At 47.9% G+C, this 115,343-nt stretch carries 109 protein-coding genes, 2 pseudogenes and 1 riboswitch (1 of these 112 cut by a window edge); of the genes and pseudogenes, 79 read left to right on the top strand and 32 right to left on the bottom strand.

The annotated features are described in order from the left end of the window. The 25 genes and pseudogenes from FE296_RS23240 to FE296_RS23135 all read left to right on the top strand — a co-directional run. A protein-coding gene (locus tag FE296_RS23240; RefSeq protein ID WP_150366491.1) for a hypothetical protein crosses the window boundary here: on the top strand, nucleotides 1-107 show its 3' portion. The gene continues 2,248 nt to the left of window position 1, outside the view; only the last 107 of its 2,355 coding nucleotides appear in the window; its start codon lies beyond the left edge, outside the window; it ends in the stop codon at nucleotides 105-107. Continuing rightward, nucleotides 104-376, top strand: a complete 273-nt coding sequence (locus tag FE296_RS23235; RefSeq protein ID WP_150366490.1) for a hypothetical protein — start codon at nucleotides 104-106, stop codon at nucleotides 374-376. Before FE296_RS23240 ends, FE296_RS23235 begins: the two co-directional genes overlap by 4 nt. Then, complete coding sequence (locus FE296_RS32950) at nucleotides 376-519, top strand: hypothetical protein (RefSeq protein ID WP_190945474.1); 144 nt, start codon at nucleotides 376-378, stop codon at nucleotides 517-519. Before FE296_RS23235 ends, FE296_RS32950 begins: the two co-directional genes overlap by 1 nt. Before the next feature lies 1 nt (nucleotide 520). Then, nucleotides 521-1,177, top strand: a complete 657-nt coding sequence (locus tag FE296_RS23230; protein ID WP_150366489.1) for a phage adaptor protein — start codon at nucleotides 521-523, stop codon at nucleotides 1,175-1,177. Nucleotides 1,178-1,181: 4 nt separating this feature from the next. Further along, entirely contained in the window at nucleotides 1,182-2,597 is a 1,416-nt protein-coding gene (locus tag FE296_RS23225; RefSeq protein WP_150366488.1) for a hypothetical protein, read from the top strand. An 11-nt stretch (nucleotides 2,598-2,608) separates the two neighbouring features. Next, on the top strand, nucleotides 2,609-2,794 hold the full coding sequence (locus FE296_RS23220; protein WP_150366487.1) for a hypothetical protein: 186 nt from the start codon (nucleotides 2,609-2,611) through the stop codon (nucleotides 2,792-2,794). A gap of 1 nt (nucleotide 2,795) precedes the next feature. Next, complete coding sequence (locus FE296_RS23215) at nucleotides 2,796-3,716, top strand: hypothetical protein (protein ID WP_150366486.1); 921 nt, start codon at nucleotides 2,796-2,798, stop codon at nucleotides 3,714-3,716. A gap of 47 nt (nucleotides 3,717-3,763) precedes the next feature. After that, a complete protein-coding gene (locus tag FE296_RS23210; protein WP_150366485.1) occupies nucleotides 3,764-4,342 on the top strand; it encodes a hypothetical protein in 579 nt (192 codons plus the stop codon). A 257-nt stretch (nucleotides 4,343-4,599) separates the two neighbouring features. Beyond that, nucleotides 4,600-6,366, top strand: coding sequence for a hypothetical protein (locus tag FE296_RS23205; RefSeq protein WP_150366484.1), 1,767 nt, complete (start codon nucleotides 4,600-4,602; stop codon nucleotides 6,364-6,366). Nucleotides 6,367-6,425: 59 nt separating this feature from the next. Next, nucleotides 6,426-6,761, top strand: a complete 336-nt coding sequence (locus tag FE296_RS23200) for an aggregation-promoting factor C-terminal-like domain-containing protein (RefSeq protein ID WP_190945472.1) — start codon at nucleotides 6,426-6,428, stop codon at nucleotides 6,759-6,761. A gap of 12 nt (nucleotides 6,762-6,773) precedes the next feature. Beyond that, complete coding sequence (locus FE296_RS23195) at nucleotides 6,774-10,847, top strand: LPD38 domain-containing protein (protein ID WP_150366482.1); 4,074 nt, start codon at nucleotides 6,774-6,776, stop codon at nucleotides 10,845-10,847. 111 nt (nucleotides 10,848-10,958) lie between these two features. Beyond that, nucleotides 10,959-11,228: a hypothetical protein gene (locus tag FE296_RS32945; RefSeq protein WP_190945470.1), complete on the top strand. Its 270-nt coding sequence runs from the start codon at nucleotides 10,959-10,961 to the stop codon at nucleotides 11,226-11,228. A gap of 214 nt (nucleotides 11,229-11,442) precedes the next feature. Further along, nucleotides 11,443-12,321, top strand: a complete 879-nt coding sequence (locus FE296_RS23190) for an N-acetylmuramoyl-L-alanine amidase (RefSeq protein ID WP_190945468.1) — start codon at nucleotides 11,443-11,445, stop codon at nucleotides 12,319-12,321. 13 nt (nucleotides 12,322-12,334) lie between these two features. After that, nucleotides 12,335-12,709, top strand: coding sequence for a phage holin (locus tag FE296_RS23185; RefSeq protein WP_150366480.1), 375 nt, complete (start codon nucleotides 12,335-12,337; stop codon nucleotides 12,707-12,709). A gap of 70 nt (nucleotides 12,710-12,779) precedes the next feature. Continuing rightward, nucleotides 12,780-13,094, top strand: coding sequence for a hypothetical protein (locus FE296_RS23180; RefSeq protein WP_150366479.1), 315 nt, complete (start codon nucleotides 12,780-12,782; stop codon nucleotides 13,092-13,094). A 28-nt stretch (nucleotides 13,095-13,122) separates the two neighbouring features. After that, nucleotides 13,123-13,296 carry a hypothetical protein gene (locus FE296_RS32940; RefSeq protein ID WP_190945466.1) on the top strand — a complete coding sequence of 58 codons (174 nt, stop codon included), beginning with the start codon at nucleotides 13,123-13,125 and terminating at the stop codon, nucleotides 13,294-13,296. Nucleotides 13,297-13,355: 59 nt separating this feature from the next. Then, a pseudogene (locus FE296_RS23175) lies at nucleotides 13,356-13,760 on the top strand (CpaF family protein); the annotation flags it as partial. 40 nt (nucleotides 13,761-13,800) lie between these two features. Then, nucleotides 13,801-14,544, top strand: a complete 744-nt coding sequence (locus FE296_RS23170) for a type II secretion system F family protein (RefSeq protein WP_091016179.1) — start codon at nucleotides 13,801-13,803, stop codon at nucleotides 14,542-14,544. 12 nt (nucleotides 14,545-14,556) lie between these two features. Then, a complete protein-coding gene (locus tag FE296_RS23165) occupies nucleotides 14,557-15,426 on the top strand; it encodes a type II secretion system F family protein (protein ID WP_150366478.1) in 870 nt (289 codons plus the stop codon). Nucleotides 15,427-15,437: 11 nt separating this feature from the next. Further along, nucleotides 15,438-15,626: a Flp1 family type IVb pilin gene (locus tag FE296_RS23160; protein ID WP_150366477.1), complete on the top strand. Its 189-nt coding sequence runs from the start codon at nucleotides 15,438-15,440 to the stop codon at nucleotides 15,624-15,626. Further along, nucleotides 15,610-16,284, top strand: a complete 675-nt coding sequence (locus FE296_RS23155) for a TadE/TadG family type IV pilus assembly protein (protein ID WP_150366476.1) — start codon at nucleotides 15,610-15,612, stop codon at nucleotides 16,282-16,284. Before FE296_RS23160 ends, FE296_RS23155 begins: the two co-directional genes overlap by 17 nt. Before the next feature lie 76 nt (nucleotides 16,285-16,360). Further along, nucleotides 16,361-18,493, top strand: a complete 2,133-nt coding sequence (locus FE296_RS23150; RefSeq protein ID WP_223869009.1) for a hypothetical protein — start codon at nucleotides 16,361-16,363, stop codon at nucleotides 18,491-18,493. 29 nt (nucleotides 18,494-18,522) lie between these two features. Beyond that, on the top strand, nucleotides 18,523-19,554 hold the full coding sequence (locus FE296_RS23145; protein ID WP_150366474.1) for a pilus assembly protein: 1,032 nt from the start codon (nucleotides 18,523-18,525) through the stop codon (nucleotides 19,552-19,554). Nucleotides 19,555-19,565: 11 nt separating this feature from the next. Beyond that, nucleotides 19,566-20,081, top strand: a complete 516-nt coding sequence (locus FE296_RS23140; RefSeq protein ID WP_124113440.1) for an A24 family peptidase — start codon at nucleotides 19,566-19,568, stop codon at nucleotides 20,079-20,081. 338 nt (nucleotides 20,082-20,419) lie between these two features. Further along, nucleotides 20,420-22,192 carry a DUF6382 domain-containing protein gene (locus FE296_RS23135; RefSeq protein ID WP_150366473.1) on the top strand — a complete coding sequence of 591 codons (1,773 nt, stop codon included), beginning with the start codon at nucleotides 20,420-20,422 and terminating at the stop codon, nucleotides 22,190-22,192. Nucleotides 22,193-22,204: 12 nt separating this feature from the next. On the opposite strand, the gene FE296_RS23130 is transcribed toward FE296_RS23135, so the two are convergent. Further along, complete coding sequence (locus FE296_RS23130) at nucleotides 22,205-23,116, bottom strand: TIGR01777 family oxidoreductase (RefSeq protein WP_150366472.1); 912 nt, start codon at nucleotides 23,114-23,116, stop codon at nucleotides 22,205-22,207. Between the two features lie 156 nt (nucleotides 23,117-23,272). Beyond that, nucleotides 23,273-23,740, bottom strand: a complete 468-nt coding sequence (locus FE296_RS23125) for a DUF2621 domain-containing protein (RefSeq protein WP_176872741.1) — start codon at nucleotides 23,738-23,740, stop codon at nucleotides 23,273-23,275. 170 nt (nucleotides 23,741-23,910) lie between these two features. Here FE296_RS23125 and FE296_RS23120 point away from each other — a divergent pair, with 170 nt between their 5' ends. Beyond that, the gene (locus FE296_RS23120) at nucleotides 23,911-25,017 is read left to right on the top strand and encodes a deoxyribonuclease IV (RefSeq protein ID WP_124113443.1); all 1,107 of its coding nucleotides are present in this window, start codon (nucleotides 23,911-23,913) and stop codon (nucleotides 25,015-25,017) included. A 42-nt stretch (nucleotides 25,018-25,059) separates the two neighbouring features. After that, complete coding sequence (gene purU, locus FE296_RS23115) at nucleotides 25,060-25,953, top strand: formyltetrahydrofolate deformylase (protein WP_017689986.1); 894 nt, start codon at nucleotides 25,060-25,062, stop codon at nucleotides 25,951-25,953. Between the two features lie 74 nt (nucleotides 25,954-26,027). On the opposite strand, the gene FE296_RS23110 is transcribed toward purU, so the two are convergent. Beyond that, on the bottom strand, nucleotides 26,028-26,507 hold the full coding sequence (locus tag FE296_RS23110; protein ID WP_150366471.1) for a hypothetical protein: 480 nt from the start codon (nucleotides 26,505-26,507) through the stop codon (nucleotides 26,028-26,030). A 434-nt stretch (nucleotides 26,508-26,941) separates the two neighbouring features. Here FE296_RS23110 and tkt point away from each other — a divergent pair, with 434 nt between their 5' ends. The 5 genes from tkt to FE296_RS23085 all read left to right on the top strand — a co-directional run bounded on the left by tkt (nucleotide 26,942) and on the right by FE296_RS23085 (nucleotide 32,413). Further along, nucleotides 26,942-28,984 (top strand): transketolase, encoded by a 2,043-nt coding sequence (gene tkt / locus FE296_RS23105; RefSeq protein WP_036610788.1) that lies wholly within the window; start codon nucleotides 26,942-26,944, stop codon nucleotides 28,982-28,984. A gap of 149 nt (nucleotides 28,985-29,133) precedes the next feature. Then, entirely contained in the window at nucleotides 29,134-29,451 is a 318-nt protein-coding gene (ppnP, locus tag FE296_RS23100) for a pyrimidine/purine nucleoside phosphorylase (protein WP_017689983.1), read from the top strand. Between the two features lie 189 nt (nucleotides 29,452-29,640). Continuing rightward, nucleotides 29,641-30,996 (top strand): glucose-6-phosphate isomerase, encoded by a 1,356-nt coding sequence (locus FE296_RS23095; protein ID WP_150366470.1) that lies wholly within the window; start codon nucleotides 29,641-29,643, stop codon nucleotides 30,994-30,996. A 176-nt stretch (nucleotides 30,997-31,172) separates the two neighbouring features. Beyond that, nucleotides 31,173-31,805 (top strand): YigZ family protein, encoded by a 633-nt coding sequence (locus FE296_RS23090; protein WP_036610785.1) that lies wholly within the window; start codon nucleotides 31,173-31,175, stop codon nucleotides 31,803-31,805. Nucleotides 31,806-31,810: 5 nt separating this feature from the next. Next, nucleotides 31,811-32,413 carry a TetR/AcrR family transcriptional regulator gene (locus FE296_RS23085; RefSeq protein ID WP_124113445.1) on the top strand — a complete coding sequence of 201 codons (603 nt, stop codon included), beginning with the start codon at nucleotides 31,811-31,813 and terminating at the stop codon, nucleotides 32,411-32,413. 189 nt (nucleotides 32,414-32,602) lie between these two features. On the opposite strand, the gene FE296_RS23080 is transcribed toward FE296_RS23085, so the two are convergent. Beyond that, nucleotides 32,603-33,004 carry a secondary thiamine-phosphate synthase enzyme YjbQ gene (locus tag FE296_RS23080; protein ID WP_150366469.1) on the bottom strand — a complete coding sequence of 134 codons (402 nt, stop codon included), beginning with the start codon at nucleotides 33,002-33,004 and terminating at the stop codon, nucleotides 32,603-32,605. A 455-nt stretch (nucleotides 33,005-33,459) separates the two neighbouring features. Here FE296_RS23080 and cysT point away from each other — a divergent pair, with 455 nt between their 5' ends. From cysT to FE296_RS23025, 11 genes are all read left to right on the top strand, one after another. After that, nucleotides 33,460-34,275 carry a sulfate ABC transporter permease subunit CysT gene (cysT, locus tag FE296_RS23075; RefSeq protein ID WP_017689978.1) on the top strand — a complete coding sequence of 272 codons (816 nt, stop codon included), beginning with the start codon at nucleotides 33,460-33,462 and terminating at the stop codon, nucleotides 34,273-34,275. Beyond that, nucleotides 34,272-35,069: a sulfate ABC transporter permease subunit gene (locus FE296_RS23070; RefSeq protein WP_150366468.1), complete on the top strand. Its 798-nt coding sequence runs from the start codon at nucleotides 34,272-34,274 to the stop codon at nucleotides 35,067-35,069. Before cysT ends, FE296_RS23070 begins: the two co-directional genes overlap by 4 nt. 1 nt (nucleotide 35,070) lies before the next feature. Then, a complete protein-coding gene (locus tag FE296_RS23065; RefSeq protein ID WP_036610770.1) occupies nucleotides 35,071-36,135 on the top strand; it encodes a sulfate/molybdate ABC transporter ATP-binding protein in 1,065 nt (354 codons plus the stop codon). Between the two features lie 25 nt (nucleotides 36,136-36,160). Further along, nucleotides 36,161-37,225 carry a sulfate ABC transporter substrate-binding protein gene (locus tag FE296_RS23060; RefSeq protein ID WP_150366467.1) on the top strand — a complete coding sequence of 355 codons (1,065 nt, stop codon included), beginning with the start codon at nucleotides 36,161-36,163 and terminating at the stop codon, nucleotides 37,223-37,225. A gap of 162 nt (nucleotides 37,226-37,387) precedes the next feature. Next, nucleotides 37,388-37,834 carry a hypothetical protein gene (locus FE296_RS23055; protein WP_150366466.1) on the top strand — a complete coding sequence of 149 codons (447 nt, stop codon included), beginning with the start codon at nucleotides 37,388-37,390 and terminating at the stop codon, nucleotides 37,832-37,834. A 277-nt stretch (nucleotides 37,835-38,111) separates the two neighbouring features. Then, nucleotides 38,112-38,918: an MBL fold metallo-hydrolase gene (locus FE296_RS23050; protein ID WP_150366465.1), complete on the top strand. Its 807-nt coding sequence runs from the start codon at nucleotides 38,112-38,114 to the stop codon at nucleotides 38,916-38,918. Between the two features lie 119 nt (nucleotides 38,919-39,037). After that, complete coding sequence (locus FE296_RS23045) at nucleotides 39,038-39,910, top strand: RNA polymerase sigma factor (RefSeq protein WP_124113452.1); 873 nt, start codon at nucleotides 39,038-39,040, stop codon at nucleotides 39,908-39,910. A gap of 18 nt (nucleotides 39,911-39,928) precedes the next feature. Next, nucleotides 39,929-40,510: an ATP-dependent Clp endopeptidase proteolytic subunit ClpP gene (gene clpP / locus FE296_RS23040; RefSeq protein ID WP_017689971.1), complete on the top strand. Its 582-nt coding sequence runs from the start codon at nucleotides 39,929-39,931 to the stop codon at nucleotides 40,508-40,510. A gap of 242 nt (nucleotides 40,511-40,752) precedes the next feature. Next, the gene (locus tag FE296_RS23035; protein ID WP_036610760.1) at nucleotides 40,753-41,127 is read left to right on the top strand and encodes a GntR family transcriptional regulator; all 375 of its coding nucleotides are present in this window, start codon (nucleotides 40,753-40,755) and stop codon (nucleotides 41,125-41,127) included. Nucleotides 41,128-41,132: 5 nt separating this feature from the next. Next, the gene (locus FE296_RS23030) at nucleotides 41,133-41,999 is read left to right on the top strand and encodes an ABC transporter ATP-binding protein (protein ID WP_150366464.1); all 867 of its coding nucleotides are present in this window, start codon (nucleotides 41,133-41,135) and stop codon (nucleotides 41,997-41,999) included. Further along, complete coding sequence (locus FE296_RS23025; protein ID WP_150366463.1) at nucleotides 41,992-42,618, top strand: ABC-2 transporter permease; 627 nt, start codon at nucleotides 41,992-41,994, stop codon at nucleotides 42,616-42,618. Before FE296_RS23030 ends, FE296_RS23025 begins: the two co-directional genes overlap by 8 nt. 139 nt (nucleotides 42,619-42,757) lie before the next feature. On the opposite strand, the gene FE296_RS23020 is transcribed toward FE296_RS23025, so the two are convergent. Then, nucleotides 42,758-44,179 (bottom strand): aminotransferase-like domain-containing protein, encoded by a 1,422-nt coding sequence (locus tag FE296_RS23020; RefSeq protein ID WP_223869008.1) that lies wholly within the window; start codon nucleotides 44,177-44,179, stop codon nucleotides 42,758-42,760. Between the two features lie 120 nt (nucleotides 44,180-44,299). Between FE296_RS23020 and FE296_RS23015 the strand changes: the two genes are divergently transcribed. Beyond that, nucleotides 44,300-45,238, top strand: a complete 939-nt coding sequence (locus tag FE296_RS23015; protein ID WP_150366462.1) for a DMT family transporter — start codon at nucleotides 44,300-44,302, stop codon at nucleotides 45,236-45,238. Between the two features lie 64 nt (nucleotides 45,239-45,302). Here FE296_RS23015 and FE296_RS23010 read toward each other — a convergent pair whose 3' ends face one another. Beyond that, nucleotides 45,303-45,872, bottom strand: a complete 570-nt coding sequence (locus FE296_RS23010; RefSeq protein WP_150366461.1) for a TetR/AcrR family transcriptional regulator — start codon at nucleotides 45,870-45,872, stop codon at nucleotides 45,303-45,305. A gap of 156 nt (nucleotides 45,873-46,028) precedes the next feature. On the opposite strand from FE296_RS23010, the gene FE296_RS23005 reads away from it, so the two are divergent. Further along, nucleotides 46,029-47,555 (top strand): NAD(P)/FAD-dependent oxidoreductase, encoded by a 1,527-nt coding sequence (locus tag FE296_RS23005; RefSeq protein ID WP_150366460.1) that lies wholly within the window; start codon nucleotides 46,029-46,031, stop codon nucleotides 47,553-47,555. Nucleotides 47,556-47,730: 175 nt separating this feature from the next. On the opposite strand, the gene FE296_RS23000 is transcribed toward FE296_RS23005, so the two are convergent. Both FE296_RS23000 and lplA read right to left on the bottom strand, forming a co-directional pair. Beyond that, nucleotides 47,731-48,534 (bottom strand): Cof-type HAD-IIB family hydrolase, encoded by an 804-nt coding sequence (locus FE296_RS23000; protein WP_062833159.1) that lies wholly within the window; start codon nucleotides 48,532-48,534, stop codon nucleotides 47,731-47,733. Nucleotides 48,535-48,775: 241 nt separating this feature from the next. Further along, on the bottom strand, nucleotides 48,776-49,780 hold the full coding sequence (gene lplA / locus FE296_RS22995) for a lipoate--protein ligase (RefSeq protein ID WP_091015244.1): 1,005 nt from the start codon (nucleotides 49,778-49,780) through the stop codon (nucleotides 48,776-48,778). Between the two features lie 189 nt (nucleotides 49,781-49,969). Here lplA and cobD point away from each other — a divergent pair, with 189 nt between their 5' ends. From cobD to FE296_RS22940, 11 genes are all read left to right on the top strand, one after another. Beyond that, complete coding sequence (gene cobD / locus FE296_RS22990; protein WP_150366459.1) at nucleotides 49,970-51,160, top strand: threonine-phosphate decarboxylase CobD; 1,191 nt, start codon at nucleotides 49,970-49,972, stop codon at nucleotides 51,158-51,160. Next, nucleotides 51,157-51,993, top strand: a complete 837-nt coding sequence (locus tag FE296_RS22985) for an adenosylcobinamide amidohydrolase (RefSeq protein ID WP_150366458.1) — start codon at nucleotides 51,157-51,159, stop codon at nucleotides 51,991-51,993. The genes cobD and FE296_RS22985 overlap by 4 nt, the downstream gene beginning before the upstream one ends. Before the next feature lie 37 nt (nucleotides 51,994-52,030). Further along, nucleotides 52,031-53,011, top strand: a complete 981-nt coding sequence (cbiB, locus tag FE296_RS22980) for an adenosylcobinamide-phosphate synthase CbiB (RefSeq protein ID WP_150366664.1) — start codon at nucleotides 52,031-52,033, stop codon at nucleotides 53,009-53,011. Beyond that, a complete protein-coding gene (locus tag FE296_RS22975; RefSeq protein ID WP_124113459.1) occupies nucleotides 53,002-53,688 on the top strand; it encodes a histidine phosphatase family protein in 687 nt (228 codons plus the stop codon). Before cbiB ends, FE296_RS22975 begins: the two co-directional genes overlap by 10 nt. 147 nt (nucleotides 53,689-53,835) lie before the next feature. Further along, nucleotides 53,836-53,985, top strand: a riboswitch (cobalamin riboswitch). A 444-nt stretch (nucleotides 53,986-54,429) separates the two neighbouring features. Next, nucleotides 54,430-55,428, top strand: a complete 999-nt coding sequence (locus FE296_RS22970; RefSeq protein WP_150366457.1) for an ABC transporter substrate-binding protein — start codon at nucleotides 54,430-54,432, stop codon at nucleotides 55,426-55,428. After that, complete coding sequence (locus tag FE296_RS22965; protein ID WP_150366456.1) at nucleotides 55,425-56,471, top strand: FecCD family ABC transporter permease; 1,047 nt, start codon at nucleotides 55,425-55,427, stop codon at nucleotides 56,469-56,471. Before FE296_RS22970 ends, FE296_RS22965 begins: the two co-directional genes overlap by 4 nt. Beyond that, a complete protein-coding gene (locus FE296_RS22960) occupies nucleotides 56,468-57,340 on the top strand; it encodes an ABC transporter ATP-binding protein (protein ID WP_223869007.1) in 873 nt (290 codons plus the stop codon). The genes FE296_RS22965 and FE296_RS22960 overlap by 4 nt, the downstream gene beginning before the upstream one ends. A gap of 45 nt (nucleotides 57,341-57,385) precedes the next feature. Next, nucleotides 57,386-58,507 (top strand): nicotinate-nucleotide--dimethylbenzimidazole phosphoribosyltransferase, encoded by a 1,122-nt coding sequence (gene cobT, locus FE296_RS22955; protein WP_150366455.1) that lies wholly within the window; start codon nucleotides 57,386-57,388, stop codon nucleotides 58,505-58,507. Next, complete coding sequence (gene cobU, locus FE296_RS22950; RefSeq protein ID WP_076251579.1) at nucleotides 58,504-59,064, top strand: bifunctional adenosylcobinamide kinase/adenosylcobinamide-phosphate guanylyltransferase; 561 nt, start codon at nucleotides 58,504-58,506, stop codon at nucleotides 59,062-59,064. Before cobT ends, cobU begins: the two co-directional genes overlap by 4 nt. Continuing rightward, on the top strand, nucleotides 59,061-59,951 hold the full coding sequence (gene cobS / locus FE296_RS22945; RefSeq protein WP_124113461.1) for an adenosylcobinamide-GDP ribazoletransferase: 891 nt from the start codon (nucleotides 59,061-59,063) through the stop codon (nucleotides 59,949-59,951). Before cobU ends, cobS begins: the two co-directional genes overlap by 4 nt. A gap of 131 nt (nucleotides 59,952-60,082) precedes the next feature. Next, the gene (locus FE296_RS22940) at nucleotides 60,083-61,627 is read left to right on the top strand and encodes a cobyric acid synthase (RefSeq protein WP_150366662.1); all 1,545 of its coding nucleotides are present in this window, start codon (nucleotides 60,083-60,085) and stop codon (nucleotides 61,625-61,627) included. 126 nt (nucleotides 61,628-61,753) lie between these two features. On the opposite strand, the gene FE296_RS22935 is transcribed toward FE296_RS22940, so the two are convergent. Continuing rightward, nucleotides 61,754-63,454 (bottom strand): methyl-accepting chemotaxis protein, encoded by a 1,701-nt coding sequence (locus tag FE296_RS22935; protein WP_150366454.1) that lies wholly within the window; start codon nucleotides 63,452-63,454, stop codon nucleotides 61,754-61,756. A gap of 353 nt (nucleotides 63,455-63,807) precedes the next feature. Here FE296_RS22935 and FE296_RS22930 point away from each other — a divergent pair, with 353 nt between their 5' ends. From FE296_RS22930 to FE296_RS22920, 3 genes are all read left to right on the top strand, one after another. After that, on the top strand, nucleotides 63,808-65,205 hold the full coding sequence (locus FE296_RS22930) for an L-cystine transporter (RefSeq protein ID WP_124113463.1): 1,398 nt from the start codon (nucleotides 63,808-63,810) through the stop codon (nucleotides 65,203-65,205). A 258-nt stretch (nucleotides 65,206-65,463) separates the two neighbouring features. Next, nucleotides 65,464-66,147 (top strand): queuosine precursor transporter, encoded by a 684-nt coding sequence (locus FE296_RS22925; protein WP_100527911.1) that lies wholly within the window; start codon nucleotides 65,464-65,466, stop codon nucleotides 66,145-66,147. 203 nt (nucleotides 66,148-66,350) lie between these two features. Further along, nucleotides 66,351-66,701, top strand: a complete 351-nt coding sequence (locus tag FE296_RS22920) for a hypothetical protein (RefSeq protein WP_150366453.1) — start codon at nucleotides 66,351-66,353, stop codon at nucleotides 66,699-66,701. A gap of 295 nt (nucleotides 66,702-66,996) precedes the next feature. On the opposite strand, the gene FE296_RS22915 is transcribed toward FE296_RS22920, so the two are convergent. Next, on the bottom strand, nucleotides 66,997-68,085 hold the full coding sequence (locus FE296_RS22915; RefSeq protein ID WP_150366452.1) for a M24 family metallopeptidase: 1,089 nt from the start codon (nucleotides 68,083-68,085) through the stop codon (nucleotides 66,997-66,999). Between the two features lie 263 nt (nucleotides 68,086-68,348). Here FE296_RS22915 and FE296_RS22910 point away from each other — a divergent pair, with 263 nt between their 5' ends. Further along, nucleotides 68,349-69,560: a PQQ-dependent sugar dehydrogenase gene (locus tag FE296_RS22910; protein WP_124113466.1), complete on the top strand. Its 1,212-nt coding sequence runs from the start codon at nucleotides 68,349-68,351 to the stop codon at nucleotides 69,558-69,560. A 590-nt stretch (nucleotides 69,561-70,150) separates the two neighbouring features. On the opposite strand, the gene FE296_RS22905 is transcribed toward FE296_RS22910, so the two are convergent. Continuing rightward, nucleotides 70,151-70,882, bottom strand: coding sequence for an MBL fold metallo-hydrolase (locus FE296_RS22905; protein WP_150366661.1), 732 nt, complete (start codon nucleotides 70,880-70,882; stop codon nucleotides 70,151-70,153). 56 nt (nucleotides 70,883-70,938) lie between these two features. Then, the gene (locus FE296_RS22900; RefSeq protein WP_124113468.1) at nucleotides 70,939-71,481 is read right to left on the bottom strand and encodes a hypothetical protein; all 543 of its coding nucleotides are present in this window, start codon (nucleotides 71,479-71,481) and stop codon (nucleotides 70,939-70,941) included. Nucleotides 71,482-71,585: 104 nt separating this feature from the next. Here FE296_RS22900 and FE296_RS22895 point away from each other — a divergent pair, with 104 nt between their 5' ends. Beyond that, nucleotides 71,586-72,449 carry an SDR family oxidoreductase gene (locus FE296_RS22895; protein ID WP_124113469.1) on the top strand — a complete coding sequence of 288 codons (864 nt, stop codon included), beginning with the start codon at nucleotides 71,586-71,588 and terminating at the stop codon, nucleotides 72,447-72,449. A 12-nt stretch (nucleotides 72,450-72,461) separates the two neighbouring features. On the opposite strand, the gene thrS is transcribed toward FE296_RS22895, so the two are convergent. The 3 genes from thrS to FE296_RS22880 form a co-directional block, all read right to left on the bottom strand. After that, complete coding sequence (gene thrS / locus FE296_RS22890) at nucleotides 72,462-74,462, bottom strand: threonine--tRNA ligase (protein ID WP_223869006.1); 2,001 nt, start codon at nucleotides 74,460-74,462, stop codon at nucleotides 72,462-72,464. A gap of 472 nt (nucleotides 74,463-74,934) precedes the next feature. Next, complete coding sequence (locus FE296_RS22885) at nucleotides 74,935-76,695, bottom strand: sensor histidine kinase (protein WP_124113470.1); 1,761 nt, start codon at nucleotides 76,693-76,695, stop codon at nucleotides 74,935-74,937. Further along, a complete protein-coding gene (locus FE296_RS22880; protein ID WP_091015214.1) occupies nucleotides 76,692-77,453 on the bottom strand; it encodes a response regulator transcription factor in 762 nt (253 codons plus the stop codon). The genes FE296_RS22885 and FE296_RS22880 overlap by 4 nt, the downstream gene beginning before the upstream one ends. Before the next feature lie 291 nt (nucleotides 77,454-77,744). Here FE296_RS22880 and FE296_RS22875 point away from each other — a divergent pair, with 291 nt between their 5' ends. Both FE296_RS22875 and FE296_RS22870 read left to right on the top strand, forming a co-directional pair. Then, nucleotides 77,745-78,773: a M23 family metallopeptidase gene (locus tag FE296_RS22875; RefSeq protein ID WP_223869005.1), complete on the top strand. Its 1,029-nt coding sequence runs from the start codon at nucleotides 77,745-77,747 to the stop codon at nucleotides 78,771-78,773. Between the two features lie 96 nt (nucleotides 78,774-78,869). Next, nucleotides 78,870-79,373, top strand: coding sequence for a GNAT family N-acetyltransferase (locus tag FE296_RS22870; protein WP_124113471.1), 504 nt, complete (start codon nucleotides 78,870-78,872; stop codon nucleotides 79,371-79,373). A gap of 114 nt (nucleotides 79,374-79,487) precedes the next feature. On the opposite strand, the gene FE296_RS22865 is transcribed toward FE296_RS22870, so the two are convergent. Continuing rightward, nucleotides 79,488-79,979: a DinB family protein gene (locus FE296_RS22865; protein ID WP_150366451.1), complete on the bottom strand. Its 492-nt coding sequence runs from the start codon at nucleotides 79,977-79,979 to the stop codon at nucleotides 79,488-79,490. Nucleotides 79,980-80,264: 285 nt separating this feature from the next. On the opposite strand from FE296_RS22865, the gene FE296_RS22860 reads away from it, so the two are divergent. From FE296_RS22860 to FE296_RS22840, 5 genes are all read left to right on the top strand, one after another. Beyond that, a complete protein-coding gene (locus FE296_RS22860) occupies nucleotides 80,265-80,684 on the top strand; it encodes a hypothetical protein (protein ID WP_036610699.1) in 420 nt (139 codons plus the stop codon). Beyond that, the gene (locus FE296_RS22855) at nucleotides 80,681-81,970 is read left to right on the top strand and encodes an ammonium transporter (protein WP_150366450.1); all 1,290 of its coding nucleotides are present in this window, start codon (nucleotides 80,681-80,683) and stop codon (nucleotides 81,968-81,970) included. The genes FE296_RS22860 and FE296_RS22855 overlap by 4 nt, the downstream gene beginning before the upstream one ends. A gap of 149 nt (nucleotides 81,971-82,119) precedes the next feature. Next, nucleotides 82,120-83,061, top strand: coding sequence for a DUF1963 domain-containing protein (locus FE296_RS22850; protein WP_150366449.1), 942 nt, complete (start codon nucleotides 82,120-82,122; stop codon nucleotides 83,059-83,061). A 412-nt stretch (nucleotides 83,062-83,473) separates the two neighbouring features. Further along, nucleotides 83,474-83,932, top strand: a complete 459-nt coding sequence (locus tag FE296_RS22845; protein ID WP_105597758.1) for a DinB family protein — start codon at nucleotides 83,474-83,476, stop codon at nucleotides 83,930-83,932. 275 nt (nucleotides 83,933-84,207) lie between these two features. Beyond that, on the top strand, nucleotides 84,208-84,759 hold the full coding sequence (locus FE296_RS22840; protein ID WP_124113476.1) for a DUF2569 family protein: 552 nt from the start codon (nucleotides 84,208-84,210) through the stop codon (nucleotides 84,757-84,759). Nucleotides 84,760-84,861: 102 nt separating this feature from the next. Here the strand turns inward: FE296_RS22840 and FE296_RS22835 are convergent, their stop codons facing one another. The 13 genes from FE296_RS22835 to FE296_RS22775 all read right to left on the bottom strand — a co-directional run bounded on the left by FE296_RS22835 (nucleotide 84,862) and on the right by FE296_RS22775 (nucleotide 96,021). After that, nucleotides 84,862-85,320, bottom strand: a complete 459-nt coding sequence (locus tag FE296_RS22835; RefSeq protein ID WP_124113477.1) for a threonine/serine exporter family protein — start codon at nucleotides 85,318-85,320, stop codon at nucleotides 84,862-84,864. Between the two features lie 18 nt (nucleotides 85,321-85,338). Then, the gene (locus tag FE296_RS22830; RefSeq protein WP_036669533.1) at nucleotides 85,339-86,100 is read right to left on the bottom strand and encodes a threonine/serine exporter family protein; all 762 of its coding nucleotides are present in this window, start codon (nucleotides 86,098-86,100) and stop codon (nucleotides 85,339-85,341) included. Nucleotides 86,101-86,345: 245 nt separating this feature from the next. Beyond that, the gene (locus FE296_RS22825; protein WP_091015194.1) at nucleotides 86,346-86,651 is read right to left on the bottom strand and encodes a hypothetical protein; all 306 of its coding nucleotides are present in this window, start codon (nucleotides 86,649-86,651) and stop codon (nucleotides 86,346-86,348) included. 64 nt (nucleotides 86,652-86,715) lie between these two features. Further along, the gene (locus FE296_RS22820) at nucleotides 86,716-87,759 is read right to left on the bottom strand and encodes a S66 family peptidase (protein WP_150366448.1); all 1,044 of its coding nucleotides are present in this window, start codon (nucleotides 87,757-87,759) and stop codon (nucleotides 86,716-86,718) included. 96 nt (nucleotides 87,760-87,855) lie between these two features. Continuing rightward, entirely contained in the window at nucleotides 87,856-89,190 is a 1,335-nt protein-coding gene (locus FE296_RS22815; RefSeq protein ID WP_150366447.1) for a DUF4179 domain-containing protein, read from the bottom strand. Further along, nucleotides 89,187-89,702 carry a sigma-70 family RNA polymerase sigma factor gene (locus FE296_RS22810; RefSeq protein ID WP_150366446.1) on the bottom strand — a complete coding sequence of 172 codons (516 nt, stop codon included), beginning with the start codon at nucleotides 89,700-89,702 and terminating at the stop codon, nucleotides 89,187-89,189. The genes FE296_RS22815 and FE296_RS22810 overlap by 4 nt, the downstream gene beginning before the upstream one ends. A 225-nt stretch (nucleotides 89,703-89,927) precedes the next feature. After that, complete coding sequence (locus tag FE296_RS22805) at nucleotides 89,928-90,449, bottom strand: ankyrin repeat domain-containing protein (protein WP_150366445.1); 522 nt, start codon at nucleotides 90,447-90,449, stop codon at nucleotides 89,928-89,930. A gap of 69 nt (nucleotides 90,450-90,518) precedes the next feature. Then, on the bottom strand, nucleotides 90,519-91,388 hold the full coding sequence (locus FE296_RS22800) for a helix-turn-helix transcriptional regulator (protein ID WP_223869004.1): 870 nt from the start codon (nucleotides 91,386-91,388) through the stop codon (nucleotides 90,519-90,521). Between the two features lie 18 nt (nucleotides 91,389-91,406). Then, nucleotides 91,407-92,507: a GNAT family N-acetyltransferase gene (locus FE296_RS33960; RefSeq protein ID WP_317889425.1), complete on the bottom strand. Its 1,101-nt coding sequence runs from the start codon at nucleotides 92,505-92,507 to the stop codon at nucleotides 91,407-91,409. 150 nt (nucleotides 92,508-92,657) lie between these two features. Beyond that, nucleotides 92,658-93,068 (bottom strand): flagellar basal body rod protein FlgB, encoded by a 411-nt coding sequence (flgB, locus tag FE296_RS22790; protein ID WP_105597765.1) that lies wholly within the window; start codon nucleotides 93,066-93,068, stop codon nucleotides 92,658-92,660. A 184-nt stretch (nucleotides 93,069-93,252) separates the two neighbouring features. Beyond that, a complete protein-coding gene (speD, locus tag FE296_RS22785; RefSeq protein ID WP_124113481.1) occupies nucleotides 93,253-94,068 on the bottom strand; it encodes an adenosylmethionine decarboxylase in 816 nt (271 codons plus the stop codon). A 166-nt stretch (nucleotides 94,069-94,234) separates the two neighbouring features. Next, complete coding sequence (locus tag FE296_RS22780) at nucleotides 94,235-94,813, bottom strand: SLOG family protein (protein WP_026081201.1); 579 nt, start codon at nucleotides 94,811-94,813, stop codon at nucleotides 94,235-94,237. 59 nt (nucleotides 94,814-94,872) lie between these two features. Next, nucleotides 94,873-96,021, bottom strand: a complete 1,149-nt coding sequence (locus FE296_RS22775; RefSeq protein ID WP_150366444.1) for an RluA family pseudouridine synthase — start codon at nucleotides 96,019-96,021, stop codon at nucleotides 94,873-94,875. A gap of 190 nt (nucleotides 96,022-96,211) precedes the next feature. On the opposite strand from FE296_RS22775, the gene FE296_RS22770 reads away from it, so the two are divergent. Next, nucleotides 96,212-96,619 carry a hypothetical protein gene (locus tag FE296_RS22770; protein ID WP_036610660.1) on the top strand — a complete coding sequence of 136 codons (408 nt, stop codon included), beginning with the start codon at nucleotides 96,212-96,214 and terminating at the stop codon, nucleotides 96,617-96,619. Nucleotides 96,620-96,845: 226 nt separating this feature from the next. Here FE296_RS22770 and FE296_RS22765 read toward each other — a convergent pair whose 3' ends face one another. Further along, entirely contained in the window at nucleotides 96,846-97,556 is a 711-nt protein-coding gene (locus FE296_RS22765) for a GT-D fold domain-containing glycosyltransferase (protein WP_150366443.1), read from the bottom strand. A gap of 319 nt (nucleotides 97,557-97,875) precedes the next feature. Between FE296_RS22765 and FE296_RS22760 the strand changes: the two genes are divergently transcribed. The 5 genes from FE296_RS22760 (at nucleotide 97,876) to FE296_RS22740 (ending at nucleotide 103,514) form a co-directional block, all read left to right on the top strand. Continuing rightward, nucleotides 97,876-98,565, top strand: a complete 690-nt coding sequence (locus tag FE296_RS22760) for a glycosyltransferase (protein WP_150366442.1) — start codon at nucleotides 97,876-97,878, stop codon at nucleotides 98,563-98,565. 18 nt (nucleotides 98,566-98,583) lie between these two features. Further along, entirely contained in the window at nucleotides 98,584-99,573 is a 990-nt protein-coding gene (locus FE296_RS22755; protein ID WP_150366441.1) for an SDR family NAD(P)-dependent oxidoreductase, read from the top strand. Nucleotides 99,574-99,639: 66 nt separating this feature from the next. After that, nucleotides 99,640-101,160 carry a nucleotide sugar dehydrogenase gene (locus FE296_RS22750; protein WP_223869022.1) on the top strand — a complete coding sequence of 507 codons (1,521 nt, stop codon included), beginning with the start codon at nucleotides 99,640-99,642 and terminating at the stop codon, nucleotides 101,158-101,160. Further along, nucleotides 101,147-101,893 (top strand): class I SAM-dependent methyltransferase, encoded by a 747-nt coding sequence (locus FE296_RS22745; RefSeq protein ID WP_150366440.1) that lies wholly within the window; start codon nucleotides 101,147-101,149, stop codon nucleotides 101,891-101,893. The genes FE296_RS22750 and FE296_RS22745 overlap by 14 nt, the downstream gene beginning before the upstream one ends. A 490-nt stretch (nucleotides 101,894-102,383) precedes the next feature. Next, nucleotides 102,384-103,514, top strand: a complete 1,131-nt coding sequence (locus tag FE296_RS22740; RefSeq protein WP_150366439.1) for a glycosyltransferase family 2 protein — start codon at nucleotides 102,384-102,386, stop codon at nucleotides 103,512-103,514. A gap of 545 nt (nucleotides 103,515-104,059) precedes the next feature. Here FE296_RS22740 and FE296_RS22735 read toward each other — a convergent pair. Together FE296_RS22735 and FE296_RS22730 are read right to left on the bottom strand one after the other, a co-directional pair. Beyond that, complete coding sequence (locus FE296_RS22735) at nucleotides 104,060-104,584, bottom strand: DUF5412 family protein (protein ID WP_150366438.1); 525 nt, start codon at nucleotides 104,582-104,584, stop codon at nucleotides 104,060-104,062. A gap of 24 nt (nucleotides 104,585-104,608) precedes the next feature. After that, nucleotides 104,609-105,502, bottom strand: coding sequence for an AraC family transcriptional regulator (locus tag FE296_RS22730; RefSeq protein ID WP_150366437.1), 894 nt, complete (start codon nucleotides 105,500-105,502; stop codon nucleotides 104,609-104,611). 114 nt (nucleotides 105,503-105,616) lie between these two features. Between FE296_RS22730 and FE296_RS22725 the strand changes: the two genes are divergently transcribed. The 5 genes and pseudogenes from FE296_RS22725 (at nucleotide 105,617) to FE296_RS22705 (ending at nucleotide 115,149) form a co-directional block, all read left to right on the top strand. Then, complete coding sequence (locus FE296_RS22725; protein WP_190945464.1) at nucleotides 105,617-107,437, top strand: ABC transporter ATP-binding protein; 1,821 nt, start codon at nucleotides 105,617-105,619, stop codon at nucleotides 107,435-107,437. Further along, the gene (locus FE296_RS22720; RefSeq protein WP_150366435.1) at nucleotides 107,430-109,394 is read left to right on the top strand and encodes an ABC transporter ATP-binding protein; all 1,965 of its coding nucleotides are present in this window, start codon (nucleotides 107,430-107,432) and stop codon (nucleotides 109,392-109,394) included. The genes FE296_RS22725 and FE296_RS22720 overlap by 8 nt, the downstream gene beginning before the upstream one ends. Nucleotides 109,395-109,490: 96 nt before the next feature. Further along, nucleotides 109,491-110,357: pseudogene (locus FE296_RS22715) on the top strand (Rpn family recombination-promoting nuclease/putative transposase). A 343-nt stretch (nucleotides 110,358-110,700) separates the two neighbouring features. Continuing rightward, a complete protein-coding gene (gene recQ / locus FE296_RS22710) occupies nucleotides 110,701-112,581 on the top strand; it encodes a DNA helicase RecQ (protein ID WP_150366434.1) in 1,881 nt (626 codons plus the stop codon). Nucleotides 112,582-113,106: 525 nt separating this feature from the next. Beyond that, a complete protein-coding gene (locus tag FE296_RS22705; RefSeq protein WP_150366433.1) occupies nucleotides 113,107-115,149 on the top strand; it encodes a B12-binding domain-containing radical SAM protein in 2,043 nt (680 codons plus the stop codon). Nucleotides 115,150-115,343: the final 194 nt, after the last annotated feature.

Here is a 115,343-nt window from a genome sequence, read left to right as displayed (position 1 = left end):
GTAATATGTCCGATATAGAAGGAGCGATTGGCGCAGGATACGCACTGGAATCTGGATCGACAAACGAAACTAAAAAAATAGCTTTAATATGGAGGGATACACCATGAAATTTTACTTTCAACTCGACGGAGATATCATCCGTGACGCTATAACATACCCACACGAAGGATACACCGAAGTCGAATTGGACATGACCCACCTGCCTGCTGGCATAAACGCAGGCTATTATCGCTGGAATGGGACAGCCTTCGAGATCGATGAATCATTAAAGCCAAAAGATCCTACCGATGTGACACAAGCTATCGAGGATTTGCAGAGGAACCAACAACTCATGCAACAAGCCATTGACGATCTTGTCATGGGAGGTGCGCTATAATGGGAGCGTATATGGGGCAACGGATCATTGACAAGGCGTATACTTACGACTATGTGTTATCCCGCCGTCCAGACCTGAAACCCGGCATTGATGCTTACCTGACTGCTGAGGGATATGGGAACTTGATTACAGGCGGTGAGTAATATGATCGCATCAGATTTACTCGCAGACATCAATCTGCGTTACCGGAACACTTTTACAGAAGCACAAAAGCTGGTTTGGATGAACGATGAGCAAAACGATATCTTCCAGTCGTTTAAGATCGAACGCGACCCGGTACCTGTCCCATTGGTAACTGGGTCCAAGTTGTACCTGCGTCCACCAGAGATCAAGTACATCGAACAAGTGAGAGCAGCGACCATGCAACTCAACTCATCAGGCAATGATCCAGCATTTGTGGACTTGCCTTTTCGGCGTAATATGAATGATGTGGGTGCGAACTTCGCGCCGTTCTATACCTTCTTGGGACCGGACAAAATGTACATCAATCTACCCAATACAGACATGACGGATTGCATCGCCTACTTCTTTATCGACGGTTACGCCGATCCAATTGTTGATGGAAACACGGTGCTATCGCTGCCAGATAAGTACATGGAGATCATGAAGTACGGTGTGCTGCGGCGAATTGCGGAGGCGAGGAAAGACATTGTCATGGTCAACAACTACACAGGATCGCGTGATGAGATCATCGACAACATGCTTTGGTCAGAGGTGACGAACGAACCGGAGTGGGTTGTGCCGACATCAACACAGAAATTCCGAAGTCATAGCAACGGATACATTATCAACGGGTGGTGACAAGATGGCAAACTGGAGACAATACCCGCGTGGCATCGACACCCGTGGAGACAACCGTGCGGAGGTTAAACTGGCTAACGGTATATTCACGGGCCAGAACAGCTTTGACATTAAAGATGAATTCTCGGTCAACGAGTATGGTTGGGATACAGACGAGTTCTTCCCAGCTAAGTCTACGGCTAAGGCTCCCGTTACATACGGAGCGGCCGGCAGCGGACGAACAAACCTGCTGACAGGATACGGTAACACACAGTTGGTTCGGGCAGTGGGTACAGCATTGCAATACAACAGCTCTGGAACATGGCAAAATATCAGCGGCACATTTGCAAACACCGATTGGGGAGCGGCCAACTTTGATATCAACGGGCCTGTTCTGATCATGACGAATGGAACTGACACAGTCCGGTACTGGAACGGTTCAACACTCAGCACATTGTCAGCCGCACCTAAAGGAAAAGTAATCGCGGCCGACAACTTGCGGGTATTCATCTCCAACGTGCCTACAGATGAGTCGCAAGACCAGATCCATTATTGTAAGTTTCAAGACGCAACAGACTGGACAGCTGCAGAGAACAGTGGAATCGTGCAATATTATACTGCCAACGGCGGTGCAGTTACTGCGATGACCACGTTTGGTGGTGCTATATGGGTATTCAAAAAGGACGCCTTCGCCCTCATTTATCACACTGGGGATGCACGGGCGTTTTATCGTTTAGTCCCATCCAGTGACAATATAGGGTGCGTTAACCCGAAAACACTGGTGGATATGGGCTCTTTTCTGGCTTGGCTTGGACAGGATGATGTATATATCGGAGCGGCTGGCTCTGCTAATCGGATTGGTGAACCAGTGCGCACGTTCATCAGTCGGATTAATCAGGCTCAGCTTGCGAAATGCAGTGCTTTTACAGACGGGCTCCGGTATTACCTCAACTTGGTCATAGATAGCGCCACAGAGCCTAATATTCGATTGGTGTACGACACTCGGTTTAAGATATGGCAAGTGGCAAGTTTGAACGAACAATATGTATTTGGTACTCGCTTCAACACTGGTGTCTATGCTGGGAATGCAACAGGTACCACATACAGGTTGAACGCTGCAACAACAACCAGTGCATGGATGGTGGAGACGAAGGACTTCGACAAAGCTGAGGCGGAGAAAGAGTACAACGAGATCCACGCTCAGATGTACGCACCGACTGGCACCACGCTCAAGGTCGAGGTATCTACGGACCAAGGAAACACCTGGATACAGATCGGTGACCCGATTGTGGGTTCATCATCAGCACAGAACCAGAACATGATTGTACCTCTGGACATTGTGCCACTTTGCAACTGGATTCGTTTCCGCTTTTCGGGTACTGGACCGTTTCGGTTGTACGGATTCGAACGATACTTCAAAATCATGCCTGTGATGCATTAGGGAGGATATATATGAATGAGGAACAGAAACAACAAATGGTGAAACAACGCTTGCAACAGTATGAACAGCAAATATTTAGCTTAGAGATGGACAAGGTTGCCCTGGTAGCAGTCGAAGACACTGAGGGAGTAAAGAACATCGACATTCGAATTGAAGCCGTGAGAAAGGCACATAGCGCAGTAGCAGGGATGGTGTAACATGCCAATCCCTGATCTGAGTGGTGTCCCTCCGTGGGCTTCGTTTGATGATCATCAAAGTAAATTGAATGACATCGTTGCCAAGTACAACAACCTACTGGTTAACCTGGATTCACTCAATGTAGTTAGTCTAACGGCTGATCATATTGATGCCGGAACCATTGATGCCAACGTGGTAACCATCCGTTCTGATCTTAACGCTGGTGCTTTTGTAGAAATAAACGGTAATGGGATGCGGATAAACAACGGATCAAGAGATACATTCACCGCCGACATCAACGGTATGGTTACCATGACCGGGGCGACCATTCGCAACAACCTGGGCACAGGGTTCATCCAACTCAGTGACCAAGGTATGGCGATCAACAACGGATCGTACAATACGTTTACAGCGAACACTGCCGGATACGTAACGATGACGGGAGCATTGATTCAGAGCCAGACTGGGTATCCATACGTGATAATGGACCCGGGCAGTACATTGTTTGGTGCATACTCGGCTGCTAATAACTACTTGACTGTTCAGGCCTTGGGAGGGACTTCACAATCTCCGCAGGTATTAATAGCAGCGCCTAATGCGAATATGCAAATGTTTGTCTCGGGATTATCTGCATTCTTAGGAACAACAGGAGCGAATTTAAATTTAACTTCAAACCTAGATGTCATTATTCAGGGTAGAAATATTAAACTTACTCCTGACAACGGTAATTACGATGTTATTGTTCCTTTTGATCAATTCAAGGATGACGCTTCAGGAAGGACGCTGTATCAAGAATTACTTGGAAAAGCTACAAGCGGGAGTCAGACGGGACTTGGAGGGGCTGCAAATGGCGGTATCGCACCGGGAACTGTTTTACAGAAAGCAGACGGAGGAACAGTTACCTGGGTGGGTATATCCGCTCATACACATACCCAAAACTAGCAGGATATGCTATGATTGTGGCAAAATCTGACACAGGGGTGTGTGCAATGAAAAAACAGGTTAAAAATATCGGTTTGGTGCTCAGTGGCGTAGTGCTCGGGGTGACAATTTCGTTCTCAGGAGAGATCAGCGCAGCTACATCAAAGTTACTTGGTGGTAAAGTAGGCAAGGTCATGACAGTGACGTTAGATAATAAAAGCATCGGTGAAGCGCCAGTGATCGGAGGTACAAGTTATGTACCTGTCCGGACGGCTGCTAATTCACTGGGTCTGGAGGTTAAGGTGGACGGTAACGAAATTGAGTTAACAACTCCAGAAGAAAAATCTGATTCTGAGGTTACTTCTCCGGTGGCGGAGGAACCCACGGCTGTAGATGATGCGAAAATTAAAGAATTAGAAATAAAAATTGATAGAGTAAAAAGAAAGATAGCATCAAGCAAAACAGCGCTCGGTAACAGAGGTGTTGAATTGGAGGCAGCAAAAGATGTTGTGTCTGCTGGTTCAACAGGATTCGTAAGTGTCGTAGAAAGCTTGCAAAAAAGCTACGATGAGTCGGTAAAATACATTGCTGATCAGGAAAAAGAACTCGCTGATCTCGAAGCTCAATTGGCTGCGTTAGTGAAATAATATGAAAAGAATGATTGTAGTATTTTTGTTATCTGTTGCCTTACTTGTTATATTCGGATTATTAATATATCCAACTCCATATAAATACACGGAGTATATACTAGACAACGGTATTAAATTCCCTGTAAAGATCAACAGATTTACTGGAGAAACTTTAATTTATTCCGGAATGACCGGAGAATGGCTTCAAAAGTTACAAAAACAAACAAAAGGGACTCCATTCGGGGTCCTTTTTCTATTGCAAAGGAGGGAGTCCCATGGCATCACCATCTGGATACGGCAGCAACGTCCGACAAAGCTTGGTCAGCAACGGCGTGAGCAACAACGACATCGGATATAACAAAACAAACGGGTATGTCACAGTGAAGGGTCAGGACTTTTTGAAGCCATCTAAGGTCCTTGACGGTGTATCGTATGATACGCTGAGCAACTTCAACAATGCGTGGAACTCATATAACAAGTCGCAGACTCAGCCATCTACATCGGGTTACAGCACTACAGGAACCACGAGTACACCGAGTTATGTACCGCAGGGCATGACAAGCACTCGTGATGCACTTAACTCTTACGGAATCGACAACAGCCGCATCGGTTACAACAACGGCGCTACCACGGTGGATGGTCGATACTTTGGCACACCGTCAGTCAACTTGGGCGGCACCACATATTACGATCAGACAGGCTTCAACAATGCTTTGGGTAACTACCAAATCGGTGATATGAAGCAACAGATACTGGGCAACACACAGCTACCTGAGAATGCGTACACCGCTCAAATTGATGCCTTGATGAAGCAATTGAATCAGAGTGCTAACACTCAAAATGTTGATGCGTATGGGACTCCTGAATATGCGGCGTACCAAGCGCAGGCAGACCGCAGGGCGCAGGCTGGCACAAGAGCTGCGCAAGAAGCGCTTGGATCAGCAGGGTTCGGACGTTCTACCGCGCTGGGTGAGAGGGCGCAGGGCATTCAGAACGAACAGACTGAGTACTTGGATACGCAGGTTATCCCGATGATTCTGCAAAACGAGCGTGCCAAGCAACAGCAGGTATACGACAACCTTGCTAATTTGCTGAATCCACTTATGCAACAACAAGGATACACGGACCAACGTAGTCAACAGAACCTGCAGAACCAGTACAATGCACTGGGTATGCTCACATCTGAGCAACAACGAGGACTTGATAACAATAGAGCAGACGCATCCTTGACGGGAACATACTTAACACCAGAACAACAAAGTATGGTTAACTCCCTACTGAGTTTGAAACAGCAAGCTGAGACGAAGGGTATCACCAAAGATCAGCGCAACATATTGAGCAAGCAAGCTGACCAAATCAGATCACGCATGCAGGCGTCAGGAATTGATCCAACGCAATACGGGGCAAACGTTAACTTCAACACGGCATCTCAGAACACGCCGGGGCGTACTCTCCAAGGACAGCAGCTGGATATGCAGAAGCAGGATCAGCAGTTTAATCAAGGCATGCAGACTAGACAGCAAGACTTTACGGAGAAACAAACAGGCATCGACAATGACTTCCGTTCTGAGCAATTTGCATACGCCAAAGCTCGTGATGCAGTGGCAGATAGCCAATGGAGCCAGCAATTCAACCAAAACGCAACGCAATTCGGACTCAATTACGCACTTCAACAGTTGCAACAGCAGGACGATCAAGCGTACCGGAATGCGATGCTCAGCATTAACCAGGATGAAAACTCTCGTGCATGGCTTGGTCTTGGGAATACACCAGCAGCAGAGTACAACGGTATGAACGCTAATCAAGTGCTGAGTGCATTGCAGTCACAATACATCGACCCAACCACTGAGAAGTACGCTCCGCCTAAAGACGCAGCAACCCGAGAACAGATCTATCAGCAAGTCGCTGGATATGGTCTGCCTCAAGGTCAGGATGATCAGGTCATGCTCTCCATGGGACTGACCACGAAAGAGATTCAGGAATTCGACAAGAAGTATATTCAACCATCAACCGGAACAGGAGCAGCTTCAGCGGGAAAGTAGCCAGCCCCACATCCATTGGGACTGGTGGGGCCCTTTCCTACAATAATTATTACAAAGCAGTGAAGGACGCAAAGGCCAACCCGAATAACTACGCTACAGCAAGTGCTGCGGTTAGTAACGCCATTAAAACATTGGGATACCCAGATAGCTGGTTACAGCCCGCCCTTGAGTTGGTAGCTAGGGAATCCAGTTTTAACTCGAATGCGAAGAATCCTAAATCTACCGCAGCCGGGTTATTTCAGTTTCTGGACAGTACCAGAAAGAATTATGGCGGTAGCTCAGTAAACTGGAGTGATCCAAATCAGCAAGCGTTACAGGGGTTGAAATATGTAAAAGATCGCTACGGCGACCCGGTTAAAGCACTGCAATTCTGGGACAAAAACAAATGGTATTAAGGAGGTAGGCGCATGGCGACGAGGCTTGAACAGTTTTCTGAGGATCAACGCAAGAAGGCAATGCAAATACGTGAATCAGCAATGAACGGAACGCTTAACTTACAACAGCCAAGCGCTCCAATTAACCCGCGAACACAGGCGGTTCAGAATTATTTCGCCAGTCAGAAGTCCATGAACGATCTGAAATCAGCCTTGCCGCCTGCGCTTACTCAACCCGGTTCAGACATTTACATGAATTCGACGCTGGGTAGATCACTTGCAGGTAATCCGCAGGCAATTAATACGTACCAGCAAGCAACGGGCGTAAATCCATCGCCTATCCCACCACAACCGAGTCAGTATGAGATTAATAAACAAAAGATAGCTGATAGCGCGGCTAAAAGTTCCTTTGCGAATTTCGTATCTCCATTCTCCAATCTGATGAATGATATCACCTACGGTAACCCTGTGGGTGGTTTCGTCACTCGGGCAGTCGGTACAGGCGGTGGTATGTTGCTCGGTACGCCTTCGATGGCGCCGGGGTCAACTGGCAACGCTACAGCGGACAGAGTGGCAGACATTACTGGTATTGCTGGTGGTATCCTTAGCGCTGGATTTAACCCCGCTGGCGGCGGCAACCTGATCACGGCACCTTGGAAAGCGGCCAACGGATTGATGGCTACCAGAGCAGGAAACAGCCTGACAAACTTGGTCGGTGGTGGTATCGGCAAGGTGTTGCCTCGCATTAGTCCGAATACAGCTAACCGAGTGGCAGAAACGGCCCTGCGCGGAGCTGCTACAGGCGCTATAAGCAACACAAGCATGGGTCTGATCCAAGGCCAGCACAGCAATAGCGATGTGCTGAGAAACGCCGCTCTAGGCGCTGGATTGGGTGCTGGCGGTGACTTGCTTATTGCAGGAGCTGGCGCAGGTATCCGGTCATTACTCTCGAAATCCAAAGGAGCACGACTCCCAGAAACAACGGGGCAACCGCTAAGCGAATCAGCTCCTCCAACACAGCGGTTAGATATCAACGAACCGCCAGTGAGTGTTGCTCAGAGAACGCCTGATACGTTACCAGCTCAGATGGATGTACCCACTCCAGCAGCACGACAAGCATCCGTTGTGCCTGACACAGTGACACCACAGCAACAAACGATCAAACAAGTGGATACAGCAACGAATATTAGCCCAACAGTTAACCCAAGAACAGAAGCGGTACGCAAGTTCCAAGCAACTCAGCAGGCGCCGGCAGCACCGGACGACTTCCTTAAATCCCGTCCCGGCCGCGAAACTTCTGCTCCAATCTCACCGGAACCAACGCCAACATTAAATCGTGTAGAGCAGGAAGCGGCGCAAGTGGTGGACACTGTACAGAAATCCCGTGTACGCGACCGTGTTTATGACCTGCTGGATTCAGCTGAACAGGCAGCCCGTGAACGTATCGCCAAGCGCAGGGGCAACATCAACTCCAACCCGTTGCCTGAATGGGGAGACTACGCCATTATCGGCGCGGCTAAGATGGGTAAAGGCACCATCAAGTTCAGCGACTGGACAGAGGAAATGGTCAAGGATCTGGGCGAACAGTTCCGTCCGAGTGCCGAGAAGGTATATCAGCAAGCCAAAGAAGAATTGCGGAGACAAGAAAGACTTGCTACCAAAGAGGGTCAGGCTGCTAAGGCGTTTAACGAGAGTGGCGCAGGTAATGCAGAGACATTCAGCGGTAAAGTAAGCAGAGGTAGCCGCAAGAAAAAGACCACATCGTTTGAAAAGAAATGGGAACGGGTGCGTACTCAGTTCGTTGATGAGACAGCACCACTCGAAGGACTTGAGAAGCGCGTAACAGGCAAGGTGGATAGCGCAGAGAACAGTCTCTATAAGATGGCAAGGCTGTTCAAGGGAACGCCTGAGAAGGCTAACCAAGTGGTCAAAGACAAGCTGGCACCGCTCATTAATCAGGTGGAGAAAGCGGGATACTCTGCAGACGAACTGGGTGACTATGCAGTTGCTGTGCATGCCAGAGATATCAACGCTGCCGGCATGAAGTCAGGCTTCACCAATGCAGAGATTGCAGCGGTAATCCGGAAGTACGAAAACACCGAACTGGAAGCAGCACGGCAAGGACTGGTGCAACTGAACAAGGACATGATGAAGGAACTGGTAGATAGCGGCGTTGTAAGCCAGCAGCTTGCCGATGTGCTTGCAGACCGATGGAAGAATTACATCCCAATGTTCCGGGTTTTCGATGAAACCGCTGAGGGATTTGGCGGCAGTGTCTCCCAGGCATTGGCGAATGTGGCGAGTCCGATTAAAACGTTGAAAGGCTCCGAACGTAACGTGGATGATCCACTGATTAACATGGTGAAGAACATCTTCCAGAGCATCAATGCGGCAGAGCGGAATAAGGTAGCGTCACAACTGAAGCGCCTGTCTGATATCGACACAGAGGCTAACTTCATCCGTCAACTGGACCCGGACGAGAAGGTCGGAAGTAAGAACGTGGTGAATGTACGAGTTAATGGCGAGAACGTCAAGTATGAGGTGGAGCCTGAGGTATACCGCGCCATGTTAAATCTGGACAAAGAGTCATCCAATATGCTGATGAACATCCTATCCAAGCCTGCATCCCTGCTCCGTGCTGGGGCTACACTTACACCAGAGTTCTCATTGCGGAACCCAATGCGTGACGTATTGCAAGCGTATGTAACCAGTAACAGCGGGTTTAATCCGATTACAGACTTTACAGCAGGGTTGATTCAGTCCATCAAAAAAGGTCCGCTGTACAAAGAATGGATCAATGAACTGGGTTCATACGGCAACGTCCTATCAATGGACCGTGAGGTGCACAAAAAGGCTCTGCAAAGCGTATTGAAAGAGAAGCCGGGTAAGAAATTTGTAAATGTGCTCACAGGCAAAGCCTTCATTAATGTGTTGAGAGCGATCACGGATACCACAGAGTCTGCTACCAAAGTAGGTGAGTATCGTGCGGCACTACGCAAAGGCGTGAGTAAGCAAGAGGCGGCGTATCGATCCCGTGACCTTATGGACTTTGCTCGTTCTGGTTCAAGCGTACGGCAGGCAAACAAAATCATCGCGTTCTTGAATGCTAACATTCAGGGTAAGTCGAAACTGTATCGTTCAATTAAAGAGAATTGGGCGGGTACCACGGCACGGATGTTTGCTGCTACAACGCTACCGACAGTGGCAATTATTGCTGCTAACCGTCAATTTGCGAATGAAACGCAGAAACAAACGATATCCGATGCCCCTGACTGGATGCGTGACACGTTCTGGCTAATGGCTATTCCAGGTACAGACATGGTGGCCCGGATACCAAAGCCGTTTGATATCGCGCCAATCTTCGCCAATCTGCCAGAGCGTGCTGCACAATTCGTACTGGATAAAGATCCGGACGCCTTTGATGGATTCGTTCGTCGTACATTCAGTGATGCAGCACTGCCGGTTCAGATCACTGGATTGTGGCCGTTTATCGAAGGCATGTCTAATTACTCATTCTTCCGCGAGGGAGCAATTATTCCACAGCGTGAACAGGGTTTGAAGTATAAAGATCAGTATGACCCCACACGGACCACAGAAGTGGCGAAGCTACTGGCTGGAATCATGTCCAAGGCAACCGGAGAGAAAGGTATGTTGAAGAATTTTTCATCTCCGCGAATTATGGATAATACCATTCAGGGACTGACAGCTGGGCTCGGAACATACGCCACATCAGCAATCGATACAATCCTAAAAGGTGTGGGTGCCGTTGATCGGCCAGCAAGCCCAGAGAAGAGACTGGAGCAGAAGCCGTTTGCAAAAGCATTTTTGGTTGATCCGTTGCAATCTACCAAAGGAACTGATCAGTTATACACGCGCAAAAAGGAACTATCTGATGAAAAAGCTTCCGCAAAACTCAACGGGACCACCTTTGATAAGGCGCTTGAGCTTAAACAATTGGAGAATGCAGCAGACATGATGAGCAAGATTAATAAGCAGATCCGCACCATAGAGGGCGATGTAAACCTGACTGCTAAACAGAAGCGCGATCAGATCGAACCGTTGCTTGCGAGACGTAATGAAATATCCCGAAATGCCATGCAAAAGTAAGCTAAAACCGTGTTATATGTGGTATAATTAACTTGTATCGCATAACCGCATACACCCTAAAAAGGACTCTGGGAAATCATCCCGGGTCCTTTTACTATTTGAGGTGACAATATGATAGAAATGGACGAAGACGAGTACCAGGAGTCGGTCGTATCTGACGACACCCTGCACCTTGTATCTATATTCTGTGGTCCCGAAGTAAGGGACAAGTTACTCTATCGGAGAGTGGACGATGTACGACTTCATAGTGGATTTGATTCACACATTATTCAAGAACGGCCTGACCCTAAGCTCATTGGGTGCGGTCGTTTTTTTGATCCTAAAACAGCGAAAAATGAAGGCTCAGCTACGGAAATTCCTGCCCTGGATGTTCCAGGATGACAACGAAATCAAGGCATACATGGCGAATCAGATCGTCATCATGAAGAACCAAGAAATCATTATGAAGGGACTGGGATTGGAACCATGTGTGATCACTTTGAACGAAAAACCGCAGGAAAGAGTGAGACATTCAAACGGTTTTTACTTATCATCCTGGGCGACGAGTATCTATGCCCAGCTTGCAAACAAATACACTATACGGAGGTACTCAAAGATGGCAAAAAAAATCAAAGTTAAGGGCGATGCAGGTCATGGCGCTTCAGATCCGGGAGCCATTGGACCAACAGGCAAGAAGGAAAAGGACTTCAACCTGACTATGGCGCTTAAACTGGAAGAGTTGTTTAAGAATCATCCAAGTATTGACTTCAGTCTAACCAGACGCACAGACGTTTTTCTTGAGTTGAAACAACGCGTAAAGATTGCTAATAGTCAACCTGCAGATCTGTTCATCTCTATTCATGCCAATGCCGCTTCATCTTCCGCCAATGGTACAGAGACATTTTATAACCGCACCACAAGCGCACCGCTTGCTGGAGTGATCCAGCGGCACATGCAGGCTGCCACAGGGTTCAAAGATCGCGGCGCACGTTACGGGAACTTTGCAGTAATCCGTGACACTAAGATGGACGCAGTGCTGCTGGAAGTTGGGTTCATTAGCAATCCGGAGGAAGAAAAGAAACTGTTTCAAGATGACTTCCAGAACCGTGTAGCCTTGGCGATTGCTCAAGGGATCTGCGAATACTTAGGCGTTCCCTTCGACATTCAAACGCCAACATTACCCGGACAGGAACCGGTGAAAGCCACACCGTACCCGGAAATGAGTGTTACTGTCCATACGGCTGCCGGTTCGACGTATACCGGATACAATGTTAAAGACACAACTTGGGTACCATCCAGACCGATCGGTGAGCTGATTGGTGGTCGTATTGGCTACACCAAAGGCAAAGTAACGATCAACGGTGAAGCAGTAGAAACAATGAATATTAATGGCGTGGGATACGTAACGGCCCGGGATCTGACCAAGCTGCTGGGCGCACGGATTTTCTGGGATAAGGCTACACCGAGCAAAGTAGAAATCTACCCTAAAAATTAAGGAGCGATCAGACATGATGAAAGATATTATGGAGCAAGCACAACCGTATATTATTAGTATTGTGACGGCACTCATTGGTATTTTAGCTACTATTATAACTGGATCTATCAAGAAGGCTCAGGGTAAGGCTGAAGCGTACTACAATGCACACACGAACGAAAAGGACCGCGAGTTGCTGCACAAGATTGGTATGGAAGCTTTTTCGTGGGCACAAACAGTTTACCGCGAGTATGAAGGTGACCGTAAGCTGCAAGAGGCATATTCGTACGCTAGTGAAAAGCTAGCTAATCTTGGCGTGGAAATGTCCGGTGACGAGATCCGGGCAGCTATCGAAAAAGCAGTAGTAGATTACAACGCGAAGAAAGCTGGTGGGAAGATTGCCAGCTAAGAGGAGAGGCCCTGCTATTGCGGCAGGGTCTTTTTGCTTTATAATGGGATAAAACGAACGGAGGTTCCCTATGCCACTACCTATATCGCCTTTCCCGCTCAAGATCGCAGCTGAGATCGCTGCTTACTATCGAGACCGCGGATATTGGGCATCTTGTACGCCGGAGGACATCATGCGACTGGCAGACTCATATGATGAGTTGCATGTCTGGGAACAGAACGTCTGGGCGTACTATAAGAAGGAGGATCGTTACTTCAGCTTAGATGAGGTAACAAATCCGCAAGATGGACAATTTGCCGTCATCGTCATGGGGCAGAAACGGATTATACGCTACAAGTATCAAAATGGAGAATGGGTGTATATGCAGGACGAATTGACGAGTTGAAGTTATAATTAGTGAAGGAGGTGAGACGATGAGAAACATTGCAGCTCAATACATATATTTCGATGGACCAAAGAAGATTGAAAAGGCCATCTTAATGCAAACGGAATTAACAGATGATACAGAGGTAGAAAAATTAATTCAGCAGGAAGCTGAGAAAATTGCGAATACGACAGTTAAGATTATGGAGATTCGCGAAGCTTAACCAGAATGCGCCCACCAATTGGTTGGGTGTTTTTTTGTTATGTGTACCATATTGTATTGGATGGATCTTTGTCTACAGGGCATGCGAATACCATCTCGGACATGATTAGCAGACTCGAAACGATGGTGCTCAGTGGTGCAGATCTTCCCATTGCGGTTGTAAGGCAGCAGATTAGTTCAGCAATCGATATTTTTGTACATCTATCTCGGCTGCGAGACCGCTCACGGCGGGTGACAGAGATTAGTGAAGTGATTGGTATGCAGAACGGTGAGGTTATGCTGAATCCACTGTTTCGTTTCCAGGAACAAGAAGAGCGTGAAGGCAAAATTATTGGCGGGTTAGTGCAGGTTGGAAAGTTGAATCAGGTGGATAAAATTCAGATGGCTGGGCTTGGGGAATGGCTGGATGAATACATAGAACAATATAGTGTTGAAACAGATACATCAGATAACAACGTGAATTAAAGTTATTGGAAGGTGATTACTGTTGGGTGAAGCCAGACAGATGTTGACGGATTACACCGTATATACGCTTTCCCGGAGACAGCGAATGGTCTGTATGCTGATTAGTGGTCTGCTGTTTTTTGGCATCGGAATTCTATTCTACCATCACTGGTTAGCTGGAGCGATCCTGGCTGCGGGTTGCATATGGGTGCCAAAACATTGGACTAAAGTGCTGTTGGAACGAAAAAGAATGACACTCAGTTTACATTTTAAGCAAGCGTTATATGCATTATCTTCGGCACTGGCCGCAGGAAAATCGGTGGAAAATGGATTCAAGGAATCTGTAGAGGATCTGCGGATGTTGAACCCGGAAGCGGATACCGATCTGATTCGTGAGTTCACGATATTGCGGACACGGATGGAGTATGGACAACCAATCGAAGAGGCGCTACAGGATTTTTCGGATCGGGCGCAGATTGAAGATATTACGAACTTTGCAGATGTGTTCATTACGTGCAAACGAACTGGCGGGGATCTGGTTGAGGTTGTGCGTCGTACCTCTGCGGTGATTGGTGAGAAGCTGGATATTCAGCAGGATATTATGGTCGCGGTATCGCAGAAAAAGTTCGAATCAAAGGTGATGTTTGCCGCTCCATTTATTTTTCTGATATTCCTCAATCTGACCGCCAAGGACTTTATGGAGCCGTTATATAGCGGGATGGGGTACCTCATCTCAAGTGGTGCTTTGGCAGTACTCGCCTGCTGTTATCTGTGGATTAATCGCATTATGGATATCAAAGTATAAGGAGCTGAAACGATGCTGCTTCCCGTTATAGTCGCAGGGATGCTCGGAGCGGGATGGCTGGTGCTGGATCGAACCCGGGGGCAGACCTATAAGCATCTGCGCAAGCTGGATATGGAAGGATTACGACTGAAAAAATTGCATGGTCCCTTCCTGTTTATATTGGACAAGTTTGAGATTGGACGCAGATTGCCTGTGCTCATGTTTCGAATGCAACATGCCATTCAGAAAATGTATGGCATACAGCACAGTGGAGAGAAAACGATGCTTTATTGCGCTGAAATGTTGACCTATACATGGCTCATGCTGCTGGTGGGCTGCCTGTTATCACTCGTTGGAGATATGGGCATCGGAGGTATGGTAGGTGGGCTCGCGCTCGGTGCAGCGTTACCTTTTGCGCTCTACAAAGACATCAATACAAAGGTGCAGCGAAGAGACCAGGATATTCTTATGGAACTGCCTGAGCTGCTGAACCGAATTGTACTGCTGGTTGGCGCAGGGGAGACCGTGCAACGTACCATCGTTCACTGTGTGACAAGCCAGGGGGTACGGAATCATCCGTTATACAACGAACTCAGAAAGACAGTGGAAGATTGGAATAATGGTTATTCGTTTCAACAATCATTTGAACAGTTCAGTCGCCGCTGCGGTGTACAGGAAGTGACGATTTTTACGACAACAGTGCTACTGAATTTCCGACGTGGGGGAGGTGACTTTGTATTGGCGCTGCGGGATCTGTCACATGTGTTGTGGGAGAAACGCAAGGCTGTCAGTCGGGCGAAGGGAGAACAGGCTTCTTCCAAACTGGTGTTTCCGATGGTACTGATCTTTTTTACGATTGTGGTCATGATCGGGGCACCTGCTTTTATGATGATGAATATGTAGGAGGAATTGGGATGATGGAAGTGTTAAAAAACAAGGTAAGTGCATTTTGGAAAGAAGAGGACGGACTCGGCACGTTGGAGCTGATTCTGATTATCGGGGTTATTATCATTATTGCTTTGATTTTTAAAGACCAAATTAAAAAATTGGTAGAAAGACTGTTAACTAATGTGAGTAATAAAAGTAATGAATTCTTCGAATAACAAGTTCAAAAAGGAAGAAGGGAGCTTCACCGTTGAAGCCTCCCTGATCTTCCCTGTCTTGCTGTTTATTCTTGTGTTATTGCTCTTTTTCACCATGTACATGTATCAAAAGACATTCCTGAATCAACATGCCTATGCCGCTTCCGAACGTGCAGCCTATAGCTGGGACAACAGCCACAAACAGGCGATGACAGGTGAATATGTTGCTGGAGAACATGACAATCTGTACTGGAGACTGACGGATGATCGTATGCTTGGAGCGCTGTTTGGCTGGGCGGGAGCTGATAATCAGGTTAGCGTTTCTATACCTGCTGGTGAAGGCGGCAATCTCTCGGAACAGAAATTAGCACAAGCGGTGCAACATATGCCCTCAGCTATGAAAGGAACGATTGAGTATCAGAATTCACTAATTCAGCGGAAAGTAACAACCAAGCTGGAACAAGTAATTTCTTTGCCTCTTCCTTCTTTTTTGTTCGATTCAGGTAACCGTGTACTGACCCAGGGATCGTCTGCAGTTGTTGAACCGGTTGAATTCATTCGAACTGTAGATCTGGTCCGTTATTACGCAGCGAAGTTTAAAGGCAAAGGCGGAGAAGCCGCGAGTACTGCTGCGGAAGCAGGACAGGCTGTGCAGCATTTTGGCAAAAGCAAAAAGTGAGTAAAGGAGGAGGGCGGAGCTGTTTAGAAAAAAAGACGGTGAGTTGGGAGCCGTAACCCTTTTTTTTATATTAATATTGGCTGGAGTTTATATGTTTGTAGCTATATTCATTGATTACGCTCGTATTGCTGCATTCAAGGTACAGACCGAACGAATGACTCATGCTGCGATGAGATCCGTCATGTCCGCCTATGACACATCACTCCGGGAGTATGGTTTATTCGGGTATGGCGACAGCAGTGGGGATGCAATTATGGCTAAAGTGTTGAACGATAGTGTGAAGCCTTCAGCTGTAAAAGATGGATTCCCCATTCTGGATATCCAGTGGGATACAACTACGCTGAGCATGGAGCGTGAACTGGGCAGATACGATATATTTAATCGCCAGATTCAGGAGGACATGAAGTATCGGGCTCCGGTTGATTTTACCCTTGAAGTGATCAATCGGTTTAAACCGATATCAGACGAGATGAAGGAAGCAGCACACACGGTAGACTTGCTGAAAAAATTACAGAAGTTATATGACAAACGTGAAGAACTACTGGACGAAGCCATTGCCAATCAGACGGAATCCGCGGAGAAGCTGAAGAATCTTCCAAAGTTAATTATGGACCCGCCTTCACAAGCTATCTATGAAGAAATGTTGGAAGAAACACCAGAGACAGCTGCCGAGGCGGCGGCACGTTATGCAGATTATCTTAATAAGAAACAGGCAGATGAGGGACTGCCGTTCAGAGAGCAACAATACATATTGGAACTGGCTCGTTATCGGACTGGTGTTGGTAATGTGGTGACAGGCATCAGCATGATCATACAGCTCGCGTTACAGGCCCATCAAACAAAGCTGGAGGAAGCACAGTCCAAAATCGAAGAAGCGCGCAAGATTAATGATGAAATGAAACGTGTGATCGAGGAGGGGGAGAACCGTTCACAGAATGCCAGCTATGACAACGTCGGCAACTCGAATCTGCCTGGGACGAGTCCTGCATCTACTGGATCAGGTAGTGATGCTAAAAGCACACGTTCCCTCGCCTCGGAGCTTGTAAGGGCGGATAGCCTATTTGATCAGTTGAAAGCACGTGTGGTTTCACAGAATTCGGACTTCTCTAACGTCAGAAGAGACAACATGGAGTTGAATAATCAGCTTCGCAGCGTTACGGGAATGAGTGGAGTTCCGATTAAACCGGCGGTCAGACAGGCAAGTCAGGTTACGGAACGATATATAAACACCTATTTACGTAGCGGTCCTGCCAATCTCATCCTGCAAAGTAAGCAGCAGCTGGAAAGTGGTCGTGGGTCGGATGCCCAGCGCAAAGCGAATGACAAAGAATCCAAAGGGAAATTGAAGGAAGTCAAACGAATCTTGTCGCAGATTCAGAATGGAAGTTCGGGTTCCATGGACGCTTTCAAACAGTTGGAGGAGTATTACAACGCTAATATTGCTTTTAATGAGGCTAGTCGTGAGGAATCCAAAAAGGCAGAGATTGCTGGTGATCCCTATGACTCTGGTGGCGATGCCATGAAGGGAATGGACAGTTTGTTTGGCGGGATGTCCGGTCTGCTGGACAGTCTTGGCGACGAATTATTTCAGAATGAGTATGCTCTAGCCTATTTCAATTCCATGGACTTTGGTCAGTTATTTACCTGGACTGAAGGTGGTGGAAATGCTGGTGAAGTCTTCAAACTGGAGAATCAGGAACTGGAGTATATCGTTTATGGGTTTCATAATCCATCGGGTAACATTGCTGCGGCATATGCGGAGATATTTGGGATGCGGCTGGCTATTCGAACCGCAGAAGGGTTAATTGAGCACAGCAAGCTTGGGAACCCACTTCTGGTATTATCGGCGGCAATCTTATACGGGATTACAAACGCCATCGCGGATATGGTGAAACTAGCAAAAGAGGGCAGTGTCGAATTGTCCAAGTATATCAAAGTCAAACTGACGTATAGGGACCATCTCCGATTGTTCCTATTGATGCATAGTAACAATGAACGCAAAATGTCCAGAATGCTGGCGCTAATTCGATTGAATACTGGTGTGAATCCAGATGAGAAACAGACGTATGCTTCGGGTAACATGCGTAGTAGCATCAAGATGTGGTTTTTACCAGGGGTGGTTAGAAGCATAGGTGCAGTTATGGGTAGTGAGGATCAGGTTGAAGATGGGCGATTTTTCATTGAGCGGAAGGCGGATTATTCCTATTGAATAATCAGGATCGTTTCGGTGGAGGGATTATGAATAAGCAGCAACATTATGAAAAAGAAAGCGCACAAATGCAGATTCGTTTAACAAGAATAATCAGATTGCAGCGTTTGAAGTCTCTCAAAAAGCAGATATGTTCTTCGAAAAAGGAACAGGGTAGCATGGTTCTGGAAGCCTCACTAGTGTTACCTGTCTTCCTGTTCTTTATCATGTTTCTCATCTTCATAGTGCAAATGACTCTAATCTCCACAGCGTTACAGAGCACGGCGGGTGAAGCGGTGAAGCAGTTATCAACGAAAATATATCCCGTTTCCCTGGCATTCACACCTTCTGATTCTGCCGGCGGAGAAGGTTCTGGAGGGGGGTGGAAGATACCAGAGTTATCTCTGACGGAATGGGCAGAAGGTTATGCTTCTTCTCTGCCCGAGCCATTAAGTGATTGGGTACGTTCAGCGGCGGCCAGTGGTGAACAACCACTACAGGAGATCAAAACATCCGTTTTGGAAACCGTTCTTGATCCCACGGTAAAACCGCTGCTTCAACCATTTATCGAACCAACGCTGCTGAATATGGAACGTGTTCATGTGAATGGTATTTCAATACCTGATCTCAAAAACAAAACAAATCCATATTTCCGACTTGAACTGAGTTATGAATTGCCTATAAAAGTCCCCTTTCTCAGTAAACCGTTACGGATTCAGGCTGCTGCGGCAGAACGGGCATGGATTGGAGATACCGGAGAAGGATCAAATGGCAGCGCAGGAGACGGGGATACTGCGGGTTCAGCAACGGTACTGTCGAAGCCTGACCCGGCATACATAGGCAACAATGCAACGATCAAGGTGAAGGTAGAACCAGGGGCGACAGCCAACTTAACGATATTTTACAAGTCAGGTGAAAGTTCTGCGAAGCACATCGGCTGGGCTACCGCAGATGAGAATGGAATTATTGAATGGAAGTGGTTTGTTGGTACTCGGACAACAGAAGGAACATGGAGTTTTGTTGTCGAGACAGGGGACGGTGCCAAGACGGAGACTACGTTTACGGTAGCCTCCAGAAAATAAGGAAGGGGATGATGGAGGTGGAGTGGTTTTACATTGCCTGTGGCATATACGTCATTGCAGCTTTTATTACAGATATTCGTTCCATGAAAATTCCAAATCGATTGACTTTACCCGTGACTGCCGCTGGCGTATTAGCCCATATCATATGGGGAGGTTGGGATGGTTTCTTGTTCTCAGCCGCTGGATTTGCAGCAGGTTTTGGCATTTTGTTTCTGGTGTATGCGATTGGGGCGGTAGGAGCAGGAGATGTGAAATTGTTTGGTGGGATTGGCGCATGGACGGGACTTGCTTTTGGCATTCATGTCATTATTTACTCCGTTTTGTACGCGGGCGCAATTGGTTTAGTGATACTTCTATTCCGTAAAGATTCAGCGAAACGAATTCGAGGCATGGCAGGTAGTCTTGCAGGTTTTTTCATGCTCGGTTCGCTCAAGCTGGTAAATAAAGAGAAGACATTGAAGTTTCCATTTATGCTTGCCGTCTTGCCCGGGTTTATCACGGTCCTTGTCTCAGGACTTTTCCCTTGATATCAGGAGTCTGGAAAACGTTAAGATAACAGTGATCGAAAATAGCACTGCGATTGGAGTGGAAGAGTGTGGTGTATTGTAACTCAACTTATATCAACTAATATTTTTTACACGAGAACGGAGAGGACGGAAAAAACAAGAAGAAGCGGAGCTAAAAGCTTTCTGAAAGAAAGCTGCATCGGAAGCATATACTTCGCCTTTATCCCGGGATTTTCCCCTTTACAAAGGGAATCAAGAAATCTGGGGATAACAGCGATCGGAAGGTTGTTCCGTCATCGAAGTTTCAGTGTAAACATTCTTTAGTTGAACCTATACAGCAACGGAAAGAGAGGATTGGCATGTATGGATTAACGAGAGATTTTATTCGTAACGGCGGAGCGTTCATGGTTTTGGAGAAAGAGGACGGGTTACGAATGGAGGAATTGAGCCGGGTACAGATGGGGATGTTGTCGTCCAATCAGATTCCGCGACTTCTTCCTGTTCATATTCGGGAAGTCGATCGAAATGTAACTTTGCAGTACGACATATCAGGGTACAAGATGTTATCCCAGTTGTTAAAGTCAAGCAAAATCAAATTGCGTGTTTTGTATGGTTTGTTGTTCCAACTAGCTGATGCCCTCACGGAATGCCGGCAATATATGCTGGAGCCTCGTAAATTATTGATCCAGGAAGAGTACTTATTCATCAACGGTTCATTCGAACAGGGTGAACTTGGGATGGTATATGTACCAATCGTGGATACGGTTGAAGTTGATCCGACACCTCGGCAATTTCGTGAGCTGGTGATCAGGCTGATGGCAAATGTACAGGAACTGCAGGGAGAAGGCATTCAGCGTGTTCTGCATTTATGTGACAACGAGCGCTGGGATATCAGACAGTTGCGCGAGCTTCTGCTGGAATTATACGCTGACGAGCAAGAGAATGGAGGAGGCGCAGCATTTCTCTCGTCCAGAACTTCGGAAATACCCAATGATTCAAGAGGTGATCTTCATTCGTCGATTTCTGAGCGAGAGAGCAGGCTAGCCACTGGTTCTTCTCGGTCATATCAACCCGGTCCTCCCGTTCAAAATGCTGGTGTGGGGCCGCAACTAAATTTCCGTCAGCCGCAGAAAACGAGTGAATCCGAGGTTGAAGACATTCCGGTGAGATCTCGAACCTTTCTAGGCAGGCGATCACCTGAGCAATCTTCATTAGAGAGCTCAAACAACATGGATCAGGGACGAAGTAACCCGTATGATTCGCTAGAGCGTGTTGATATGGAGGTGGAAGAAAAGCCTGGTTCTTCAAAAGTAACCTATATCATATTGGGCTGCATGGTTGCCATGGCATTGGTATGGAGATTTATTTACATGGAGCAACCGGGACAGACGCAGATGATCCTGTGCATGGTACTCAGCCTTGGCTTGTTTGGTGTAGCAGGATGGACGTGGAAGCGTAAGGGAAGCACTCATAATGACTCAGAGAATAAGCGGTCTTTTTCATTCAGTTTAGTTAAGAACAAAGGCAAGCAAACGGAAGAGGACGAGGAACAATTTCAGGAAAGTTGGCGCTGGAATACAGCTGATAGGAAAGAGGAACGCATAAACCAAATGGTTGCATCTGCCTCAGAAGGTGGTAGCGAGCATTCCCGTTTTCAAAATTTGCATATGACACCTGAACACTCCGAACCATCGTTCGTTCAGCGCCATGTGGAAACGGTAGCTTCAACTTCAGAACTAATTCGACAGGATGCAATTGCGGAGGCAACCGTGAATTTGCAGAATCTGAGTGGAGGAATTGTTACAGTGGCAGGGCCGGTATTGCCATCATTTTATCTTGAACGAAGATCTGGCACCGGTGACCAACATGAACGGATGGATGTGCAAGGAGCATCTTTTGTCATCGGAAGATCAGCAGACATGGTTCAGTGGGTGGACACAGCGACCGGTGTGTCCCGTGCTCATGTGGAATTGAGCCGGAACAAATCGGGCTATGTCATTAAGGATCTGGGTTCAGTGAATGGGACCATTCTTCAGGGCAATATTCTTGCTCCTTATAAGGAGTATCCCTTGGTGGATGGAGATACATTTAAACTTGCGGAATCAGTCTACACTTATCGGTCGGTCGGATAAGACATAGTTCAATCAGTCAGATAAGCCGCGGTGCTTCAGATCTTCCAGTGCCTGGGTTAAGGTAGGGAAAGTGAATTGGAATCCGTGATCGAGTGCTTTTTGCGGAATGACTCTCTGTCCCTGAAGCAGAACAACGGATAGTTCACCAACTAAGGTTTTAATTAAGAAGCTGGGTACCGGGAACCAGTGAGGGCGATGATACACTTCACCGACCGTACGACCGAATTCATCATTGGTAACAGGATTTGGTGAGGAAGCATTGACCGGACCTGACACTTGTTTATTATGAATGCTAAAATCAATGAGTCTTACGATATCCATAATGTGAATCCAGCTAGTCCATTGCTTGCCACTGCCGATCTTGCCACCAACACCCAGCATATAAGGCAGTTTCATCAATGGAAAGGCACCTCTTTTATGTCCGAGAACCAGACTTACCCGGATTTTAACGAGTCTGACATTTTTGATTGCATCTGCAGCAACTTCCCATTGTTCCGAGACCCGGGACGGGAAATTCATGGATTTTTGCGGACTGCTCTCGTCAAAGGTTTCGGTAGGGGAGGTTCCATAGATGGCCATGGCAGAAGCTTGAACTACCACTTCCGGCTTTTGCTCCAGGGTTTCTACCAATCGGGCTACCCGCGCTACGGTCGTTACTCGGGATTCAACAATCTCCAGCTTTGCCTTGGTTGTCCAGCGTTGATTCAGCGTTTCTCCAGCAAGGTTAACGAGAGCGTCCATACCTTCCAGCAAGTGAGGTTGTTCTTCGACTTGCTCCCATGATATATATGTAAGATTTTTACTTGGATTATGCAGGTCAGGCAGTTTTCGTGTAATAACTTTCACATGGTGCCCGGCTTGCAGCCAGTAATCTACAAGTGCTCCTCCCACAAATCCAGTACCTCCACAAATGGCAATTTTCATATCAAACATCCTCTCTGTATTTTCACTGCCCTGATATACACCCATGAATCGACAAACAGCCCCGTACGGTAAGCAATGCCTGTTGGGAACGACTTACCTGACGGAGCATATCTGTAAATTAACCAAATCTATATGCCACTTAACTCATCTTTTATTTTATTTAATCAAATGTTGATAAGGGGAATAATCGATTTTGTTTTTCTCCAAAAATTTTACCAAAAACTTATTATCCCGCTTCGGTGTGGCAATAATGTATCCTTTAATGCAATGATCTCTTGATACTTCCGTGGCGTTGTCTTCGACTGCAATTTTACCGATCTCTGCAGCAATGGAATGTTTGGCAATGTCACGAAATGGCCCTGGCACAGGCTCCACAAGTTGATCCAAAAAAGCTTTGGCTTCATCTGTCCATAAGTGACGGCTGGCTTCAACCCAATAATTCTGCCAATCCAGTTTGGACTTTCCGTCCGCTTTTGGTAGCACTTTCAAAAACTTGCGCATCATGAAAAATCCACCGATACACATGCTGCCAAGCAATAAAAAAGTCCAGAATGCGATTGTATTCATAAACCAATTGCTGGGGGAACTGCTGGTCAGTATCATCGCGTAGGAGTCGAAAATCATTGCGGAGTCACCTCGGTTCATTGATTTTCACGGAAAGACGGATTCCGCCTACCCATGTTCCACATATTAGCTGTCAAAAATAGCCTCTATCCTGAATTATAGCGCATTTCTAGATTTATTTCGATAATCGCGTTAGAATAAGGGATAATTCAGATTAAGGGGGATCAATAATGCTGAAAATCGGCTCCCACGTGTCCTTTTCGGACAAGGGATTATTGAGTGCAACGAAGGAAGCGTCTACGTACGGTTCCAGTTCGTTTATGATATATACGGGTGCACCACAGAATACACGTCGCAAGCCAATTGAATCCATGTATATTGAAGAAGGCAAACTTGCCATGCAAGAGGGTGGAATGGAAGATATCGTTGTCCATGCACCGTACATTATTAATCTTGGCTCATACAAAGACAACACGTATAGACTCGCTGTAGATTTCCTTCAGGAAGAGATCCGTCGTACACATGCCATTGGTGTCAAAAACATCGTATTACATCCCGGCGCATTTACAGACAAAGATGCCCACTATGGGATCGGACGGATCGCAGAAGGGTTGAATGAAGTGCTGGAAGGTGTGAAAGAGACAGATGTGAACATCGCTCTGGAAACCATGGCTGGCAAAGGTACGGAAATGGGGCGCAGTTTCGAAGAAATCGCCCAGATTATCGAGAAAGTAACGTATAACGAGCGCCTGACCGTGTGTATGGATACATGCCACATTCATGATGCCGGATATGATATCGTTAATGATTTTGACGGTGTACTGGAACAATTCGATCGTACGGTAGGACTTGACCGCATTGCCGTAATGCATATTAATGATAGTAAGAATGCTGTGGGTGCGCACAAGGACCGTCATACTCCAATTGGTTCTGGCTGGATCGGGTTTGAGGCGATTAACCGCATCGTCAACCATGAGAAGCTTCAAGGACGTCCATTTATTCTGGAGACACCTTGGATTGGTAAAGAGGCCAAGACACAGCGTCCAATGTATGAGGTGGAGATTGCCCTGCTTCGTGGGGATGTTGCCGGTCGATTCGGCCAGGAATTCCTGACAGAAGTAGAACAGTTGCAACACTTTTTCAAAGGTAAAGAGATTGAGTCTCGTTCGTATATTCTGGATGTGTGGACGTTGCTCAAAAATGATGCCAAAGCCAAAAAGGCAGATCCGCGCGAACCACTGGAACGCCTCTATGACATGGTGGCTGAAGCTGCACTATTCCCGCATTTGAATGAAGAACAACTGAATCATCGCTTGATTGCATGGCTTGCGGGTTAATCCCGCAGGTCATGGCTTAATTGAAGGAGGAAGAATAACCCGATGGAGATCCACGCTAAACAAGTACGCCCTGATTCTAAAAACCGCGCCGATCGTGCGCGCATGCTTATTTCCTGTCCTGATGGTCCAGGAATTGTAGCTGCCGTCTCTCACTTCCTGCACCAGCATGGTGCGAACATTGTTCAGTCGGACCAGTACACAATGGACCCTGCTGGCGGCATGTTCTTTATGCGAATTGAGTTTGATCTTCCGCAATTGTTGGTCAATTTGCCGAAACTGGAAGCAGATTTTGCAGAAGTAGCAAGCCGTTTCCAAATGGAATGGACGTTATCTGCGGTTAGCCGCAAGAAGAAACTGGCTATCTTTGTATCCAAAGAAGATCATTGTCTGGTTGAATTGTTGTGGCAATGGCAGGCAGGCGACCTGGATGCTGATATTGCTCTTGTGGTCAGCAACCATCTGGACATGAAGGACTACGTAGAATCATTTGGCATTCCATATCATCATATTCCGGTAACAGCAGATACGAAGAAAGAAGCGGAACAGCGCCAGCTGGACGTCATTGGCAATGATGTGGATGTGATCATTTTGGCTCGTTACATGCAGATTATCTCTCCGATGTTCATTGAGCATTACCGCAATCGAATCATTAATATTCACCATTCGTTCCTGCCAGCCTTTGTGGGTGGTAAACCGTATGCGCAGGCGTACAACCGCGGTGTCAAAATTATCGGTGCGACAGCGCACTATGTTACGGAAGAACTGGATGGCGGACCAATTATCGAACAGGACGTGCAGCGTGTAAGCCACGGGGACGATGTAACCGAGCTGAAGCGTATTGGACGTACCATTGAGCGTGTTGTGCTTGCACGTGCCGTGAAATGGCATGTCGAAGACCGTGTTCTTGTTCACGAAAATAAAACCGTTGTATTTTAAGCTCACGCTTTAATACTGTGCAAGGTTGATTCGGAACCACGTAATAGACTAACAAAAAAGCGACCCCAATTCGTTTACGAAACGGGAGTCGCTTTTTTTGTTGTGTTGATATACTTTCCGCACAAGCCAAGCATAATACCGAATAGCAGATGTCCTACAATCCAGTAGAGGATGGCGGACACATCGTACAAGTCTGGCACACGTGATGACAATTGAGAGAGTGGAATGTAGAGCAGGGATGAGGCGGCACCAAGCAAAATTCCTTTGAACATGGGACGCCCTGTGCGCCGTACCCACCACACATAGAGGATGCCGATCACAACGGACACAACTAGATGCAGAGAAATTTCAATGATTTCGGGTAAGGTTGGTGGAAGACCAGACACAAAATCAATATTCAACAGCAGAGTATATACTTGTTCACCAGTGTTGGCCTGAATCATTTTGAGGAAAAATCCCAGGACAAATCCTGAGAGAATTCCCGTTAAAATACCGGATAACCAGGGTAATGAGTGTTTTACCGATGTTGATGGGTGAGCAACAGGATCTGGCATGATTGCGACCTCCTATGATTGACGCGTGTACATCTGAAAAGTAAACCACAGCCCGATTTTCGAATCCATATTAAGGAACATTATATGTGAATTGAGGATGAATATCTAAAAAATGCATGGTTTTCAGGTTAAAGGTTATACTTCATGCGATGGATTTGCGAGGCTCCTAAAGTCTGCTTTTGGAATTTAGTACCTTGTACAGTACGATTTTTGCTTGATAGGCCAAGGAATATTCATCACAAACAACCGATTTTTCACGAACTTCTGAAAGAAGGTTATGGAAAAGCTTCACGCCAAGTGATACAATACAAAAGTGAATAAGTCAAAATGAAACACTCAAGCGGATTCACTTATTGTGAAATTCGGTTTGCTTGTATGATGAGAGGGATTCGCTTGCGCACCCGACTTATCTAAAGACATGAGGAGGACAAACCATGACTGACAAGAACGAAGCGATTCAAAAGGACGAGAATACTACAATCGACAACCTGTCGATTACGACCGTACGTACTTTGGCGATTGATGCAATTGAGAAGGCAAATTCCGGACATCCGGGCATGCCTATGGGCTCCGCTCCAATGGGGTACCAACTTTTTGCAAAAACGATGACTCATAACCCGGACCACCCAACTTGGGTTAACCGGGACCGTTTTGTCCTGTCTGCAGGACACGGCTCCATGTTGCTGTACAGCTTGCTGCACCTAAGCGGATATGATCTTCCAATGGAAGAACTGAAACAGTTCCGTCAATGGGGAAGCAAAACTCCGGGTCACCCGGAATTCGGACATACTGCAGGTGTTGATGCAACTACAGGCCCACTGGGTCAAGGTATTGCAATGGCTGTAGGTATGGCGATGGCTGAAGCTCAACTGGGCGCAACTTACAATAAAGACAAGTTCAACGTCGTTGACCACTACACTTACGCAATCTGTGGTGATGGTGACTTGATGGAAGGCGTTTCTCATGAATCAGCTTCCCTGGCTGGACGTTTGCACCTGGGCAAACTGATCATGTTGTTCGACTCCAATGACATCACGCTCGATGGTAAATTGGATCTGTCTTCTTCCGAAAGCATCGCGAAGCGTTTTGAAGCTTATGGCTGGCAAGTGCTGCGCGTTGAAGATGGTAACGATCTGCCTGCAATTGAAAAAGCAATTCAGGAAGGTCAAGCAGATACGCTGCGTCCTACACTGATCGAAGTTAAAACGGTTATCGGTTATGGTAGCCCGAACAAACAAGGTAAAGGCGGCCACGGCGGTACTCACGGATCTCCACTGGGTGCAGACGAAGCCAAATTGACTAAAGAGTATTACAAATGGGTTTATGAAGAAAACTTCCACGTACCAGCTGAAGTTCGCGATCACTTTGCACAAGTGAAAGATCGTGGTATCTCTGCTAACAAAGCTTGGGACGAGAAATTTGCCGAGTATAAAAAAGCTTTCCCTGAGCTGGCAGCTCAATTTGAAACAGCGATTAACGGCGACCTTCCAGAAGGTTGGGACCGTGATCTTCCTAAATATGCAGCAACAGACAAAGCCCTTTCCACTCGTGTAGCATCCGGTAACGCTCTGAACGGTCTGGCGCACAACGTGCCACAACTGACAGGTGGATCTGCTGACTTGGAAAGCTCCACAATGACTCACCTGAACAACCTGGAGAACTTCACACCTGAAGATTACTCCGGCCGTAACATCTACTTCGGTATCCGTGAATTCGGTATGGCTGGAGCAATGAACGGTATGGCACTGCACAGCGGTGTGAAAGTATTCGGAGGTACGTTCTTCGTATTTACCGATTACCTGCGTCCCGCTGTTCGTCTGGCTGCCCTGATGGGATTGCCTGTAACGTATGTTCTGACTCACGACAGTATCGCTGTTGGTGAAGACGGTCCTACGCACGAACCGATCGAGCAATTGGCATCCCTGCGTATCATTCCTAACCTGACGGTTATTCGTCCGGCTGATGGTAATGAAACTTCGGCTGCTTGGGCTTACGCGCTTGAGAACAAGAGCAACCCGGTTGCACTCGTACTCACTCGTCAAAACCTGCCGATCCTGGAAGGTACCGTTGAAGGTTCACGTGAGAACGTGAAACGTGGTGCTTATGTTGTCTCTGATGCAAAAGATGGCAAAGCGGTAGCACAAATCATCGCTACAGGTTCTGAAGTGCAATTGGCTGTTAAAGCTCAAGCAGCACTTGCAGAACAAGGCATCCAAGTTCGCGTAATCAGCATGCCAAGCTGGGATCTGTTCGAGAAACAAGACAAAGCTTACAAAGAGTCCGTTCTTCTTCCGGATGTTAAAGCTCGTCTTGCAATTGAAATGGCATATCCAATGGGCTGGGAGAAATATGTTGGCGATCAAGGTGACATTCTCGGAATCAGCACATTTGGTGCATCCGCGCCTGGCGACCGTGTTATCCAAGAATATGGCTTTACAGTGGACAACGTGGTTAGCCGCGTAAAAGCATTGCTGTAATAGCTTCATAAGCGCTGCTATGGTTGGGAGGGCGTCATGCTGTCCTGATCCATGGCAGCAAGTTATTTCCGCAGAGAAGGGCGGTGACTCATTATCGCCCTGATCTGTTTTGCCTTTTGTTTTCATTAACTTCAGGGGAGCGGGTACGCATGTCACAATTCGATCAAGTCAGTGTAGTGAAAGAGGCCAACATTTATTATGATGGTCAGGTAACCAGCAGAACGGTTATTTTGGGGGATGGCAGCAAAGTGACTCTGGGCATCATGCTTCCAGGCAGTTATGAGTTCGGTACAGATTCCCGTGAAATTATGGAGATTCTGTCCGGAGATCTGAAAGTATTGCTTCCCGGAGAAGAAGAGTGGCAAGAGATTCAAGGTCAAGCTACGTTCCACGTGCCTGCCGAATCCAAATTCAAACTGGAGATACGCAGCGTTACTGACTACGTCTGCTCGTACCCGGCGGAATAACATAAGAAGGGTAAGCAGAACCGCAACCCGCGGATTCGGTTTACCCTTTTTGCTTCTTGAATACGAACGACAAAGTTCGAGCTGCAAGCTTGTCAGCCCCGTGGATTTGAAGTATCCTTAAGGCAAGTTGTTTAGAATGGAACACGGATACGGAAATAATATAACCGAAATCAGGAGGTTTTTGAGATCATGGCAAAAAAAGTGACATTTGACTATAGCACGGCATTGCAATTTGTAAATCAGCACGAAGTGGATTATTTCGCAGAACCGATTCGCCTGGCTCACGAGCAGCTTCACAACGGAACAGGAACAGGCTCCGATTATCTGGGCTGGATTGACCTGCCAACGGCTTATGATAAAGAAGAGTTCGCTCGCATTCAAAAAGCAGCTGCCAAAATCCAAAGCGACTCCGAAGTACTGATCGTTATCGGTATCGGTGGATCATACCTGGGTGCACGTGCAGCGATTGAAATGCTGACTCACTCGTTCTATAACAATCTGCCAAAAGACAAACGCAAAACGCCTGAAATCTATTTTGCAGGAAACAATATCAGTTCCACATATGTAACTCATTTGCTGGATCTGGTTGAAGGCAAAGATTTCTCTGTTAACGTCATCTCCAAATCCGGTACAACAACAGAGCCCGCAATTGCTTTCCGTATCTTCCGTGCAGCACTGGAAGAGAAATATGGTAAAGAAGAAGCACGCAAACGCATCTATGCTACAACAGACAAAGCGCGCGGTGCACTAAAAGAACTGGCAAATGCAGAAGGATACGAATCTTTCATTATCCCGGATGATGTAGGTGGACGTTACTCCGTTCTGACAGCTGTAGGTTTGTTGCCAATCGCAGCAGCTGGTATCAGCATCGAAGAAATGATGCAAGGTGCGGCTGATGCTTCCAAAGAATACAGCAACCCAAACGTAGCTGAGAATGAAGCATATCAATATGCTGCAGTTCGTAACGCATTGTATCGTAAAGGCAAAGGAACTGAGATTCTTGTAAACTATGAGCCATCCCTGCACTTCGTGTCCGAGTGGTGGAAACAACTGTTTGGAGAGAGTGAAGGTAAAGACTACAAAGGGATCTATCCTGCATCCGTTGATTTCTCTACTGACTTGCACTCCATGGGTCAATTCATTCAGGAAGGTAGCCGGAATATCTTCGAAACGGTTATCCAGGTTACTGAAGTTGCTGAGCATATCTCAATCAAATCCGATCCGGAAGATCTGGATGGTTTGAACTTCCTTGAAGGAAAAACGATGGACTTTGTTAACAAAAAAGCGTTCCAAGGAACACTGCTTGCACATACGGATGGTCAAGTACCAAACCTGATTGTGAACATTCCAGATATGACTCCATATTCTTTCGGATATCTGGTATACTTCTTTGAAAAAGCATGCGGTATCAGTGGCTACCTGCTGGGCGTCAATCCATTTGACCAACCAGGCGTGGAAGCTTACAAGAAAAATATGTTCGCATTGCTGGGCAAACCAGGCTTTGAAGAAGAGAAAGCAGCGCTCGAAGCGAGACTTTCCGAATAATTAATCGGTCTGCTCATATAGTTGAATAAGGTAATGTAAATCTAACCGGGAATCACTGTTCGTGTAAGATGCAGGGTTCCCGGATGTAGATAACCAGGGCAGTTCGTCCGCGTTCGCGCGGTGAACTGCTTTCTTGTAAAATGGACTCAGGAAAAGATCAGAAAGTTGGATTTAGGATGATTGAACGTTATCGCACGGTTCGAGGACCGGGCAATCTGGAAATTGTAATCAAGAAGTCGCGATTTATCGGTCATATTATGCCGGTCACGACAGAGGAAGAGGCTGTTGCCTTCATCGATGAGATCAAGAAAAAACATTGGAATGCAACTCATAACTGCTCTGCATACATGATTGGGGAGCGGGACGAGATCCAGAAGCAATCCGATGATGGTGAACCCAGCGGAACAGCAGGGAAACCCATTCTTGAAGTGATCAAAAATCAGAAATTAAAAAATGTGGCAATTGTGGTTACGCGATACTTCGGGGGAATTATGCTTGGAGCTGGCGGGTTAATTCGTGCTTATACGGATGGAGCTGTAGCAGCCATTGAAGCCGGAGAAGCCATTACCAACGTGCTGCATCGTGAAGTGTTTGTTGAACTGGATTATACGTGGCTGGGTAAAGTGGAAAATGAGTTAAGAAGCCGGGAAGTCCGTACAGGTGAAACTGGATTCACCGATAAGGTTACGTTGACTTGTCTTCCGCCGGATAGTGAAACCGAGGCATTTGTAGCCTGGATCACGGATTTGACGCAAGGGCAATCCCGGATCACGGAGGGACAGCGGCTTTATTTTATTGAAGGGGAATAAAATATATGGCTAGAAGAGCAGTCGAACAGGAGTTGTCGAGGGAGCGGATACTGGAGGCGGCGAGGCACCTTTTTATTACCAAAGGATACCGCGCCATTTCGATGCGAAGCATCGGCCAGCATCTGGGCTATAGTCATGGGTCGCTGTATTATCACTTTAAGGAAAAGGCAGAGCTGTTCTATGCCATCGTGGTTGAAGATTTTAATCATCTGGGGCATTTGCTGCTGCAAGCCATGGTCAGGCCGGTTCGTGATGATGTGAGCAAGGTAGAGCACATTATGATGGAGTTTATTCGCTTTGGCCTGGAGAATCCATACCAATACGAAATCATGTTTATGATCAGGGACGAAGAACTGTTGTCTTATTGTCGTACTGAACAGGGACGTTGCTTCGAATTGTTTGCATCGATTGTAAGGCAGTATATGAATGAAGAGAACTGTACGGAAGAGGATATTCAAAGGGTACCGCGTACGCTATTTTTGGCTATGCACGGATTCATTTCTTATTACATTCAGGACCGTTTAACGTTTGTGGAGATTGAATCGTCTGCGCTGTCTCATGTCAAAGTGCTGTGCCGCAATCTGGGTCAGCAGCCTGGCGTCCAATAATGGCGCTGTTGTTGCACCCTTACACTTCAGGGCGGTGATTTGTCATAACTTTAATTCTTTATCACATTGTCTCGCGAAAGTTAATGAGCGCAGAAGACCAAGTCAGGCGGCTCCGACCCGGTATGAGGGTGGACCGCCTGTTTGTGTTTGCAAAAATGAACGAGTAGGTGGCAGACCTATTGGGCCTAACTAACCTTCCATGATTTTGAGAAAGTACTCCCGCTCACGTGGTCCATCGAATTCGCAAAAGTAAATGCCTTGCCAGCGGCCAAGCATCAGTCTGCCTTCGTGAATAATCACCGTCTGTGATGGCCCTGTTGTGATCGATTTGAGGTGAGAGGCTGTATTGCCTTCGGCATGTCGATACTCGGGATGCTCCCAGGGATACACCTCATCCAGGCGCAACAAGACATCGTGTTTTACATCCGGATCTGCATTCTCGTTGATGGCTATACCCGCCGTCGTATGTGGACAGTAGATGAGCACCGTCCCATTCTGCACTCCGCTACTCTGGACAACCTGCTTTACGTCCCGTGTGATATCCTTCATTTCATCTCGTGTGGAAGTGGATATATTCTTCGTATATAACATGTTAAATCACTCCTTAGGATCTTATTTCTCACCCTCGATTGTACCTTAACCACTACATACCAAACAAACCACTTATGAAGACGGATATGTGAATCGCACAATAACGGAGAGGTCAGAAATAACGTGAAGAAGCGGAAGCGTTTGCCTTTATCACCGGATTTCCCCTTAAAAATGGGGATCAAAGAAATCTGGGGATAACAGTGATCGGAAGGTTGTTTTGGCCGCGCAGTGTACAGTGCGATTTTTATTAATCGTTCTCATATGTGGCCCAATTATATTCAATAAAAGCATTGACGATTAGCACTGCAAACTGGTAAAGTATCAGAAAAGCAAAACCAAGTAGACTAATGGGAATAATATTAAAGTAATATCATCCAACTTAGGAAAAATGTCGTATTGAAGCCAGGAAGACTGCCGACCGGAGCTAAAGCCGGAGGCTGGGAGGGAACGCAGCAATGAATACCGTTCTTCGTCATAAGGGATGGACTTGGGGATTCCGCAGTACCGTATTGTTATATTTTATCGTACTTATTGTACTTCCAATCATCGGTGTGTACGTCAATTCCTTCTCTGAAGGATGGAGCAACTTTGTTCAGAGCATTATGGACCCTATTGCGTGGAAAGCCGTACTGCTGACCATTCGGCTGGCCGTGATTGCTACGCTAATTAATGTGGTTCTGGGCACGATGATCGCCTGGGTGTTGACAAGGTATCGCTTTGTGGGCCGATCGTTCCTCAACAGTCTGGTTGATCTCCCGTTTGCACTGCCAACAGCGGTTGGCGGCTTGATGATTATGCTGCTTTTGGGTCCGGTCAGTGCCATCGGGAAACTGGCAGAATCCATGGGATTTGAGATTGTATTTCACCAGCCCGCCATTGTTATCGCGATGACTTTTGTAACATTTCCGTTTGTTATTCGTGCAGTGCAGCCTTTGCTGGAAGAAATCGATCCTTCCGAGGAAGAAGCCTCGTACACGATGGGGGCATCCAAAGCTCGCACGTTCATGCAGGTTATTCTGCCGTCCATGGCACCTGGGATGATCAGTGGGGGGATGTTGGCTTTCTCCAGAGGACTGGCTGAATTCGGAGCTGTCGTGCTGGTGGCTGGTAACATTCCGGGAAGAACACTGACTGCTTCCGTATTTATCTACGGGGAAATTGAAAGTGATAATCCAACGGGAGCCGCTGCAGTATCCGTGTTGCTCCTGACGCTCTCCTTCCTGATCCTCTGGCTGATCAATCTGGTGCAGATGCGGGGGAGAAGACGATGAGACGACTCTTAATTGGACTGACGTTTGCGGTATTTATTGTACTGCTGATCATCCCGCTTGGACGCATTTTTATTGGCGCATTTGAAGACGGGGCAGGTGGATTCCTGAAAGGGCTGATGCGCCCTGAGGCGTTACACGCCTTGATGATGACCGGACTGGTGGTTCTGGTGGTCACCCTGTTAAATACATTGTTTGGCATCATGATGGCTCTGTATCTGGTTCGTGCCGGCTGGCTGAGTGAACGGATAAAAGGGCTACTAAACAGCATTGTAGACCTGCCTTATGCCGTATCTCCTGTTATTGGCGGTTTGATGATTGTGTTGATGTTGGGACCTAACAGCATTATTGGCGCTTTTTTTGAAGGAATTGGATTCAATGTGGTCTATGCCTTCCCAGGTATGGTGATCGCAACGTTATTTGTTACCTTTCCACTGATGGTCAGAGAGGTTATGCCTGTCCTCCAGGAACTCGGTTCTCAGCAAGAGGAGGCTGCATCTACACTTGGCGCCTACGGCTGGAGGACGTTCTGGAGTGTGACCTGGCCTTCCATCCGCTGGGCGGTAGTGTATGGTCTAGTCTTGACGGTTGCGCGCTCGCTTGGGGAGTTCGGTGCAGTGCTGGTTGTATCGGGGAATATTATGAACAAAACGCAGACCGCAACAACCTTGGTGTATCAGGATGTTGAGAATTTTAATGTGGCTGCCGCAAATGGTGTGGCATTGGTGCTGGTTACCTTCTCCGTCGGGCTGCTGCTCATGATGGAATGGGCCAAGAAGCGAAAGGAAGTGCATTGATATGCATGTAGAAGTCCGTGATTTGAACAAACATTTCGGTGATTTTCATGCGGTAAAAGATGTCTCATTCGATATTGCCAAAGGCCATCTGATCGGTCTGCTTGGACCCAGCGGAGGCGGGAAAACGTCCATTCTGCGGATGCTTGCGGGTCTGGAGAATCCGGGTTCCGGAGAGATTCGCTTTCACGGAAAAGTCGTGAACCATCTGCCTCCACAGGAGCGTGGCATCGGATTTGTATTCCAGAACTATGCCTTGTTCAAACATATGACGGTATTTGAGAATATTGCTTTTGGACTCAAGGTCAAGAAGACACCAAAAGCCCAGATCCGTGATCGGGTGATGGAACTTGTTGAACTGACCGGATTAAAAGGTTTCGAACAGCGCTATCCACATCAGTTATCTGGTGGGCAGCGTCAGCGTGTGGCTTTTGCCAGAGCGCTCGCCCCGGAGCCGCAGCTGTTATTGCTGGACGAACCGTTCGCGGCCATTGATGCCAAGATCCGTCAGGAACTGCGTTCATGGTTGCGGGAGCTAATCGAGCGGGTAGGAATCACTTCGATTTTTGTAACGCATGACCAGGATGAAGCGATTGAAGTGGCGGACGAGATTATGATTATCAGTCAGGGTCGTTTGGAACAGAAGGGCACACCTTGGGATATCTACAAAAACCCGCAGACACCTTTTGTCGCTACATTTATCGGGGAGTCTACGGTTGTGGAGGATGCTTCCCAGTTGAAAGGATTCGAACATGCTGTCGAGGGTGAACACACCAAAGCGCTGATTCGACCGGAGTATATTGAGATCGGCTTGAAAAACGAATTCACCATGTTGTCTGCAACGGAAAAAGGTACAGTCAAACATCTTCATTTCCGCGGTAGTGAATGGATGGTAGAGGTGGACGTACAGGGTCATAAGTTAATCACATATCGTTCCCTGGAGAAAACGACATTGGAGATCGGTCAACAAATTCGAGTCCTTGTACACCGTGCATACCTGTTCAATGACTCCAACAGTTGGGTGGTTGAGAACCGACTGAAGGAAGATCCGATGCCGGTGATGATTTAGATCAAGTGGAAGAAAGGGGCTGCCCATGCAGACGAGGAAGAAGAAAGCCATACTCTTATATGTTGCCCTCATACTTCTGCTCGTCTGCATGACCGCTGGATGCAGCAAGCAGGAGGGGGCAAGCGAACAGAACGAGCCCTCTGGTAACGATTCATCCAATACGCTGGTGATTGGTGCTTATAGTGTAGCGAAAGACGCTGTAGGCGAATTGCTGCCCAAGTTCCAGGAGGAGTGGAAGGCAAAAACCGGACAAACGATTAACTTCCAGGAGTCCTACGAAGCTTCGGGTACACAGGCAAGAGCCATCGTTGGTGGATTCGAGGCTGATGTAGCCTTGCTCGCGATGGAGAGTGATATCGAGAAGCTGGTCAAAGCCGATCTGGTTAGCTCCGATTGGAAACAGACCCCTAATGAAGGCATGATTACTCGTTCGATTGTTGTTCTGGGAACAAGAGCAGGCAACCCGCTGGGGATTCGTGATTTTCAGGATTTAACGAAGCCTGGTGTGAAGGTATTGTATCCCAATCCAAAGACATCCGGGGGCGCACAATGGGACATTAATGCCATTTACGGGGCTGGATTGAAACTGTCGGAGGAGCAAGAGGGGAAGAAAGATCCTGCCGCAGCCAAGGCTTTTCTCGAACAGGTACATCGTAACGTTGAATCATTGGACAAGAGTGGTCGTTCTTCGATGGCGGCATTCGAATATGGTGTCGGTGATGTAATCGTCACGTATGAAAATGAATTGCTTGCCCGGATCGCGAAAGGTGTAGATTATGACATTGTCATTCCGAAAAATACGATCCTGATTGAGAACCCGGCAGTTGTAGTGAATAAATATGCCGACAAACATGGGAATCGCGAACTGGCAGAAGCCTTTGTCGCATATCTGCGTACACCAGAAGCGCAGCGTATTTTTGCCAAGCATGGTTTTCGTTCAGTAGATCCGGATGTATTTGCACAGACGGAGTCCACATTCCCAACGCCAGAAGGGCTATTTAATATTAACTATCTGGGTGGATGGGACGAGGTACGCAGTACGTTGTACTCCAAACGCGGCGTGTGGTATCAGGTGCTCGCGGGAATATGATATGAGTATTGCTGATGTAATCGAATAGGTAACCGAGCATGTGGATACTAAACCTTCATTTCAATGGAAGTAGAGATGGAGGTTTTTTACTGCCAAAAGGTTATAATAGAGGTATACTGAATCATGATTGTTACATAGTACCAGCAGGAAGGTGTGAGTTGGATGAGTGCAGATATCAAATTATCCCAAAGTACAGCAATTCGACTGGAGCAGGCCCGAGGTAAGGGGATGCCTGAGGAAGAAATATTAAAAGCCATTCAAGTCAAAGACGTTTCCGCTTTTGACGCCGTGTCTGAAGAGGAATACCGATATAACGAATTTTTCTCGTATGCGGATGAGCATGGTGAAAATCTGGAGGCAGCAGTAAAAGATGGATACCGGATTACCTTTAACACGCGTGGTGGACTCGGAATCTGGTTGGAAAAGGCCTTTAAGGTACAGCCAGAGAGAGACTTCACAGTGGGTGAAGGAATCGTCACCGGATTACAGTTGAAACCGGAGCAGGCAGAGGTACTGGCGAAGCGGCTTGCGTCGAACTGGGTGATTACGGATTCGAAGGATGTACCTGCGGGTCAGGAACTGACGTTGAAGCTGCGGGCACTGGTGTAGTTCCAGCGCCGAGTATGACTCGAATTAATCGGTCGTGGCCTGATTAAAAGGTAAGGCCTGATCTTCATGCGGATGACCGGCTCATAAGGTTGCACCACATGCTGACGAAGCGCACGCTCCCGAATGGAGCGAAGCATGGAGATGAAGTCTGACGGTGAACAGTCAGACCACAGACTGTCCCGAATTGCAGTGCATAACTGCAGCGGGATGGTTTTTTTTGCAAAAACAGGGGTGGACGATTACAATCTACATATCATTAATTCAGGGGGAATGCGGATTGAATCAGCTAACATTTCTGGGCACTGGCGATGCGATGGGCGTTCCACGTGTGTATTGTGATTGCGAAATATGTACAGAGGCAAGGCTTACGGGAGAAAATAAACGGAAACGTTCTTCTGTTCTGATTGACGGTGGTGGGGACGGTGCGAATGAACAGTTCATGATTGACTGCGGACCAGACTGGAGATCACAGATGGAGGATCAGGGATTGCGTATGGTACATACGCTGCTCATCACGCATGCCCATTTTGACCATATTGGAGGATTGCCAGAATGGGCGGATGCATGCCGCTGGTTGGGTGTAAAGGGGCGTTTGTATGCACCACGCGAAGTGATTGCTATCATTCAGGGACAGTTTCCCTGGTTGGGGCGTCATATGGACTTTCTCGAAACGGATGGCGGTATTGAACTAGGCGGCTGGAAGGTACATTCCTGGAAAGTTTGCCATGGACATAACGGGTATTCGTACGCCTATCGATTGGATCAGGGTGGGTATAGCTGGGCGTATTGTTCAGACGCCATTGACCTGAAGCCATCCGAAAAAGAGCCGTTGCTGGGACTGGATCTGCTGGTGCTTGGAACAAGCTTTGTGCATGAACTTGCGGAATTCTCAACACGTTCCGTGTACGATATGCGTGAGGCGCAGGAGCTGCTGTGGGAACTGAAACCGGGTCATACCTATTTTACACATATGTCTCATGACGTCGATGTACGGCAGAATTATAATCTGGATCAACGTATTACGATTGCCCTTACCGGGATGAAGGTGCCGCTTGGAACATTAAAGCTGGAAACGAATGCGTAACCCAACTTAACTAGCGTAATAAAAATAAATTCAGAAGAGCGTATCCTTTACAAGGGGTTCTTCGTTTACATAGTGTAAGTCAAGATCAATCAGGAACCAGCAAAGGGGGGGCCCCCAAGATGGCCTTTGTGAAGTCCGTGGATTGCAGAATCAACAGACCACATGATGATGGTAAACAAGATAAATTCGATATTGAATCAAATGGCAACGACAGAAAAAATCAATTGAACCAAAGCATCCATACCGTACTACCCGATCTGATGGGTTCGTTGTATGCGTATTGTCTATCTCTGACGAAATCAGTTCCAGACACGGAGGATCTGGTTCAGGAGACCTGTCTCAAAGTATTGTCGTCGAGAGTGGTTGGATCTTCCGGGATGAATAAAGATATAAACTGGGAAGCTTATCTGATTCGTATTGCACGCAACAGCTGGATTGATATCTTACGTCAGCGGGAGAGATTGGCATATAAACTGGATAGCTTGAAGCCGCTCTTGCACGAGATGGAGGAGGAAAGGCGATTCGAGGAGATGGAGTCTGCCGTACAACTTCTTGTAAATACGCTACCACCGTGGCAGCGAGTGATATATGTATTACGTGAATTAATGGGTTATAAGGCGGTAGAGACTGCGGAAATGCTGGATACGACAGAAGGTGCAGTGAAAGCAGCCTTAAGTCGAGCCCGCTCTGCTATAGCTGAAGTGAGGCACAGATTGGAACAATCGGACACAGAATTGCAGTATGAGGAGGGCGCAGTGGAGGACAATCGGGAGGAACTGCGCAGCTATCTGCTGGCATTTCGTAATGGGGATACAGCCCGAATCATTGATCTGTGCCTGAATCGGACCGATGATCCGATGGCTGTGGCGGGGACGATTTTGCAGCAGACTTTGCCGTCTCCATCCATGCAGCCAATGATGTACGGGTACTCTACTTCCGGCATGAACTCGATGTCATATGGAGGCGGGTACACGATCAACATGGTTGCCTAAACCGAGGAGGCGATACATATGAATGTAGTGCCCTATGTAGTGGAACAAACTGCTCGCGGAGAGCGGAGTTATGATATTTATTCCCGTTTGCTCAAAGACAGGATCATTATGGTGTCTGGAGAAATTGAGGATCAGATGGCAAATGCCATCGTGGCCCAGTTGTTGTTTTTGACTGCAGAGGACCCGGAAAAGGACATCCAGATGTACATCAACAGCCCTGGTGGGTCGGTGACCGCAGGATTTTCGATCTATGACACGATGCAATTTGTGAAGCCGGATATCTCCACGATCTGTACAGGGATGGCGGCAAGCTTTGGCACGATATTGCTGGTAGGTGGAACAAAAGGCAAACGTATGGCATTGCCAAACAGTGAGATCATGATCCATCAGCCACATGGCGGTACGCGAGGGCAGGCTTCGGATATGCTGATTCATGCTAACCGCATCATTCAGCATCGTCAGCGCCTTAACAAGCTGTTAGCCGATCATACAGGACAGTCGATTGAGCGGATTGAGAAGGACTCAGATCGAGATTATTTCCTGACCGCTGCTGAAGCAGTCGAATATGGATTGGTGGATAAGGTCATATCCAGTTCATAACAGTAGCCCGGAAGGTCATGTGACCTTTCGGGCTTGATTAATCAAGAGGACGAACAGGAAACTGACGTCCTCTTTTTGTCGTCCAGATTAGCCAGTCCGTGTCTAAGTATTGGATCAGAATAAGAACAATCAGAATGAGAACAATCTGAAATAAAGATTGACCATCGGTAGGTATAGTGTATATATTATGTATATACACTATACCTACCGGAAACTATTTAACATCAATGAGGTGAGGAAAGATTAACATTTTAATATCGAACGCTTCGAGCGATCCGATCTACATGCAGATTTTAACTCAGATCAGACAGAGCATCTTGAGCGGAGAATTGGTTGCTGGAGATAGTCTCCCCTCCATTCGGCAGCTCGCCAAGGATCTGCAAGTCAGTGTTATTACAACTAAACGTGTCTATGAAGAGCTGGAGAAGGAGAAACTGATCGATTCAGTTGTAGGCAAAGGGAGCTTTGTATCTGGAGCCAATCAGGACTTTATTCGAGAGCGGCGGATGAAACAATTGGAAGAGAAAATGCTCGAAGTGATTCGTGAGAGCAGAGAACTGGGCATGAGTTCACAGGATGTAATCCATCATCTTACATTGTTGGTTGAGGAGGAATAAGCATAATGAACGCTATCGAATTACGTAATGTAACCAAAACGTATCCCTTATTCAAAGTAGATAATGTATCTCTTGATGTGAAAAAAGGATATATCACGGGACTTATTGGTCCGAATGGGGCGGGAAAGAGTACTTTGATCAAAATGATCACGGGTCTGATCCATCCCGATAAGGGGAGCCTCAAGACATTGGGCAGTGAGATGCCAAATCAGGAAGTTGACATCAAGCAGCGCCTTGGCATTGTGTCCGATGAATGTTTTTACTATGAGCATCTAACGATCCGGGAAATGACACAAATGATCGCTCCTTTTTACACCAAATGGGATAATAAAGCGTTCAATGACTACTTGGATCAGTTCGAACTGTCTCCCAAAAAGAAAATTCAGGATCTGTCCAAAGGCATGAAGATCAAGTATTCTCTCGCCGTAGCTCTTTCGCATGAAGCAGATTTGCTGATTATGGATGAACCAACATCCGGGCTTGATCCTGTATTTAGGCGGGAACTGCTCGATCTGCTTGCAGATATGATACAGGACGAAACAAGGTCCATTATTTTCTCGACGCATATTACGACCGATCTGGAACGTATTGCAGACTACATTACGTTTATTCATCAAGGAAAACTGGTGTTCAATGAAGCCAAAGATGATGTGCTGGAAAGGTATACGATTGTAAAAGGGGATATGGATCTGCTTGATTCCGACATTCGGAAACATTTCATCGGAATACGCGAGACAGCCGTTGGTTTTGAAGCATTGTCGGATCATAAGGCAGAGGCCGAACAGTTATTTGGCAGGCTTGCTCTTTTACAAAGACCTACGTTGGAAGACCTCATTTATTTTACGGCGAAGGGAGGACGCAAATATGCTTAACTTGCTTCGTAAAGATTTCATTGTACTAAAAAGTTCACTGTGGACGATTGGATTATACCTGGTGGTATTTAGTTTCGCCTTTATACCCCAGAGTGAAATGTCAATGTATTTTGTAGGCATCTACACAGCCTTTGGTTCGGTCATGCTGGCAACCATGATTGATATCAAGAACCATAATCACAATTTCCTGGTCACACTCCCCGTTAGCCGCAAACAGATTGTAAAAGCCAAGTACCTTTCTGCTATAATCTATACGTTATTCGGGGTACTCGCGTCGTTTGGAATTCACCAGCTTGTGAACCTGAATTATCCTGAACTGAACAAGCCGAATTATTCACTTAGGGATATTGTCATTGCCGTAGGTATGGTGCTTGTATTAGTTTCCATATACATGCCTCTTTTCTACGGACTTAGCAAAAAAGGTGCTGGTATCATCAATGCGATATTCATGGTCTGCATGATTATACTGGCGCAACCCGTTGCGTACCTCATGAGTATGGCCAACGAGAACGGTATGATTACCACAACGACAATGGCATTGGTTTCAGTAGGCATTATAGGTTTGTTTGTAGTGTCTTATCTTATTACGATCCGCCTGTTTGCAAGAAAAGACCTTTAAGCACAAAGCGGGTGCAGGTAGAGAATATAGAACACCAAAAGTAAAGTCGCCATAAGGCGACTTTTTTTGATGTTCAGAGTGAGAGGGCAATTGCATTTGATATTCTTCGGAGTGATGACAGTTCCAGGAAATTCAAACCTTACATTTCTTTTGCAAGCGTAATAAGCCTGCTCAAGCCTACCCGAATCTGCTGCTCATGTGCATAAGAGAAGGACAGGCGCAGCTTGCGACTGGCTGAACGATCCGAAGAATCAAATACGGTTCCGGGTACAAAGGCAACGGATTGTTCCATGCATCGGTGAAGCAGTCTCCCTGTATCCACACCCTCAGGAAGCTCTACCCAAAAGTTGAGTCCGCCCTCCGGCCGGGTCCACGTCCAGTCCGTTTCCAGCAGAGATTGTTCCATCACTTCCATCCGTAGCTGGATGGCGGTCCGCAGCTTGGACAGATGCTGATGCATACGTTCTGACTGAAAATAACGGAGAAAAAGCTTCTGGTTCAGAAGGGGAGTTCCGTTATCTGTCAGTGATTTTACAGCCTGTAGTCCTGGCATGAAACGCTGACGGCATATGATGGCTGCAATCCGTAGCCCGGGTGCAACATACTTGCTGTAACTGCGAATGTACAGCGTGTGTCCGGTGGTGTCATAGGTGAAAATCGGTGCAGGAGGTTTATCCTTAAAATAGATATCATAGGTGCTGTCGTCTTCGAGCAGAAAACAACCATACTGTTCTGCAAGTTCGGGTAACTGCTTGCGCTGTTCTACTGGAACATTCATGCCGGTTGGATTCTGAAAGGTCGGTGTCATATAAAAGAGGCGCGGCTTCTCACTCTTCATCAGATGTTCGATCTGCTCCAGATCATACCCGTCCGAGTGAATATCCGTAAAGATCAGACGAGCACCTTGTTTACGGAAAATCTCCATTGCTGGTCCATACGTAGGCCGTTCCATCAACACCCGATCCCCGGGTTTGACCAGCGTCCGCGAGATGACGTCAATCGCTTGCTGGGCCCCCGAAGTAATGAGCACTTCGTCTGCAGAGAGATAGAAACGTTCTTTTTTCGTCAGATGGCTTGCCAGCGCACTTCGCAATTCCAGATCACCCAGAATTGTGGAATACGTTCCGAGCAAACGGGGATATTGATCTAGCAGATCACGCATTAGTTCACCCCAATACCGGTTGGGCAGCAAAGAGGGATCGATTAACGATTTGGAAAATTGGTATTCTGCTTCAAGAGACTGTACCCGTGCAAGTGAATCCCAATGCAGCCAAGCAGACACGGCGGGATCATCCGCCTGATCCGTTACTGAGAATGGAGTCGCTGGGCTGACATAATAGCCAGACTTATCCTTCACATAAACATTCCCACGTTCTTTTAACTCCTGATAGGCTTTGAAAACGGTCAGACGATGGACGCCGAGTAGCTCGGACAGGCTTCGTACAGATGGCAGTTTTTCATGTTCGGCCCACTCTCCCGCTTCTATACGCACAACGAGATAATGGATTACTTGCTCATATAATTTCAGGCTGTTATCTGTCATCATCATGGTTCTGCCCACCCGGTTCACACTCCTTTTGAACTCTATTGTAACAGCTAATGGGAGAAAACTGTTCTGTTTTGTTCATTCTGTTCTGTAGACCATGAGATATGATGGAGAACAGATAAAGGAGTGGTTATCATGGTGGGGATTGCATTTACGGTTATGTGTCTTATTTTCGGTACAACATTTCTGGCTATTAAAATTGGAGTAGAGGCAGGCATGCCGCCTTTTCTGTCAGCCGGACTGCGTTTTGTAATCGCGGGAGCACTGATGTTTGCATGGATGTGGATGAAGGGCAAAGTGAGCTGGTCCCTGCTGTTCCGCAAGGAGATGCTGCTGACGGGAGCGGGTCTGACCTTCGGCACCTTTGCCACATTATATTGGGCTGAACAGCATGTGAGCTCGGGTGTGGGTGCCATTCTTTCAGCGACAGGGCCGCTGATGATTATGTTGATGCAGACGGCGCTGTTACGGCAAAAAACATCTGCCCGTATGATGGTAGGCTGCCTAGTCGGGTTCACCGGTGTGGTTCTGGTTGTACTGCCAGGTGTATCGCTTGGTGCAGGTTCTCTGTTCATGTGGGGCTGTATTGCGGTATTGGTGGGGGAAGTCTGTTATTCGGCAGGTGCATTGTACTCCAAAAAGGTCATTCATCAGTTCAAGGAGGCTAGTCCTGTAGCAATTAATGCGGTGCAGATGATGTATGGGGGATTGCTGCTGACCCTGCTCTCTGCTGGAACGGAATCGTGGAATATGTCTGCTCTGGACTGGGTGCCTGCCATCTCGTCGGTGATCTATTTGACTGTCATTGGCTCCATGGTGGGGCATAGTCTGTTCTATTGGATTATGTCGCGCACTAATCCGTTATTCCCGGCAACCTGGTTATACATTTCACCACCCATTGCCGTGGGGCTTGGGGCTTTTGTCTATGGTGAACATGTCAGCTGGGTTACGTGGATCGGTGTGGTGCTGGTCGTTTCAGGTCTGCTGGCGATGAATGAGAAGGTGAGCGGCTGGTTGAAGAAAAGAAGTCGTGCGAGGATGACAGTGCAGGCTTCCGAATCTGTTTTAAAATAGGTAAAGTTTGAAAGTATGCAGCTCAATCTCAAAATCAGCCATTGATTCTAGGTTGAGCTGTTTGTTATTCCAACATGATGTTCTCGTTAACCAGTAGGTAGTAATATTCATCCATCTGTTCTGCCGTAACATTTTCTTCGAAATGTTGTATCCACCACGTCACAAGTAAACGAATCACCCCCGAGTGAAAATCCGCTACAAGTTCTATGGGAAGTGAAAATTGTTTACCTCTTCTCTTCAATTCCAGAAAATCTCGTCTGAATATCTCTCCGATATAATGTATGAAAAAGTTGTTAAACCCCTCATCCTTCTGTTGGTTCTGCACGATGGTCTCCAGTACATTTCCAAACAAAATTTTAGATACGCTTTGCAAAGGCTGCTGTAATCGATCTTCTACATTCATGTGTAAATAATCCCGAAGGACCCATGTTAGGGTGGAGGACAGTAAAGCAAATTTATCTTTGAAATGTTTGTAAAACGTTGTTCGGTGAACCATAGCTTTGTCACATATCTCATTAATTGTGATGTTGCTGAATATCTGGCCTTTCTCACATAACAGATCGAGTAGCGCCATCTTTAACAATTTATGAGTTCGGGTAACTCTCAAATCCACCTTTTTATCAATCATTTTCATCTACATCATTTCCTTATTGTAGTTTAGCTATATATTATCAACACAATGATTCTTACATGATACGAGATTCCGAGTGTATATTGGTATTATAAGTAATTTTTTGATAGGGCTACAAGTGTAGATAAAATATGATGGATTAGAGAGGATGATGTGACGATGTCCGACATAAAAAAAGCTGTGGTTATCGGGGCAGGTATTGCAGGGTTAATCACTGCAAGGATGTTATCTGATTATTATGATGAGGTATGTATCATTGAGCGAGATGAATTGCCTTCTGAGCCGGCGAATCGGCAGGGTGTGCCTCAATCCTTTCATCCACATCGTGTATTACCGCGCGGCGGACTCATTCTGGAACATTACTTTCCCGGATACAATGATGAATTGGTTGCGCTTGGTGCCATTCCTTCACATGAAGAGAAAATTGTGATTGCCAATCGCTACGGTACTTTTATCAATAAAGCGAATGCTGCTTCCTCATTCAAAATTGCATCGAGCAGCAGAGCCCTGCTGGAATGGGTATTGCGTCAGCGAGTCCAGAGCATAGATCAAATAAGCTTCTTAACGAGTACGGAAGTTACCGGGTTAATGGCATCAGAAGATCAGCGTTTGATTACAGGCGTGTATACCAAAGAAAGAGGCCGGGATAATCGGGAAGAAATGCTTGCAGCAGATATGGTTATTGATGCCGCGGGGCGTTCTTCCAAATTGATCAGATGGCTTGAACAGATAGGGTTGTCCGTGCCTGAGCCGGAAGTGCTGAAGGTGTCTCTTGGTTACAGCACCCGCTATTATAAGATACCATCCTCTATTCAAAATGACTGGGGAACGGTGATAACAGAGTCCGATCCTGTGCAAGGAACTCGTGCAGGCATGTTATGGCGCATTGAGAATGATATCGCTGGACTGTTACTGTTCAACGCAGGAGGGGATGAATATCCTCCAACCCATCCGGATCAGTTTCAAGAGCAAATCAAACATCTGTTTGCTTCGGATGAAATCGTAGCGTTGGCAGAACAGCTGGAGCCTTTTCAAGGGCCGCGCGGATACCGTATTTCCGAGTCTGTCCGTCAACATTTTGAACTGATGGAGAATTGGCCCTCCGGATTACTCGTCCTTGGCGATGCATTTTGCAGCTTCGATCCGATCCATGGCCAAGGCATGACGGTTGCTGCAATTGAAGTCGAGACCATAGGGAAATGTTTGGATGAGCAGCGAATGCATCCTGAGCCGCAGTTTGAGCGCGAAGTGTTGCTTCGTATGCAGCAGGCTATTGAACCGGCCTGGTGGCTTAGTTCAGTGGCTGATCTGCGTTGGAAAGGGGTCGAACATGTTGGGCCTTTCCGAATGAAAGGGGTTGCTTTTGCTCAGAAGTATATAAACTTGTTTACTAAGCAGGCGATGAAAAAGGCGAGTCAGGAAAACAATAAACAACTCTTTTTTACCCAGTTTCTGATGAATGCTCTAATCCTTCCTCCGAGTGAATACTTTAAAGGTGAAATCCTGAACATGATCCTGAACGACAATGGTTCCGAAGAAGAAATGGAGTTAAGAGCAGAGCTTGGTGTACAGGATCCTGAGCGGTTTCAGCAAAGAATTGATGAGCTCCTTCCGTCTTTTCAGTTGGAGCCTGATGGCCGAATCAAGAAAATGCTGGAGTCTTTCCAGCATGCCATGAGCAAGTAATACAATACTCCGTGGTGCGTGAAAGTCAGCGCATTGTTGCTCTCAAAACATAAAAAATAACAGAGAAATATACCTAATATAATCGTTTTTAATAGGATAATGAACATATTTTTAGAATCAAAAAAACAGCCCTGCACGGCGAAATTCGCCGGACTGGGCTGTTCGTTGATCTTATTTACTCTGCGTTCAGCACAAACTTCTCGATAACCTCTTTTACACCATCTTCGTTATTACTTGCCGTAATGTAGTCCGCCAGCTCTTTCAGGGCAGGGATGGCATTTCCCATCGCTACACCAAGACCAGCAACTTCGAGCATCTCATGGTCGTTCCATGAGTCGCCGATGGCAATACACTCGCTGAGCTGGTGACCGAAATGGTCAGCCAGGAAGGTCAGGGCGTGGCCTTTAGTTCCTTCATTGTGCATGATCTCCAGGAAGTAAGGTTTGGACTTTGTAATATGCACTTGTGGTCCGAGCAATTCACGCAGGTCAACGGCAACCTTATCCAAGTAGTCTGGCTCATCGATAATAAGCAGCTTCGGTGTTTTTTGTTCGATGACTTTGATGAAGTCAGATTCGATGTAATATTGGGTGCCGTTTAATTTGGCATAATCACGCAGCTTGTCGTTTTCCTCACGGGCATAGAGCTTGTCGTCAATGTATGTTTGAAGGTGGAGATTGTTCTCCAGGCAGTAATCATACAATTTGCGGGAAGCTTCCTGTGGAACGTAACGCTCATAGAGGACTTTTTCGTCCAGCAGGTTTTTCACCAATGCGCCTTGATACGTAATGATCGGCACGTTAAGTCCGGTTTGACGAGCAAGCGCTTGTGCGGAAGCATAAGCACGTCCAGTCGCCAGCGTCACAGTTACACCATGGGCAACTGCTTGTTCCAGTGCAGTCTGTGTGGCAGGGGTTACTTCCTTGTTGTCGTTGATCAGTGTGTCATCAATGTCGATTGCAATCAATTTGTAGGTCATCTGTGTTTCTCTCCTTTTTTATCTGTATCTATACTAACGAACGAAAAAATAAGTTTTACACGAGGCCAATCCGAATACAGATTCATCTTTCGATCGCTGTTATCCCCGGATTTTTGATTCTATTCCCCTAAGGGGAAATCCGTTGATAAAGGCGAACGCTTCGCTTCTCCCGATAAATTCTGTCTTCTCCGTTAACGTGTAATCTTAGACTCCGTTCTAAAACTATACTTCCATCTAAATCTTACTCTTCCAAAAAAACAAGGCCAATAAAGTCTTCCAGCTCAAGGTTGCCGAAGTAATGTTTTACATCCAGGCCCTCAAGTGCAGTACGCACATCGGATTCCTCATAACGCTTGCCGCGCAGCATATTTTCGATATCCGCTACATCGCCTACACCGAAGAAGTCACCGAAGATTTTGATATCTTCGATATGTCCATCCTTGATGTTCATGCGCAGATCGATGATGCCGACAGGGAATTTGCGAGTGTGCTTCACATTGCTTTCCGGAGACAAGCCATAGTTCCAGTCCCAGTTGTTATAACGCTCAGCGGAGATTTCCTTGATTTTGTCCCAGTCCTTGTCAGTGAGCGTGTACTGTGGAACGTCCTTAGGCTCCATCCGGAAAATGTGACGTAACAGCTCATCGCGGAACTGCTCAATCGTCAGGTTGGTGTCAATCAGATCCCGTATGTTAGCGACCCGGCTGCGCACGGACTTGGTGCTCTTGGATTTGAATTTCTCGGGATTGACGTTAAGGGAAGCCTGAACATGCTCCAGATTCAGATCAAACATCAATGTGCCATGACTGAACATGCGCCCACGTGTGGAAAACTGGGCGTTGCCCGAAATTTTCTTTTCGCCGACTTGCAGATCATTACGCCCGGTCAACTCGGCATTTACACCAAGCTCGTGCAAAGCTTCAACCACAGGCTGGGTAAACTTGCGGAAATTGTGGAAGGATTGACCGTCATCCGCTGTAATAAAACTGAAATTCAGGTTGCCCAGATCATGATATACCGCTCCGCCTCCCGAAAGACGACGAACCACCTGCACACCGTTATCCTGAACGTACTCGATATTAATTTCTTCAATCGTATTTTGATGCTTTCCGATGATGATCGACGGACGGTTGATGTAGAACAGCAGATAGCTGTCATCCTCCATCGGCAGATGCTTCAGAATGTACTCCTCAATGGCAAGGTTTACAGAAGGATCTGTAATGCCCTGGTTGTCTACAAACAGCATGGTCATTCCTCCATTAATGTATGTGAGGGATTGCTAGTCCCTTATGTAGTGAACCTTGGATATCAAACGGAACCGAAATTCCTCTTCTATTGTAAACGAATTATGGTTGGGACACAAAGAAAACAGGATTGACCCACACCTCCCGTGCCATCCATAATAAAAAGGACAGACAGAAAGGATGACGGAAGAATGACCGGTTATATCGAAGTGTTCGGACATGGCGGGGACGTGGAGACGGCTGCGTCACGATTTGGAAGAGAAGCCGCTGATTTTCTGGATTTCAGTGCCAACATTAATCCGCTCGGTCCGCCCAGAGAGGTACTGGAGTCTATACAGCAAGGATGGCAGTCGGTGATTCGGTATCCCGATCCGGCGCACAGGGGATTCAAAGCACTGCTGAGTGAGCGTCTTGGTGTAATGCAGGAGCAGATTTCCGTGGGCAACGGTGCAGCCGAAAGTATGGCACTCATTCTGCTGGGGCTTGCCCCGCGCAAGGTGGGTACGGTGGAACCGGGATTCTCGGAGTATCGGGCGTTGGCCCGACAATTCGGTGCCGAGGTTGTGCATACAGAGGGCAAAGAAGAGCTGTCGTGGCGAGCAGAACCCAAGGACATCGAGCAACTCATGGAAAAGGTAGACTTGCTCTTCCTCGGCCAGCCGAACAATCCAAACGGTGTACAATATCCGCTTGAGGTATTGCAAAGGCTTGCCCGCAAAGCGGAAAAAACGGAAACCATACTCGTCATTGACGAGGCCTTTATGGATTTTATTCCGGTAGCCCGGCGCCAGTCCCTGGCAGCACATCTGAGCGACTATCCCAATGTGATCATCATTCGTTCGATGACGAAGTTTTATGCCATTCCGGGTTTGCGTCTCGGATATGCTTTGGGCCGTGCGGAATACATTCAGGCAATGACGAAGAAACAGGTGACCTGGAGCGTCAACGGTCTGGCGCTTATGGCAGGTGAAGCCTGTCTGCGCAGTGGAGAACGGTACGAACAGGAGACCCTATCACAGATCACGCGGGAACGGGGACATCTCATCGCAGGGTTGCAGGCGTATGGATGTGCGGTGACACCGGGAGAAGCGAACTTTATTTTGGCACGTGTTCCAGCGTCTTGGACAGCAGCATCCATGCAGGAGGCGCTGGGCCAAAGGGGTATCCTGATTCGCAGCTGTGCGATGTATCCGGGGCTTGACGAAGGGCATGTACGTTTCGCGGTCAAGGATGCAGACGCCAATTCCACATTACTCGAAGTGCTGGGCAGCGTGCTGGAAAGCAAGGGATATTCGAATGCCGATCAGACCTCCATTCATGAATCAAGTCAGCAGGAGCAGACAAAAGATTCGGGACAGGCACAGGGAGGGAAGCGGCAGTGACACTCCCGTTTTATAACTACTTTGCGAATGGAATAACAGACGAAAATGAATATGTGTCCTCTTCCTGGCCGGGACTGAACATATCTGCACATGAACGACATATCAAAGCACAGAGCCCAATCGCTGCCCAAGCGCTATCAAGTGCGGTATATGGCGGCGGAATGCTTGAACTGGATCGCATATTTAACATCTATGTGGACAGGCATTACCGCTGTGATGATCCGCCTCGTGATATCGAACAAGCACTGAACGAATGGCAAGAGCCAAGGGATCAATGTGCCGGATTATTGACGGCCGTAAGGCTGGAGCATACCTCCATTCAGGAATATACAAGTGATGAATTTGGTCTTCTGTGCTGTACCACTGCGGGTGTATCGAATGCCGCACGCGCAGGGTCGGAGAGAACGGTATTTGATGCGGCGGCAAATAAGACGATAGCTTCCGGCAGGGACCACTCTGCTCCTTCAGCACGGAATCTAACGATGCAGCCCTATGTCCCGGGTACAATTAACATCATGCTCTGGTTGAACGGACGCATGACCACCGGGGCGATGGTGAATGCGGTACAGACCGCGGTGGAAGCCAAAGCGGCAGCGCTGGCGGATGCGGGGGTTCTGGATTCGGAGAACGGGTTGCCCGCCACCGGCACCACAACCGATGCCATTGTGTTTGCGGTACGTCAGGCAGTGGAGGAACCACAACCAATGATCACTTATGCCGGGACAGCGACTACGGCAGGGGCGGCGATTGGCAGATTGGTATACGACACGGTGACAGAGAGCCTTCAGGCCGGATTGTATGGAAAGAGAGGGTCGGGCACAAATGACTTTTGAGCTGGAGCAACTATGGACCTGGCCGTTCTGGACAGGCATGGCGGGAGCCTGGATTATTATACTGGCGTACCTGTTGGACCGATGTATCGGAGATCCGCGCTGGATTCCCCATCCGGTGATTGGCATGGGAAAAGGCATCTCGGCGTTGGAGCGTGTCATTCGCTCGCGTGTGCGCACAGATTCGGGGCTGAAGAGAGCCGGGCTGTTGTTCCCGATGGTGATTGCGGGGGGGTCTTTTGCGATCACGTGGGGACTCATATATCTGCTTGGGCTAATCCACCCTGTCATTGCAGCGGCAGCTGAAGTGGTGCTCATTGCAACGACCATTGCTTCAAAAGGGCTGAAGGATGCAGGTATGGAAGTGTATTGTCATCTGAAGCAGCAGGATTGGCCGGCGGCCAGACGTTCACTGGGCATGATTGTTGGACGTGATACAGCGCATCTGGACGAACCTGAAGTTGTGCGGGGAACGGTAGAGACGGTAGCTGAAAATATCGTGGATGCCATTGTATCGCCGTTATTCTATGCGCTCATTGGAGGCGCTCCGTTAGCCATGGCTTATCGTGCCGTCAACACGTTGGATTCCATGGTCGGATATAAAAATGACAAGTATCTGCATCTTGGTTGGGCCTCGGCCCGTCTGGATGATGTGGCGAACTGGATACCCGCCCGGCTGACCGCGATGCTGTTAATCGTGGGTGCCTGGGTCATGAAGCTGGACGCCAAAGGAGCAGCACGCATGGTCGAACGGGATGCAAGACTACATCCAAGTCCGAATAGCGGTTTTCCCGAATCAGCGGTGGCTGGAGCACTGGGCATCCGGCTTGGCGGACATAACGTGTATCATGGAGTTGCTTCGTTTCGTGCCTATATGGGCGAGGCCACACGTCCGATGGAAGCCGAGGATATTGTGCGAACATCACGCCTGATGTTCTGGTCGGCAGGGGCTTTTGTTGTACTTTGCGTGTTTATATCGCTGGGTGTGTGGCTGGCAGGAGGGACGCTGTTATGGCCGTAAATGAAGAGAATGCAGGTAATGAAGTACATAGGGACCAACCCGGGCCGCTGAAACGAAACATTCTGTGGGTCCGTCATGGGACAACGCTGTGGAATGTGGAAAAAAGATACCTGGGGCATACCGACATCGGTCTGCTGCCAAATGCCAAAGAAGAACTGGCTCCGCTTCATGAACAATTGAGCGGTGTTTCGTGGCACGAGGTATATTGCAGTGATCTGCTTCGCTGTCGGCAGACGCTGGAACAGATTCTTCCTGATGCCATCGGACAGGTGAAGTTCGACTCGCGTCTGCGCGAGAATGATTTTGGAGAGTGGGAAGGGCTGACGTATGATCAGCTCAAGGATAACCCTGTGTACCGAAGCTGGATTGATGCGCCACAGGAGGTCACTCCGCCCGGAGGGGAATCGTGGCAGGCGTTTACCGGACGGTTGGAATCCTTTCTCCAAGAGATGTTGTTGGAGGGTCGTCCTTCGATGCACGTTGATGAGGGGCGCGAGTCAACCATAGTTGTGGTTACGCATGGTGGTGTCATCCGCTATGCCTTGTCCCGTCTGATTGCAGGGCTTGGATTCTGGGATACACATGTTGTCCCGGGACAGGCGATTCAGGTTCAGCTTGATCAACAGGGGAATCAGTGGTTTGGCAGCAGAGTTACTTTTCCGCCGATCGGGTTGTAAGGATGTACAATATACCCTATAATCACAACAGAAGTGTGACTTCAGCATGGGTACAGATACGCTGCAGGGTGTGAAGCCTGAAGGAGTATGCAGCATGCAGAAATTACACGGCAATGGTTTACCATATCAGCGACCAAGGGTCCCGCGTGTGAAGGCTGTTTTCATGGCAGATTACTACGAGCCATGAAATACACAAGGGTGAAATGGGGAAGCCGGTGCAAATCCGGCACGGTCCCGCCACTGTAAAACAGGATGATTCCTGTAAGTCAGGTTACCTGCCCTGGACGTACAAACCGGTGTTCCTTCGAGGAAAGGACAGCGTTTCGGGCTATTCTATGCGCATGGACAACCCTTGGTTGAACATGTACAGATTGCCATATGCGAGACGTTATCCCTAATCCTGGACGTAAGGATTAGGGATTTTTTATTGTTCATGTAAGATAAACCGAACTTTTACACGTTAACGAAGAGTGCAGAACCGATCTGAAGAAACGGAGTGTTCGCTTAAAGCTTTCTACAAGAAAGCTACATCGGAAGCATACGCTTATCCCCGGATTTTCCCTTTCGAAAAGGGAATCAAAAAAATCTGGGGATAACAGCGATCGGAAGATGGTACTGCAATCGGAGTGGACTTGTGTAAAATTGATGGGTTTAACTTGTACAGGAACACCAAGGCATGGGAGCAGGAGTTTGAGCACGATGCAAGAAAATAGCGCAAATAGAGAAGGGGAGAATAACAGAATGAATTTTAAAAATTGGAAAAGCGTAGCGTCCCTGCTAAGTGCAGCGGCACTCGCACTGGCTTTGGCCGGATGTGGAAATGCAACAACAAACGAGGGCACAGGTACTTCACAGCAACCGGCACAGGAGCAGTCCCAAAGCCAGGCGCAGACGGACCTCAAAACACAATATCCACTTACCGTTACGGATGCAACGGGTGAATCATTCACCTTTGAAAAGGCACCGGCCAAAATCGTATCCGTGTCTCCGGCTGAGACGGAATCCCTGTTTGCCCTTGGATTGGACGATCAAATCGTTGGTGTATCCGACTATGACGATTATCCGGAAGCGGCAACAACCAAAGCTAAAATGGGCGGTATTACCAAGCCCAATGAAGAGTCCATTATTGCCGCTGAAGCCGACATTGTCTTCACAGGTATCTCGATGAGCGAGGATGCGGTGAAAAAGCTGCGCGAACTGGGCATTACCATTTTCAAAACGGATCCTAAATCCATTGACGATGTGATGAACAATATCGAAACCTTCGGTAAAATCACCGATCATCAGGAAAAAGCACAAGAAATCATCACCCAGATGAAACAGGACGTGACGGATGTAACCGAAGCGGTGAAGGCAGTTAAATCGGAAGAGAAGAAAAAAGTATACGTTGAATTCTCCCCAGGCTGGACTGTAGGTAAAGGCGAATTCATGGATGAACTCATCACTGTAGCCGGAGGTAGCAATATTGCTTCGGACAAAGAGGGTTGGTATGAAATTAATGAAGAGAACGTGATTGCCTCCAACCCGGATGTGATCCTGTATGCCAACGATGTAATTGACGAAAACTCCAAAACACTGGATCAGATCATCAAGGCGCGCAGCGGCTGGGATCAAATTACGGCTGTGAAAAATGACGCGGTTATTGGCCTGGATGCCAACCTGCTGAGCCGTCCGGGTCCACGGGTAACTCAAGGGTTGAAAGAAGTAGCCAAAGCGATCTACCCTGACTTGTTCCAATGAGTAAAAAGCTGATCCTGTTCGGAACGACGGGCATGGTGCTGCTGGTGCTCACCGTGCTCATCTGCACGGGCATTGGTTCAGTAGCGTTGCCGATCCGGGATATTGCAGGCATCCTGATTCACAAAATTCCCTGGGTGGGCGATTGGATTACACCGGATTGGAATAAGGCAGCCGAACAGATTATCTGGAAAGTCAGATTCCCACGTGTACTGCTTGCCGTGCTCGTGGGCGCATCGTTGGCGATAGCCGGTACGGGATTCCAGGGGGTTCTTCGGAACCCGCTGGCAGACCCGTTCACACTGGGCGTGTCATCCGGTGCTTCGGTGGGGGCAGCCTTTCTGATTTTCTTCGGGTTGCAGTATGCACTGATCGGAATCTGGACGTTGCCACTGGTGGCGTTTTTGACGGGTGTAATCACGTTATGGTTTGTTATGGCACTGGCTCGTGAAGGGCGTAAAATACCTACACATAGCCTCATTCTGGCTGGTGTGGTCATGCAAAGTTTCCTGGGCGCAGTTGTTTCCTTCCTGTCGACCATGTCGAAACAAACGATTAATGAAATTATATACTGGACGATGGGAAGTCTGGCTCTGCGTGGGTGGTCGTATACGGCCATCCTTTTCCCGTATTTTCTGCTAGGACTGGTCTTTCTCTGGAGCCGCGCACGCTCGTTGAATGTGCTTGCACTGGGAGAACGTCAAGCGGCACATATCGGGATCGGGGTGGACAGACTCAAGCTGTCGGTACTGGCAGTTGGCACACTGCTGACTGCTGGGGCTGTCTCGGTATCGGGTGTCATCGGATTCGTTGGATTGGTGATCCCGCATATGTTGCGGCTGCTGGTGGGACCGGATTACCGACTGCTGGTACCTTTGTCTGCCATTGGTGGAGCGATCTTCATGGTGTGGGCCGATACCATCGCAAGATCGTTGCTGGCGCCAACTGAAATTCCGCTCGGTGTCGTCACCGCCTTTGTTGGTGCGCCGTTCTTTGCTTACTTGCTGCACCGGAACAAAAAGTTGCAGAAGGGGATGATGCCATGAGTGAAGAGAAGGAGAGACGTACGAATCAACTTCGGGACACGGTTTCGGCTTCTAGTACAAGTACCAATTCCAGTTCCAACTCGACTTCACTTATCTCCATTAAGGGAGCAGGGAAGTCATATGGCAATCATCAGGCACTGCGCAATGTAGACTGGCATGTTGGCGAAGGTGACTGGTGGGGAGTTGTCGGGCCAAACGGCAGCGGCAAGTCCACCCTGATCCAGCTTATTGCCGGAACGGAACAGTTAAGCGAAGGTCAGATCCGTATCGATGGTCGAGACATTGGCTCTTACAGCCGTAAGGACCTGTCGCGCATGATCGCTGTATTGCAACAGGATGGCTTGCCAGCCATCTCCTATCCTGTACGAGACGTGGTGGAGATGGGGCGATATCCATACCAGAACTGGCTGGGGCGGGAAGTGGGCGATGGGGCACTTGTGGTGGACAGAGTGCTTGAAGACCTGGGATTGACTGAGCTGGCGGACAGACCGCTGGATGCACTCAGCGGCGGGCAACGTCAGCGGGTCGCACTAGCCAAAGTTATGGCCCAGGAGCCGAGGTTACTACTGCTGGACGAGCCGACCACGTTTCTGGATATTAAATATCAATTGCAATTCATGGAATTGTTATCGGCATGGCGACAGAGAAATAACATTACGATTGTGGCTGTGCTGCATGATCTGAATCTGGCCGCGTTATTTTGCGATCACATTCTGGCGCTGCGTGAGGGCATTGCGGTTGGAAAGGGCACGCCTCATACGTTAATCAACGATGAGAATATCCAGGATATATTTCGCGTCAAACCCGCGATTGTCTCCCATCCCGACCATGCCATACCTCAACTGCTGTTGCGGCGGGACATCGATTAATTGAAGCGGGGCAACCCATATTTTGATGAAGGAAGTGCTGGTTGTATGAATAATGAACAGATGTTGGAGCAAATAACCAAAGGGATTACCGCTCCTGACCAGAAAGTGGCGGCAGAAACCTCTGCGCATGTGGATTCGTTGACGAAGCCGCCGGGGAGTCTGGGCAAATTGGAAGAGCTGGTGATCCGCCTGGCTGGCATGACGGGTAATGGACGTCCGCGTTTTGATCACAGGGCGGTCATTGTCATGGCGGCAGATCACGGCGTAGTGGAAGAAGGCATCAGTGCTTTTCCTGCTGAAGTGACCCCGCAGATGGTCCTGAATTTCCTGGCTGGAGGCGCTGCGGTGAACGTGCTTGCCCGTCACGCTCGAGCTAATGTGATCTGTGTGGATATCGGTGTGAATGCCGATCTCGAACATCCGGACCTGCTTTCCCGTAAAATTCGTAAAGGCACGGCTAACATGGCCCGAGGTGCAGCGATGACCCGGGATGAGGCAGTTCGGGCTATCCTTGCTGGAGCCGAAGTTGTATCGGCAGAGGTGGCGAAGGGAACACAGCTGTTTGTCACCGGGGAGATGGGAATTGGCAACACCACTGCAAGTGCTGCGGTAATGAGCGCGTTAACCGGAGTTACACCTGCCGCCGCCGTGGGGAGAGGTACCGGGATTGATGATGCAGGCTTGCAGCGCAAGGCTGCTGTAGTCAGCCGGGCGCTTAGCGTAAATGCACCAAACCCGGAAGATGCACTGGATGTTCTGTGCAAGGTGGGTGGGCTGGAGATTGCCGGACTCACAGGGGTTATTCTTGCAGCTGCTGCTCATCGTTGCCCAGTCGTTGTAGACGGGTTCATCTCTACCGCGGCAGCGCTGGTGGCGAGACAACTTGCACCTCTGAGTACAGCTTATATGATCGCTTCTCATACGTCACATGAAAATGGACATGGGGCGCTGCTGCGTGAATTGGATCTGAAATCGATGCTGGATCTGGACATGCGTCTGGGTGAAGGCACAGGCGGCGTGCTTAGTCTTCATCTGATTGACGCAGCATGTCTCATTCTGAACGAGATGGCGACCTTTGCAAGCGCGGGTGTCTCGGATGGGGCAAGCCCTGCTCCAGATTCCGCTGCGTCGGTTGATTCATCCCTGCAAGGAGAGAGTTCCCGATGAGCGTACTGGTGACGGGCGGGGCACGCAGTGGCAAAAGCTCCTTTGCCGAGCGTCTCTGCATGCAGCGTTCCTCGGAGGCGTGGTATGTGGCGACAGCTCAGGCGTACGATGATGAAATGCGTGAGCGTATCGCCATGCATCAACATCAGCGCGAGGCATCAGGGTATCTGTGGCACACGATGGAAGAGCCGATACATTTGCCTGCTTTGATAAGCCGCATGGGTGAAGGGCATACAGGGACTTCAGCACCCACCATTCTGGTGGATTGCCTGACGCTGTGGCTGACAAATGTTTTGTTAGCGCACGAGCATGACGAGAAGCAGGTGTTACAGGGACATTTGGACGCGCTGGTTGAAGCGATTCGAACCTATCCCGGGTTGCTTGTTCTGGTTACGAATGAAGTGGGGGACGGAATCGTACCGGAATATGCCCTTGGCAGGAAATATCGGGATCTGGCCGGTGTATTGAATCAGCGCATTGCGGCGATATGCGGTGAAGTGTTTCTGGTGACCGTAGGCATTGCGATTGAACTAAAAAGCAAGGAGTATCGCTTATGAAGGATGGCACGCCTGCTCCTCAGCGCAAACATGCCGCGGCAGCCGCTTTTCAGTTTTTGTCCCGTTTCCCTGTCAAAATGCAAATCGATTTTGTCCCGCCGCTGTTGCGGGAAAGTGTTGTTTTTTATCCGCTGGTCGGTGCTGCAATCGGTCTGTGTGTCTGGCTCTTGGGAGCCTTAAGTGGTGCAGTGCTTCCCGCCTTACCGGCTGCCGTCCTGACCCTGACGTTATGGGTATGGCTCACCGGAGGACTCCATCTTGACGGATGGATGGATACGGCGGATGGCTTGCTCAGTTATCGTACCCGTGAGCGGATGCTGGAGATTATGAAGGACAGCCGTGTAGGGGCCATGGGGGTAATTGCCTGTGTGCTGCTGCTTATGATGAAAGCTGCGCTGATCGCCGATTTTATTGCCCGGGGCCACTGGGTGTACGGTGCGTTGCTGATTCTGCCCATGATCTGGAGCCGCTGGTTCATGGTGTATGCGATGTCGGCCTGGCCGAATGCCCGCGGAGATGATGGACTTGCCGTATTGTTCAAAGGTCTGGGTGATCGGAAGGAGGTCCAGCGTGCACGCAGCTCAGCCGTTGGCCTGACCTTGATCGCAGGTGCAGTTACATTTGCCGCGGTGTGGCTTTTCAAGCCGGATATGGGGATTGCGGATGCGATGGTGAGTGGTCTGGGAACACTGCCATGGTGGCTATACCCGGTGACGGCAGTTATTATACTGCCTGTGGCGTGTTATTACATCGGCCGATTCGTGGCTGCCCGGATCAGTGAACGGCTCGGCGGTTTAACCGGGGATACGTATGGTGCCATGAATGAGCTGCTGGAGACGGCTTTGTTGACCGTGCTGAGCGTGCTTCAAGGACTGTTCTGGCTGTAACTTTTGAAGTAAGAAGCAGTATGGAAAGTGTTACGCATGAGGTTGGGAGCAAGGTGATCTGGATATAACACGGAGACAGGGGGGGAGAGAGTGTGGAAGATAGGCATGTACAGCAAACAGCGGCGGTACTCATGCTGCAAGGAACGGCTTCTGATGTGGGCAAAAGTGTCATCACAACGGCTTTATGCCGTATATTCAAGCAGGATGGCTTCAAGCCTGCTCCGTTCAAGTCACAGAATATGGCACTGAATTCCTATGTGACGGAAGATGGCAAGGAGATTGGTCGGGCTCAGGGAGCACAGGCCGAAGCCTGCGGTATTGAGGCGACAACCGACATGAACCCAATCCTGATCAAGCCGGTGCGGGACATGCATTCGCAGATCGTGGTACACGGTGTACCTTTTGCTCAGATGAGTGCATCAGACTACCGACAGCATTTCCTGCCTGAAGCAAAGCAGACGGTTATGGATGCGTTGAACCGGCTACGGGATGCCTATGATATTGTGCTGATGGAAGGAGCGGGCAGTCCGGCCGAGATCAATCTGAAGGATCGGGATATCGTCAACATGAATCTGGCAGGTTGGGCAGATGCGCCGGTGATTCTGATCTCCGATATTGATCGGGGCGGGGTGTTCGCTTCCATTGTAGGTACGCTGGAGCTGCTGGAACCCCATGAGGTGGCGCGTGTCAAAGGGTTCATTATCAACAAGTTTCGCGGTGACCTGTCCCTGTTGCAGCCAGGACTCGACTGGCTCGAAGAACGGACAGGCATTCCAGTATTAGGTGTATTGCCTTACATAAGAGATATTCAGATTGAAGCAGAGGATTCAGTGGTGCTGGACTCCATGCGTCATGGGAAATCCGGCAATACTGAGCTGGATCTGGCGGTGATCCGATATCCGCGAATTTCCAACTTTACAGACTTTGATGCACTTTCCCGTGAACCGGATGTGAATGTGCGTTACGTGACCTCGCCAGAGGAATTGGGTAGTCCGGATGCTATTCTTCTGCCGGGTACGAAGGATACGATAGGGGATCTGGCGTTTCTGCGAGAGTCAGGGTTGGAGCAAGCGATTGCCAGCCAGACCGAGCGTGAGCATGTTCAGCTCGTAGGAATATGTGGCGGGTACCAGATGCTGGGGCGACATCTGAAGGACCCATTTGCTGTGGAAGCGAATCAGATTCAGGAAGCGAAAGGACTTGGTTGGCTCCCGCTAACGACAACGTTTCTTCAGAACAAGCAGACCGTCAGAGCTTCTGGACGGGTGCAGCCTGATCACCCGATTCGTCTGTATGGTGAGCAAGATGAAGCAGGTGCTTCATTACCCATTAACGGATATGAGATTCATATGGGCGTTACGGAGTGTCAAGAGCCTGGACGTGTAACCGCGTTGTTTGAAATCTCACATCCAGGTGGTCAACCTTTCCAAGAAGGCTGGGGCTCAGTAGATGGCAGTGTGTGGGGAACCTACCTGCATGGTTTGTTTGAAAGTGATCAATTCCGACGTTCTTGGCTGAATGCTTTGCGTGCAGGAAAGGGACTGGCTCCACTTCAGGAGACGTATAGTGCGCATGAGCGTAAGGAGATGGAGTTTGATCGGGTAGCCGAATCGTTACGTTCGGCATTGGATATGAAGCGCGTGTACGAGATTATGGGTGTTCAGACACCCGAGTGAAACAACAATACCCCCATGTCCGGCAAACCGTTCTCTAGAAACGGAATGTTAGCGGCATGGGGGTATTGTATATCCTATGATTAAATGAGGTTTAAAACAGGTGATGATAGGTTAATGGTTAACCTGTTAGTTTATTTTGAAATTTTTCATAGCGGATTGCAGCTCTACAGCTTGTTCATGCAGATGACGAACTGTATTCGAATGTGAATCCATCTCGCTGAGCTGAAGATCTGCTGTTGAAGCAATCTGTAGCATACTTTCACGGGATTTGGTCGTAATCTGTGCCGTTTCTTCAACGGATGCACTCACTTCTTCAGCACCAGCAGATACTTGTTGAGTAGAAGCAGAGACGGTCTGAATGGTCAGATTCACGTTCTGAATCAATTCATTCAGTTGCTGGAAGGCTGAGCCTGCTTGTTGAACGACAGTTGTGCCTGAACCAATCTCCTGGGTTACACGGTTCATGGCATCAACCGAGCGTTCAGCATCTTCACGAATGGTACCCAGATAATCCGAAATTTCTTCGGTGGCTGTCTTGGATTGCTCGGCAAGTTTGCGAACTTCTCCAGCAACAACAGCGAATCCGCGGCCATGCTCTCCGGCACGTGCTGCTTCAATGGAGGCGTTGAGTGACAGCATGTTAATCTGTTTGGTGATTTCAAAAATGGAAGCAACAATGGTGCCGATGGCTACCGAACGTTCATTCATAGTTTCGACATAACGCAACGATTCGCTTGCTGTCTGGCCTACACGCTCCATCTGCTCAATGGCATTCTGAGCCAGTCGGTTACCGTTAACTGCCTCGTTGGCTGCTTCACCAATCTGGTCAGACACTTCAGCGGAAGAAGAAGCAATATGCATGATACCTTGCGTAATTTCTTCCATAGCTCTGGCGTTTTCGGATGCGCTTGACGCAATGCTGATGCTTCCTTTTTCTGCATCTTCTGCGGAGCGACTGGAGTTTCGTACCATACCGGACATCGATTCAACCCGCTGAAGCAGGTCATTGGAGCCTGACACAACTTCATTGGACGTGGACAAGGCACGGCTGATCATTTCTTTCAGGTTATGCGTCATCGTCTGGAAGCTTGCGGCAAGCTGGGCAATTTCATCTTTGCCTTTGATCTGGAGTTCAGCGGTCAGATCACCCTGGGATATTTGTTTGCTATGTTGGACAAGCTTGATGATTGGTTTGGTAACTCTTTTGATCATACTAGTGGAGATAAGCCAGCCGAGCACAAACACTAATGCTGTAATCCCAAGACACAACCAGAAAATCTGAGTAATCTTGTCTTGAATGAACTGGGCATCCATGCTCACAGCCATAATCATGTTACTTCCTGCAATGGGGATAAAGGCTGCTTTATGTACACCAAAGGAATCGGAGTAGACCTCACTGATTACCATTTCTTTGTTCTCAATAGCTGCATTCATTGCGGGTTCTACACTAATCTCATCCTGAGCTTTCATGTTTGAGGAAGAATTGGCCACAACGACTTTGGCTGAGCCATCTTGAATAGCAACCACGTAAGCCGCATCCAAATTATGTTCTTTTGCTTTTTCGGCCAGATACGATTCCACGGTCATAGCAGCACCTTCAGAACCGGCTCCGCCACTCTGTACCTGTAGGATTTTGGATGCTGAAGTATTCTTGTATATATCCTGAATGGACGTGTTTAGGACTTTGTCAAACTGCGGTAGCACGTAGCTTTGAATAATATTCATCGACACGGCATAGAAACTGATACTGAACAACAGAGAAGCAACCAGCAGAACGAGGAACAATGTGCCTCTGATTTTACCGGCAACGGTGCGATTACGAAACATATGATCATCCTTTCACGTCAAGTTCATTAACATTATCGCTTTTCCGTACTCATAAGACCTATCTACCAATGAAGAAAGACCTAAATTTTATGTTGAGAAAACTTGGGAATAAGCGGATATACCTATATTACAAAATTAACCGGAGGTTGAATAGAACAATTTTCACGAATTGGTGTATTTTTTTCAGAAATACATGAATCTATTACATGCATATTACATAATATCAATTAATACCTACCAGAATAGTTTGTTATATGTTATATTGTAAAATGTCTTTGTCGGAAGTACAAAAAGATAAAAGAGAAAACCGGATATTTTTCGGTTACACACATGCCTGAGGAGGATTTAAAGAAATGGATACTTTTCTAGTCATATTGAATGTAGTGGTTATGCTTGCCTTACTTGGCATCCTCTACTGGATGCAGAAAAAGCATATCTCCTTTACGAAACGCGTATTTGCGGGTCTGGGACTGGGGGTTGTTTACGGGGTTATTCTCCAATTGGTGTACACATCAGGTTCTGATGTAGTTACGAAATCAGTCGATTGGTTCAATCTGGTCGGTTCAGGATATGTTCGTTTGTTGCAAATGGTCGTGATTCCATTGATCATGGTATCGATCATCTCAGCCATTATGAATCTGAAGGGCAAGCAAAATCTCGGCAAGATGAGTGTTTCCATTATTGCCATTCTGTTGATCACCACAGCGATTGCCGCAGGGGTCAGCATTGTAACGAGCCTTGGCTTTAACCTGACTTCCATTGAGATTCAAGGAGGAGACCGGGAGAATGCGCAGATTCAGAAGGTGGAGGAACGGCTTGTTGATGTGAAGGATCAGACCATCCCGCAGCAAGTGCTGGAATTCATTCCTTCGAATCCATTTGCAGATATGACAGGAGAACGTCGTACATCCACACTGGCGGTGGTTATCTTCTCCGCGTTCATCGGTGTAGCTGTACTTGGACTGGATCGCAAAAAACCTCAGCAGGCGGAGACGTTCCGCGGTATGGTTAATGCGGTATATGCGGTGGTTATGCGAATTGTTACGCTGGTGCTGAGGCTTACGCCTTACGGGATTCTAGCACTGATTACAAAGGTAACGGCGACAACCAATGCGGAAGAGATATTAAAGCTCATCAAATTCGTGATTGCGTCTTATATCGCGCTGGCGATCATGTTTATTATTCACCTGATCATTATCTCACTGTCCGGGTTCAACCCGATTACGTATGTGAAAAAGGTTCTGCCAACACTGGTATTTGCCTTTACATCCCGTTCAAGTGCAGCAGCGATCCCGCTGAATGTGGAGACACAGACGAAGAAACTGGGCGTATCCGACGGTATTGCCAACTTGTCTGCAAGCTTTGGTGCTACAATTGGGCAAAACGGCTGCGCCGGGATCTATCCGGCCATGCTGGCGGTGATGATTGCTCCGACGGTCGGCATCGACCCGCTGAGCTGGGACTTCATTGTGACTTTGATCCTTGTAGTCATGATCAGTTCGTTTGGTGTGGCTGGCGTTGGCGGCGGGGCAACCTTCGCTTCCCTGATCGTATTGTCCACCATGAATCTGCCTGTGGCTCTGGTTGGACTACTCATTTCCGTGGAGCCGCTGATCGACATGGGTCGTACAGCGCTTAACGTGAACGGGTCCATGACTTCAGGACTCGTAACCAGCAAAATTTTGAAAGAAAATGATCATGACACATTCAATGATCAGAGCCGTGAGCTGGATTCAGCTGTTCAGGCGTAAATGGATTAGATAGAGGCTTATATTAAGATATCTAGAGCCGTCTATAAGCCAAGTGGGAAAAGCCGTCCTTCGGAGGAATCTGGAGGGCGGTTTTTTTTGTGGCAATCCAATTATACTGTCACTCAGGCAGACCTGGAGTTATTTAGTTCTGTTCATGGGACGAGAAATGTGATAGAGTATTCATGTTTTGGCCCTGAGCCAAACCGCGGTTCGTAACCATCCCGCGTAATCAAAACTAGGAAGGCAGTGTATGTATTTATGTTTAACTTAGGGTGGGGAGCAGTTTTTGTTCTCGTAACTTATGGATTTTTCCTGTTGTGTTACCGCTTGTTCGGTAAAAAAGGTCTCTATGCCTGGATTGGTGTGGCTACGGTTATAGCCAACATTCAGGTGACCAAAACGATAGATATTATGGGGATTGTACTGACGCTTGGCAACACGATGTATGTCAGCATGTACCTGACCAGTGACCTTCTTAATGAGAAGTATGGACCAGGTGAGGCGCGCAAAGCCGTATGGTTCGGGTTTTTCACGCTCATCATGACTACGGTTCTGATGCAGATGGTGTTGTACTTTGACCCGGCACCAACGGACTTTGCTCAGGATTCGATGAAAACATTGTTCGGTCTGCTGCCACGTCTGGCCCTCGGAAGTTTGACAGCGTACTTCATCAGTCAGTTCCTGGATGTTCGATTGTATTCCTGGTTACGCAAGGTGGCTCCAGGGCGCAATCAGTTGTGGATACGTACCAACGGTAGCTCGATCATCAGTTCATTTGTGGATACACTGGTGTTCTGCACGATCGCGTTTGCGTTCATCTACCCTTGGGATGTTTGGCTGGAAATCTTCCTGACCACGTATATTATCAAATTTGTATTAACTGCGGTTGGAACACCGTTTCTGTATGCTGCACGCAGCTTTAAGTTTAAGGATGAAGCTTAGACAACAATCAAAGAGGATCACTCAAAATCACCCTCTGCGCAGTCCATTGTAATTCGGACTCTGCAAGGGTTTTTTTTCATAGAAAAGACCCGAAACAAGAAAAATCCTTTTTACATTTTTATGAAAAAGTTATAATATAAACGACCTGTCGTTATAAGCGTGTATCATTAGCAACGATGATTTCAACCAAAGGGGAATCGCACATGTACTCTACACTGCGTTATACACTGGAAAGCAATGGCACAACCTACGAGAATGATAGCATTAATGCCTCATTATTGGTGGAGTTGATCACCAATCTGGAATTGCAGGAATACGTAGTACTTTCACCTTCAGAGCTGGTGGAGGGAAGTATGTATATGCAGGCTGCTGCGCTTGAGGAACCAGGGCAGATGGTGGCGGAGATTCGTTTGCAGGAAGGCGAGGACGGTTTCCGACATTACAGCTGCAGCACAACAGATACGACTGTGATTATTCAATGGTTTCTGGATTACTGGGGGAAGCAACAGCTGCCACAGCTGGAGTCTTGGCAGGATATCACGCATGAGTTTTGACTAATGGTTAATGAGTGAGTAGGAATAATGTTACGTAGAATGCAGACGGAGTAATTTTAGGATATGCTTTGTATTAATTACAATCCCGCAACCCATGATATTCATGGATTTGCGGGATTTTTGCGTTCGCGTGTGTACTTGCTACTTTTTCTATATACAGGCCTAAGGCGTACGTGAAAAAAGTATATTATTTTGAAATTACAGTTCAGCGCAGTTTCGTGCAGTTTAGTTCATGATGCAAAATATCGGCTGAGCATTGATGTATATGGGCTGTTTTGACATAGATCCAATTGGATTAGTCGCTAAGGATTTGCAGTTCTTTTGGATAAGACGTCAGAACTTCGACACCCGTTTCGGTCACAATTACATCATCCTCAATGCGGACGCCGCCTGCTGCGGTATATATGCCCGGCTCAATCGTGAATACAGTACCTTCATTCAGGATGTCCATATTCTCTCCATGGAGAGAAGGATACTCATGTACGTCAATACCCAGTCCATGGCCTACTCTATGCATAAAACGCTCGCCGTATCCCGCTTCTTCCGTGACCTGGCGCGCTGCACGATCCACTTCAGCGCAGGTGATGCCTGGTTTCACGATTTGGATAGCAGCTTCGTTCGCTGCGAGCACCGTGTTATAGATAGTTTTGAGTTCAGGTGAGATGTCACCAAAGGCGAATGTCCGTGTGATGTCCGAGGCATATCCTCCAGCATAGACACCCATGTCAAACATCAACAGGTCACCATGTTGCAGTTTCCGTTCACCCGGTGTACCGTGTGGCAGACCTGTTTTGGGTCCCGTGAGCACCATGGTATCAAAGGAAGGGCCATCGGCACCCAGCTTTTTCATCTGATACTCCATCTCGGCGACAAGTTCAATCTCGGTTACGCCTGTGCGAACATGAGAGATGCCTTGACGCAATGTTTCTTCGATCAGATGAATGGCGTGGCGAATGCGGGCTACCTCATCAGGTGTTTTTTTCACACGTAATGTGCGAAGCAGGGGGCCAACATCCTCAAAGCTGGCAGCACCCAGCGCGGCGGTCAGTTGCTCATAACGTGCGACTGTCACGTATTCTTTTTCGAGACCTACTCGGCCCAAGCGCCCCTGATAACGATCAAACAAAGCGTATGGATTATCCGTATCCGTGTGAGTAGCAATGTTGGATACCGAGGAAGCGGCTGCGGCAGCTTCAGCGTCCAGGGCGGGTACAATCAATAATGGTTCCTCGCCACGTGCGAGAACCAGACCTAGGAAGCGTTCATGCGGATTGCTTGCAAATCCAGTTAAATAGTAGATATGTTTCGGATCTGTGATCAGCATGGCGTCCAATCCTTGCCCGGACAGATCGGCTTCAAGACGAGATAAAGGGTTTTGATTCATAAGTGTAGTTGTCCACCTTTCCATTCATACTATCCTTCTATTATAAAAGATTATGATGGAATTCCAAACTGCGATGATTTCATGTCCTCGGAATCCCTTGATTTCTCGGTTTAAGCGGCTGGTATGAAGGGTAATACAGGGCGAAACCGCTTTACACATGAATAATAGCGTCACAACTATAGAGAGCAATACATTAACAATACGTTGAAGCATGGCTTATTTATTTTATATAAAAAGAACGATATGCGAAGGGAGATGTAATCATGAATAATCGAGTAAACGTACCACTGTATGCTTCATTATTAAGTGTGGCTCTGTTAACCGCGTCATGCTCTTCAGGCGAACCCTCAACGGGAGGAGTAGAGCAGACGTCTCAGGGACAGGGAACAGGTCAGGGACAGACAGCGAATGGAAGCAATACCGGTGCAAGTGGAAATGAGAGTGGAGCGCAGGGAGAGACGGTTATTCCGTATCAGGCTTCCGTTCTGGTTGAAGGATTGAATGCACCATGGGAGATTGTGAGTGTGCCTGATGGTCGGATGTTCGTAACGGAACGCCCTGGTGCGATTCGAGTCATTGAGGATGGAAAACTAGCCCCTGAACCACTGATTGAATTCTCAGCCCCATTTAATGAAGAAGGTGAGGGAGGTCTGTTGGGCCTTGCAGCTGATCCGGACTTCGAGGATAACGGTTATCTGTATGCATATCACTCCTATCTGGAAGGCGACGACATTGCCAATCGAGTATTACGCCTCAAGGTGAACGATGGCAAAGCGGTCATAGATCAAGAGTTGCTTGGTAACATTCCAGGCGGAACAAATCATAATGGTGGGCGGATCAAAATTGGCCCGGACAAGTTGCTCTATATCACGACAGGTGAACGTTATGAGCCGGAATTGTCACAGAACGAAGATAGCCTTGGAGGTAAAATATTGCGGATAGGTCTCGACGGGTCGATCCCGGCAGACAACCCATGGCCGAATTCACCTGTATACAGTATGGGACACCGTAACGCACAGGGACTGGCCTGGAACCCGGACAACGGTTACCTCTATTCTACTGAGCATGGTCAGCGTAATCATGATGAGATTAATCGGATTGTAGCTGGTGAGAATTATGGCTGGCCCGAGGTGGAGGGAGACGACGATGACAATGGCGCATATCAGGCTCCGCTTGCACATAGTGGGAGTGATACATGGGCGCCGTCTGGTGTAGCTTTTGTTGAGGAAGGACCTTGGGCTGGATCACTGATTGCTGCAAATCTGCGTGGAGAGCAGTTGCTGAAGGTTACTCTTTCGGAAGATGGCACACAGGTGGAGAAGGTGGAACCGATCTTCGAAGATGAATGGGGCCGGATTCGCAATGTGAGTGCTGGCGAGGATGGAAAGTTATACGTGCTTACCAACAATCGGGATGGACGAGGATCGCCACGAGATGGGGATGACAAGCTGATTGTACTTACCCCGGAGAGTTAAGTCTGGAGTCAGGAGATATAAAATCAGTGTTGCAGGACAGCGTCGAACCGAACTCGTCTCGCCGTAAGGTAGTGGATGGAGTAAGTTTAAAACGAACGTTTGCCGCTTATCTTGAGCCAAAGCCCTGAAGTGCCCTGAATCTAAATCGCTCTAATAGGGTGTCTGAGATTCGTTACAAAACAACTTTAGCGTCTAGAGTATGCTTAATTCGTTAGAGGCGGGCCTCAGTCAATAAAGTGGACATTTACGCTACGGATTTTCAAGGTGAGTTGTTTTGCCAAACGGGCAGGGGAAAGATACTGTGCACATGTCGTGGTGCAATATAAGATACTGCGTGCATACTGTATGCATGGCGTGCGCAATAGGAGGTATCATACGGTCAACACCAGTGCAGTGGTAAATACACATGGTTAATTAATCAAAGGAGCTGTCCCCGTCAAATTCATGACTTATGGGACAGCTCCTTGATTGTAATCTATGTGTCATCCTAATCTTGAATGAGCCTGCAACGCACAATGCCGCACGAAGAGAAACAGCGTTAGTAGGATGCTTGTGTCGTTCCAAAACACTCACAAGTCCGCTTTCTATTCTTACTCTGCGCTCTCCGCAAGTGTGGCAATGCGCTGAGCCGGATCAATCGTGTACTCTCCACCGTGATAACAGAGAACCTTATTGAGCTTAAGGTCGGTCAGTTTCTTCAGGCTTCGCAGCGCTTCAGGCATGTCCGGTGTTGCGGGTGGCGCAGGGCCAACCAGTTCATCATCGACCACACGAAGTTCATCGGCAGCGAGCAGGAATTGTTGCTCACCGAAATACAGGCAGATATGGCCTGGTGTATGTCCCGGTGTATGAATGACCTGTGTACCGCCTTGAAGGGGTAATAAGTCTCCGTCTGCCAGCGTTCTGCTGATGTTCACTTCAGGCAGCTGCAAGAGCAGTTGGTCTGCCAGTGCCAAAACGGGCGCGGGCAGCAGAGCACGACGTTCAGGTGTGAATTTGATCAAAGGTTTCTCGCCGGTTAGATATGGAATCTCATCGGCATGTGCCCAGATTTCCAGATCAGGGATGGCATCCAAAAGAGCACCCAAGTTACCGATATGATCGATGTCCTGATGGGTAATAATCACACGTTTCACGTCCGAGAGCTGTACGCCCTCTTGTTCCAACGCGGATTGAAGTTCGGCAAATTGGCCAATCATGCCTGTATCCACCAAGGTAACGCCATCTTCATCACGAAGCATGACAGGGAATATGGGGCTGTTCCCAGAAGGTGTCGGAATCTGGAGATTTAACACAGTAATCGAAGTTGTTGGATGGCTCATGGTGATCCGGACCGTAGTCCGGTACACCTCCTTTTCTTTTTTAGCGATGATTGTTGTTATTCAGGGCGATTGTATTTTAAGTGTTTTCTATATTTTTTAACGGTATGGAGCAGTGCTTCAAACGTTTCTTCTTCATTACTGCCATCCTTAACGCTGGAGATAAACGAGAAATTATCATGAACAAGTTTGTTCCTCGTCTGAAATACCAGACCAAGGGCTTCAGCGAAGTGTTCTTTTTCGGATTCCAGAGCAATGAACTCTTTACTCAGTTCGGCTTGAATGATCTCCATGTTGGAGCGTGCACGGTAGGCAGGAGTTTTCATCAGCTGGGTCGAATTAAACTTTTTCTGATATACGTCTCTGTACAGTTGATGTAACATTTGTTCAATAATGGCGCATAGTTCGATGACGAGTGAAGCATATCTTCGGTTTTTGCGTTTTCGGGTGAGCTCACGTGTTTCTTCTTTGTCCAAAATACCGTATTTTTCATACAGCGTAGAATCAACGTTCTGCAAGATTTCCTGATATTCCTGTTCGAGTAGTGCGATTTCAAGTTTGGCTTGTTTTTTAACTTTTTTAAAATCTTCTTTGGTCAGCATACTTGTCCTCCCATGGAAACCGAGATGTGATCCTATCATTATCTCATATTGTCCGTCGTCGCGCCTCTAATTTCGGAACCTCAGGTTCAGAAGGGAAGTACCTCATGTCCAATCAGACAGCAATTGTAACAGGAGCTAACTCAGGTATGGGGTTGGCAACCACCATTGAACTTGCAAGACAAGGATATCGCGTAATCATGGCATGCCGCAGTGAGAAGCGCGGACAGGAGGCTCTTCAGGAAGCTGTGCGTCAGTCCGGCTCTTCTACGATTGAATTGATGCTGTGTGACCTGGGTTCACTCGAAAGTATACGCCAGTTTGCCCGCACATTCCGCGAGCGTCATGATCGCCTTGACGTTCTGGTTAATAATGCGGGGGTGGTGATGGTCAAGCGGAAGGAAACCTCAGATGGGTTCGAACAAAGTATCGGTATTAACCATCTGGGACATTTCCTGCTGACTTTACTTTTGATAGAACCTCTGAAAGCTGCGAAGCAGGGACGAGTTGTGAACGTTTCGTCAGGTGCTTACAAGGCCGGCAAAATCCACTTCGAAGATCCACATCTGCACACAGGTTATAATCCGATCAAAAGCTATGCTCAATCCAAATTGGCGAACGTGCTGTTCACTCGTGCACTGGCTCGCAAACTGTCAGGTACGTCTGTCACAGTGAACTGTCTACACCCTGGTGCGGTGGGAACGAGTATTGGCGTAGATCGCAATACCGGATTTGGCACACGCATTATGGCGTTTGCAGGTAAACTTCCATTCTTTCTGTCCCCTGAAGAAGGGGCACGAACGGCTGTTTATCTGGCTACAAGCCCTGAAGTCGTCGGGATCACCGGGCGTTACTTCTATCAACAGAAAGAGCAGCAGCTGAAGAAACATGCCGTTGATGATGCTTCAGCTGAGCGTTTCTGGACATGGAGCGAAGAACAGGTGGGGCTAAAGCCTGACGAGAAGTTGTGATGCGGATGTGGTTCAGACTTTTGCCTTCACAGCTTGTTGGATCATTTCAATAACAGCTTCAATAGGTTGAATGCCTTGATCTCCCTGACCGTATGCACGGACAGAGGCGGATGAGGCATTTTTCTCATTCTCTCCAAGTACGAGCGAATAAGGAACTTTTTCCATCTGGGCTTCACGGATTTTGTATCCAAGTTTCTCGCTGCGCAGATCTGTTTCTACCCGAATGCCCGCAGCCCGGAGTTGGCTCTGTACTTGGAGCGCATAGTCTGCGTAATGATCTGACACAGGTAGGAGCTTCACTTGCACAGGTGCAAGCCAGAGTGGGAACGCTCCTGCATAGTGCTCAGTCAGGATGCCGATGAAACGATCAATGGAGCCGTAGATGGCACGGTGGATCACGACCGGACGGTGTTTCAGGCTATCCTCGCCAATATAAGTGAGGTCGAACTTCTCCGGCATCTGAAAATCAAGCTGGATTGTTCCGCACTGCCAGCTGCGTTTGAGTGCATCGAGGATATGAAAGTCAATTTTCGGTCCATAAAAGGCACCGTCCCCTTCGTTAATGCGATACTCCACGCCCCGACGATCCAGAACATTTTGCAGGGCACGTTCCGCCTGATCCCACAGTTCTTCCGATCCCATGGAATCTTCCGGACGAGTGGACAATTCAATCTTATATTCGAATCCAAAGATATCGTACATACGTCCGATCAGTGAGATCGCCTGATTGATCTCGTCCTCGATCTGCTCTGGCATGACGTAGAGATGGGCATCATCCTGGCAGAATGTCCGCACACGCATCATGCCGTTCAAGGAACCTGAGAATTCATGACGGTGAACCTGACCAAATTCCATCATGCGAATTGGTAATTCGCGATAGGAATGGAGTGTATTTTTGAAGATCAGCATGTGCCCAGGACAGTTCATCGGTTTCAGTGCAAAAGTGGCATCGTCCACTTCCGAGAAATACATGTTGTCCTTGTAATGCTCCCAGTGACCGGATTGCTCCCACAGCCGGTTGTTCATCATGAGAGGAGTCCGAACTTCCTGATAACCTTCCTGTAATTGCAGCTCACGGGAGAACTGCTCGAGTTCAGTGCGAACAGTCATACCTTTGGGCAGATAAAAGGGCATGCCGGGCGCTTCTTCGGAGAACATGAACAGTTCAAGCTCTTTGCCGAGTTTACGATGATCCCGTTTTTTTGCTTCTTCGAGCATGTGCAGATGTTCATCCAGCTGGGCTTTGTTCGGGAAAGCAGTGCCGTAGATGCGTTGCAGCATCTTATTATCCGAGTTGCCCCGCCAGTACGCACCAGCCACATTCAGCAGCTTGAACGCTTTGATCCGGCCAGTGGATGGAAGATGGGGACCGCGACACAGATCGAAGAACTCTCCTTGATCATAGATTGAAAGTTCGGCATCCTCTGGCAAATCCTGAATGAGTTCAAGCTTGTAAGGGTCCTGGATTTCTCCGAAGATACGGAGGGCTTCTTCCCGGCTAACGACCCGTCGACTGATCTTTTCATTTTCCTGAATAATTTTGTTCATTTCCCGTTCAATGGCAGCCAGATCACTGATGGACAAGGTATGCTCCAGATCAACATCGTAATAGAATCCATCTTCAATGACTGGGCCGATACCCAGTTTCACTTGTTCCGCACCGTAGATGCGTTTGAGTGCCTGTGCGAGCACATGTGCTGCGCTGTGACGATAACGATACAGACCTTCCGCGCTGTTCAAAGTAACGATAACAAGTTGGCAATCTTGCTTGAGCACCCAATCGAGATCAACATTCTGACCATCTACAATACCGCCAATGGCCTGTTTTCCCAGGCTTGTGCTGATAGATGAGGCAACCGCGCCTACAGTGATGCCTGCTTCGTAAGAACGTACCGCACCACCTTGCAGACGGACCTCAATGGAATGACTGGATGGTTGAAGATCATTTGCTTGGTTGTTTATTTCGTTACCTGATTTGTTGTTTACTGAGTTACTGTTTTCTTGTTTGCTCATGTGAACCACTCTCCATTTCTTAAAATGAAAGCGCAAAAAACACCCGTCCCGGAAAAGGGACGAGTGCGCTTGGCTCGTGGTTCCACCCTAATTTGGTTATGGTGCACCCTGATCTCGACCAGCCGCCGTGAACAGGAAACATCATAACCCTCATTGGAATCCGTTATCGGGGATCAGGCGGTGAACTCTACTGGCAGCATGCCGAACATCCGAAGGAAGTTCGAAATGCTGAGGTTCGAGGTCACGGCTGCAGAGGGGTAATTCCGGTCCGTTCGCTGAAGAAGGTTTCACCAATCCCCTCTCTCTCTGGGCAGCACGCAAACGAAATCATGTCTCTGGTCATCGCCAAATATGTTAGATCAACTCATTAAAGTTATCCTGAAATATGTTGCATTCAATATCAATATATTGGAACAGGTGTTATTGAGTGTCGATTATATAGACTGAAAATGGAAAGGTCAAGCGGAACATTTTAATTCGTTTCGGACGGCCCATCCCATATTAAGCGAATGATCGTTCCTTCACCAGGGGTGGACTGTACCTCAATACGACCATTCATGGCTTCGATCAAACTTTTGGTTACCGCCATGCCCAGCCCTGATCCAACGTCCGATGTTCCTGTATCTGTACCGCGATAGTATCGTTCAAATAACTTCCATACCGTCTCGGGGTCCATACCTCTTCCATTATCGACAAACTGAATGCTGAATTCATCTGCCTGCTTACCAGAATGCACACTGACAACCAGGATGGACTCTGGCGGATTATGAAGAAGGGCATTGGCCGTCAGATTATCCACGATTCGTTCAAACGACGGAATATGGACAAGTCCATACACAGGCACTTCGGAAGGTTGGAATATGATACGACTTTCTCCATATGCCGGATTCCGTTCTGCGCGCTGGATCAGATCACGGAGTAACGTATTTACGTCAGTCTCTTCCACTACAGGTTGATATCCTCCACTGCGTAATCGATAAGTCATGGCGAGGTCGTTGACAAGCCTGTCCATATACATGGACTTATCGAGCATTATGCCTGCGAATTCCCTGACTTCCTCCGCGGTCCAGCTATACTTATCCGCCTCAAGCATATGAGCATATCCCTGAATGGAGGAGAGGGGTGTCTTCAGGTCATGTGTTATGCCAGCAATCCACTCCTCCCGCAGAGAATCGTTCTGTTTCCGAAGTTCTTCATCTTGCTTCAAAGTGTGAGACAGGGCCTGCATGGAGCGAAGCACTTCAGCATACACGTTGTATTTTCGCTTCCACTTTCCGTTACGACGCTGACTGCGAGGAACTCCAAAGGCTCCGGCAGGTTCCTCGTAATGTCCTCGTTCCAGACGCTGTAACCATTGGAGCATATGCAGCATGGGTGAACCGAATCGGTTGGCATACCAGAAGGCAAGCAAAATGAGCAGAATGATGATGGATACGATCAATACGACCAATGCCGGTTCCAAGATAAAATTGTAGGGGTTTTGATTTCCGGTCGCCAATGGATCACTAGGTATGCTAATCAGCCAGGTAGTTTCATTCTGTTCGTCGTACCACGTTGCAACAGACATACCTGATCGACTCGGATAGCGAACTTGCAGAACGAGTTCCTGAATGGTGTATTCGCTAGGTACGCCCATGGCCGGTTTGTTATAGGAGGAGAGTTCGCTTCCTGACGCGTCCAATACTTGAAGATAAGCATTGGCGGCACGGAGGGCCTCCTGTTGGTCGGGCTGAAGATCAAGCTTCCCGTTGGTGAAAGCAAGGTCTGAACGAATCTTATTCATTAAGGACTTGGCCGGGTTACTCTCACCATATAACAAGGTGAATTCCTTCCCGTTTTTCTCCCGAATCAGCATCACAATCTGATAAGGGAACGGCTTCTGGCTTTCCCAGTATGCAATCAATTCCCCCGGTTTATAGCGAGTAGGAACATCGGCAGGTGTGTGATATTCATCAATAGCGTAACCTTGTTCATCCAGAACCTGGAGCCAGCCTTGATTTTTATCCACTTGTTTCAGCAATTCGGGGTCATATTGGATCGTATTATCTGGCAGAATCTCTGCAGTATTAATCAATTGGTCCAGACCATTAACAGCAAAATCATCTACCAGATTCACTTCATTTACCCTTTGAACGACCCAGTAAGTGGCTACAGACCCAAGCAGGATGATAAGAACGACTGCACCGGCAAGCATCCCGATAAACCGGGTCATTAACCTGCGACGAATACTCATGGGCGTGACACATGTTCCGGCTGAATCAGTTTGTAACCCAGACCCCGGACGTTGACGAGAAACACCGGATTGGAAGGATCGGCTTCAATGCGCTCCCGAATGCGGTGAATATGAACCATCACGGTATTGTCATCACTAATGGCTTCAGAGCCCCAGACCCGTTCATATAGATCTGATTTGGTGAAGATTCGATTGGGATGTTTGCAGAAGAAGAGCAGCAGTTGAAACACAAGTGCCGGACAGGATACGGACTCTCCTTCAACCCGAAGCTCACCAGCCCACTCCAGTACCTGGAATCGTCCAAAGTCGTACACGCCTTCCGATGTGCTGGGAGATGACGTATTTACGTTAGATGGGACGTGATCCGAGATCGCTGCGGTTTTAGATGGTAAATAACGCTTCAGTAATGATTTAATTCGAGCAACGACTTCCAGCGGATTAAAGGGTTTGGCGACATAATCATCGCCACCAACGGCGAATCCGGTTAATTTGTCATAATCGGTTGTTTTAGCCGTCAGAAACAGGATAGGCGCATCGGTGACCTGCCGTAGAAAAGGACAGATTTCCAGTCCGCTTTTGCCAGGAAGCATGATGTCGAGCACGATGCAATGATAGGTCTTGTTGTTGCATGCCTCAATGGCAGCTTCGCCTGTTGTAACGGTATCAATATCGAGAAACTGCTCTTTGAGCAGAACGGTTTTGAGCATATGCAGAATCGCCTGTTCATCATCCACAAGCAGTAATGAGACGTTATCCATAGTTTAAAAATGACCTCCTGATCCTTCTGTTGTGTGTATTGCTAATCATACCATCCAAGAAGGCTGTATAGCGTATGAGCTATCTTAACGGAATCTTAATTATACAACCTCAAAAGGCGTTGCAAGTTTAACTACATGTAAGATGGGGTTAGACGAAGGATAAGACTCATTCTGTACACTTAACTGGAAAGTATAACGATAACTGAAGGGATGTTGAGAATGAAGAGGGAAGGTCATGTGAAATCAGGCCAACAGACACATCAGATCTTTAAGCATAGGAAGGGTTGGAAGGTGATTGCAATTACCTTTGGAGCCTGCGTGATATTGTCTGCTTGTGGTAACAGCAACTCCATAACTTCCAACCAGGCGGAGCGGCAGTCGGCTGAACAGGCGTCCAATAATGAAGCAAGCGAGAAATCCAATCAGGAACAGAATTCCGCTTCAGAAGGTACTGCAATGGTTACACCCGACAATTTTGTTGATACCCTGATGAAGGGTTCCATTGAAGATATTTACCGTCAGTTTAGTCCTCAAATGAAGGAAGCGATCACACTTGAAAAGCTTAAAACGTCTGCTGACGAGTTCCTGGAGGGAGTAACTTCCCTGGATCAAGTGTTCGCAGCTGAGATGAACAATCTGACCGAGTTCGCCTGGAAGGATCAAACAGGAACAAAAGGGATTCGAGCCTATTTTGCCGAGGCCAATCAGATTGATGGTCTGTTGATCCAGCCGCTGGAAACGCATGAGGATACAGATCAAAAGTTCACCAAAACCGAATTCCATTTCCCTTTAAAGGGTGAATGGTATGTGTTCTGGGGAGGCAACGATGTGATGTCGAACTATCATTATGAGCATGAAACACAGCGCTATGCGTTGGATATCATTCGGTCAAAAGAAGGTTTCAGTTATAACGGGGATGCCAAGGTAAACGCAAGCTACCATGCTTTTGGTGAACCACTCTATGCTGCTGCGGATGGAACCGTCGTTGAAATCAAGAACGATATTCCGGACAATGTACCGGGTGTGATGAATCCGGAAGAGCCGGCGGGTAACTATGTAATAATTGACCATGGCAAAGGTGAATACAGCATCACAGCACATATCAAGAAAGGCAGTGTTTCGGTCAAAAAAGGAGATAAACTCAAGCAGGGGGACCTCATCGGTGAGCTGGGCAATTCGGGTAACTCCAGTGAAGCCCATCTGCACTTGCAGGTATCGGACGGCCCGGATCTGTTCACATCTCGCTCGCTGAACATTCGCTGGGCAGACCAGAGTCAACAGTTCACTCGTGGCAACACAATTCAGGGACTTCCAGAGTAATTCTCTGTCAGAATGTTAGAGGTGACGAAAACTTCTCTTCTCCGTTATAATATCCTCTATGATAATAGAACGATCTGGAATGATGGAGGAGTATAGATGAAGCTGGAAGATGTGCAGATTGAATATGCGCGCCTGGAGGACTTGCCAAGGATTGTGGAAATTTATAATTCCACCATTGAGAGCCGTATGGTAACAGCGGATTTGGAGCCGGTGACAGTGGAGCAACGTGTTCCGTGGTTCGAGGACCATTCACCGGATCATCGTCCTCTTTGGGTGATGAAGCAGGCAGGCCGGGTGGTAGCTTGGGCGAGTCTCAGTTCATTCTATGGACGCCCTGCGTATAACGGAACGGTGGAAGTCAGTGTATACGTGGATCAGCAATGTCGGGGAATTGGTGCTGGTGGACGTTTGCTCGAAACGGTATTTGCAGCATGTCCTGTACTTGGTATTAATACCATTCTTGGATTTGTCTTTGGGCATAACGAACCGAGTCTGGGATTGTTGCGCAAGCATGGTTTTGAACAGTGGGGATATTATCCTGAAGTGGCCGTGTTGGATGGTGTGAATAGAGATCTGGCGATTTTGGGGAAAAAAATATAAGTGTCGTTCTTATTCTTAGAAAAGAACATTGAAAACCTCCAACCTAAATTAATAGGATTGGAGGTTTTTTGTCGTTCAACTATATTCTTCGCTATGTGAAAGTGTAGGTTGTGTTTACACGCCAAGCTGCTGTTTGATTTCTTGAATCTGTCCCAGGTGACGCTCCTCATGATAACTTGTAAAGTCAATCCATTGGGTTAGATCCATCTCACCAAATACGGGATGAGGAAAGGACTTGCTGCGCAGCAGGTCAGGATCATGATCCAATGCAAAGTTGTTTAACGCTTGGTGGGATTCGTCCAGATCACTGCGTACGTCTGCGAGTGCTTCAGGCGCTGCTGGAGGCTGAAGATGGGGTGGTGCCTCGACGGAGCGGCTGCGGTCCAACGATAATTCATATGGTTTTTTGTCCACAGACACCGTCTGTTCCTTTTCGAGAGCCAGGCGGGCTTGTTTTCCAATTACATTTTCCATCAGGTTCAGATGACGTAGTACTTGCATAATACTCCATTGTTCGGGTGAAGGTTTTCGGTTCAATTGTTCTTCATCGAGTCCCGAGACTGCTTCCCAGATTTGGTTGCGTATATCGTCATTACGAGTAAACATTGTGCAATCCTCTCCTTATATACGGGTTCTATGATGCGGGTAGTCTGTATGTTCATTACCCCAAATGTGGATGCTTATTCTATAAGCATAAAGAATGGAAAGAGTGAATGCGAACCTAGGCAAGATTAGCCTTTGTTAGATGTAATCTGTGCCAAATAAAAAAAAGCCGTTCTCCATGAACGGTTCATTTAAATCCATCCCAAGTCCAAAAAAAGATTGACGGGCAGACGCCGGCAAACTATAATCGGTACAAGTAACTTGATATGTAAGGAGTCCTGACATGATATGTTAGTAATCGACGAGGTGTATCACCATACAGCATTGCAAATATCATCGTCCGATTTATTGTACCTTATCGAACGGCTGAAGGTCAAAAAAGAAAATGAGATTCAAACGCTCAAGCAGAAGATCGAACAGTTCGAACAAAAGCGTCGAGCGGAAGAGGTTGCTTATCAATCGTTGTCGCCCGTACGCAAATGGTTTGCGGGACGCCCCGCATCCCATCATCAGGCGGTAGAGTATATGGTGCAGGTGAAGGAACGTTTTCGCAAGATGGAACAGATCCGCAGACGCATACGTGAATTGGATCAGATCGCAGAACGAATTAAGCATCCGGACAGCATTGAGCGGGACGAGATTGAGCTTGCGCCCGATACAATCCGTGAGCTCAGACAGCTTAGTGAAACGGAGGATGTACAAGCATGACTTTGGAGACGTTAAGCACCGGGATCGATACGGTCTGGGTCGTACTGAGTGCAGCGATGATTTTATTGATGGAGGGTGGATTCGCCCTGCTCGAGGCTGGCTTTGTGCGTTATAAAAATAGTGTGAACATTATTATGAAGGTTTTTGCTGACATTACGATTGGAACGTTATTGTTCTATGCTATCGGTTTTGGACTGATGTATGGTTCGGACGTTGGCGGTTTTGCGGGAGTAACGGGATTTTTCCTGAATGGGGATTTGTCTCACCTGGACGTACCGGTATCTCTGGAGACATTCTGGTTGTTCCAGGCTGCCTTTACCATTGCCGTTATTTCCATCGTTTCAGGAGCAGTAGCCGAGCGCATCAACTTCCGTGCTTATCTTCTGTATATCATATTGATGACGGCAATCATTTATCCAATTGGTGGACACTGGGCATGGGGCGGCGGCTGGCTTAGTCAGCTGGGGATGCAGGACTTTGCCGGTTCGGCTGTTATCCATGCACTCGGCGGATTCTCGGCACTGGCTGCTGCGATTATCATTGGCCCACGTAAAGGGAAATACACACCACTTGGCGTAAGTGCCATTGCACTCCCGAGCAATCTGCCACTGGCATCTGTAGGTGCATTTCTGTTATGGTTCGGCTGGTTTGGCTTTAATGCTGGTAGTACACTCAGCGCGACGGATGTAAGAATTGGTCACATTGCGATTGTCACGATGTTATCTGCGGCTTCGGGTGGTGCGGTTACGTTGCTGTATACGTTATTCCGCTTCAATCGTTCAGATGCACCATCAGTCATTAACGGTTCGCTTGCAGGACTGGTCGGTATTACGGCAGGCTGTGCTTTTGTTGGCGATGTAGCAGCAATATTCATTGGGGCGGTATCTGGCTTGTTGATGATGGCTGCCACCAACTGGCTGGACCGTCGGCAGATTGATGATCCAGTTGGTGCTTTCCCGGTGCATGCCGCATCAGGAATGTGGGGCACGATTGCAGTAGGTCTGTTTGCCACGGACGGTGGATTATTCATGGGCGGCGGCTGGAGGTTGCTGGGTGTTCAGGCACTTGGCCTTACAGCCCTGGTCATCTGGGGATTCGCCATGACCTGGATCGGGTTAAAGCTGATTGGCAAAATTGTGCCTGTACGTTCGACAGAAGAAGAGGAAGATCTGGGTCTGGATATCAGCTATCATGGGGTGATGGCAGCCCATCAGGCCCATGAATTCCTGGACGGTGAGGAGCATATGCGTGCTTACCAGGAAAAGTCTTCTGATCCAAATCTTTAAATGGAATATAGGATAAAAAAGTAGACTGACAGGGAATGTCAGTCTCTTTTTTTGTTAGAAGCAGGGAAAGACGTCCGGGCGGAAGAATATACAGGTGTGAACCTGAATATGTCTCAGCATAGGTGTATTGTCAAAAGGGGAGGATCTATATGATTAAGCCAGAACAATGTGAACGTCTGACCAGAAAAGCCCGTAAAACACTTGAGGAATATGGTTTGGGAGTTGCTGCCGATCTGCTGTTGTCTTCAAGCCGCTGGGGAATTCGCCTCGATGTATCCACACTGGACGAATATCGCAGGACAGGAAACTCACGTGTGGGTGGACATCCAGATTTGCCAAGTCGCATGGAATGGCCCTTAACACAAGAAGGAGTTCCGATGACTTTCCTGGCCCAGTTGAACCTGGTGGATCTGTCGCCGTATACGCCGAATGATGGGCGCGGGACCCTGCCTGAACGTGGTATGTTATACTTTTTCGTTGGTGCGGATGAATCTGCTAGTCCCATTGAACATCGTGTGATTTTTGAGCCGAGTTCTCATAACCTAATAAGGCGAGAGCCTGAAGGTGATACCGCGCTGGATGGAGCCCCCTTTGTTGCACATTCGGTGACTGTGCTGCCTAATCTTGAGTTTCCTACATACGCTTATATTGATGCCGCCGTGCTGAACGAGCTCTCGCCAGCTCTGCTTGAGACCGATGAGACCGAAGCGGAAGTAAGTCTGTATGACCGATACCTTGAATTCGAGTCGAGCTGGAATCATCCGAGTATGCTGAATTGGGGTGGTATGTTTGGATATCCTGACGGGCAGCATCCGGATGCCGAGCATCGGGCCTTGTTACAGATCGCACTGGGAGAAGAGTACGATTATAATGAGCAGGAATGTGAGAAGAAGCTGACCAAGTATTACGGCGGTGATGAGGATCGGACATGGCAGGAACTATCCGATATGCTGCTGCTGCTGAAGATAGATACACATGATGCTATTGGTTTCCAATGGTGGGATTGCGGGGAACTGCAATTTTTCATTCGCAAGTCTGACTTGGAGGCTGGACGATTCGAGCAAACGTATTGTTCGTTATACTCAAGTTGAGCAAAGATTTGAAATCAAATAGGCAACAAAATGTCCTGAATCCCGTCTATATGAAGGAGGAAGGACTTTTTTTGTTCGTAGATTGTTATATAAATTGAACTAAAGAATATTTACACTGCACACTCCGATGACAGAACAACCTTCTGGTCGCTGTTATCCCCAGATTTTTTAAATTCCTTTTATAAAGGGGGAATCCGGGGATAGCGTATGCTTCCGATGTAGCTTTCTTGTAGAAAGCTTGTAGGCGAACGCTCCGCTTCTTCAGGTCCTTTCTGTCCTCTCCGTTTTGTGTAAATGTGTAGTTCGATTTATATAGATTTGGGGTATAACTTGTTTATATATTAAGGAGGGATATCTTGGTTGATAACCGATCGTATGTTCTGTATAATGGGATAAAAAGGAAGTGTATCTGTTGATTCAATCTGCGTTCAAACATATTGACGTGGCCGTAACATCGTTGATTGATATATGTGATCAGTTGTCGGAAGAAGATTTGGCTTTGACTCCAATTGAAGGTAAACGGCCTGTTGGAGAACTACTAGCTCATCTGTCTATGATCTGCCGAGCAGATATTTATATTTCCGAAGGTGCATCGGAAGAAGAGATGGCTCAATTCTATGCAGAGAATCAGGTGCATTCGCTCCGTGAGATCAAGCAGGCTTTGATTGATAACCAGATGTATCTATACCAACGGTACAGGCAGTTTAACACGGAAGAGTTACTACATGTGACGGATTCATACTGGGGAGCATCATATAGTCGGCTGGAGTGGTTGCTTGAGATTATGGGACATGTATATCATCACAGGGGACAATTGTATACGATGCTGACCCTGACGGGTAAAGAACCTGAATCAGTTCTTTTTAAATAGAAAGGTATTATTCTCTACGAGACATAAGGTAATGATAGAAACGGATAGAATACATATAAGCATGTTACGGGGAACATTATGGGTTAACATGGGGATAGACCAACGAAATTATACGTAAATGTAGTTAGTCAGGAAACAGGAAGTCGTGCATAGTTAGGTAAGCACAAGGTAGTAGGGAAAACGGGAATAACACGTTCCGTTCGTCCTCTAAAATACACAGAATGCAGATTTTAATGTATAATATGTTGTCTTATCTAGTGTAAAAGGAGGATGAAATGGAAGGTCAATACAGTAACTCGGATGCAGATACGGATATGAACGCACTGCAACCCAAAACTGGTGTCAGACCGGAACGGCCTGGTATCTCCGGATTAGGTGGATGGCTTATTTTAATCCAGATCAGTCTTTGGCTTGCCCTGGTGTTTCTCATCTCGGATGTATCGCAGGTGAATGTCATCATGGACCCTGCCAGATGGGAAGTTGGCCGTGGTGTCGATCCTCAGATCTACACGGAGATGGTTCGTCCACTCCTGTGGTTTGGCTTCATAAGCAGTATCATTCTATTGATGATCGTTATCGTGAATCTCATTCTTTTATATAAACGGAAGAGACAGTTTCCACGTATGATGATGGTGATGTACGGGATGAATGTGATCATAAGCATCGTGACCTGGATTCTGATTGCGCGAAATGAAATCCCAAGAGAACAGCATGTGCTTGATGCAACTCCGGCTTTTCATCTGATCGTACGATCCATTCTGGTGTGTTGTATCTTCATTCCGTATTTCCTGAGGTCGGTACGTGTGAAGAATACGTTTGTGAAGTAAAAAGGATGGATTGGAATAGTAATACGTAAGGCCCGCTGGAATACAAGAGCTCATCCTGTATGCCAACGGGCCTTAGGTGTGTTGAATTTATGAAAAGAATAATCATTTCGATGATGATTTTGTGCGCAGTGAGGCGGGAATTCGGCGTATCATCTGGTTTAATACCTCGGATAACACGAGGCCTACGGCAATAGCGCCGGATAACATGAGTGCCTTGGCGGCCATCTCCATAGCGGCACTGTAGTCATTTTGCACAAAACTTCGCATCGCATTATACGCCAGTCCACCAGGAACCAGAGGGATGATGCCTGCGACGCTGAAGATGATGACGGGGGCACGAAACATGCGAGAGAATATCTGGCTGATGACACCGACGGCTATGGTCGCTGCAAGTGTAGCAGGCACCGCATCCGCTGCATATTCAAGCACGATATAGATGATCCAGCCGATCATGCCGACAAATCCACCGTGGAACAGCATGCGCCGTGGTGCGTTGAAGATGATTCCAAACGCGGCTGAAGCGACAAAACTGGTTAAGGCTTGTTCAATAAAATGGAGCATATCCTGCATTCCTCCGTCTTACATAAAAAGTGAGAATACAACTGCAATGCCGGTACCTATGGCAAAAGCAGTCAGAAATGCCTCGGCTCCCTTGGATAATCCGGAGACGAGATGTCCGGCCATCAGGTCGCGTACAGCATTGGTAATCAGTAGCCCCGGAACCAGCGGCATAACCGAACCAATGATGATTTTGTCCCGTTCATGACCTACTCCCATATAGATCAGGAGAAAAGCGAGTAAGCCAATGACAAAGGATGCCGTAAGCTCGGCAAAGAATTTGACCCGCACCAACCTGTGAAAGGCAATAACGGCTGCATAACCTATGCCCCCGCAGATTAGCGCCGGAAGAAAGTCGCTCCAGCCCCCGCCAAACATAATGGTAAAACAACCACTGGATAACGCGGCGGCCGTAAGCTGCACAGCCGTTGAATAAGAGGAGGGCTTGCCTTCGATCTGTATCAACAGATCATGGGCTTCCTGAGCGGATAGCTCACCTTGTCCGATGCGACGGGAGACCGCATTCACCTCGGACACTTTGTCCAGATCCGTCGTACGTTCGGAGATACGAATCAGCTTGGCGGGTTCGGTTGCATCAACAGAGAAGAAGATACCTGTCGGAACAACGTAACTGTGCGAATGGGGTAAACCAAGCGCAGCCGCCATACGTTTCATCGTATCTTCCACACGGTAGGTTTCACCACCGCTTTGCAGCATGATTTTGCCTGCGAGCAGACAGATTGCAATCACGCGGGATTGTTCAGTAGGGTTGCTGCCAATCATACCCGTCTCGGCTTGTGATACGGGTGATGAATCATGACGTATGTATTCCAACCGGATCAAGCTCCGTTTCATATGAGATATGGGGTGGTGCGACACCATTGTATCATATTTCACACGCTTGCAAGGAATCATACCGCACCATCCCCAAGACCATAAAAAAGCTTCGTTCCCAAGACTTGAAGATCTCAGGAGCGAAGCTTCGTGGAACAGGTTCGGATATAAAAGGATAAACATGAACAATACCCCTACATCAACAGGGTGATAACCAACAATTCATACAGCACAAGCGGCAAAATCGTGGGTCCAAACAAGGCGCGCGGTTCAGGGTATCCATGCATCGGGGTAACCTGGAGATACAAAATCCCCCGGTCTGCACTGATGATGACACCTTCCCACACTTGCCCATCGATATTCTGGACTTGTACCTTCTTGCCTATATGCTGCCGGGCTGTATGATGAAGCATATTCCGCACACTTTGCACGGATTGAAGCATCGGTTGATTGGCTTGATACACGACACGCATGGATGGCGTGGATGTGGATTCAGACATGATGCACAACCCTTCCTCAAAATAAGTTCTTACTTCAAGGTATGCATCTGCCTATAAAAGGTGATTACACAAACGCCATCTCAAGGCTCCCGCGTCCATTTTCATAAGCGACTTTGCCCAATGCTCCATTAACAAAGGTGAGCTGGGGCGGAACATGGCCGAGATCCACATCGTACAGTACAGGGACATCCAGATCCCCAAGTGCAGAGGATAGGGCATCAGTAAAATTAAAATCGGCTGTATCGGAATAACCCGCAGGTCGGCCGAACATGAAGCCTTTCACACCTGCAAACCAGCCAGCCTGTTTCATCTGCCATAGATGACGGTAGATATCCCCCGCATTCATCTCACAGCTTTCCAGATACCAGATCGTTCCTTTGTCTGCACAGTACTGATCCAGATACGATTGGACGGGTGCATACGGCGTACCAATCAGACTAGTGATCGTATCCATACAGCCACCGACCAGCCGACCGGAGAACGTCACAGCAGTATCTGCATCTTCCGAGTGGCCGAGCTGTTTCCATTGCGAAGGTGTATCTAGGTTAAATCCAGGAGATTCCGGTTTCCATGCCGATTGATAATGTGTGGAAGACGATTGTGTGATTTGTCCGCCATCTTTGGTCTGTAGAACATCAATCCAGCGCGCAGTCACCGGATCGAGGGCGTTTGATCTTAGATCAACATAATTGGTGCCATGTGCTGATGCTGTTCCGGTGATCAGGGTGTATGCGAACAGGAACGTGCTGATATCCGAATATCCCATGACCCATTTGGGCGGCAATGTTCTCAAAGCTTCCCAATCCAGCAGTGGCAGGATATCCATGAGAAACTCCCCGCCCCATGGAGGGATAATGGCTTGAATAGTTGGATTGCGGAAAAATTCATTCATCTCTTCGGCGCGTTCTTCTTTGGAGGCACTAACGCATTTGGTATTGTGGCGGAGCGACGGGCTTTCTTTTACGGCAAAGCCAAGGCGCTCCATATTGCGTTTACTCTCTTCAAGATAATGGTGCAGGGATTCGCCTACACCGCTGGAGGGTGCTGCCACACCGATCATGTCCCCTTGCGCGAGTGGTTGCGGATAACGGATAGAACGTTGAGTCATTGTGGAAACACACCTTTCTTATGAACATCATTAACTTACTATGAATGTTTCCATTATATAGAATATTTGCGATAATCACAGCCTGCTGACGGAAGATTAAGGGTTCACCGGAATGTCCAATGAGAATGGTGACTTCACTTTCATGGGATAGGTGGAGATGTTCATCTTCACTTCTCCTTTTAATTTGGCTCCATTTTCGACAGTAGAAGAAACAATCGTATGACTGTCATCCGTCCCATCTCCACTACTCCAACTGGAGCCAGGAACCTCATATGACTTCCCTGCACTGTCTGTAACGTTTCCGAAAGAGAGAACGAACCCACCGTCCATACTGCCAACAACAGAAAAGTCGATAATTAGATCTTTGCCTTCAACCTTGCTGCCAACCATCTTCAATCCAGGAGGGCCACCTGTAATCTGGTGTGACTTCAGATCAAGGGAAAGATCCAGATCCTTTTTATCCAATCCCGAGAAGCCAGATCCTTGCAATGTCAGCTTTTTCGGTATGGAGAAGTACATGCTTTCGAAGTAAATGGAGCGTTCATCCCCACCTGTTGAGGTATCTGTTCTCCACGCGCGGCCTTGTTCGTCGACCAGTTGAAGATCACTCAGGCCAAATACCTTTTTGGTATTCTTTGGATCAAAATTCACATTAAGTACAAGACGGGTTGGATACAGAGTAGCCTGTTTCACATCAATACGCTGCCCATCCACTGTTAACGTCTGATTCACAGGAATGACTTTTTTCATGCCTTTGGTAAGATTCTTATCTACCGGGAACGTCATTTTCCACTCTTCAGCACTTGCTGTATCTCTGGACTTAAACACAACGCTCAGCTCTTCGGGCGGAGAGGCTCCATCCGTGAAGATCACATCAATCATATTCTCATACACATTCTTGTCTAAAGAAGGCGTCGGATAAGCGTAACTAAATCCAACCGGAAGATCTTTACCGTTCTCATCAAGCAAATCGATATCATAGTTGAATTTCTCGGGATCTTTCATGCCTTTCATCGTGTAAAAAATAACCATGCGTGACTCGTCTGTGATAATACCTTCAACGGTCACGGAAGCACCATCATGTTCGTCGGTGACGCCGACCTTCTGCAAGAGGGACTGATCAATCGCCATCATTAATCCTTTGTCCTGACGAATCATGCTAACAATGCCTTCCATGCCAGGCAATTGCTCCACGAAGGACGCAAAAGCGGGAGAGACACGGATACATCCCGTAAACAGCAGGATGAGGGCAGCTGCCGAGATGGAACTCATATACCAGCGCAGCCGGGACTTTCGCTTACGGGCAGCTTGGCGAATTCCCGCTTGCACAGCCTGAGAGGCAGCATCCGGTATAGGCATGGTTTCGTATTCCATCTTGCGAGCATTCAGCCGTTCTTCCAATGCGTCAAATGATTGTTGTTCATCCGTCATGAGGATGCATCTCCTTTCGTTTCAAGTTGATTCCGGAGTTGTCCGAGTGCCCGATGTAATCGGGATTTTACGGTTCCGATCGGGATGTCGAGAATATCGGCAACTTCAGTTAAAGAGAAACCTTCGAAATAACTCAGAATAATAATCTGTTTGCAATCTCGGTCAAGGGTGGAGACGGCGGCGTCAAGATCGGGGTCCGCAGGACGATCCCAACTGCTGGATTCATGAATCTTGGTGACGGGACTGAACCGATTTTTGCGTTTGCGTTCGTCTGCACAGTAGTTGAGCAGAATGCGGATGAGCCAAGTGCCAAAGTAGGATGGCTCTTTTAATTTTTTGAGTTTACGGAATGCCCGGAAGGTTGATTCCTGAATGGCCTCCAGTGCATCACCTTCGTTGTGCAGGTAGGCATAGGCGATACGGTACAGTTGGCTCTGATGCAATTCCATTAAGGCCGCAAAAGCCTCGGCATCCCCTTTTTGTGCGGCGATAGTGAGCTGAGTAGGGGTCACATGGCTCCTCCTTTCCTGGATATGTTGAGTATTAGACCGTGTAAGGCGTCAAACGGTTCTTGTTTTCTGAAAAAAATATGATGTATTGCGATTTCTATAGAAGTTGGACTACATATGTATCCGAGAACGTAGAGGACAACACAAATAACCGGCAGACCTTCTCTTTGTACTCCAAAAAGAGTCCTGACGGTTATTCACGGGATTGCTCACGTTATCTAATTGTTGCTACTGTGCTGCCACGGCTGCTCGCAGACATGAAGCTGTAGATGTGTTACCACGTTCAAGTGAAATATCCAGTGCGGTCTGGCCAGCTGAGTTCAGCGCGTTTGGATCAGCTCCATGCTGAAGTAACATCTCGATAAGTTCGATCTGATCCGTATGAAATGCTGCGGAGTGCAACGCATATTGTCCATCGCTGTCCAGAATATTCGTGGCTGCCCCGTGTTCGAGTAAAAGTTGGGCAACTTCTGGTGAACGTTCTCCGGCAAGTGCGGCATGCAGTGCAGTATTGGACGGAATAAAGGAAATCTTGGAATGAGAAAGGGCGTTAACATCGGCTCCATGCTCCAGAAGAAGACGAACTGCTCCTGCTTGTCCATAATGAGAGGCATATCCCAGCGGAGTTAACCCATCCTGATTTTCAGTATTGGTGAGTTCCGGGTGAGAAGCGAGCAATAATTGCAGGTTGGCCACATCTCCAGCCTGTGCAGCCTGAAATAGTTGATTTATCTGTTCTGCATGATTCATAAAGGAATACCTCCATCTGATGAGATAATGTAATTATAGATGTTACCCTTCAGAGGTTCTTCTTCATAATCACCTTTTTGCCCGCAGCTGGGAAGGAGAGCTATGGAAGCGTCTAGTGAATAATGAACTGAACGAACCGAGGCTTTCGAAGCCCACATCATAACAGATATTGGTGACAGACCTGTCCGAATCTAGCAAAAGCCGCTTCGCAGCCAATAGTCTGCATTCAGTCAGATAACGATGGGGTGAAGTACCAAACAACTTTTTATAATTGCGTAGAAAATGATTCACGGATAGTTGTGCAGCCGATGCTGTCTGTTCTAGCGTTAACGGCTGATCATAGTAGGCGGAGATATACTCATGCCCGATATACACTCTTCGATACAACTCTTCTCGGGTTGAAAGTCTGATCATATCCAGTTCGTTGATCTCTTGCTGAACGTTACGGTGTAGATCCAGCATGTGAACAGCAAGCTGATGAAGCTGCTCCGTTATTGCCCAGGAATCCAAGGTGTCTTGACTGTACAAATTCCGCAAATGTTTCAGGGCTGCACCAAGCCGATTATCCATCGCGTATGTACGTTCTACCCACTCCATCTTGCTTGCGGATGAATACCTATACGGCTCATCAAGTAGCTGAAGATCACTGCTAATTAGATTCCGGCCGATCTCTTCCACATAACCGGGAGGGAAGAAGATACAGAAAGATTCAACTGGAGTAGATGAATCAATGTGAAGACTATATTCCTGGCCCTCATTCAGAAGCAGATAGTTCTCATTATTGACTGCGAAGTGACCGCGTCCCGCTTCATAGAGCGTTTTTCCGTTACGGAATGTTTTCAGTGATAGCGAGCCGCTGCCTTTCCAATCGAATTGGGAACTCGATTCATGCAGAATGAAGGGGACGGGTACAGGTCGAGGAAGAGGAATCTCCAACACTTGCAAGCACCTCCAAGCTTAATTCTGGTTATACAGCTTCTTCACAGCTTCCAGCCCAGGTACCGCAAAGCAAGCGAGTGGAGAGGGCAGATCATTCAATGGAAACCAGCCGATCTCACCGATGGCTCCGCCTTCTTCCAGATTACGAGCATGGCCGCCAATCACCTTGGTGGAATAGAGCACGGATATCCAATGTTCCTTCTGTTGTGGCTGGATCGTCTCTGCCGTACAGAGCAGACTGTCAATGGCGATATCCAGATTCACTTCCTCCTTGATTTCACGGATGACGGCAGTCTCCAGTGATTCGTAGGGATCGACTTTCCCGCCGGGAATACTCCAGGTGTGCTGCTCGGACTGACGATTCCGCCAGGCGAGAAGCACTTCGCCCCGTTCATTGAGGATGACCGCACCTACGCCGATGCGAGGTGAAATTTCAGATTCACCTTTTGGATCTGAACTTAATTCCGACAGGGACAGCGCAGCTTGTTCGTTCCCATTACGCTGTGAGAAACCACCCGCTACCCTTTCCCCAGATTCAGGAGTACGAGTAGACTGGAATGACAAGGGAAGCCCAGCCTGTGCGGACCATTCTTCGGCAAGGATACTCATCGAGATCAGGTCATAATGCATGCCATCCCGCAAAACTGCAGAACGCTGGCGACCCTCTTCCCGGAATCCAGCTTTTAGGTACGCACGTCTCGCGGCTTCATTGTATTCAATGACTTCCAGCGCAATCCGGTTCAGGTTCAATTCATGGAAGCCATACCGAAGAATCAGAGCCAGAGCGTCGCTTCCGTATCCTTTCCCGCGATCATTTTCTTCCCCGATACCAATGGCCAGACGAGCGGAGCGATTGTTCCATTCAATCCGGTATAGGGCTGTGAATCCAATGAATCGGTTTCCCTCCAGTGTACGTAATGCAAATTCAAATCCGTTGTCTCGGCGGACAGAGGAGGACCCTGTCTCATCCGGCGTTAACGGGATCGCGATATCAGTATCCATGTTGCGCAAATATTCATAATCGTCTGTGAAGCGGGAGAGACGCATGCAATCTTCCGGGCATGGGGCCGCTAATCTGACTTTGGAACCTTGAAAACCATTTAAATGACGTGGAGACATGTTGCACCTCTTTTATACGATATGAAATCATTCGTTTCTTCCCATTATACTACGAACAGGAGAGGATACCGAAAAATGGCACCAAACGAGCTACACTCAGGGGAAAAGACCATAAAAAAAAGCAGCCATTTCGGGCTGCTTGTACATTCATTATTTCAGATCATTCAATAAATTCTTCATTTTTTTGTAATGTCCACTGACCCGATCAACCATGTAGTTATACATGAGCTGGTTCTCCGAAAGATTCGCCATTTCCTTGTCAATGTCAACGTTATTGTTGTTATTGTTCATCGTTGTTTCGTTGTTCTCGACAATTCGGTACTGTACGATGGATGAATGGGGATCACTGATAGGAAAGTGTTTGTCATGAGTCCGCTTCATGGCGAGCTGATCTGTTTTGCCATTTTCAACGATACGTCTAAGCTCTTCCTGAAACTCTACCGTTTTCTTTTTGTAGTTGGGCGTGTCTGCATTGGCAATGTTATTGGTGATGGCATTGTGTTGTGCAGTCAGTGCTTGTAACAGTGATTCGTTACGTCTTGTCGTATTCGTTTCGATCACGGGCTCAGTCTCCTTCACTGTAGATTGTACAGTTACTTCTATAATAAGAAATAAAGTTGCACACTGTCAACATAACAAAGAAAAAGACAAGTACATGCCGGAGGTCCCCCGAAAAGAAGAACCCTGCCTTCATGAAATCTTGTCTTAGACCTTGCCCTTATGGGATCAGCGTTGAACAACCTCTTTAAGAGGGACGATTAATATTTTTGCCGTAATAGATCTCGTCCATCTCCAGCTTCAGCCATTCCGTAATCTCCTGTTGTTCCTTCTTGCTGAGCTTATCTTTGGTGTACCCAAACAGATAATTGTCGAGATCGAATTCCCTCAGTTTACACTTGGTGTGAAAAATATTCTCCTGATAGACGTTCACGTCAATCATGTCAAAGCTGCTCTTGATCTCGTCCGGAATATAATTCTGAATCGAGCCGATCTCATGGTCAATGAACAGCTTGCGCCCGCTTGTATCCCGCGTAAAACCACGTACCCGGTAATCCATCGTCATAATGTCAGTATCAAAGGAGTGAATCAGATAATTCAGCGCCTTAAGCGGTGAGATCTCACCGCAGGTGGAGACATCAATGTCCGCACGGAAAGTACTGATACCTTCACTAGGATGAAATTCAGGGTAGGTGTGCACAGTGATATGGCTTTTATCCAGCTGCATGACAACGTTATCGGGCAGAGGACCGGGAGATTCATCGAGTGATTCCTCGGGGATCTCCACGATTGGACCCTCCGAGACAAGCATCGTAACACTCGCACCTTGAGGCACGTAATCCTGCTGGGCAACATTAAGAACGTGGGCTCCGATGATATCGGAGACGTTGTTCAGAATTTTACTCAGCCGGGCGGCGTTATACTGTTCATCAATATATTCAATGTAAGCTTCGCGTTCATCTTTGGTTTTGGTATAACAAATATCGTACATATTGAAGCTCAGCGACTTGGTCAGGTTGTTAAATCCATGCAGTTGAAGACGCTGCTCTGGCGTAATTGTCATGGTTGCAGTTCCCCTTATCCCATACGACATTTCATCGCAGTTATAATACTACTTATACCCAACCTGCCTCGAAAAAAAACATATGTACGTCATTCGAAATGTTATGCACCTCTGATAATCGCTCTGCATGGATGGACCGCTCACGAACTATACTGAACACATTGAATCAGAATGAAGAATCGTCGAAGTCCGCAATATCGTTCATGCGCTCATCCTCAGCTACAGATTGAATATCCTCTGAAGTGACACTGATGATTGTATAGTCCTCGTTCTGCTGTTTCTTCACGGCTTTTTCCTTCACAAAACGGGGACTTCCTTCCCCGGCATCTTCGTCATAGACGAGCAGAAGACCGTCGCTTTTACGCAGCAACAGGTCATCCCGTGCAGTGAACTGCCACGGCCCGATATAAGGTTGATTGCTAATCGCACCGTAATAGTCCACACCCGAGAGGATGGAACGGTAATACTCCTGCTTGTCTTCTTTCCATTGCTCCTCCGGGTTCTGAAAGGCAGTGATGATCGACAGTTTCAGATGTGGATACGTCTTCTTCAGATCAATGACCACTTCGCAGGCCCACAGATCCACACCGTATTGTCCCGGCGTCAGCACCCATTCCAGACCATCTTCGACAAGAGGTGTGAGGCGGGAGGAGATGGCTTTTTTGATAAAAGGAATACCTTCATGCTTCTGTCCAAAAATCTGCAATTCATGTGCCCGGTAACCGGTGATCAACAGGTTTTTCAGTGTCCGTTCCTCCTTTCAGGCATAATCAATCGATCAGTCGATTCTATATAACGATGCAGTTATTTCGCAGGTGGAGTTTCTGCACGGAACGGATACAGGAATGGCTTCGGAATATCCGTTTCGAATGACATTAACTCATCCGTTGTGGGATGGATAAACGAGAGTATACGTGCATGAAGTCCGAGACGGCCAAGGTCTCTTGTACGTGCACCGTATTTTCTGTCACCGGCAATTGGATGTCCGAGATCTTCCATATGCACACGAATCTGATTTTTACGCCCTGTCTCCAGACGCACTTCCAGCAAGGAGAACTCACGGTTCGACTTCAGACGTTTGTAATGTGTGATGGCATGTTGTCCATCATTCGGACGAGAGCTGGAATACATTTTCAGCGTTTTGGTTTCCTTCAACCAGGAAGAGATTGTGCCTTCTTCTTTGGCTACTGCACCTTCAACAAGGGCAACGTAGACGCGGTCCTGCACATTTTCCTTCCAGTTGTTTTGCAGCTTCTGTTGTACTTCTTCACTTTTGGCAAACATCATCACACCCGACGTATCCCGATCCAGACGATGGACAACAAAGATCCGATTGAGCGGATTGGTGCGGCGTACATGCTCGGTTAGTTGGCGATAAGCCGTCAGGTCATCCGTCTTGTCAGCAGCAATGGACAACAGTCCTGCTTCCTTGCGGATCACAATGATATCATCGTCTTCATGCAAAATGTTAATACCCGTCAAGGATGGAGCAGCGACTGCACCTTCTTTACGGATGTATACAATCTGACCTGGCGTCAGCGCTTCATTAAACTTGGTTACGACCTTTTGATCCACGGATACCTGTCCACGACCCAGAATGGACTTCACTGCGTTCCGTCCTGATTTCAAATGCTGCAACAGAAAGTTCAACAGCTCATCCGGTTCGGTCACTTTGTACTGGCGTGGTGGTTCCTGCTTGCGATAGTAGGAATTGCCTGGTCGTTTGGATGCGCTGGCATTTTTGGGTTTGTTGCCTCCAGCTTTCTTGGGTGCACTCGATGATTTCGCGGCTATTGGCTTCTTATTCTCCTCCGTATTGCGTGATGCGGAAGCACCTGATGTTTTGGCAGATGAGAAGTTGGACTTGCCGTACCGTGCTGAAGATGAACCTGCATAAGATTTCCCCTTGGCCGAGGCCGATGTCTTGCCTGTTGGACGTTTGCGTTTATTCATGAATAGTAATCTCCTTCTGAACAGCCTGTACCGCTTGTGTGCATACGATCCGTTCATTTTCGTTATGCAGTTCAATATACCATTAACAGTCGACAAATAAAAATAGGTTCATACAATCTGCTATACATCCAATCATAAGAGTAGTGAGATTCATAGGATAGGGTATCCCATAGCATTGGAGGTGTTACTCATGGGCGTGTTTCTCGATATGAGAACTTCGATGAACTCGGCAACCGTAGGACAGCCCGGTTTGTCACTGTCAGAATCCCCGACAGCTTTCGGCACCATTGGTCTACAGACGCAGGGTGTGGTGAATCCCATTATTACGTTGAACGGGACAGTAGGTGTTACGGGAGAACTGGGAGATACCTTTGTTGTGGAGCTTGTGCGGGGTTTTTTATATGATCCTTTCTACATCATCTACCGTGCTGAAGGTACGATTGGACAGAACGGAGGTGCCGAATTCCATTCGTTCACAGCTCAGGATCTGTCTGCACCACCAGCATTGGAAAGTGTGTATACTTCGTTCATCTCGGGGGTGTCCACAGCGGTAAGAACGGGGCCGGAGATGTTATACGGTATTGCAGCCACCGGTTAGTAGTGAAAGGCGAAATATAACATGCAGAGTGCTTCATCATCACTTCTGTTGACGGCAGATTTCGCTTCAGATCCCAGAAACCAGAAGTGCAAGACCTGTGTAGCGATATGTTTCGATTGGCGCTCAGCAAGAAACCCCCGGCTCAAGGAGTCGGGGGTTTTTGTCATACAAGCATATGCATGTTTCGCTGCAACTCACTGATTCGAGGATGAGGGTGTCCTGAAAATCAGTTGGCACGGCCTTTCAGAATGATGTTGTTGGCTTTGCCAAAGTCGATGGCGACTTTGCCGGCAAGTGCAGCTGTTCGCTCAGCAAGAACAACCGCGTTGACACCGCAGGAGAAGAGAGCGACATCAAAGGTATCCTGATTCGTCTGAATCCACTCGAGTGTTTCCTGCATGTGATCATAGCTGTCGAAGGGTAGCGCAGTCACGATGTTTAAATGATACGGCTCGCGTTCGAGCGTGGCACGCAGTGGCTCGATCTCACGGGTAACGAGAAGCACACGCTTGCCTGCAAACATCCGCCAGAAACGCGGGTTTTGCGCCAGCTCCCGATTAACACAAGCATGACAAGTCAGTGGAGGGGAGATCCCAAAGTGTGCAAACACCATATCGGTCAGGGGTCTTTTGAGATAATCCGGAGCGTTAATCGTACTGTCACCACGGGGAAGAACGCCGACGATATCCGCCCGCTGCAAGGAAGCGGCAACTTCATCCCGTAGCTGCAGGTTGGGAAGGCTTAGTCCTTTTTGCCCTAAATTGGCTTTAATGGCCCAACGTTCCTGAAGGACCTGTTCCGTGGTCCACACGGTTTCTTGAGACATGACAATATTCTCGCCATCACCGACTCGAACAAGAGAGAGAGGACGCTGTTCAAGCAGCGCCGCTTCAAGCTGATCAAGCACACCATCCATTTCAAGATAGATTGAATCCATTTCAGTGGTTGCCCCCTTTGAAAATTGAACTGCTCTATTCTATGTTTCGGCTGCAGCAATGATATGTACGTTCGACCCGCAGGGCACCATCTTTAAGTGTATATCAATCTATTTCGTTGAAAATCAGTGCATTCGTCCGTACCGCTTCTATTAACATTTCATACCTTATAGAGTCGGCAGGATTGGCAAGCGAAACCCGGATGGATTTTCAACTACCAGACAGCCGGAACTTGTGTTTCGTATGAAAACGACTGTTGAAACTATGAAAATGGTCGGTATCCGCTGAAAGAAGATGGCAGAGTTCATGAGGAGGAATGTTATGTCCAGGAAAGTGGTTATTGAGATTAACTTCAACAATTATGGGCTCGACCCGCAGCGATTGACTAGAGAATGGCTGGAGCGGCGGATGAGCATTTTTCGCACATTTACATTGCACTGCCTTAAAGCTCAGACGAATCAGGATTTCCTGACGGTAGTGAAGTTATCCAAGGAATCGGGAGAAGTGATGCAGGAGATTCTCGCGGAACAGGAGCCGCTGCCTGCCAATATCCGTTTTGGAACCCATATTGAGAGTGTGCGGGCGATTTTGGCATTTGCTGAAGGGGCGGAGCACATCTATATTGCCCGTCTGGATTCGGATGACCTTTATCACCGGACTTTTGTACAGCAGCTATATGACGTGCAGCCACAGCCGCAGACGATGGCTCTGATTAACCAGAACGGCTATCTCTGGGATAGCGTGAACAACGAGATGGCACCTGCATTTCATCGTTCTCCGCAATTCTATGTCTACCTGTATAAAACAGCGGAATATGCATCCGGGTATCGGGTGAAGCTGCCGGGCCGAGGTACGCATGGCAATGTCATTGATCTGCCCCATGAGCTGCTGGCTCCGCGCAATTACGTGAATATCGTCCATTCGAGCAATACTTCAGTCAAAAAAGTACCGCCCAAAGACCGGCTAAGCCGGGATGAGATGGCAAAGGTATTACGCGAATTCATGATCTGATCAGGGAGGGATTCATCCATGATTCAAGGACAAACCATTCTAATCACCGGAGGAACAGGCTCCTGGGGTCAAAAGCTGACCGAGGTGCTGCTGGAACAGGACCCGGCAGAGATTCGCCTCCTGTCTCGTAACGAATATGCCCAGATTGCGATGCAGCGTGAGTTCAACCATGACCCGCGTCTGCGATTCATCATTGGGGATATCCGGGATTATCGGGCAGTGGAAGATGCGTGCAAAGGCGTGGATGTACTCTTTCATCTGGCTGCGCTGAAGCATGTACCAGTGTGCGAGGACCAGCCGGATGAAGCGTTCAAGACGAATGTGATCGGGACGCAGAATATTATTCGGGCTGCAATTCGCATGCAGGTGCCCAAAGTCATTGATGTGTCCACCGATAAGGCGGTAGATCCGATTAACGTATATGGCATGACAAAGGCCTTGGGTGAAAAAATGATGATTCGTGCCAATTGGCTGAGTGAAGGTACCCGGTTTGTCTGCATCCGCGGCGGTAATGTGCTTGGAACCAGCGGTAGTGTCGTGCCTCTGTTCCGTCGTCAGATTGATGAAGGCAAGAGCCTGACCATTACGGACAAAGGCATGACCCGTTTTTTCCTGACACGTACCGAAGCTATACATTTACTGCTTAAGGCGGCTGAGGCAGCCGTGGGTGGGGAGACATTTGTGATGAAAATGAAAGCTTGCAAGATGACGGATCTGGCTTCCGTCATGTTGGAACAGGCAGGTCGTCCATCCTTTGATTATAAGGTGACAGGGATACGGCCGGGCGAGAAATTGCATGAAGTGTTAATCTCGCCCTTTGAAGCGCCGCGCACGTACCAATACGATGCGCAGTATTATGTGATCCTGCCGGAGCACAAGGACAAGAGCCTGACGGATCAGTACAGCAGTCTGCCTCGTGTGAACTTCTCCGAGTATCGCTCGGACAGTGCCATGATGAACAAACCAGCGATTGCCCGGTTTTTGCGTGCAGGCGGCTATATCGATTAGGGAGTGTCTCAAAACTCGTTCGGAGTTTTCAGATACACCCACCGAAGGGAGGCGGAGCGTTTGGAGGTGGAAGGAATGGAAGAGATTCATCGGCACGACCAGCACGAAGGAAATGAAGAGTTACAGCAACGTACCCTAATACAACATATTAATGATCGCTCCCTGAAGGCTGTTGTCATCGGTCTAGGTTATGTGGGTTTACCCATGGCCGTAGAGATGGCACAGGCAGGTTATCAAGTCCACGGAATTGACATCGATACTGCCAAGGTAGCCAAGCTGAACGCCGGGAATTCGTATGTCATAGGTATAGAAGATGATGTTGTGCAGTCTCTGATGCGGGCAGGTTTGTTCACGGCCAGCACGGATTATGCAGCAGTGGCGCAGGCCAATGTCATTGTAATCTGTGTGCCCACCCCTCTGACCGCTGAGCATCAACCGGATATCTCGTATATCTCGGCGGCGGTGGATGGCATGACTCCGGTTTTGCAGGAAGGCAGCCTTGTTATATTGGAAAGCACGACCTATCCGGGCACGACGGAGGAACGCGTGAAACAACCAATTGAAGCGGCAAACGGCTGGCGAGCTGGAGAAGAGTTCTTCGTCTGTTATTCTCCAGAGCGGGTAGATCCGGGCAGTGTGCATTATGGTGTGAAAAATACCCCGAAGATTATTGGCGGCTCTACACCCGCCTGTCTGAATTATGGTAAACAGTTCTATGGCTCGTTCCTCAACGAAGTTGTTCCGGTTAGTTCAACAACGGTTGCGGAGACGGCAAAGCTGTTCGAAAATACATTCCGCAGTGTCAACATTGCCCTTGTGAACGAGCTGACCCCAGCCTGTGAACAGATGGGGGTAAACATCTGGGAAGTGCTGAACGCGGCGGCAACGAAGCCATTTGGTTATATGCCATTCTATCCGGGTCCAGGCATTGGTGGGCACTGTATCCCGATCGATCCGATCTATCTGTCCTGGGCGGCAAATCGTCAGGGATCGGAGCTGCAATTCATCCAGCTGGCGGATGCAACCAATCGGCAAATGCCAGAGAGAGTGGTGAAGCGTGCCGCGGAGCTGCTGGAGCAGAATGGTGTATCTGTGCGGGGAGCACGTGTAGTACTGGCGGGTATGGCTTATAAAAAAGATATTGATGACTTGCGCGAATCGCCAGCATTGGATGTCTTCCGGCTGCTGAGCGCAGCGGGGGCAGAAGTGGTTTTCACCGATCCGATGGTGCCTGTCTTCCGTAAGGATGACGGTACGATGCTCCAGTCTCGGCCTGCTGTACCGGAATTGTGGACAGGAGCTGATCTGGTGATCATCACAACGGATCATTCGGGATTTGATTATCAGGAGATGGCAGATCATGCGAAGCTGATTTTCGATACACGTAACGCCACTGCCGGATGCCGCGGAGGAAATATTGTGGTGCTGGGCCAGCCTGTACGGCCTGAGGTGAAGGGAGTTCGCGAGCAACAGGAGATCGTAGCATGGGTTGGACAGAAAGAAATGGCAGTCGAGGATAGTGCAGCTCACCATGAAGGTGCCATCGATCCTGAAAAGGATCAGGGAGATGCTCATGGCAAATCATGATCGTGTAAGTGAACGTTACTATGGTGAGATTAACTCGGAAGATTCTCATGAAGCGACGAGAACACGTATCCACTGGATGTGCCGTGAAGCGACAGGCAAACGTATCCTGGATGTTGGGTGCAGTCAGGGTATTACGTCAATTCTGCTGGGCCGTGAAGGATTTCGTGTCACTGGCATTGATCTGGAGGAAGAGAGCATTAAGTATGCACAAGAAGAGCTTGCCAAAGAATCCAGGCCCGTCAGGAACAATGTGGATTTTCGGATGCTGGATATTACGCAATGGAAAGTCAGAACGACTTTTGACACGGTACTGCTTGGAGAAGTGTTGGAGCATTTTGCTCATCCAGAGACGTTATTGATTCAGATTCATCGGCTTTTGCAAGAAGAGGGGACGCTGGTTGTAACCGTGCCATATGGATATCATCCGTTCTATGATCACAAGCAGACCTTCTATGCAGGAAATCTGGCGATGTGTCTAATGCCATATTTCGAAGTCTTGAAACTGGAAGTTCATCATAAATATCTATGTTGCGTGGCCCGCAGACGGCGGAGAACACAGCTGCATATGTCGCCAACTTTAGATCAACTGATGGAGTGGATGGAGCTGGATCATGCACATTTTGTCGAGGTGGAACAACAGCATCTCCGCGTAATGAAACAGCGCAAGAAGGCACTGGACAGTGCGGTGGAGCAGGTGAAACGGCTTCGCCGTCAGGAGAGTGGGGAAGGGTAGCAGTGAAGGTAGGAACAGGGGCAGGGACAGGGACAGCGGCAAGGCGAGGATTCGGGCCACAAGAGCATCTTTTATCCCTCCCTGTTGTTTAGTGTGACGGCAGAGCTAGAGCTATTCTATATTCTAACGAATCTCAGCGACGCTATTTCATCCGAAAGCTGCGATAAACGACGAATGGATGCCTAAAATGCGGAAATAGTGTACGTCAGATTCGTTACATTATCCAAGTGGCTGAAATACACCATATAGCGTTACCTCAGTTCGTTAGCCACAGTGTAAATGAAATGAAGTCTTTATTGGACTTTGAGATTTGGAAAAATGAGCGTGTGAAAGCAGCCGCTTGTAGTGGTAGTGCTGATGATCTTGGATTACAAGTTACTCGCAAGTTTGAAGAGGATATTGGAGTGGCTTAGTACCCGTACCTAGCCAGTGAAGAACAGACCCGTTATGACATTTTGCAATACGCGTACGACAGGAAGGGGCTCAAAACGTGATCACCATCAGTCTGTGCATGATTGTGAAGAACGAGGAACGCACGCTAGCGCGCTGTCTCGACTCGGTTGCTGGCATCGCCGACGAGATCGTCATTGTGGATACCGGTTCATCAGATCGCACGATGGACATTGCTGCGCAGTACACCAACCAGGTCTACACGTATGAATGGGAGGAAGACTTTGCCGCAGCGCGGAATGAATCATTCGCCAAGGCCACGCAGGAGTATATCCTGTGGCTGGATGCGGATGATGTGCTGCTGCCCGCGGAACGGGCGAAGCTGGAGGTGTTGAAGCAGCAGCTTCCGTCCGGGGGGAAGACGGAAGCTGTGATCTTGAACTACACGCTGGCCGAGGGAGCGGAGGGGAGTCCACTTGTGACGGACCGACGCCTTCGCCTGGTCAAGCGGGATGCCGGGTGCCGCTGGCATGGCCGGCTGCACGAGCAGCTTAGCTTCCCGCGGGGCGAGGTCATTACGGCAGACATTGCCGTCACGCATCGCCGCGAAGCGGGACATCATTCGGCGCGAAACGTGCGCATTCTGCGCAAATGGATCGCCGAAGAGGGCGTAGCCCAAGGCCGCCTGCTGTTTTATTATGCAGGCGAATGTTATGACCGCCAGCGTTATGCGGCGGCGGTACGCGGGTACGCGAAGCTGCTGGAACAGCCAAGCGGTTACCGCGAGGATCGCCTGATTGCCTGCGCGCGGCTGGCAGAATGTTATGAACGACTGGGTGAGCCGGGCCGTAAGCTCGGCGCATTGCTGCAGTCTTTCCAGTATGATCTGCCGCATGCCGATTTCTGCTGCGCCATTGCTGCCTGTTTCCATGAACGGCATGAACCGGTCTCGGCGATCTACTGGTATATGCAGGCGGTGGACGTGAGCAGCCGCGATCCGGGTCTGCGCCCGGTGCCTATGGCTTGCCGTACATGGCTGCCACATGCTCGTTTATCCCTTTGTTATGCTCATCTGGGCAACTGGGAGCAGGCACTCATGCATAACACCAAAGCCCGTGAGTACTTGCCCAACGATCCCGGATTACTTGCCAATCGGCAGAAACTCGAAGTAGTGGTGCGCAAAGAGATGAAGGAGCGGGAAGAACGTGGTGAAGAGTCACCTCGTAAGTAGCGATACGAACTGGGGCAGATGAGGACAGAAACGTTTGAAGCGGGAAGAAGGAAGTAAGGCAAATAGATTGAAGCAGAAGTGAGAGGGCAACAAAAACGAATCGTTGCTGTAGGGTGCGATAGGACGGATCAGTGTGAAAATAAGGGTTGAGTGGAAATAGAGTGTAAGGCACAATTGTGAGCAGAAGCAGAAGCAGAAGCAGAAGCAGAAGCAGAAGCAGAAGCAGAAGCAGAAGCAGAAGCAGAAGCAGAAGCAGAATAGATATGATAGATAAATTATAATGCTGCATATGTTTTAAGTCCGATGGTTGCGAAGTTGTTAATGAACAAGAGTAGCCCCGCTTGACCGAAAGAGTCGGTGAGCGGGGCTTTTAATGCTTCTCGTGCTGCGTGTATCTCCTGCCATGGTGTAATGAAAGTAGCATTTGGTGAGATTTCTCACAAGGCATATGCATCGTGGAACTTCTGATGTGAGATGCAGTGAGTATTACGCGTCAAGATGAGACCTTCATTGCATAGGGCCGTCATTTTAGCTGCTAAGTTGCTTTATCTTTCGGGTGCCAAGCATCGCACATATTGGTCTTTCATCCGCAAGCTTTTGCACGCCCAGCCCCGTCCATCATATATTTCATCATCAATCTTGAGGGTAATGGTCTCATCCGTGTATTCATTCCAGTTTTCAATCCGGATTGTGTTTTCACTTTCCCATTCGAGATGGTTATTCCCGTGGTGCTCGGCACGATAGATCGTTTTTACCGTGGCGTCCTCAGGGGCATTTGTCTTCTTTACATCGACCCAGATCGTAACCCCGCCTGCGGCACCACCATAGGGCACACCGTAGATCGCGGCAGTATACTCACCATTCCGTGAAGGCATCGAATAGCTCAATTCCCCCTGTTCGGAACGGTCAAATGTGGAGAAGTATGGTCGGAGCCAGAAATACAGGAATAAGACAACGAACAGTACAAGAATTAACAATGTAAATGTAGTAAGAATAGGGTGTCTACGTATCCAAGGTTTGCGAGAATCTGTATGGGATGAACTTGAATTAGCTTGAGTATTTTGATCCATAAACATTGGACCTCCATTTGCAGCTTACAGTGAAATTTGCTTTGCAGGAATATAAATGTCCAACTCTCCGTAGTGGTCCTGAGCCAGACTGCCGTCAATTCTTTCAAAATAGTATGGATCACTCTTCTCGTACCCTGAATGGCTCTGCCAATATTCATCTATAAATGTCCAGACACTGTCCAGATGATCAATGTTGATCAGACTTGGATGGAAATCACAGACGAATTTGAATACGGCATACTGGTTGGCCGGGACCTCAATTCCGTCGAGTTCTTCAGGAATATGATCCAGACTGGTTACTTCTACAGACGGCTGATATGTACTGTAATCCTCGTTAATTTCATTGGTAAATCCGATATATACGTTGGGTTGCAGCACGTTAGGAATCGAATGAAAGTGTTTTTCAAAAAAGTCGTTGCCTGCTGAATTGGCTTCATAATGCTCTTCGTTATCTGCATACCGAATATGGGAACGCTGTCCGATGAGTTTCATGACCGGTTTTCGTACATACGTTGGTTTGAAAATATATCCATACGGAAGTATTGTGATCATGGATGAAGTCATACGAGCTGTGAATTCAAGGTCTCCAGCTCCCTGTTTGCGATACTGCAGGGGTGTAATGCCGAAGGCTTGTTTGAAAGCACGTATGTAGGATTGTTCATGTTCAAAAGCGTAATGTCCGCTGATATCGATAATTTTCCAGTTCAGATTCACCAATTGCTCCAGGCTGCGTGCCAATTTGCGTGAGCGAATGTATTCTCCAGGCAATTGTCCGCTTACATGTTTGAACATGCGATGCAGGTGGAATTTGGATATATGAGTCACAGATGCCAGATGATCCAGCGTTAATTTGTCTTGAATATGGTCTTCTATGTAGTCGAATAGCTTATCCAATGTGTCTAGCAAATCATATTGCATATCAATCTCCCTACTTCGAATAGTACTTCCAGCAATAAATGTTCATTTTTCCCTTATCACCGATGATATCATAACCAAGTACATAATTTAATGACAAGATTGGAGAAACCATCCATGTTAGCTGACAAAAGAACTTATTCAACGTTAGGCATGTTAACTCGATTATGGACATTAACGGGCAAGTACCGTATGTTCATCATTCTGTTGCTTTTCGCCGCATGTATGGTCTCCCTGATTGAGGTCGGTTATTTGGAATCGATCCGAAGACTGGTCAAAGGTGCTACCGAAGCACAGTTTTCGCTACTCTACTCAGGTTTAATCATAGGCGTTAGCATTGTAGTATTACGATTGATTGTAACCGCATTCATGACGAGGGTCGAGACGTTATTCCAGCAAAAGACATTATTGTCTGTGCAGTCTCTACTGCTCTCCTCCCTTGGTAACACAGAGACACGGGATCTGGAACATTATCATACGGGTGACCTAACCTCCAGGATATGGACTTCAGCCAAGGAAGCACAGAAGGGGATAAACCAACATGGTATTGAACTCGCAAAAAATATCATTCAACTGATTCTTGCCTTTGCTTACTTCAGTTGGGTGAACTTGCCGCTGTCGTTGGCTATCATTGCATTCACATTAATCTATCCTCTTGTAACGGTAGGACTTGGTAAACGTCTACAAAGACGGCATGATCAGTTGAATGCCAGCGCAGCTTCAAGAGATGAGATACTAACTGAGATCATCCAAGCCCCAGTTGAGATCCGAAGTTACGGACTCGCGGGTTATGTACACCATCATTTTAAAGATCGAATGGATCAAGTGTTCAGACATACGATGTCCGTATCTGTGTTACAACGTCTTTCGGAAGCAGCCGGACGGGTCTCGACGTATGGTGGCATGATTCTGATTCTCTATCTAGGCGGCATGCAGGTCCTGAATGGACATATGGATGTAGGAGGACTGGCAGCTTTTCTGGTAGCAAGCAGTCAATTAACTCGTCCGATTGAATCGTTATCTGGGTTGTGGAATGATTTTATTGGTTCAGCTTCCCATGCGTCCAGAATCTTTGAGGTGCTGGATTTGGAGAAAAAGAACACGGTTGCTAATACCAGTACAAATACATATGTACAGTCCGATACGCATTTGGGGCAGCTTGAAAAGCAATCTAAACTGGCTGGCATCAACGTACAGCATGTGTCTTATAAGTATGCAAAGCAAGAAGAAGTGTTAAGGGATATTACTTTTGAAGCCAAGAAAGGAAAGCTTACTGTAATTACAGGACCAAGTGGATGCGGGAAAACCACGTTATTGAAATTAATAGCCGGATTAGATACACCTGTTACTGGTTCGATTCAGGTCATGAATCAGAAGAATTCACTGAATGGTGTGAACGAAGTTCAGACAGCACATGTCAATCAGGTATATGTTCCGCAACAAGCCTTTATTTTCACAGGTACAGTGGAAGAGAATATTGTTTTTGGACAAGAGGAGATATCTGCCGAACAAGTAGAGGTTGTGGCCCACATGACTTATGCACATGACGCCATTATGCGTCAATCGCTCGGTTATGGGACAGAGCTTCAACCGCAAGGCGGGACAATGTCGGGTGGTGAGCTTCAGCGTATTAGTCTAGCAAGAGCGCTGCTGAGGCACCCGGATATTCTATTGTTGGATGAACCGACGTCATCTCAAGACCCGTGGCATGAGCAAAGATTGAATGATCTCTTTGCACGAATCACTGCTGACAAAGGCACAACGGTTATTGCAGTTACTCATCGATTATCGCTGATAGAACGGGCAGATCAGGTCATCTATATTCAGAAGGGACGCGTCGAAGATACGGGGACTCATCGAGAATTGCTGGATCGTCCAAACGGATATCGAAGTTATATTGCGGAGCAAGATACGGAAGTGGAGGAACAGCATGAGTAACAAGACCGAAGATGCAGCATATGCCGATGACGTTGAAATGAAAAGCAGTCATGAGAAAAGTGGAGCATATGAGATAAATGAAAATAATGAAATAGAAAATATCGAAAATGAAGCTCATCATCAGATGAACGAAAGTGATGTTCCAGATGACCCAAAACAAGCTGTATCATTAGCAACGGTATGGCCCGTTATTTATCGCTGGATGAAGCCTTATGGATTAGCTGTAGCGATTTTGCTCATTTTTATTGCAGCAGATGCGGTCTTCGATTGGGGACTTACCTTTGTACAGGGATTCTTTGTGGATGCCATTCATGATGGGGGACAGGAGCAGCTTAATGCTACGGCATTGATCTTTATCGCCATTCTGGCAGGGTTTATCATGTTGCTCGCGATGCATCGTTATGTGCTGGTATGGCTGAAGGAGTCAATGCAACGGGACATGTCGATGGATCTGTTGAAACTGTTGAACCGGATGCCCTATTCCTGGGTGCGCAGGCAGAAGTCCGGGGATGTGATGCTTCGCATCAAGGAAGACACGAAGCATGGTGCGGAAGTTGTGGAGGCCATTGCAGAGGGTGTTACGGTTGTATTCATCATTGCTCTATCGCTGGGATACTTGTACAGAGCAGATGCATGGGTTGCGGTTATTGCCTTGGTAAGTGCAGGGGCAATCTGGTTTACGGCGAGGTTGTATGATCAGCGGATTGTACATCTGTCCGATGAGGTCGAATCCAGAGAAGGCGAGTCCCAAGAACAGATCCAACAGTATGTTGAAGGGATACCTGTGATTCAGATGTATGATGCTTCACCGTGGTTTCTCGCTCGTTTTCGGACACAACAGCAATCACTGAATCGTGTTCAGGCTAAGTTACAGATGACCCTGAGCATGTCGGATAACGTGGCGATGGCGGTGTTTGGTCTGGCTCAATTGGCAGCGTTGTTCCTTATTGCTTTGTCAGCGGCTAGGGGAACTTTGTCTCCGGGCATGGTTGTTGCAAGTAGTCTGCTGTTTGAATTGGTGGTGTGGCCAGTACTCGGCTTGTCCAGCCAGTGGAGTCAGATGCAAGCCAGCGTGGGTGCATTTGGACGTATCTCTGCATGGTTGAAATTGGCGGAGAACAAGAAGACAGACGCATCTAATACTAAGCACGAGGAGCTTGCACAGGGAATTTGTAACCAAGATCAAGAGAGTACGCAAAAAGGGGCACATGAAAAGAACGAAATGGCTATGCTACGTCTTCAACAGGTTACGGTAACCGATGAAGACAGTGGTCGGAAGATTTTGGATCAGATTACGCTTAATCTGGTTCCTGGTGAACTGGTTGCGGTAGTTGGCGCCAGTGGTGCTGGCAAATCTACACTGTGCCAAGTGTGTGCAGGGCTGATCGAGCCAACAAACGGAAGCGTTTTGCTGGGTAATCAACATGTTGCAGAGTATATAGAGATAGATGACCAGTCCAGACTCACGTATATGCCGCAGATACCAACCTTCTTTTCAGGAACGATTGAGGACAATATCCGTCTGAATATAGACGCTACGTTGGACAGAGTGAAGCTTGCGGCAGAACAGGCTGATTTGCAAGAATACATTGAGGCTCAGGAAGGACAATACACATCAATATTGCAAGAGAAAGGCGCCAATTTATCTGGAGGACAACAGCAGCGACTGTCGCTGGCCAGGCTCTTTATGAGGTCATCCGATCTGTACATTCTGGACGAACCAACGTCATCCCTGGATATTCAGACAGAACAGAACGTGATGAATCACTTGCTGAACTTTATGAAAGGCAGCATAGGATTGCTTGTCACACATCGCATGGAGGTTGCTCGTCAGTGCTCCCGCATCCTTGTGATGGAACATGGCCGAATTGCCGAAGATGGAACGCATGAACAACTGATGCAGAGGAAAGGATTGTATTATCGTATGAATGCAAGAGCAACAGTTGTCAATGAGTGAGATCGGAGTTAGTTAATTCATACGGATATCGAAATGCATCCTGCTAATATCTACATCCGACATGGTATAATAGAAAGAAACGGAGTTGATGGTCAGATGTCTGATTTGCTCGATCCTCGGAACGATTTTGTTTTCAAGCGTATTTTTGGCAGTGAAGAAAATAAAGATGTCCTGCTGGTGTTCTTGAACCGGACGTTTGCAGAGTCGGGTGAGCAGCCACTGACAGAGATCGTACTTCTCAACCCGTAGACAAATAAAGATGCTCCACTCGATAAACAGTCCATATTTGATATTTGGGCGAAAACAGCTGAGGGTAAATTAATCAACATTGAGATGCAGTTATTTAATAAATATGATATTGAAAAGCGGACCCTATACTATTGGAGCAAGCGTTATTCCAGTCAGTTGCAGGAAGGCCAAACGTACAAGGAACTGAAAAAGTGTGTGACCATTAATATTTTAAATTACTCATTTATCGAAAATGAGCGTTATCATAATGTGTTTCATCTGAGGGAAGATCACAGCGGACTTGAACTGAGTGATGATCTTGAAGTGCATTTCATGGAGCTGTCCAAGCTGGACGATCAATCCGTTCCGATGGAAGGTGGGCTGATCAACTGGCTTTTGTTCCTGAAAGGTGCTGATAAATCCAATTGGGAGGTGTTGCAAATGAACGAACCTACTTTGAAGAAGGCAATGGATACGCTGGAGTTCTTGAGTCAGGATAGGGAAGCACGTCGTTTGTATGAAGAGCGTCAGAAGTATTTGCATGATGAAGCTTCGATGATAGAGTGGGCTACGGAAAAGGGAATGGAAAAAGGATTGGAAAAAGGGTTAGTTGAAGGCGAAAAAAGGAAGGCGATTGAAATTGCAAAAAATATGCTCTCATTCGGGATTGAAGTTTCAGTTATTGCCGAAACAAGTGGTCTAACTGTGTCTGAAGTTGAGGCGCTAAAAGATTAGCAAGTGTACTTTAATTCAAACAATCGTCTTGTCCCCAAAAAGGCATGCGATTGTTTTTAATTTGTCCTAGATTGTTAAATTACATCTGAATTTCCTCGCAATCTTTCCTATGACTCAGGTTATACCACTATTACACATTTGCAAAAGATTGTTTTACAGTAAAACGCGGTTGCTCATTCGGGGCTGGGCCGTTAAACTAAAGGGAGCGGCGTTTGCTTGACGGACAAGTCATGAGAACGCCATTTTGTTGTCAAGGATGCGGCATATGAGCCGCTTTCGGATGTCAGAATCGGATCGGACCAAGCTGGTGGAAGAACACCGGTGATAAGTAAGGAGTCTTTACATGAGTGTGCAAACACCAACATTAGAAGAAGCGCAGGGTCTCCTGCAAAAATATTATGGTTACCCCGACTTCCGTGAGGGACAGAAAAGGATCGTAGCCAGCCTGCTGGAACGCGAAGATACGCTTGGCATTATGCCAACCGGGGGCGGTAAGTCGATCTGTTATCAGATTCCCGCTCTGTTATATTCGGGACTGACACTTGTCGTCTCCCCGTTAATCTCATTAATGAAGGACCAGGTCGATGCGTTGACGACCGCCGGAATTGCTGCCGCGTATATTAATAGTACACTTAGCGGCAAAGAAGTGAATGATCGTATCCGCGCGGCGCAGCGCGGTGAGCTGAAATTGCTCTATGTCGCGCCTGAGCGACTGGAGCTGGATTGGTTCCGCGAGGAGATGGGCTATTTGCCGATCTCGTGCGTTGCTGTGGATGAGGCCCACTGTGTGTCACAGTGGGGGCATGATTTTCGGACAAGCTACCTTGCGGTAGCGCCGTTTGTGGACAGTTTGCCGGAGCGGCCGGTGGTTGCGGCCTTTACGGCTACAGCGACGCCCGAGGTCATGGGTGATATTCTGCGGCTGCTGCGTTTGCAGGACCCGCAGACGTATGTGACCGGACTTGGGCGGGATAATCTGGCGTTTAGCGTGCTGCGTGGCGAAAGCAAGAAGGACTTTGTCCTGAATTATGCGCGCGAGCATGCCAGCGAGCCAGGCATTGTGTATGCCGCGACCCGTAAGGACGTGGACGATCTGCATCAGCGTTTGTTGCAGGCGGGATTGCCCGCTGGGCGCTACCATGCCGGCATGACGGACGATGAACGGTCCCAGAGCCAGGAAGCTTTTTTGTACGATGATATCCGAGTGATGGTGGCGACCAATGCGTTCGGGATGGGGATTGATAAATCGAACGTGCGTTACGTTATTCATAACAGCATGCCGAAGAACATGGAGGCATATGTACAGGAAGCCGGACGTGCAGGCCGGGACGGCGAGCCCAGTCAGTGTATTCTGCTATTCGGGGCACAGGACATTATCACCCAGAAGTTCCTGATTGAACAGAATCCGATGGAGGGCGACCGCAAACAGAACGATTACCGGAAGTTGCAACAGATGGTGGATTACTGTTACACGACGCGTTGTCTGCGTAGTGCGCAGCTGGATTATTTCGGTGAGGTACATGACGACACGCCTTGCGGTATTTGCAGTTCCTGTACGGACGACCGTGAGCTGGTAGACATGACGATTGATGCTCAGAAAATATTCAGCTGCATTCACCGCATGCGTGAACGGTATGGTGTATCGCTGGTCGCTTCGGTGCTCAAAGGCTCCCGTGCCAAAAAAGTGCTCGATTACGGCTTCGATTCCCTGCCAACCTACGGCGTGATGGGAAATCGCACAGAGCGCGAGATATCGGAGATCATCAACGTGATGGTATCGGAAGGATATCTGATGCTGTCCGAGGGACAGTATCCGGTCGTGCGTTTACAGCCGCTCGCGGTGGAAGTGCTGAAGGGTCAACGTGAAGTGATGCAGCGTGTCGTCCGCAAGACAGTTGCGGCGGCTTCGGGTACAAACTATGGTGGACGTCGTGGACGCGATGCGATGCCATCTGCGGTTAACGAGACGGTATTTGAACAACTTCGTCTGATCCGGCGTGATCTGGCGGCGAAAGAGCATGTGCCGTCGTACATTATCTTCAATGACGCGACCCTGCGCGAGATGAGTGTGGTATGTCCACAGACGGAACGTGACATGCTGGATATCAAAGGGGTCGGTGAAGTCAAGTATCGCAAGTACGGACTGCCGTTCCTGGAGTTTTTCCAGAAGCAATCGGGTGAAGAAGTCGGTACGGATGATGATGCATTTTACGAGTTTGAGTAGTATGCAAAGGTATAATCAGATATGAGCAAGTTGGGATGAAGTGTGAATTGTGGTTACATTCGCGCTTTCAGGTCTTTGAGGCTCATGTGCGTAAAGCTTAATTGATTGTAGAGATGCTATATGTCTATCCAGAGGATATCTTCAAACCTGTCGAAAGCAGGAGCGCAATTAAGTTTGAAATGGAATTGGACTATAGTGTGTCTCTGCATTGTGGACAAATTAAGGTTAATTGTCTTTCAAAGGGTGGACATTAGCGTAAGAGCTGGTAGATGGCAGGATGTACTACATGTAGTTTAATTTTATTTGTTGTGTGCTGTATGTTGTGGTTTGGGTTTGGCGTGGTGTATATGTCTTTTTGAAAAGAGTGTCCACTCTTTGAAAGACAAAAGTTGGATATGTCCATGAGAGATGGAATGGCTAGTTCAAAAGAGGTTTAGATGAACAGTGTCCGGGGCAGGATGGCTGTGGAGCTTTACTTTTCCCAAAAAATATATGGTCTGGGTGTCCAGGCAAAGGTTGTGAACCATGAAGGTTATTCTTTCTACATTAAATGCAAAGTACATCCATACCTCCCTGGCCTTGCGTTGTCTGAAGGCATACAGTGAGAAGGATTTTGATATTGACCTGGCGGAGTATACGATCAAGGATCCAGTCATGAACATTGTGTCTGATCTGTACCAGCGCGGGGCGGACGTGATTGGTTTCTCGTGTTACATCTGGAACATTGAAGAGACGATCAAGGTCATTGATAATCTGAAAAAGGTTATGCCTGACGTGAAAATTTTGCTGGGCGGGCCGGAAGTGTCCTACGACACGGAATATTGGATGAACCGAATTCCCAATGTCGATTTCATCGTGATGGGTGAAGGGGAAGAGACGCTGCATCAGCTGTTGATGGAGCTGGAAGGAAGCAAGAAGTTCCACTTTGTCTATGGACTGGCGTATCGCAAAGGAGAAGAGGTTATTCTCATGCCAGGACGCCCGAAAGCGGACCTGAACGATCTGCCGTCACCGCATCGATTTGAAGAAGATATACCGGAGCTTGGGAAGCGTGTTGTTTATTTTGAGACGAGTCGGGGCTGTCCATTCAGTTGTCAGTTCTGTCTGTCCAGTATTGAGGTCGGCGTGCGGTATTATGATATTGAGCGGACAAAGTCGGACATTCTGTACCTGATTGAGAAGGGTGCGAAGCTGATCAAGTTTGTAGACCGGACGTTTAATATCAAACGGGATTATGCGCTCGAAATGTTCAAATTTCTGATCGAGAATCATCAGGGAACGGTGTTCCAGTTTGAAATTACAGCAGATATTATGCGTCCCGAAGTACTGGACTATCTGGCAGAGAATGCGCCACCGGGCACATTCCGCTTCGAGATCGGGGTTCAGTCCACGAATGATCCGACGAATGAACTGGTGAAACGCCGCCAGAACTTTACGAAGCTGAGCCGTACCGTGAACAAGGTGAAAGCCAGCGGCAAAATCGACCAGCATCTGGATCTCATCGCCGGACTGCCAGAGGAAGATTACAATACGTTCCGCAAGACGTTTAACGATGTATTTGCACTGGGGCCGGAAGAGCTTCAGCTCGGATTCCTCAAAATGCTGCGTGGTACAGGTCTGCGCCTGGATGCGGAAAAGTACAACTATACGTACATGGATCATGCGCCGTATGAGATTCTGGGCAGTGACGTGCTGCCGTTCAGTGACATCGTACGCTTGAAGCGGTTGGAAGATGTGCTGGAAAAATACTGGAACGCACACCGGATGGACCATACGCTGAAGTACCTGATGGAGCAGGAGTTCACCTCGCCGTTTGATTTCTTCCAGGCGTTTGGGGATTACTGGGAGGGTCAGGGTTGGCAGAAGATCGGTCACCAACTGGAGGATTTGTTCACTCGTCTGCACAGCTTCCTGGAGTCGCGGAATACGCCGCATATGGATATCGTGCTAGGTTTGATGAAGCTGGATTATTTCCTTGGCCACAAATACAAACCGCGCAAAATCTGGTGGGAAGATCCGCTCCAGAAAGACCAATGGGCTGGTTACATGAAAACGTTGGCTGAACGTCCGGAAGACGTTCGTCTGCCACGTGTTGCCGGTGCCGCTGGCACGGCATGGCTGGAAAGCAGCGGCACGGGTCCGAGTGCCGCTGTGGAAAGCTCGGCTGCTGCCGGGGAGAACTCTGCCGCAGATGCGGCGGGTGTGATCGGCAGCGAAGCCGGGGGTGAAGCGTCGCTCACTTCGGGCGACGCAACAGTGTCCGCCGCGGATGGAGCGGCGGACGGGGAAGACGGCAACGCTTCGCGTGCGTTGCCGATGACCTCGGCCATGACCGCACAGACGGTTATGGGTGCCCGTGCTTTCGCCGACCTTGGTCTCGGCGAAAAGGAACTGCAGAAGCACACCGTACTGGATGTGCTTCCGTTCCGGCTTGAGCGTGTGCTAGCTGGCGCCAGCCCGCTTGCCGCGAAAGGCCGGACGCTGCTGGTCGTAGTGTACCAGCAGCACGAAGGGCAGCAGGCGCAGTATTACACGCTGCCGCTGGGAGAAGAAGCCGCTGCCATGTAGGTGCAGCGGCCTGGGGAGAGCACCGCGATCAGTGACGCGGTGCCCCCTTGAGGTGCTGCCCTTTGGGCGCAGCAGCTCATCCTTACGCGGCTTGCTAATGCACAAGCCGCGCGCTGTTCTACTTTTTTTACAACAGCATATATGTTCCGAAAGCATCGGAAGGTCGTCTGATTCCCTAGTGGATGAAGAAGGGC

The organism is Paenibacillus sp. UASWS1643, assembly GCF_008693195.1.
Classification (GTDB): Bacteria; Bacillota; Bacilli; order Paenibacillales; family Paenibacillaceae; genus Paenibacillus; species Paenibacillus amylolyticus_B.
Note: the sequence above shows the minus strand (reverse complement) of the source record. Positions and strands in the feature narration are given on the sequence as shown.

Bases quoted from the DNA above. Each gene is read 5' to 3' on its own strand.
- FE296_RS22725 (WP_190945464.1), top strand. From the start codon at position 105,617: ATGTTAGCTGACAAAAGAACTTATTCAACGTTAGGCATGTTAACTCGA.
- FE296_RS23135 (WP_150366473.1), top strand. From the start codon at position 20,420: ATGTATGGATTAACGAGAGATTTTATTCGTAACGGCGGAGCGTTCATG.
- tkt (WP_036610788.1), top strand. From the start codon at position 26,942: ATGACTGACAAGAACGAAGCGATTCAAAAGGACGAGAATACTACAATC.
- FE296_RS23215 (WP_150366486.1), top strand. From the start codon at position 2,796: ATGCCAATCCCTGATCTGAGTGGTGTCCCTCCGTGGGCTTCGTTTGAT.
- FE296_RS32945 (WP_190945470.1), top strand. From the start codon at position 10,959: ATGATAGAAATGGACGAAGACGAGTACCAGGAGTCGGTCGTATCTGAC.
- cobS (WP_124113461.1), top strand. From the start codon at position 59,061: ATGAAGGATGGCACGCCTGCTCCTCAGCGCAAACATGCCGCGGCAGCC.
- FE296_RS23015 (WP_150366462.1), top strand. From the start codon at position 44,300: ATGGTGGGGATTGCATTTACGGTTATGTGTCTTATTTTCGGTACAACA.
- FE296_RS23210 (WP_150366485.1), top strand. From the start codon at position 3,764: ATGAAAAAACAGGTTAAAAATATCGGTTTGGTGCTCAGTGGCGTAGTG.
- FE296_RS23030 (WP_150366464.1), top strand. From the start codon at position 41,133: ATGAACGCTATCGAATTACGTAATGTAACCAAAACGTATCCCTTATTC.
- FE296_RS23010 (WP_150366461.1), bottom strand. From the start codon at position 45,872: ATGAAAATGATTGATAAAAAGGTGGATTTGAGAGTTACCCGAACTCAT.
- FE296_RS23070 (WP_150366468.1), top strand. From the start codon at position 34,272: ATGAGACGACTCTTAATTGGACTGACGTTTGCGGTATTTATTGTACTG.
- cobD (WP_150366459.1), top strand. From the start codon at position 49,970: ATGACCGGTTATATCGAAGTGTTCGGACATGGCGGGGACGTGGAGACG.
- FE296_RS23230 (WP_150366489.1), top strand. From the start codon at position 521: ATGATCGCATCAGATTTACTCGCAGACATCAATCTGCGTTACCGGAAC.
- purU (WP_017689986.1), top strand. From the start codon at position 25,060: ATGGAGATCCACGCTAAACAAGTACGCCCTGATTCTAAAAACCGCGCC.
- FE296_RS22910 (WP_124113466.1), top strand. From the start codon at position 68,349: ATGAATAATCGAGTAAACGTACCACTGTATGCTTCATTATTAAGTGTG.
- FE296_RS22930 (WP_124113463.1), top strand. From the start codon at position 63,808: ATGGATACTTTTCTAGTCATATTGAATGTAGTGGTTATGCTTGCCTTA.
- cobU (WP_076251579.1), top strand. From the start codon at position 58,504: ATGAGCGTACTGGTGACGGGCGGGGCACGCAGTGGCAAAAGCTCCTTT.
- FE296_RS22925 (WP_100527911.1), top strand. From the start codon at position 65,464: ATGTTTAACTTAGGGTGGGGAGCAGTTTTTGTTCTCGTAACTTATGGA.
- FE296_RS22970 (WP_150366457.1), top strand. From the start codon at position 54,430: ATGAATTTTAAAAATTGGAAAAGCGTAGCGTCCCTGCTAAGTGCAGCG.
- FE296_RS22770 (WP_036610660.1), top strand. From the start codon at position 96,212: ATGGGCGTGTTTCTCGATATGAGAACTTCGATGAACTCGGCAACCGTA.
- FE296_RS22820 (WP_150366448.1), bottom strand. From the start codon at position 87,759: ATGACTCAACGTTCTATCCGTTATCCGCAACCACTCGCGCAAGGGGAC.
- FE296_RS23120 (WP_124113443.1), top strand. From the start codon at position 23,911: ATGCTGAAAATCGGCTCCCACGTGTCCTTTTCGGACAAGGGATTATTG.
- FE296_RS23045 (WP_124113452.1), top strand. From the start codon at position 39,038: ATGGCCTTTGTGAAGTCCGTGGATTGCAGAATCAACAGACCACATGAT.
- FE296_RS23130 (WP_150366472.1), bottom strand. From the start codon at position 23,116: ATGAAAATTGCCATTTGTGGAGGTACTGGATTTGTGGGAGGAGCACTT.
- FE296_RS22815 (WP_150366447.1), bottom strand. From the start codon at position 89,190: ATGACGGATGAACAACAATCATTTGACGCATTGGAAGAACGGCTGAAT.
- FE296_RS22720 (WP_150366435.1), top strand. From the start codon at position 107,430: ATGAGTAACAAGACCGAAGATGCAGCATATGCCGATGACGTTGAAATG.
- FE296_RS22755 (WP_150366441.1), top strand. From the start codon at position 98,584: ATGATTCAAGGACAAACCATTCTAATCACCGGAGGAACAGGCTCCTGG.
- FE296_RS22765 (WP_150366443.1), bottom strand. From the start codon at position 97,556: ATGGATTCAATCTATCTTGAAATGGATGGTGTGCTTGATCAGCTTGAA.
- FE296_RS33960 (WP_317889425.1), bottom strand. From the start codon at position 92,507: ATGTCTCCACGTCATTTAAATGGTTTTCAAGGTTCCAAAGTCAGATTA.
- FE296_RS23085 (WP_124113445.1), top strand. From the start codon at position 31,811: ATGGCTAGAAGAGCAGTCGAACAGGAGTTGTCGAGGGAGCGGATACTG.
- FE296_RS23110 (WP_150366471.1), bottom strand. From the start codon at position 26,507: ATGCCAGATCCTGTTGCTCACCCATCAACATCGGTAAAACACTCATTA.
- FE296_RS22705 (WP_150366433.1), top strand. From the start codon at position 113,107: ATGAAGGTTATTCTTTCTACATTAAATGCAAAGTACATCCATACCTCC.
- FE296_RS22920 (WP_150366453.1), top strand. From the start codon at position 66,351: ATGTACTCTACACTGCGTTATACACTGGAAAGCAATGGCACAACCTAC.
- FE296_RS22760 (WP_150366442.1), top strand. From the start codon at position 97,876: ATGTCCAGGAAAGTGGTTATTGAGATTAACTTCAACAATTATGGGCTC.
- FE296_RS23195 (WP_150366482.1), top strand. From the start codon at position 6,774: ATGGCGACGAGGCTTGAACAGTTTTCTGAGGATCAACGCAAGAAGGCA.
- clpP (WP_017689971.1), top strand. From the start codon at position 39,929: ATGAATGTAGTGCCCTATGTAGTGGAACAAACTGCTCGCGGAGAGCGG.
- FE296_RS22895 (WP_124113469.1), top strand. From the start codon at position 71,586: ATGTCCAATCAGACAGCAATTGTAACAGGAGCTAACTCAGGTATGGGG.
- FE296_RS22745 (WP_150366440.1), top strand. From the start codon at position 101,147: ATGGCAAATCATGATCGTGTAAGTGAACGTTACTATGGTGAGATTAAC.
- FE296_RS23155 (WP_150366476.1), top strand. From the start codon at position 15,610: ATGAATTCTTCGAATAACAAGTTCAAAAAGGAAGAAGGGAGCTTCACC.
- FE296_RS23095 (WP_150366470.1), top strand. From the start codon at position 29,641: ATGGCAAAAAAAGTGACATTTGACTATAGCACGGCATTGCAATTTGTA.
- FE296_RS23145 (WP_150366474.1), top strand. From the start codon at position 18,523: ATGAATAAGCAGCAACATTATGAAAAAGAAAGCGCACAAATGCAGATT.
- FE296_RS22965 (WP_150366456.1), top strand. From the start codon at position 55,425: ATGAGTAAAAAGCTGATCCTGTTCGGAACGACGGGCATGGTGCTGCTG.
- FE296_RS22735 (WP_150366438.1), bottom strand. From the start codon at position 104,584: ATGGATCAAAATACTCAAGCTAATTCAAGTTCATCCCATACAGATTCT.
- FE296_RS23160 (WP_150366477.1), top strand. From the start codon at position 15,438: ATGATGGAAGTGTTAAAAAACAAGGTAAGTGCATTTTGGAAAGAAGAG.
- FE296_RS32940 (WP_190945466.1), top strand. From the start codon at position 13,123: ATGAGAAACATTGCAGCTCAATACATATATTTCGATGGACCAAAGAAG.
- FE296_RS22835 (WP_124113477.1), bottom strand. From the start codon at position 85,320: ATGCTCCATTTTATTGAACAAGCCTTAACCAGTTTTGTCGCTTCAGCC.
- FE296_RS22860 (WP_036610699.1), top strand. From the start codon at position 80,265: ATGTTAGTAATCGACGAGGTGTATCACCATACAGCATTGCAAATATCA.
- FE296_RS23170 (WP_091016179.1), top strand. From the start codon at position 13,801: ATGTTGACGGATTACACCGTATATACGCTTTCCCGGAGACAGCGAATG.
- FE296_RS22855 (WP_150366450.1), top strand. From the start codon at position 80,681: ATGACTTTGGAGACGTTAAGCACCGGGATCGATACGGTCTGGGTCGTA.
- FE296_RS23220 (WP_150366487.1), top strand. From the start codon at position 2,609: ATGAATGAGGAACAGAAACAACAAATGGTGAAACAACGCTTGCAACAG.
- FE296_RS22775 (WP_150366444.1), bottom strand. From the start codon at position 96,021: ATGAATAAACGCAAACGTCCAACAGGCAAGACATCGGCCTCGGCCAAG.
- FE296_RS22900 (WP_124113468.1), bottom strand. From the start codon at position 71,481: ATGCTGACCAAAGAAGATTTTAAAAAAGTTAAAAAACAAGCCAAACTT.
- FE296_RS23185 (WP_150366480.1), top strand. From the start codon at position 12,335: ATGATGAAAGATATTATGGAGCAAGCACAACCGTATATTATTAGTATT.
- FE296_RS22905 (WP_150366661.1), bottom strand. From the start codon at position 70,882: ATGAGCCATCCAACAACTTCGATTACTGTGTTAAATCTCCAGATTCCG.
- FE296_RS23060 (WP_150366467.1), top strand. From the start codon at position 36,161: ATGCAGACGAGGAAGAAGAAAGCCATACTCTTATATGTTGCCCTCATA.
- FE296_RS22960 (WP_223869007.1), top strand. From the start codon at position 56,468: ATGAGTGAAGAGAAGGAGAGACGTACGAATCAACTTCGGGACACGGTT.
- FE296_RS23225 (WP_150366488.1), top strand. From the start codon at position 1,182: ATGGCAAACTGGAGACAATACCCGCGTGGCATCGACACCCGTGGAGAC.
- cobT (WP_150366455.1), top strand. From the start codon at position 57,386: ATGAATAATGAACAGATGTTGGAGCAAATAACCAAAGGGATTACCGCT.
- FE296_RS23005 (WP_150366460.1), top strand. From the start codon at position 46,029: ATGTCCGACATAAAAAAAGCTGTGGTTATCGGGGCAGGTATTGCAGGG.
- FE296_RS23165 (WP_150366478.1), top strand. From the start codon at position 14,557: ATGCTGCTTCCCGTTATAGTCGCAGGGATGCTCGGAGCGGGATGGCTG.
- cbiB (WP_150366664.1), top strand. From the start codon at position 52,031: ATGGCGGGAGCCTGGATTATTATACTGGCGTACCTGTTGGACCGATGT.
- FE296_RS23125 (WP_176872741.1), bottom strand. From the start codon at position 23,740: ATGATTTTCGACTCCTACGCGATGATACTGACCAGCAGTTCCCCCAGC.
- FE296_RS22940 (WP_150366662.1), top strand. From the start codon at position 60,083: ATGCTGCAAGGAACGGCTTCTGATGTGGGCAAAAGTGTCATCACAACG.
- speD (WP_124113481.1), bottom strand. From the start codon at position 94,068: ATGACAATTACGCCAGAGCAGCGTCTTCAACTGCATGGATTTAACAAC.
- FE296_RS22935 (WP_150366454.1), bottom strand. From the start codon at position 63,454: ATGTTTCGTAATCGCACCGTTGCCGGTAAAATCAGAGGCACATTGTTC.
- FE296_RS22975 (WP_124113459.1), top strand. From the start codon at position 53,002: ATGGCCGTAAATGAAGAGAATGCAGGTAATGAAGTACATAGGGACCAA.
- FE296_RS32950 (WP_190945474.1), top strand. From the start codon at position 376: ATGGGAGCGTATATGGGGCAACGGATCATTGACAAGGCGTATACTTAC.
- FE296_RS22730 (WP_150366437.1), bottom strand. From the start codon at position 105,502: ATGCAATATGATTTGCTAGACACATTGGATAAGCTATTCGACTACATA.
- FE296_RS22825 (WP_091015194.1), bottom strand. From the start codon at position 86,651: ATGTCTGAATCCACATCCACGCCATCCATGCGTGTCGTGTATCAAGCC.
- cysT (WP_017689978.1), top strand. From the start codon at position 33,460: ATGAATACCGTTCTTCGTCATAAGGGATGGACTTGGGGATTCCGCAGT.
- FE296_RS22885 (WP_124113470.1), bottom strand. From the start codon at position 76,695: ATGAGTATTCGTCGCAGGTTAATGACCCGGTTTATCGGGATGCTTGCC.
- FE296_RS23055 (WP_150366466.1), top strand. From the start codon at position 37,388: ATGAGTGCAGATATCAAATTATCCCAAAGTACAGCAATTCGACTGGAG.
- FE296_RS22915 (WP_150366452.1), bottom strand. From the start codon at position 68,085: ATGAATCAAAACCCTTTATCTCGTCTTGAAGCCGATCTGTCCGGGCAA.
- FE296_RS22850 (WP_150366449.1), top strand. From the start codon at position 82,120: ATGATTAAGCCAGAACAATGTGAACGTCTGACCAGAAAAGCCCGTAAA.
- FE296_RS22840 (WP_124113476.1), top strand. From the start codon at position 84,208: ATGGAAGGTCAATACAGTAACTCGGATGCAGATACGGATATGAACGCA.
- FE296_RS23080 (WP_150366469.1), bottom strand. From the start codon at position 33,004: ATGTTATATACGAAGAATATATCCACTTCCACACGAGATGAAATGAAG.
- FE296_RS23190 (WP_190945468.1), top strand. From the start codon at position 11,443: ATGGCAAAAAAAATCAAAGTTAAGGGCGATGCAGGTCATGGCGCTTCA.
- ppnP (WP_017689983.1), top strand. From the start codon at position 29,134: ATGTCACAATTCGATCAAGTCAGTGTAGTGAAAGAGGCCAACATTTAT.
- FE296_RS23000 (WP_062833159.1), bottom strand. From the start codon at position 48,534: ATGACCTACAAATTGATTGCAATCGACATTGATGACACACTGATCAAC.
- FE296_RS23090 (WP_036610785.1), top strand. From the start codon at position 31,173: ATGATTGAACGTTATCGCACGGTTCGAGGACCGGGCAATCTGGAAATT.
- FE296_RS22870 (WP_124113471.1), top strand. From the start codon at position 78,870: ATGAAGCTGGAAGATGTGCAGATTGAATATGCGCGCCTGGAGGACTTG.
- FE296_RS23235 (WP_150366490.1), top strand. From the start codon at position 104: ATGAAATTTTACTTTCAACTCGACGGAGATATCATCCGTGACGCTATA.
- FE296_RS22880 (WP_091015214.1), bottom strand. From the start codon at position 77,453: ATGGATAACGTCTCATTACTGCTTGTGGATGATGAACAGGCGATTCTG.
- FE296_RS23065 (WP_036610770.1), top strand. From the start codon at position 35,071: ATGCATGTAGAAGTCCGTGATTTGAACAAACATTTCGGTGATTTTCAT.
- recQ (WP_150366434.1), top strand. From the start codon at position 110,701: ATGAGTGTGCAAACACCAACATTAGAAGAAGCGCAGGGTCTCCTGCAA.
- FE296_RS23140 (WP_124113440.1), top strand. From the start codon at position 19,566: ATGGAGGTGGAGTGGTTTTACATTGCCTGTGGCATATACGTCATTGCA.
- FE296_RS23180 (WP_150366479.1), top strand. From the start codon at position 12,780: ATGCCACTACCTATATCGCCTTTCCCGCTCAAGATCGCAGCTGAGATC.
- FE296_RS22865 (WP_150366451.1), bottom strand. From the start codon at position 79,979: ATGTTTACTCGTAATGACGATATACGCAACCAAATCTGGGAAGCAGTC.
- FE296_RS23025 (WP_150366463.1), top strand. From the start codon at position 41,992: ATGCTTAACTTGCTTCGTAAAGATTTCATTGTACTAAAAAGTTCACTG.
- FE296_RS23205 (WP_150366484.1), top strand. From the start codon at position 4,600: ATGGCATCACCATCTGGATACGGCAGCAACGTCCGACAAAGCTTGGTC.
- FE296_RS22805 (WP_150366445.1), bottom strand. From the start codon at position 90,449: ATGAATCATGCAGAACAGATAAATCAACTATTTCAGGCTGCACAGGCT.
- lplA (WP_091015244.1), bottom strand. From the start codon at position 49,780: ATGCTGTTTGTAGACAACCAGGGCATTACAGATCCTTCTGTAAACCTT.
- FE296_RS22830 (WP_036669533.1), bottom strand. From the start codon at position 86,100: ATGATTGGCAGCAACCCTACTGAACAATCCCGCGTGATTGCAATCTGT.
- thrS (WP_223869006.1), bottom strand. From the start codon at position 74,462: ATGAGCAAACAAGAAAACAGTAACTCAGTAAACAACAAATCAGGTAAC.